Raw genomic sequence first — 115343 nt, forward strand, 5'->3', positions numbered from 1 at the left:
AAGCGAACAGTGTCCAAACGGGCAGCGTGAGCATCGGCGTCACCGAAATCAACGACGCGCCGGATGTGGACAGCAACAGCATTACGGTAGCGGAAGAGAGCACAAATACGAGCCTTGGCTTGAGTGCGCCGACGGATGCGGATGGCGACAGCCTGACGATCACCGTGACGGGTCTGCCAAGCTTAGGCACCGTGACGCTGGCCGATGGCACAGCGTTGACCAACGGAATGACGTTGACCACGACCGAGTTAGAAGGTCTGGAATACGACGCGCCAGCGGACTACAACGGCACCGATGCGGTGGGCAGCTTCACGTACAGCGTGGATGACGGACAAGGCGAAGCGAACAGTGTCCAAACGGGCAGCGTGAGCATCGGCGTCACCGAAATCAACGACGCGCCAGTGGTAAAAGACTTCACCGAAAACACAATCGACTGTGCAACTTCAGTAGACTTTGCTCCTCACACGAGTGATGAAGAAGATGATGCAGCTGGTATTGAGACTTCCGTTATTGTCGAAAGTGATCCTATATGGGGCACTTTGTATGAGGTCGCGGATGATGGGACAAAAACTGAGGTTGTTGTAGGTCAGGAGTATGGTGATACAGATAACTTTGAGTATGTTGTCGATTCTAATGTCGCGGAACAACTTAGCTTTAGCGCAGCTGATCTCGCATCGTCAATAGACACATCAAACGGCAGTACTTCAATCAGTTATTTTAATGACATGATCACCATTTCTGCAGGTACTTACACTGGCAACAGTCCGGTTGGTACTGATGTAGTGACTAACCCTGGCGTTTACCTTAATTACGATGGTGCGGGTGTAGAAGATGGCTTTGGTGTTTCAACGAACAAAAATGGAAATGGCGAATTAGACGTCACTTCAAAAGATTTTATTTCTGTCGACTTTAGTGATAGCGGTGCCGAAATTGTGTCTGCTAATTTGGAGTTTGGAAGCGTTTTTGGTAATTACAACGCCAATAGTGGAGCAGATGGTGAGATCAATGTTGTTGCATTAGACGCATTTGGTAATGTTGTGGGGACTTTCAACTTCAATACCGAAAATGCTTCAGATTTTGGTAATGAATATACGCTTTCGATAGACGGTAGCGGCAACGCTATAGTTAACGTCACTATCCCGGACGGTAATGGTGGCTTTGTGCCATTTACCGAGCTCAGAGTTTTTACGACTCAAAACGGCTCAGTTAATCCGAATATTAACTCAAACATTACATTTAAAGGTGTAGACGTAGTTGATGCTAAAGTAACAGAGACAATTGATTATAAAGCGGAAGACTCTACAGATTTAGAAAGTGATCCTGCTCAGGTAACTATTGTAATTGACTCGATCGTGACCCCATCACCTATAGTCACTGATATTTCTAGAGACTTTTCCGAAGATACAGGAACGGCGCAAACAGTTACTGGAAATATAGATGTCCAGTATGCGGACGAGATTATTTTGCAAGCACCTTCAGAAAATTATACTTCGGGTGGACAAGACATTACTTGGTCCTCTTCGAATGAAGGTCAAACATTAATTGGTAGCGCTAATGGCTCAGCGATCATAACTGCGGTCATCGACGATGCTGGTAATTATTCCGTGATTTTTGATGGTCCAATTGATCACTTAGATGGCAATACGACTTTAGATGAAATGACTGTCGATATCGGGGTCGTAGCGACTAATGACGCAGGTACTGAAACTGGCTCAATCTCACTTGTCATTGATGACGATGTGCCACTAGCTCAGCCTATAATTAACGATCTTCAACCATCAGCGAAGGCCGGGGCAAATGTACAACTTATCCTTGATGTGTCTGGTTCTATGGCTTGGGACTCAGTTACGGGTCAAAGCTCAATTACGAATGAGTCAAGACTGTCGATCATGCAAGACGCAGCTAAACAACTGCTAGCTGAGTATCAAAGCTTGGGTGTTACACAAGTGCAGATCGTTACATTCTCAGGTAGTTCAGATGCTCAGAATGGCGCAAGCGGCACAAGTTGGATGTCCGTGAATGAAGCGATTGATCTTATCGATAATTTAGCCGCAGGTGGAGGGACTTATTATGATAATGCTCTGGATGCTGCGATGGATCACTGGGATGATCAAGGTAAGGTTGATGGTAACCCATCAAACCTAACTTACTTCTTATCTGATGGCGCCCCAAACTCTAGTGGGACGATAAGTTCGACTGAAAAAGCTGAATGGGAAACCTTTGTTGAATCTAAAGATATCACTGCGCTTGCTTATGGGATGGGTGAGGCGGTTCCAATAGGTTACCTCGAGGATATCGCATACAACGGTGCAACGGACAGTGAAATTGGTGCGGTAGTTGTTCCTGATATTACTCAGTTACCTCCTGTTATTCTTCAGTCAGTTATTGACCCTATCTCAGGAGAGGTTGTGAACGACGGGAGCAACGGGTCTATAAGTGGGTTTGGTGCTGACGGTGGATATGTTTCGCAAGTTATTTATGGTGGAGTTACAGTTTCTTATGATGGTAGTACAGTATCTGTATCAGGTATCGAATCGGGAGTTAGCACAGCAATTGATGGCAGCGAGATATCTATCTTTATAGATAATAGTCATACATTAGTATTGAATATGGCTTCAGGATCTTATCAGTTCTTTGCTGCCGTTGTTGATAGTGATATTTCTTTAGGCTTTAACTATGAACTGTCAGATTTAGATCACGATACCAGTAGCAGCACGTTAACTTTCAATATTAGTGCACCTATTCTGGACGCGAATAATGATTCTGCAACGACAGAAGAGTTTATTCCTATCTTGGTTGATGTTCTCGCCAACGATTATAATCCACATGCGCTAACGTCAGAGCTCACTTTGTCAGATGTTAGTTTGATGAATCCTTCTCAAGGAACTGTGTCCATTATTGATGGTAAGGTGTTATTTATCCCTGATGCCTCCCTTAACAGTGGTGATGTAGTTCAAGTGAGTTATACGGCGGTTGATGTTAATGGGAATAGTGATACTGCAATCGTAGATATCACAATTGCAGACAATTCTGGTAATGTTATTTCAGTAGAAGGTGATAACAACGACGCTGTCTATATGTCTGGAGTTACTCCATCTATATCGGTTCAATTCGGATCAACCGTTACCTTGAATGGTATGTCTTATGGATTTGGAGTATGGACATTCCCTGCTGCTGCTATGTTAGCTGATGCTATTGTTACGTATGGAGGGAATGATCATGTTGAAGCAGGGATTGGGAACGACGTGATTTGGTTGGGCGATAGTGGGAGCAATGACACTTTTGTTCAGAGTACTGCAACAGCGTTTGTTGAAGGTAGTATCGGTTATGTTTATCAAGGAGCATCAGAAGATGGTGATTTGAAGTCACCTTATTCGGCACCAAACTGGGCTGATGTAGCTCAAGGCGCTAGTGGGAATGATTTCATATTTGGTGAGTCAGGGATCGACCTAATTTCAGGTGGCTCTGGTAATGACTACTTGGATGGTGGATCTGACAATGACTATATCCGAGCTGGTAGTGGCGATGATATTGTTATTGGCGGGTCTGGAAACGACCATCTAAGAGGTGAGTCTGGTGATGATATCCTGATTGGCGGTCTTGGTAACGATATCCTAACGGGTGATGAAGGCGATGACTTGTTCAAATGGGTTGATCAGCCGTTCCAAGGTGATGTTGATACGATTACAGACTTTGCTCTAGGTGAAGACCATTTGGATATCTCTCAACTGCTACCGACTGAGAATAATATGTCGGATCTTCTAGAACACATCGCTATCGAAAAGGTGGATAACGGTGGTGGTGATAAAGATTTGGTGATCACTATTTCTGAAGGTGCCAATAACAGTGGTCAGACACAAACGATTGTACTCGATAATACAGGGAATCAGTTTGACTCTGTGAACGCTCAAGGTGATGGCAGTGTGATAAGCAGTGATTTGAGTAACTTGGTTAATCAACTCTTTGTGAACTTACCAGACCAATAACAAAAAAGGGCCGAAAGGCCCTTTTTAATACGTCTGCTTTGCTATAAAAGCTAGATTTTAAAGTACTAAAATTAAAGCACCTTACAAGCAAAACCTTTTAGGTAGAAACCTTCTGGGTAGGCTGTATCTGTTAGGTGGTCGGCTGCTTGCTCGAAGCGTTCAACAAATTTCACTGTTCGGCCTGCGTCTAGTGCTGCATCAGCGATGATTTTTTGGAACAAATCAGTACCCATTAAGCCAGAGCAAGAGTAGGTGAGTAGAGTACCACCTGGTTTCAGGATTTGCATCGCAAGCATGTTAACGTCTTTGTAGCCGTTAGCGCCTGAAGTCAGGTTGTTCTTGCTTGAAACAAACTTTGGTGGGTCCATGATCACTACGTCAAACTTAGTACCTTGGTCACGGTACTCGCGAAGCAGTTTGAAAACGTCAGCATTTAGGAATACAGCGCGCTTTTTCGAGATATCAAACTCGTTAAGTTCAGCGTTGAACTTAGCGGTATCAAGAGCAAGTTGAGATACGTCAGCGTTGATAACACGCTTCGCGTCGCCTTTCAGTGCGTAAAGGCCAAAACCACCTGTGTATGAGAAACAGTTAAGGACATCTTTGCCTTTAACGTACTTCATCGATTCTTTGCGGCTATCACGTTGGTCCATGTAGAAGCCCGTTTTGTGGCCTTCCATAATGTTCACGCTGATCTTAACGCCGTTTTCTTCAATCACGATAGACTTCGGTGGTTCTTCACCGTGAAGAACGCCAACAACCTGTTCTAAGCCTTCTTTCTTACGAACTGCCACGTCTGAACGCTCGTAGATGTTACAGTCAGGGAAGCATTCAATTAACGCTTCAACCAACACGCTTTTGTTAAACTCAGCGCCAGCACTTAGCAGTTGGCAAACAAGGAAGTCTTGGTATTTGTCGATTGTGATACCAGGCAAGCCATCAGACTCTGCAGCCGTTAGGCGGTAGCCCGTTAGACCATCACGTTCGATAATGTCTTCTCGTAAAGACTGTGCGTCTTGAATTCGTTTTACGAAGAACGCCTTGTTGATCTCTTCTTTTTCAAATGTCCAAACACGAGCTCGAATTTGAGATTCTGGTGAGTAAGCCGCTTTTGCAAGCCACTGACCATTTTGAGCATATACGTCTACAGTTTCACCTTGTTTTGGTTCGCCTTCGACCTTATCGATACCGCGAGAAAATACCCAAGGGTGTTTGCGGCGTAGTGATTTATCTCGGCCTTTAGCTAGATGAATTGAAGGAGTCATAATTTACTCTGTTTGTTGATTTTGAAGGAGGGGTATTGTCGGGGAAGTACAGGTGAAAAGCAAATAAGAAAGGGCTGCAGAAGCAGCCCTAGTAATGATTAATTAACACGTAGTGGTTGGAGAACAGTATTAAGCTTTAAGACCGGTCAGCAAACCTTCCATCGTATCGCTTTGTTTACGAAGTTGGTCAACGTTGGAATTACTCTTACTGATCATCTCGCAGATGCTGTCTGACTGATGACGAATCTCTTCAACACTCTGTGCAATGTTGTCAGCTACTACGCCTTGTTCTTCAGCCGCGGTAGCAATTTGAGTGCTGCTATCAGAAATAGACTGGTTCTTTTCCGCTAATGAACCGATTTCGACGTTCACTTCTGACATCAGTGTTTGCCCTTCATTAGCATTGTTTACCGTGACTTCCATCAGCTTGGTCAGTGACTGGCTGTTACGTTGTAATGACTCAATCATACTTTGGATTTCAACCGTTGCTTGTTGAGTACGACCGGCAAGGGCACGAACTTCATCGGCAACAACCGCAAATCCACGACCTTGCTCGCCGGCACGTGCAGCCTCGATAGCGGCGTTCAGCGCCAACAAGTTAGTCTGTTCTGAAATACCATTGATGGTTGTGACTACTTCATCGATCTGCGCCGCGTTGGCATCCAGTTCTTCTACTGCTTGTGAAGCGGATTGGATCTCTTGAGATAGGCTAGAGATAGACTCCAATGTATTTGAAACCTTGACTTGACCGCTCTGAGCAACGCCGCGAGCGTCCATCGTTTGTGAACTAGACTCATGAGCAAGGGTAGCGACTTCGCGAATTGTAGCTGCCATTTGTTCCGTTGCACTTGCCAAGCTATTTAGGTGTTCTTGTTGGTTACCTGAGATGTCTGAACTTTGTTGTGTTGACTGGTTCAAGTCTGAGCTGATCTGTTGCATGAGAGCGACAGATTCTTGGATTGATAGAACCATGTTTTGTTCACGCTCCGCAACTTTATCGATTGTAATCGCGATTTCACTGAACTCGTCACGAACTAAGAAGTAGTTCATGCGGCAAGTTAAGTCGCCATTCGCAAGCGTATTCAATGCTTTGTTCATAGAGAACATAGCACCGCCAATGAAAGTCATGATGTAGTAAACACCCAGTGCGATAAGCGTTAGGGTTACAGCGATGATAGAAACCTGAGTCGTCGACAGAGCAGACCCAAGGTTTTGGTCATGGCTAGCAACTAGGCTGAATGCACCATTCATCACTGAAACAGAACCAACACCGTAACCCAAAGAGATTGTTTCAGAGCTGCTAACAAGCTGAGCGACTTGATCTTTAGTGAGTTGACCCGCTTCGATAAGCCCTTTCATCAAGAGCATTTCTTCTTGATAAAGGTGAGCTAATAAAGAGTCCGCGGCACTATCTAAAACGAGAGTTAATATAACCAGGGCGAGAAGAGGCAATAAGAAGAGTAGATAGAACTTTTCTTGGATTTTTAGGTGAATGAGATATTTGTCAATCCAACGAAATGGGATTTCTTTCATAATCGTTATACTCGAAGTAAGTCCACCAATAAGCGGTGAATGAATAGAAGCTCGACTATATCATTCATATAATTTATGAGGCAACGTTATGGAAAGTTCACAATATATTTTTGTCGTGTCAGGCGTAGTTCAATGTGTTGGTTTTCGTTATCACACCAGTAGGCAGGCGCAAAGTCTAGGTCTCTCAGGCTATGCGAAGAACTTAAATGATGGTCGAGTTGAAGTATTAGCTGTCGGAGAGAGTCAGCAAATAGAGAAGTTACATGCTTGGCTCAATATTGGCCCTTCGAGCGCAACAGTAGACAACGTAGTGATGCATCAAGTGAAAGATAGTGAGCGTCAGGACGTACGCGTAGGGGCCTTTAAAATACTGTAGTTATAGCACTACAGTATTTATTGAACGTAACTTAATGACCTAAAGCGGGTTAGGTTTTACAAGCACTTTGCTGGTTTAGGTAAACCGGCGAGCTTGGTTGCTTGTTTTGCAGGACCTTTTTTAAATAACTTGAAAAGGTACTTACTGTTGCCTTTTTCTGGGCCGTGCGCTTTTTCCATCGCTTTAACTAGCATACGAACCGCTGGTGAGGTGTTGAACTCTTCGTAAAAGCTCCTTACAAAATGGATGACTTCTAAGTGTGCATCCGTAAGTTCAATAGCTTCATCTTGAGCAAGTATTTCAATCATACCTTCTTCCCATTGGGTGTAATCCAATAGGTAGCCTTGAGCGTCGGTTTCGATTTGCTTGCCGTTATATTCAAACATGTTTAATCCAGAATCCAATTAACTATGCGAGTAGGGTACATGACCAAGTTTATCTTTCTCAACAGAAATTGCAGCTAACTAAAGAAATATCGCACTTATAGATACAAAAAAGCCCAAGAGGTGGACTCTTGGGCTAGATATTCTTCAGTTATGGGAGTGATTAGTCGTCGCTACCCATGATGCCTAGAATGCTTAGTAGGCTGATGAAGATGTTGTAGATTGATACGTACAAGCTGATCGTTGCAGAGATGTAGTTTGTTTCACCGCCACGAATGATGTTTTGCGTTGTAAGCAAGATAACACCAGTCGAAAACAGAATGAACATACCGCTCATTGCCAATGATAGTAGAGGCATTTGTAGGAAGATGTTTGCAACCATACCTACAAGTAGTACTACGAAACCAGCTAATAGCATGCCGTTAAGGAACGACAGGTCACGCTTAGTTGTTAGTGCGTAAGCTGATGCGCCCATAAACGCCAGTGCAGTGCCGCCAAGTGCAGTTAGGATGACATCACCCATACCTGCGCCAACGTACATGTTTAAGATTGGACCGATGGTGTAGCCTAAGAAGCCCGTAAATAGGAATGTGAAGACTAGACCCATGCTGTTGTCGCGGTTCTTCTCTGTTAGGAAAAGTAGGCCGTAGAAGCCAACAAGCATGATAATAAGACCCGGGCGAGGAAGGTTCATCGCCATGGATACGCCTGCTACAACAGCAGACCAAAGTAGTGTCATAGACAGTAATGCGTAGGTGTTACGCAACACTTTATTGGTTTGCAGAGCACTTTCTTGAGATGCTGTGCGTGAAAACATAGGGCTGTTCATAATCTTCCTCGTAAGGTGACTTCAATAGTTATTAGTACATTTATGGGGGTGAAAGTTCGAAAAATCAAGTCTTTCATTCCTCTTGTATACGTAAAATAATAATCAAAATAGTCGGTTAAGTGTTTCTGAAGGTGTAACAAAGTATTTCTCAAAGTGTATCAAAGATTCGATGTTCGATTCTTATAGCGCTGAGTTGCTGTTTATCATCTTGAAAACTAATTATACCACTGAAAACAAAGAGGCGACCTAAGCCGCCTCTGTAATTTATGCATCATAACACATTAGTGGTGTAAGATTTGGCTTAAGAAGTTCTGCGTTCTGTCTGATTGTGGGTTTTCAAAGAAATCGACAGGGTTGTTCTCTTCTATGATTTCACCAGCATCCATAAAGATAACGCGATCCGCGACCTCTTTAGCAAAGCCCATCTCATGCGTAACACAAAGCATTGTCATGCCTTCTTCTGCAAGCTCAACCATTACGTCTAACACCTCACGAACCATTTCTGGATCGAGGGCTGACGTTGGTTCATCAAACAGCATCACTTGAGGATTCATACATAAAGAACGAGCGATAGCTACACGCTGTTGTTGACCACCAGAAAGCTGACCTGGGAACTTGTCTGCTTGCTCTGGTATTTTAACTCGCTCTAGGTATTTCATTGCAATCGCTTCGGCTTCTTCTTTTGGCATCTTTTTGACCCAGATAGGGGCGAGAGTACAGTTCTCTAATACCGTAAGGTGTGGAAACAGATTGAAGTGCTGGAAACACATGCCGACGTCTCGGCGAACAGCTTCGATGTTCTTTAGATCTTCCGTCAATTCATTACCTGAAACGAAGATATGACCTTTTTGGTGCTCTTCTAATCGGTTGATACAGCGGATCATTGTTGATTTACCAGAACCTGAAGGGCCACAGATAACGATTTTCTCGCCTTTTTTAACTTCTAGATTGATGTTCTTAAGTACGTGGAATTCACCGTACCATTTGTTCATGTCTTTCAACTCGATCATAAGACCTTGAGAGTTGTTTTCTGTCTGCTGCGTCATAATACGTCCTTGATCTTGTTAATTATCGTTTGTGACCGGTATGAAGTCTGTTTTCTAGCCATATCGAATATCTCGACATGCCAAAACAAAACACCCAGAACACTAACGCGACAAATACATAACTTTCTGTCGAATACCCGAGCCATTCAGGGTCGGTATTCGCGGCTTGGCCAATTCCTAGTACATCAAACATACCAATAATCAAAACAAGACTGGTATCTTTGAACAAACCAATAAAGGTGTTCACAATTGAAGGAATCGTGATTTTAAGAGCTTGAGGCAGAATGATAAGCCCGGTTTTTTTCCAGTAGCTTAATCCCAGAGCATCAGCTGCTTCGTATTGACCTTTTGGTATTGCTTGTAAACCACCACGGATTACTTCGGCCATATAGGCTGCACTGAATAGTACTACCCCAACAAGTGCTCTAATCAGCTTATCGGTTTCTGTCCCTTCTGATAAGAAGAGTGGGAGCATTACTGAAGCCATGAATAGAACTGTAATGAGCGGTACGCCACGCCAGATTTCGATGTATACGGTACACATACTGCGAATGATCGGCATCTCTGAGCGACGTCCAAGCGCAAGTGCAACACCAATCGGGAGTGATACTACAATACCAACAAGTGCGATGATCAGTGTAACCAGTAGGCCACCCCATTTATGGGTATCAACAACTTCTAATCCGAAGACACCACCGTATAGTAAACCAGCGATGATAAACGGATAGATGTTTACGAAGAACAGCCAAATCCAGGTACGCTTAGGTGTTTTTTCATACGCTAATAAAGCAACAAAAATAGCTAAAGTAGCGTAGAAAAAGCGAGGTCGCCACAGTTCAGCTTCTGGGTAGAAGCCATACATGAATTGGTCCCAACGAACGCTAATAAAAACCCAACAAGCCCCTTCACTAGTACAAGCGTCTCGTGTTGTCCCTATCCAATCGGCACTAATGAATGCCCAATCTGCTATTGCCCATATTAGGGTAAAAGCAAAGTAAGCAAGAACCACAGTGACGACGCTGTTAATTGGTCCATTAAATAGATTTTTTCTTAACCAACCGACAGGGCCAACGGTATTCGCTGGAGGCGGAAGATCAGGTTGAAATTGATGTGTACTCATCTTATCTCTCCACCAACGCTACTTTGCGGTTGTATATGTTCATTAGAGCAGATGTTAATAGGCTCAAGGTCAGGTAGACGCCCATTGTCATCGCAATTACTTCGATAGCTTGTCCAGTTTGGTTTAATGTTGTTCCTGCAAATACAGACACAAGATCAGGGTAACCAATGGCCATCGCAAGTGATGAGTTTTTGGTCAGGTTTAGATACTGACTGGTTAGTGGTGGGATTATAATCCTTAATGCTTGTGGAATAATGACAAGCTTGAGGGTTCTAGATCGTGGGATACCTAGAGACATTGCGGCCTCAGTTTGCCCATGGTTTACGGCGTTAATACCTGAACGAACAATCTCGGCAATGAACGCTGCGGTGTAGATACTTAAAGCAAGCATCAATGCAGCAAGCTCAGGAATGATGCTAACACCACCCTTGAAGTTAAACCCTTTCAAAACAGGGTAATCCGCAGAGATAGGCATGCCCATCACAAAGTAAGTCACCAATGGTAAGCCTAAAATCAACGCTGCAGCAATCCGCAACATTGGTGTTTGTTGGCCGGTTAGTTTTTGCTTGTTGTTAGCCCAGATGTTGATAATAAACGTAGCGATAATACCGACAACCAATGATCCGATGACAATGCTACTGCCTTGCTCTAACACTGGTGCTGGGAAGTACAATCCACGTACGTTCAAGAAAATTGCTTCACCTAGGCTCATGCTTTGGCGAGCAGAAGGTAAAGCTTGCAGAACGGCGAAGTACCAGAAAAAGATTTGCAAAAGAAGGGGGATGTTTCGGAATATCTCAATGTAGACCGCTGCAAATCGGCTAACCAGCCAGTTTGAAGAGAGCCTAGCGATACCCATACTAAAGCCCAGTACCGTAGCTAGCATGATGCCTAGCACCGAAACTAAAGCGGTATTGAGAAGCCCGACAAAGAATGTACGACCATATGAGAAAGTCTCGTCGTATTCAATCAGTGTTAAGCCGATACCAAAACCAGCTTCTTGGGAGAGAAAATCAAAACCAGTGGCGATACCACGGGAATCCAAGTTAGTGAGTGCATTATTTACAATCGTGTAAAAGAAAGCACAAAGCGCCCCGACGGCGATGATTTGGAAGATGATGGAGCGAAAAGTGGGGTTGTAAAATAAGTTGGCACTTTTGGGCTGTGGCTTTGCCTGAGCTGGAGAAATAGTTTCATTAGGTTTCATACTACTATAACCTCAAATCCATTTAATAAATAGGGCGGAAAACTCCGCCCTAATTGATGCTTGAAGATTTATTAACGGATTGGTGGAGCGTACATAAAGCCGCCCGCATTCCATAATGCATTTACACCACGAGAGATTTGAAGTGGAGAACCTGTACCAACAGTACGCTCAAAACTCTCACCGTAGTTACCAACTTGCTTAATTACCTGGTAACCCCAGTCGTCACGAATGCCAAGGCCTTTGCCTTTAGGACCATCTACGCCAAGAATACGCTTGATGTTTGGATCTTTTGACTTAAGCATTTCGTCTGCATTTTTAGAAGAGATGCCGTATTCTTCCGCGTTAATCATTGCTGAAAGTGTCCACTTAGCAACGTTAAACCATTTATCATCATCTTGACGCACAACAGGACCTAGAGGCTCTTTAGAGATGATTTCAGGAAGTACTTGTGCAGATTTAGGGTCAGCTAGGTTTAGGCGAAGTGCGTATAGACCAGATTGGTCTGTAGTTAGCACATCACAACGACCTGCGTCGAAACCTTTAGATGTTTGTGCCGCTGTATCGAATACCACTGGCTTGTATGACATGCCACTGTTGCGGAAGTAATCGGCTAGGTTAAGTTCAGTTGTTGTACCTGATTGAACACATACAGATGCGCCATCAAGCTCTTGAGCACTTGTTAGGCCAAGCTCTTTCTTAACCATGAAGCCTTGACCATCGTAGTAGTTGACGCCTACGAAGTTCAGACCTAGAGCAGTGTCACGATGTAGTGTCCATGTTGTGTTACGAGATAGTACGTCGATTTCGCCAGATTGAAGCGCAGTAAAACGCTCTTTTGCGGTTAGAGGTACATACTTAACTTTAGTCTTGTCACCGAGTACAGCCGCTGCAAGAGCTTGACAATACTCAACATCAATTCCTTCCCATTCACCTTTTGAGTTAGGGTTAGAGAACCCTGGAAGACCGGTACTTACACCACAAGTTAGAAAACCTTGAGATGTGACTTTGTCCAGAGTGCTTTCTGCCGCTGATGCCGATGTTGCCATCATCGCAGTTGATGCAGCTACTACTGAAGCAAGAAGTGTTAGTTTATTTGTCATTTGTATCCTTCCTTGTTAACCAGGTGACACCTGATACTCGTGCTCGTTTGAGTGTCTCTTATGTGTTGCGTTTTCTATGACCTTGTTGCCCAAATTAAACGAGTTGCATTTTGCAAATGAAACCGTATGCGATTTAAACAACTGTTTATAAGGTTAGGAAAGGATCCGTAGTTTCACAAATGTATAATTTAAAAAGAATTTTGAATGAAATCACAAATCCGAACACATTTAGAATGACCAAATGTTAACTGAATGTAAATAGTGCAACAGTTCACACTGTTGGTGCAACGAGATTTAGAGTTTTATATTGATAGGCGACTAGATAAATATTCTGAATGAATGTCACGGTTATGGAGCTTTAACCTTAAAAAAGATTGAAATTTGGTCAATAAATATTTTTATTGCACTTCGATAGTTATGAATATGCTCCAAATTTGGTAGCATGGCTGAATAGTTATTGAAGTAGTCTCAAGGAAGAACATGCGTTATTTCCCAATGTTTTTGGATGTAGAAAATAAGCCAATCTTAGTGGTTGGTGGAGGTGAGGTTGCTTGCCGTAAAGTCGACAGCTTGCTGCGAGCTGGGGCTGATGTGACTTTAGTGTCTCCCAAGGTTGCACCTTACTTAAAGCAGCTTATCGATGAAGACAAACTTCACTGGGTGCAAAACTTTTACTCATCACAGATCATATCGAAAAATTACCTGCAGGTTTGGGCGACAACAGATAACCCTAGCCTAAATCATCAAGTACATAATGATGCAAAAAAACTGGGTATTCTTGTCAATGTGGTCGATGATTTACCCTATTGTGACTTCATTACGCCATCAATGATTAATCGCGGAAGAATCCAAATTGCCATCTCTAGTGGCGGTGCATCACCTGTTTTGGTTAGAAACATTAGAGAAAAACTCGAAACGGTATTGCCACAAAATATAGGCTTAATAGCAGACTTCGGTGCATCAAAACGCAATTCGATCAAAGAGTCATTTCCAACTGTCGATGAGCGTCGTAAATTTTGGGAGCGCTTTTTATCGTCCAGTTTCATCGAACAGGTGAGTGATAGAGAGCAGTTAGAGGCGCATTACCAACAAGCGCTGACTGAAGGGGTTGATAGTGAAGGGCAGGTGACTTGGATTGAATTCGAGCAAGACGTAGAGTTACTGTCTATGAAGGCTTTACGTTTGATGCAAGAGGCAGAGCTCGTACTTTCACCGAGTAATTGTCCATTCGAATTTGTAGACCTGTGCCGCCGAGATGCAGAAAGGGAGAGCTATGCTAATAGCGGAGAGTTATCAACTAAGCTTGAGCAAGCAAAAGCCGAGAAATTGCGAGTGTGTGTCTTTATTCCACCAGCGAGCGTAGAGTTTAATCTGTTGGTCGGCAAAGACCTAAAATTGTCAGCGGGCAAAGTACTTAGTTGAGTTGGCTGATTACCAGCTAGGAACTTCGATTTAAACTGACCAGATAAATAAAAAGCCACTTCCTATAAAGAAGTGGCTTTCTGCTTTTCAAACACGACATTGTGATGATGAATGAGCAACCGAAATAAGCGGTCGCTCAAACTCAAAAATTAGTCGCGGAAGTTGTCAAACTGGAATGGTTGACCAAGCTCACCGCTGCGAACTAGAGCCATAACAGCTTGTAAATCATCACGTTTCTTACCTGTTACACGAACTTTGTCGCCTTGGATAGAAGCTTGAACTTTAACTTTGTTGTCTTTGATTAGCTTAACGATCTTCTTAGCGACATCCGTTTCGATGCCTTGCTTAAAGATAACCGTTTGATGCCAAGTGCGACCTGTTTGGTCAGCAGCCTTCGCTTCCATCGCGTTAGGATCAACATTACGCTTTGTTAGGTTGCTACGAAGGATATCGCGCATTTGCTTCAGTTGAAAATCGTCTTGAGCAGTCAATTTTACTGATTCATCTTTGTAATCAAAGCTTGCTTCAACGCCGCGGAAATCGAAACGAGTCGATAGTTCACGGTTTGCGTTGTCTACCGCGTTACGCAGTTCTACTGCTTCTACTTCAGAGATAATGTCAAATGATGGCATTGTGTTGTTTCCTTAAGCTAAGTTTCTATCTTTAATTGCTGTTGCAAGCATGTCTAGCATTGTTGCAGTATCTTCCCAGCTTAGGCATGGGTCAGTAATCGACTTGCCATATTCTAGGTTGTTGATGTCTGTCATTGGCTGGTTGCCTTCAATAATGAAGCTTTCTGCCATGATGCCTGCAATTTGGTTCTTGTTAGATTTAATTTGCTCACAAATGTCTTGTGCAACTTCTAACTGTTTACGGTGTTGTTTCTGACAGTTAGCGTGGCTAAAGTCTACAACCAAACGTTGAGGTAGGTCGAATTCAGCCAGTTGCTTGCATGCAGTATCTACAGATTCAGCGTCGAAGTTAGGGCCTTTATCACCACCACGTAGAATAACGTGACCGTATGGGTTACCAGAAGTACGGTAAACCGTCATGCGGCCGTTCTTATCTGGCGAGTAGAAGTAGTGTGAAGCATGTGCAGCACGAATTGCATCGATAGCAATCTTGATGTTGCCGTTGGTTGCGTTCTTGAAGCCAACTGGGCAAGACAGTGCAGAAGCCATTTCACGGTGAATCTGAGATTCAGTCGTACGAGCGCCAATCGCGCCCCAAGTGATAAGGTCCGCAATGTACTGACCTGTGATCATATCAAGGAATTCAGTCGCAGTAGCTAGGCCAAGCTTGTTGATATCTAGAAGAAGCTTACGTGCTTTGTTCAAACCGGTTTCAAGAGCGTACGAACCATCAAGGTTAGGATCGGTAATTAAACCCTTCCAACCTACAACAGTACGAGGCTTCTCGAAGTAGGTTCTCATTACAACGAACAGTTCATCTTTGTACTGGTCTTGAATTTGACTTAGACGTTCAGCGTAATCAAGTGCCGCATCTGTATCGTGAACAGAGCAAGGGCCTACGATAACTAATAGGCGGTTATCTCGACCAGTTAGGATATCTTCGATTTGGCGGCGAGAATTTTTAATGCGCTCAGCAACGTCGTCAGTAATAGGGTGTGCATTGCCTAGTTCGGCAGGAGTTGGCATAGGACCCAGAGCTTGGGTTCTCAACTCATCAGTTTTTAATGGCATGTGATAGCTTTTTTATTCTATTGCGAAGTGGTTAAGATAACGGAATTGAACAGAGGAATAAACTCTCTTAAGTCAAAGTTATCTCTGTTATTGCTAATAATCTTATTTTTATCAGCAGGCCAGCGTTAAATAAGGGTTTTTCACTTGTATTAACAGGCAGCTATCGGTATTTTCGTTTGAACACAACATAAAAATGCTGGAGCAGCAATGACTCAAGAAAATCAAAGCACTTTGCACCCAGAACTTGTTTTAGGTGATGTGCTGCCTTCTTACAACGATAATAATAATTCCAACCACTTATACGTTTCATTATCCGAATTGGTAATGGACCGTGTCTTCTACCACCCAAGTATTGAAAGTCATCTAGATACACTTACTGATATCGATAAAACGTCTTTAAATGCGATCCTTGGTGATAAAACAGTTGATGAGCATTTTGTTTCGACCTTGGTGATTGCGATTCAAGCTGCTGTTCAGGCAAATCACACTTCTGTTCGTATCGCATTAAGCAGTGCGGATAGCTATGGTTTCCGTTCACTGCTAGGCGGCCATTGTGAAGCTGAAGAGATTAACCCAGCGCTCGGTATTCGCGGCGTAGCCCGTTATGCGACACCAGAGTACAGCAAGGCTTTCGCTTTAGAGTGTCAGGTCATTAAAACGTTGCGAGAGCAGGGTATTAACGTTGAAGTGGTTGTACCGTATGTACGAGCATTAAGCGATGCCGCTAAGATTATCGACCTGCTTGCCGAGCAAGGCCTACCACGTGGTCTGAACGGTTTGAAAGTACTGTTCTCGTGCGATGTGCCGTCTGCAGTGCTACTAAGCGAAAGATTACTGCATTACTTCGATGGTGTTGTGGTAAACATTGATAGCTTAGCGTCTTTCACTTTAGGTGTAGACAAGCATAATGAAGCTCAGCAACACGCTTTTGATCCTCAAAATGAGGCGGTTATTACCTTGTTGGATATGATTGTTAAAGCGACACAGCATGCGAAGAAGCCAGTATTGCTAGTGACCCAAGGCTTAGTGGATTACCCACGCCTACAAGGTTACATTGCCGATCTTGAAGGTGTAGAAACGGTCGTGACTGCATAAAATAGCTTGTTGTTTTAATTAATCAACGTGCTGTATCAGTTTGTTTGAAGCGAAAAAGCTTTGAGAATGAAAGAGATATCATTATGCGATGATATCTCTTTTTTGTAACATTTTTTTGACATCCACATCACTAATCGATTAACTGGTCTGATGACTGAATTGATTAGGCAATCCAAATGTTGACCCCTCTACAAAAAGCAAATTTCTACTTGAGCATGTTTGGTTTTTTCAAAGTGCCTCTGATCTGGTTATGCAGACCAAAATTGCTCGCATTGGATAACCAGCATGTTGAGGTCAAAATCCCTCTTAAAAGACGAACGAAGAATCACCTTAATAGTATGTACTTTGGCGTATTGGCTGTGGGTGCTGATGTGGCGGGTGGTTTTCTTGCGATGAGCAAATCTCAGCAGCAAGGTGAAAAGATTTCGTTGGCATTTAAAGAGGTGACGGGCAACTTCTTAAAGCGTCCGGAAGGCGATGTGCATTTCACTTGTAACGATGGTGAGTTGATCAACACTATGCTGGCAGAAACCATGTCTACAGGGGAGCGTGTAAACCAACCTGTAACCATTATTGCGACTTGCCCATCTTTGCATGGTGACGAGCCAATGGCTGAGTTCACGCTAACGCTTTCGATTAAGAAAGTCCCGTCTAGGAAATAGCTTGGAAGTAGATGGTCCTTTTGAATAAGTGGAGAGCGGTATGTGAATTGAATACACACATACCGTAACAAGATTAAGATTCTTGAGTGATTTGCTCGATGTCCACGATCTTTGAACGGTTCATTACGATTTTCCAACGGTAATAGGTCGGTTCGTTATCGTGATTGTTCTCTTTAATGATTAGGTTGAGCAAGTGACGTTTTTCTACGGATTCACGGCTAACTTGCCCTTCATTCAAGCGATACACCTTATTTGATCCCTTATCCATCAAACGGGTCAGCGCTCTGAGACTGATAGATAGTGTTTCACGAGTCTCTTCATAACCACTCATGAACGTCGACGTCGACATCTCCGTATGCGAACGGTAATGCAATATTTGCTCTTCGCGTTGAACGACACGCTTCTTACGTATCGATTGAATACGGTCTGCTAACTTGGAGAAATTCGCATAGTCCAACCATTCAAGCTTATGGCCGACAGACTTATTGGTCGTTGGGTCATAGTAACGACGCTTCCATTTCGGCTTGCCTTTACGGAGCCAGCGCCAAAGGATGTCTCTTAAGTCATCTTTGAATATCTCACGCAATGCGTAGATAAATGACATAGACACGATGAAAGAGGCCGTAATCTCGCCCAAGAAATCACGGGCCAAAATGACGGTTGTCGTCACCACCACCATAACTAAGCCAGTCGCAATACCTTTAACAGCACGTTTGACGTTTTTACCCATGGAGGTGGTCTTCTCCTTGAGTACGATAGGGTGTTCTATTAAACGTCTTAGTAGTCGCATCTTATTACTCAGACGGGTGACGTCTTCACGTACCTTAGCTGAGTTATAGCGATTAAGTTTTCGATGGGCGGTCTCTTTTTCACAAAGCGTCAAGAGGCGCTCTTTTATCGTCGAATATTCACTGCCACGTGGCATATGTGATACCAAAGATAAGAACTTTTGCTCCGTGTACCAAGAAAGGTAATTATCGATATTGGCATAATAGCGCTTTAGGTTTTCTTCATAAGGAATACTACGACGAAGCTTCTTCAAGATGTCTAACGCGAGCTCAATGACTTCATCAACCTCATCAGCTGTTACGTCGTCACTATCAGTTTTATTCAAGCTGTTTACTGCTTTATCTAAAGCAATAACATATTGGTAGGCGAACAAACTCAAACTGACACGATACTGTGTTGTCGATAAGCGTCCACGTTTTGCCAAGCGGCTATGTACTAGTGGTAATAGTGTCTTGTCACTATAGTAAGCGCGCTTTTGAGTAATTGAGCTGTAGAAGAAGGCACTTTCAGAAAGTACTTCAGGAGTCAGTCCGAGTTCACCGGGAATGAATAGATAAACGTCCATGTCGAGCTTTTTGGTCTTCGCCATCGCATGGTTAATTTTAAGTGTTATCGCATCTTGTTTGTCAACGGTGATCAACGATGTCTCCTAGAATGTAAAAATATGAATGAAACTAGCGAAAGCATATCAGAGATCACGTATAATCTCCGCCAAATTTAAAGTAGAGACAATCTTGATGATTAATATTGGTCAAATAAACAACTTAGAAGTAGTAAAACAAGCAGACTTCGGTGTATTCCTTGACGCGAGCGACTATGGAACCGTGTTGCTGCCGAAACGATTTACTCCTGAAGGTGTTGAAATTGGTCAAAAGCTAGATGTGTTCTTATACATTGATTCTGATAACCAGATCGCTGCAACCACTGAAACCCCAATTGCCCAAGTAGGCCAGTTTGGCTTGATGACAGTTGAAGGTGTTAACAGTACGGGTGCATTCATGAGCTGGGGCGTGAAAGGTAAAGACCTTCTTGTTCCTTTCAGCGAGCAGCGCGGTCGTTTAAACGAAGGCCAGTCAATCTTAGTCTATGTGTATATCGATAAAGCATCGAGCCGTATTGTTGGTACAACGAAGTTCAACAAATGGTTAGACAAAACGCCAGCGACTTATAAGCAAAATGAACAAGTGGATCTTATAATCGCTGAACGTAGCCAATTGGGTTACAAAGCGATTGTGAACGGTGAACACTGGGGTATGATTTTCCCGTCAGACATTATCGGTAAGCTGTTCATTGGTAAAACGCTAAAAGGCTACATTAAAAACGTTCGTGAAGAAGACGGTAAGATTGACTTGTCCCTTCAGAAAATTGGTGTAGCTAAAATGGATGACCTGAGCACAAAGGTTCTTGACCTACTTGAAAAGAAAGGCGGTTACTTGCCTCTGAATGATAAGTCTTCTCCTGAGGTTATTTTCTCTGCATTCAGAACCAGCAAGGGTACTTTCAAGAAGACGATTGGTGGTTTGTACAAATCTGGTAAGATCACTATCGACAAAGAAGGTATCAGCTTAGTTAAATAAGCGAACCTGTCGGTCAAAAAAAAGCCCAAACCTTCCTGTTTGGGCTTAGGGGAAAGGGCTCCGAAGAGCCTACGCTAATCGTTCTAATCTCTAGACTATAGATAGAAGTCTAGTTTAAATTCTCCAATAAGCGATTTTTGTTATTAAAAAATAGTGACTTGAATTGATATTTGTATAAGTAAGTGTTGATTTCACAACGCTTTCCCTCGAAATGAAGTAGCCGACAAGAATAGAAAAAGCCCAAACAATTAACGTTGTTTGGGCTTTTTGTTTTTTTCATTACAGTGCGAACTTTTCTCGAGTGACTAGAAAAGGTTCTTATCGCGGACCAGTTCGCGTGGTAAACCGTTCTTCACTCGGTTGCCAACCCACTTACCAAGGCCAATAATCGCGCCGTTGTATTTCACTAAGACTTCACCTTTGCCAGACAAGCCTTCAGGGCGAACGTCGCGTCCCATGAACCATTCGCGAGCATCTTCAATAGTGAGTTCAACAATGTTGGCTTCGTTACCTGTTGCAAGCGTTGTCGCGATTTGGTGTTGCCAGCGATAACCTTTTTTATGGGTTTCGGCAATCTTGATTCCCATGCGAGAGAAACGGAATTCACCGATCATAGGCTCTAGCGCTTCTGGGAATAGCCAAACGTCTTTATCTCGAATCCAAACTTGAGTATCGCTTGGCAATTCGATATCGAGAGTACTCATTAGTTGTTCAGCGACTTCTTGCTGAGTTTTCTTTGATGCTTTCTCAAATGGGAATTTACCCATACGCTTTTTAACTTCTGGTGGAGTAACTGACGCTAATTTACGGATACGTGCAACGAAGAAACCTTCTGAGTCATACACTTGTGGAAAAATGTGTAGAAAGCCTTCTTCTGTTGTGGTTGCTTTCGCATTGTCGAACAGTGATTCAAGAGATTCGAATTCTACCGCATCACCAAAAGTCTCTTTTAGGTGATGACACACTTGTTGGTTCTCCTCAGTACTTAACGTACATGTTGAGTAAACCAAAATACCATTAGGTTTAAGAGCATGAAACGCACTTTCAATGAGATCTTTTTGAGTGTCAGCAATATCGACTACAGATTGATAAGTCCAGTTCTTCATCGCATCAGCGTCTTTACGAATGGTACCTTCGCCAGAGCAGGGCGCGTCTAGCAGCACAGCATCAAACTGTTCTGGTAACCAACCGCCGAAAACTCGACCGTCAAAGTTACTTAGAGCGGCATTACGAACACCACAACGTTCGATGTTAGCGTGAAGGACTTTCACACGGCTTGCTGCGTATTCATTGGCAACCAATACACCGCGATTATTCATTAGCGCAGCGATTTGCGTGGTTTTAGAGCCGGGTGCAGCCGCTGTGTCTAACACCGCTTGGTACTCAGCTCCACCTTGGAAAAGTGCCGAAGGTGGCATCATCGAGCTGGCTTCTTGAATGTAGAAAAGACCAGACATGTGTTCTGCCGTATTACCTAGTGGTGCTTCACTTTCATCAGCTGTAATCCAAAAGCCCGTTTCGCACCAAGGTACAGGTTCCAGTTCCCAGCCTTTCTCTTTTGCTCGTACTAGGAAGTCTTCAACACTGATTTTCAATGTGTTGACTCGAATACTTTTACGAAGTGGTTTTTGGCATGAAGCGACAAAAGAAGCCATATCTAGATGACTAGGCATGATCGCTTCGATGTGCGTTAGGAATTCTTCTGGAATATATACGTTAGCGTGCAAAAGAGTATCTCGATTTATTGCATTAATGCGGTGAGTTTAAAGCAAAATGAGGCCGTCCTAAACCATATTTACAGCAAACAACTAAAATGCAGCCTAATGGCTGCATTTTGATGAAGAATTAATCTTCCTGAAACGTGTGGGAATTCACTCTATGGGCGAGGAATCGCGGTTCTCCATGATTTCCACTCATCTTCGGCTTGAGGATAGAGATAGAAAGACTGATCTTCGCTTGCCACTGGTTGAAGTTCATTCGTCGGTGGGGTTGAGAATGTAATACCACCTCTTAATAAGCTGTCTACCGTTCCGGCTTTGATGTTTGCGCCTGACAGACCGATAGAGACATCGACGCCCGACACGTTCCAGAACACAGTGTTTGCGCGAATTAGATACGCGTAATCAGGTTCTATTTGAATCGTAGAGATAATGCGGTCGGCAAACTCGCCTAGCTGAACATCGATAACACTACCAATTTCAAGTTCGCGGAATAGGATAGGTGTGCCTTCTGATACCGAGCCTCGCGTTTCGCTTTGTAGCTGGAATATCTTACCTTCAGGCTGCACTGGTCCCTTGCTAAGCTCAAATTTCGTGTTTCTTTCACCTTTGCCCGGATCTACGTTGATGTGTTTAGAGAGCAGCGCAGAGACGTTTTTGATGCCGTTAAGACCAATCTCAGGTTCTGCCAACCAGAAGTGACTGTTCGCCACGGCAATCTTGTCGACGTACTCAGGTAAAATACGCGCAGTAATCTCAATGCCGCCTTTGTTGAAGTTCGGAATCACCAAAGTAACCTCACCAACAGTGACACCTTGATATTTGATCGCCATGCCCTTGCTAACTTCTTGATCGCCAGAAGAGGTGATCGTAATCGCGCGGCCAAATTTTCGAGCGGATTTCGAATCTTTATAAAGCTTCCATACATCGCCGAGTTTGTTGTCGATTCCCGGCAAAGAGTCAAAAGCAATACCGCCTTGGATAAGGGTTTTAACTGGCGCCGCTTTAATACTGATACCCGATAGCGATGCATCAACCTCAACGCCTGAACGGTTCCAGAAAACGGTATGCTTATTGAGTAAGTGCGTATAACGATTTTCGATCGTGACTTTGATTCTTACACCACCGTCTGCTAGCTGAAAATCAGAAATGCTACCCACTTGTAGGTTGCGATAGAGTAGTGGACTGCCTTTAGAAATTGAAGGTAACTCACTCGCAAACAACGAAAGCGTCTTTGAGCCGGACTGATTAAACTTAGCGATTTCTGCTAACGATTTACTTTGGAAAAGTTGGTAGTCTGTTCGAGCTTCAGATTTACCTTCACTTACAAAGCTAATCGAGCCAGTCAGAAGCTGTTTTGCTGGTGGAACCGTAACACTCAATCCTGATTCGGTAAGCTCCGCGGTCGCACTGCCTGTCACGAAGAACCGGTTGTGGCTTTTAATAAGGTGCGCGTACTCGTTGTCGATAAGCGCATCCATAAACACTTCGTGCTTATCAGAACCCGTACCAACACCATCAACTAATCCCACATGGATGATAGAGCCAACGGCAATACCTTTGTAGAGCAGTTGTGTACCGACATCCAGTCCGAACGAATTGTTTGAGGTTAAGCGAATCGCAACGGATTTCTCTTGTTCCTGACTGAATTCGTTCTTGCGGATCGCAGTAAATCGACGGGCTTTTTCACCTTCGCCCGGTACCAAGGTTAAAAAGTTACCTGTCACTAAGTTGGCAATGTTTTTCATGCCAGTAAGCGATAGTTCAGCTTCTTCTAGAACGAATTTACTGCCGCTATTTAAAAAGTCACTGAATGCCGGCTGGATAGCAGCGGATGCGACCACGTTTTCACGTCCTTCGCTTAATGATAAGTCGGTGATTTGACCGATTTCAATACCGCGATACATGATCGGAGCACCTGTCGCACTGATCTTGTTATCATCGGGAACAGCGATCTTGATAGAGATACCACGGCCCGCTGTTTTCAAATCTGGGTAAAGCTTGAACTTGGTGTTCATCTCAACCGGTTCGCCTTCTCCTGGAGAATCCACGGCGATAGAGCCACCTAATAGGGCACTTAGGCTTTCTAAGCGCACGTCAACACCTGAAAATCCAATACTGGCACCTAAGCCACTGACATTCCAAAAACGGCTTTGATCGGTAATGATATGGCTGTATTCATCTTTAATTGACGCTTGAATGGTTACGGATTTAGCGTTGTCGTTTAGCTGGTAGTTGTAAACCTCACCAATGGGGATTTTACGATAAACGATTTGAGAGCCAACAGACACACCACCCAGATCTTTGGTCGTCAATGAGATGTTTAGACCTTCAGAAGCCAGCAAATCAGAAGGGGACGACTCTAAAGCCTGAAAAACGGTTTCTGGTTCTTCTTTAGTTTCGCTAGGGTGTATAGCAATATAGTTACCTGAAACAAGTGCATCTAACCCAGAGATACCAGACAAACTCGCCGTTGGCTTTACGAGCCAAAAACGTGTGCCTTTTGATAGCAGCTTCTTCGCTTCTGGGTAGATGTCAGCATCAACATAGATACTCGATAAATCTTTGGATAAGGTGATGTCGCGCACCATACCCACCTCTAAGCCTTGGTAACGAATCGTTGTTCGACCTGCGACTAAACCTGCGGCATCTGAGAAGTATATCTGCACACGTTGGCCTGCATCGTGGATCGATTTCATGACCAACCAACCGGCTAATGCGACGGTTAATATCGGCAGAATCCACAAAGGTGAGATGCCTTTGTTTTTCCTTACTTCTGGTGAATATGACGTTTGTGATTGGTTATCGTTGTTCATTCACTGACTCATCTTTAGAGGTGTAGTTATCCCAAATTAGCCTAGGATCTAAGCTTTCCGCTGCTAGCATCGTGAGAACAACAACGACGCCAAAAGCGACTGCACCATAACCTGGTGTAAAGTTTAAAATTTGTCCGCGGTCGACCAAGGTCATCATGATCGAAATGACGAATAGATCCATAACCGACCATTTTCCCACCCATTTCACGATGAAATAGATGGTCATACGTTGCCTGTGGTAAACCGCACGTTTCATCTTGATACAGATTAAGATGTACGCGAGGCCCAGTATTTTCGCTACGGGAACGACGATACTGGCAATAAAAATGATCGCTGCAATGCCATACATATCGCTATTTATTAGCGACGCGACACCGGAAATTATTGTGTCTTCTAGCCTTTGTCCGTTAGTGATAAGGATAGAAATCGGAATGACGTTGGCTGGCACAATAGCCACTGATGCGGCAAACAACAGTGCCCACGTCTTCTGTATAGAGTAGGGCTTGCGGTGGTATAAGTCATGGTGACAACGCACGCAAGTATATCCATCCGGTTGAGATAGGTGGCAGTTGTGGCAGTGTACGTTCTTACTTTCAGCAAATGAGTAGTCAGATTCTTTTGTCCAAGCTTCCCAGTAGCGACGCACGCTGATGCGGCTTACCAACAATACACTGAAAAGCTGCAGAAGAATCAGGCCAACCAATCCAGGGCCGACAAAAATATCTGAGTAATCTTGCAGTTTGAAACATGAGACCGCCAAACTTACCAGAAACACATCCAACATCATCCAATGCTTTAATGTCTGGATGATGGCTAACGCATACTTAAATGGTGTAAAAAATTTAAAGCGCAATGATAAATGGGTAATGAGTACCGATGTACACACGAGTAACGGAGCGATCGAACTGCAGAACAGAATCAGTAAGCCAAGCAGAGGGAAGCCTTCACCCATTAAAGTAAAGACGCCGGATGGTAATGTTGCAGGTATCATGACACCAATCAGGCGAATACTGATGAATTCAAAAAAGTGCGAGGGGATAAACAGCAATAAGCAGGTAATCGCAATTGCTAGGTTTCCAGAGAGGCTAGGGGTGCCGCCTCTATAAAGCTGAGTACCACACCTTGGACAGTAAGCGGATTTCCCCAAAGGGATGTCCATTTTATCTACGGGAAGCTCGCAGCCCTGACAAAGACGCACTGAGCTGCTGTCGCATTGGTGTTTTGTTGATAAAGCGTTGGTTATGGATGAGGAGGTCACGCGACCTCCCAAGTTGAAACAGCAATCAGGCTTTTAAGCTGACTTAAATTCCTAGAACAATAAACATCAGGCGTGCGATTGCACACTGCCGTAGAGTGTTTGATAGAGTCCTTGTTGTTCAACCAATTCACCATGTGTTCCCGTCTGTGTGACTTGTCCATCTTCTAAAACATAGATTAGATCGGCTTGTTTCACCGCTGATAATCGATGAGCCACTATCAAAGTTGTGCGATCTTTCAAAAACTCGCTCAATGCTTTATGCAGTGCTGACTCTGTTGCAGTGTCGAGTGCAGATGTCGCTTCATCAAGAATAACAAACTTAGGATTACTCAGCACCATGCGGGCTATTGCCAAACGTTGTCGTTGACCGCCAGACAGTCGAACGCCATTCCTACCAATTTGGGTATCCAAGCCATTGCTGAGTTGCTTGATGACATCTTGCATTTGAGAGACTTCAAGCGCGCGCCACAACGACATTTCATCGTATTCAGCACCAAGGGTCAGATTATGCCTCAATGTATCGTTAAAGAGTATAGGTTGTTGTAAAACAACGGCAATTTGATTACGTATTACATCAAAGCTGATGTCGTCGGTTGTTTCACCGTTATAGCGAATGTACCCCGAGTCCGCTTGGTAAACCCCAATCAGCAACTGGATTAACGTAGATTTACCCCCACCACTAGCACCCACCAAAGCGACTTTCTTACCTGCAGGGATGTGCAGCGACAACCTATTTAAAACAGTGTTTTCTAATGTGTAAGAGAATGTAACGTTTTCAATGTCGACTGTCACTTCTCGATCTTCATGAAACGGATTTACTTTGCTAATAGGGCGCTTCTCTTCTTCTAACTGGAGAAGATCGTTGATGCGTTGCAGTGCCGCTTTCGCGCTATACCAAGAGAATTGAATCCCTAACAACTCTTGAACAGGGCCTAACATGAACCATAAGTAGCCAAATACCGCAAAAATTTGACCAATGGTTAAGTCACTAAATAGCACCATTAGCATAGCGACGGCACGGAAAAGCTCGAAACCCAATAAGAAAAGTAGAAACGAAACACGGCCTGCTGCTTCAGATTGCCAAGCGTATTTGTCGGCATCAATTCTTACTTGGTTTGCCTGAACTTTTAGCTCATCGAGAAAGATGCGCTCTTTATTAGCTGCACGCAGTTGGTAAATGCCATCTAAGGTTTCCACCAAACGGTTTTGAAAGCGCTCGAAAGACTGGTTTTCGTATTTTTTAAGGTGTTTAACCTTGCTACCTAGTTTACGGGAGAAATAAATCACAACAGGATTGACCAGTAAAATGAACAACCCTAATCGCCATTCTAACCACAACAACACGATCGCGGTGCCAAACACGGTTAAGAAGCTGATGAGGAACTTAGACAGAGTCGAACCAATGAACTTATCTATCGTCTCTATGTCTGTTATCAGGTGGGCGTTGATACCACCGCTGCCTTTGGTTTCGTACTGTCTAATACTAATGCGGCCAAGCTTATCTATCATCTTGCTTCGCATTTGATAGGTAATTGTTTTGGAGACGAGTGTAAACTGACGCCCTTGCAGAATGTTTAACGCTTGGCTAACGGTGCGCATGATAATCACTAACAGCAAAGTTAGTGCTATATAGCCAGTAGGTGTTTGTAACGATGATGGAAGTAGGTGGTTCATCATCTCTAAACCTGAAGCTGGCTTATCAAGTAATACTTCATCAACCATTAAGGGCATGAGCAACGGGATAGGAACACTAATGAGAGTTGCAAATATGGCAATAATGTTAGCAAACAGTAATTTGGACTTGTGTTTTTTTACTTGAGTTATTAACCAAGAACGGCTAATAGTGTCTTTTGAATTGTTCATTGTAATGAGAATAAGTCCTATTTGGTTTAATGGCCGCATTCTACTGCGTTCTCTTGATAATGGAAGTCTCAATTTAATTGGAAGTTAATATGAAAATAGAACATTACCAACGCTTAACCAAACAAGCCGTTGCATTAATTGAATCAGAAACCGATCTAACTGCTAATCTTGCTAATATCAGTTCATTATTATTCATGGAATTGGATGAATTGAATTGGGCGGGTTTCTATTTAATGAAGCAGGATCAAGCTAAGGAAAAAGACGAACTTGTACTGGGCCCTTTCCAAGGTCAACCTGCTTGTGTACGAATTCCGGTAGGACGTGGTGTGTGTGGAACTGCGGTTGCGACGAATACAGTTCAGCGCATTCATGATGTTCATGAGTTCGAAGGTCACATCGCTTGTGACGCTGCAAGTAACTCTGAAATCGTCATTCCGTTCTCGATTGGCGGAAAAATCGCTGGCGTTCTTGATATCGATAGCCCAAATGTTGGTCGTTTTTCTCAAATTGACGAGGACGGATTAACATTTTTCATGGCAGAAGTGGAAAAGCTGCTTAATTCGCACGCGAACAAGGCATAAATTATTCTCTTACTGTGGTTTTTCCCAAGCATCTCTCTATAATACGTAAAAATATTTTCTTAATGCTCGCGGAAAACCGCAAAAACCAGGAACCCACATGGAAAACACTGAAAAGTTAAAAAACAGCAAAGAAGTTATCGCATATATTGCTGAATGTTTCCCTAAATGCTTTACTCTAGAAGGTGAAGCGAAGCCACTTAAAATTGGTATTTTTCAAGATCTTGCTGAACGTCTAAATGAAGACGAAAAAGTAAGTAAGACTCAGCTTCGTGCAGCGTTAAGACAGTACACATCATCATGGCGTTACCTGCACGGCGTAAAAGCTGGCGCAGAACGTGTTGACCTAGACGGAAACGCGTGTGGCACACTAGAAGAAGAGCACGTTGAACACGCTAAAGCGACACTTGCAGAAAGCAAAGCGAAAGTTCAGGCTCGTCGTAAAGAACAAGCACAAAAAGCTCGTGAAGAAGGCAAAGCGAAACCTAAGGCGAAGAAAGCTCAACAGCCTCGTCGTCAAGCGCCTAAAGCACCAAAAGTAGAAAAGCCTGTAGAAACACGCGCTTTGAACGCTGACGAATTCATCGCTGGCAAAGAAGTAAATGTGAACATGGGTAAAGGAAACATGGCTGCGACCATTGTTGAAATCAATAAGGAAGATGTGCGTGTTCAGTTAGCAAACGGCCTACAAATGGTTGTTAAAGCGGAGCACTTGCGCGCTTAAAGGAGATACTCCTACGCATGAAATGCCGTTCAAAATTGACACTGATTGCTGCTAGCTTTTGGCTAGCAGCTTCAGCTCAGGCTCTCGAAGCCAAATTAGATCAGGACGATTTACCTCTACTCGCTCCTGAGGTCCAACACGAAACTGCTAGTAAACGTGTTACTTCTCGATTTACTCGTTCTCATTATAAACACTTCAATCTCAATGATGATTTCTCTCAAGCTATCTTTAATCGTTACTTAGAGATGCTAGATTATAATCGTAATATCTTCACTCAAGCTGATATTGACTCTTTCGCTGCGTCATCTACACAAATTGATGATCAACTGAAAGCAGGCAATAACCAGATTGCATTCGATGTTTATAATTTGTCTATGCAGAAGCGTTTTGAACGTTTTCAATATGCATTGTCTTTGCTAGATACAGAGATTAAGTTTGATACCGATGAAAGTATTGAACTCAATCGTAGCGAAGCGGAATGGCCAAAAGATATCGCTGAAGTGAATGAGCTTTGGAGAAAACGCGTTAAATACGATGCGTTGAATCTAAAACTTACTGGTAAAGAGTGGCCAGAGATTCAAGAAGTTTTGGAAAAGCGTTACAACAATGCGATGAAGCGTATTACGCAATCGCACAACGAAGATGCTTTCCAGATTTACATGAACGCATTCGCGCGAGAAGTTGATCCGCATACCAGTTACCTTTCTCCAAGAAATGCAGAGCAATTCCAATCTGAGATGAATCTATCTCTAGAAGGTATTGGTGCTGTACTTCAGATGACAGACGACTACACCGTTATTCGATCTTTAGTTGCTGGTGGCCCTGCGTCAAATAGCAAACAATTGAGCGATGGCGACCGTATTGTTGGCGTTGGTCAAGATGGTGAAGAGATTGTTGATGTTATCGGCTGGCGTTTAGACGATGTAGTGCAATTAATCAAAGGACCGAAAGGGACTAAAGTTAAGCTACAGATCTTGCCAGACGGTAAAGATGCAAAAAGTCACGTTGTCACAATTGTACGCGATAAGATTCGTTTAGAAGACCGCGCTGTTAAGTCAGAAGTTATCGAGAAAGATGGCAAGAAGATTGGTGTACTCGAAGTACCAAGTTTCTATGTTGGTCTTTCTAAAGATACCGACAAACTGATCACCGAGCTTAAAGAGCAAGGTGTTGAAGGTATTATTGTTGATCTGCGAAACAACGGTGGTGGTGCACTAACGGAAGCAACCGAACTCTCGGGTTTGTTTATCAAAGAGGGGCCTGTTGTTCAGGTTCGTGATAGCTACGGTCGTGTCAAAGTGAACAGCGATACTGATGGTGAAATCAGTTACCAAGGTCCTTTAACGGTATTGGTGAATCGCTACAGTGCTTCGGCATCTGAGATTTTTGCAGCAGCGATGCAGGATTACGGTCGTGCAATCATCCTAGGTGAGAACTCTTTCGGTAAAGGTACGGTACAACAGCATCGTTCTTTGAATCATATTTATGATTTGTTCGACAAAGAGTTGGGCTACGTTCAATACACAATCCAAAAATTCTACCGAATCAATGGTGGTAGTACGCAAAACAAAGGTGTAGTGCCTGATATTGCTTACCCAACACCAATTGATCCGGCAGATACCGGAGAAAGTGTTGAAGATAATGCTCTACCCTGGGACAGAATTGATAAAGCAAACTACTCAGTGTTACAGCGTAACGATGAGCAAATTGCTGCTTTAACGGCTCAACACCAAGCTCGTATTGCGACAGATATGGAATTTGGCTTTATCGCGCAAGATATTGAAAAATATAAGGCAGATAAAGACGATAACGACCTTTCTTTGAATGAAAAGGTACGTCAGCAAGAGAGCGATGATGCGGATGTACTTCGTCTAGATCGTATCAATCAACGTCAAAAAGCCGCTAAGTTAGAGGCGTTTAAAACGTTGGATGATATTCCTAAAGACTATGAAGCCCCGGATGCTTATCTTGATGAGTCTGTTGCTATCATGCTGGATATGATCAAGAAATAGAGCAAATGCCTGTTAAAGGTAATTGTTTAAAGACGCGAAATTTAAAAAGCGAGCCTAGGCTCGCTTTTTTTGTACCTATGATTTGACAGGAATATTTGATTATTTTGATTGAGATTGTCGCAAAACACTTTCAATATTGAGGGGGATTTAGCTCTTTTTTGCGGTCAATAATGACAGATAAGTTACTTCGCACTTGAAATTTAGTGACTTAGGTCAAATTTTTTCGCTTTCTATTCATTACGTGCCTAAGCTTAAAGAAAATGAGGGGGCGCGTATGAAATGGATTCTACTATTTTTATCTTGTTTAAGTTTTGTGGCTTTCGGCAGTGAAGTAGCTCCGAACAACCAACAATCAAAAAGTGATAGTAATCTATCTCATTTTGATCTTCCTCTGTTGCTTGGCGATTGGTATTTGATGAATCCAGATCCTGAGCAAGGCACTGAAAACTTTAGAGCAATTAAGCTGACTCTTGATTCAAACTACTCATTTTCAATTGATATTCAAAAGAAAGACTACAGTGTGGATCATTGGGAAGGTTTGTATAACGCTAATGAAGACACGATTATTTTGGGTTTAAATACTTCTGAACCGCAGGTTTATGCGTACAGCAGTAACCACAATATGCTAAATCTTAACGGTGTTATGTTCACCAAAGCCTTGCCAAACGCATTAGCGGGGATCTGGTCAAGCGCCGAACTTTCCGGAAGTGATTTACGTGCCAGTAACATTCAAAAAATGGACTTAGTCCTTCAACCCGACTTTATATTCATGTTCCGAGTATCAGATGAAGAAGGGAGTGAAGTCATTCGTCGCGGGGTGTATTACACCGAAGGAGATCAGTTAGTACTACTGTATGAAAACGGTGAACACGGTACTCGTTACACATTAAACAGTGATGTTTTGACGCTTCAAGGTGAAGAAGGAGACATGTTCGCGGTGCTCAATCGCATACGATAAGTGCGATTTTATCCGTAAAACCGGCTCGTTGATAATATGGTTCTCAGCTCGTTTCTTAGCCGTTCCTGTCTGATTTGATTGATAAAATAGCAAAACATGGAGGCATTTTCCTACAATGCCTCCTTTTTTTAATATTCCCCTTGTTTTATTGGCGCTCAACCTTTAGATATAGACAGTTAAAAAATAATTACGCATAACGATCAAAAGGAACCCGTCATGGCACATACACCTCAAGCCAAGTATCGTAAAGATTATCAATCACCATCTCACACTATTTCTGAAATCGATCTTACTTTCGATTTGTACGATTCAGCATCCATCATTACGGCTGTGTCTAGTGTTAAGCAAGAGAAAGATTGCTCGACCTTAGTTCTTGATGGTGAAGGCTTAAAGCTGGTTTCTGTTTTGGTAGAAGGCACGGAGTGGGCGCAGTATGAGCAGTCTGAAACTCAACTGACACTGAATGCTCTACCGAAAGATTTTATTCTAACCATCGTTACGGAAGTTAACCCCGAAGGGAATAGCGCACTTGAAGGCCTGTACAAATCAGGTGGTGCTTTCTGTACTCAATGTGAAGCGGAAGGTTTCCGTCGTATCACTTACTACATGGATCGCCCAGACGTATTGGCGAAATTCACCACAACGGTAATCGCAGACAAAGCAGAGAACCCGTTCTTATTAAGTAATGGTAACCGTGTAGACGAAGGTGAAGCAGAAAATGGTCGTCATTGGGTAAAGTGGCAAGACCCACATCCAAAACCAGCGTACTTGTTTGCACTAGTTGCGGGTGACTTTGATGTACTTCGTGACGCATACACCACGCAATCTGGTCGTAACGTTGACCTAGAAATCTTTGTCGACAAAGGAAACCTAGACAGAGCTAACCACGCGATGGTTTCTTTGATTAACTCAATGAAGTGGGATGAAGAGCGTTTCAACTTAGAATACGACTTAGACATCTACATGATCGTAGCCGTTGATTTCTTCAATATGGGTGCGATGGAAAACAAAGGCCTGAACGTATTCAACTCGAAATTTGTTTTAGCGAACGACCAAACTGCAACGGATACAGACTACCTAGGTATCGAAGCGGTAATCGGTCACGAATATTTCCATAACTGGACCGGTAACCGAGTGACTTGCCGTGATTGGTTCCAACTAAGCTTGAAAGAAGGCTTAACGGTATTCCGTGACCAAGAGTTCTCATCTGATCTTGGCTCTCGCGCAGTCAACCGAATCAACAATGTTCGTATTATCCGCGGCCCACAATTTGCTGAAGATGCGAGCCCAATGTCTCACCCAATTCGTCCAGAAAAAGTGATAGAAATGAATAACTTCTACACTTTGACAGTGTACGAAAAGGGCAGTGAAGTGATCCGAATGATCCATACATTGTTAGGTGAAGACGGTTTCCAAAAAGGCATGAAGCTTTACTTTGAACGTCACGATGGTACTGCTGCAACATGTGAAGACTTCGTCGCGGCAATGGAAGATGCATCGGGTGTTGATCTAACTCAGTTCCGTTTATGGTATAGCCAGTCTGGCACGCCGACGCTGTCTGTTGAAAGTAAGTACGACGCAGAGAAGAAGCAGTACACGTTAACAACTCGCCAAGTAACAGCGCCAACTCATGAGCAAACGGAAAAGCAGGCTCTGCATATTCCTCTTGATATTGAGTTATACACGGCTACGGGTGAAGTTGTTGAGTTACAATGTAACGGTAAATCAGTTCATAACGTATTAGATGTGAAAGAAGCAGAGCAAACGTTCGTGTTTGAAAACGTTTCTGAGCAACCGATCCCATCATTACTTCGTGAATTTTCTGCTCCAGTAAAATTGGAATACGATTATTCAGATGAAGAGCTGATCTTCTTGATGGTGAATGCTCGCAATGAATTCTCTCGTTGGGATGCTGGTCAAATGCTATTGGCGAAGTACATTCGCAGCAACGTTGAGAAGGTTCAACAGGGTCAAGCGTTTGAGCTTTCTGATTCTGTTGTTGATGCATTCCGTGGCGTACTACTGAGTGATTCACTAGAGCCTGCGTTTATTGCAGAAATGCTTTCTTTACCAAGCCACAATGAAGTATCGGGTTGGTACGAGCGTGTTGATATTGATGCGGTCGCATCAGTTCTTAATTCGATGAAAGTTACATTAGCTGCAGAACTTGAAGACGAATTAGCGGCGGTTTATCACAGCCACGCACTAACGGAATACACGATCGATCACGACTCGATTGGTAAGCGAACTCTACGTAAAGTTTGCCTAAGTTACTTAGCACATACAGAGCAGGGTAACGATTTAGTTGTTGCAATGTACCAGCAAGCAAACAACATGACTGACACCATGGCTGCAATGGGCGCGGCAAACAGTGCGCAACTCGCATGTCGTGAAACCTTAATGGCGGATTACAGTGACAAGTGGAAACACGATGGTCTTGTTATGGATAAGTGGTTTGCATTGCAAGGTACAAACCCAAGTTCAAACGCACTTGAAGTGATCAAAGCGTCGATGTCGCACCAAGCGTTCAGTTTGAAGAACCCGAACCGTACCCGTAACTTGGTCGGTTCATTCTTAAACATGAACCCGGTTCAGTTTCACGACAAGTCAGGTCAGGGCTATGAGTTTGCAGGAGAAATCTTACGTGAACTGAACAGCAGCAACCCGCAAGTAGCTTCACGTCTGATTGACCCGCTACTTAAGTTCCGTAAGTACGATGATGAACGTCAAGCTCTTATCAAAAAAGAACTAGAGACATTAAAGAACATGGACAACCTAGCAAAAGACTTGTTTGAGAAAGTGACGAAAGCACTAGAGGCTTAAGTCAGCAGCAGCTCATTCAGCTAACTGTTTGCTAATAAGCGGTTTACTAATAAACTGTTTGCTATAACGAAAGGTCATCAGTGGTAGAGAATATCTGCCACTGATTTTTTGTTTCTGGTTCATCGAATTTTCGATAAGCTAGAGCAGTTTCAAGTTCAGTTTCAAGCTAGGTTTCACAGTCAGACATCGTCAAGTGCCCAAAAATACTGGCACTGTATATTTATACAGGTATCGTATGAATCGCTATATTTTCCAACTTAACATCTCATATCAGCAGTTTTTAGCCAGCTATTCTGGTGCGGCAAGTAAAGTTCAAGTGATAACAACAACAGGTTTACGTTTACAGTTACCTGCAACTCGATTCAGACCATTTCTTACACAAATAGGGGTTAGAGGGCAGTTTAGGCTGACAACTGACCAAAAAAATAAGTTTATTAAGTTGGAAGCTCTGTAAACCTTGGCGTGCCTAGTGAGTTAAAAGGAATCTTAATCACATAATCAAACATTTCACCTCTTACCACCTCCAAAACAATTAACTATTTTTCAATAATGCTTTTACAATAAATGAATGCATTACCTTTGCTTAACTCGTTAGTAGAAAAGCGCTCAGCGGCACGTTTCAAACACTAGCTTAAGTGATCCCCCTAATAATAAAATATAATTCTAATTGTGGAGTGTGACTATGACCGCACGTGAAACTGTGGTTCCAGTTTTACTTGAAAAAGTTTACAAGCTGATTCAAGACAAACTTGACCTTGCTCATCGACCTCTCGTAACTCAACTTGCTCAACACTTGTTTAGTAACGTTTCTCACGACGATCTAACTCAGAGAAACGAATCCGATTTATATGGTGCTGTAGTTAGCTTATGGCATCACATCAATGAAAAGAAAGCCGACGAAATCTCTGTACGCGTTTTCAACCCGACGGTAAGTCGTCAAGGTTGGCAGTCTACTCATACTATCGTTGAGATAGTCGTTCCAGACAGTCCGTTCCTTGTTGATTCTGTAAAAATGGCACTTACTCGCCTAGACCTTTCTTCTCACCTTATGCTTCATAACCCAACACAAATCTCTCGCTCAGATAAGGGCAGTGTTGTCGGTGTTAGCAATAACGAAGGTGCATTCCAATCGCTTTTCCATATCGAAGTAGACCGTCTTAGCAGTAAAGCTGAAATGACAGCGCTTAAAACGGAGCTACTGGATATCTTTACCGATACTAGCTTAGTTGTGAACGATTGGTTGAAGATGGTTGAAAGACTTGAAGAAGTAACCAATCAAGTAGAAAAGCAGAAAGAGAGCATTCCTGTAGATGGCCAACGTTTTGATGAAACGTTGGCGTTTCTTCGTTGGTTAGGTGAACACAACTTTACATTCATGGGTTATAAGGAATATGACCTAGTTTCAGTTAACGGCGACACTGAACTGCAACCGACCAAGGAGCAAGGTCTTGGTTTGTTTGCGAATTCAGATCGTGTACGTAACGTTAAGTTGTCTGAGTTTTCTGATTCGGCACGCCTTGAAGCGAAAAAGCCTTATGTACTTATTGTAACCAAGGGCAACACGGCTTCACGCATTCACCGCCCAGCTTACAACGATTACATCGGTATTAAGAAGTTCGATAAGAACGGTAAGGTCATTGGTGAGCACCGCTTTACTGGTCTTTACACGTCTGCTGTTTATAACCAAACCGTTGAAACGATTCCTCTTGTTCGTGAGAAAGTAGACCGAATCTTAGACGCGAGTGGTTACCGTGAGGGTTCATACTCTTACAAAGCACTGCACAACATTCTTGAAAACTACCCACGTGATGAATTGCTTCAAGCTCGAGAAGAAGAGTTACTTGAAGTGGGTACTGGCGTAGTACAAATGCAAGATCGCGATCTTCTGCGTCTGTTCGTTCGCAAAGACCCGTTTGGCCGTTTCTTTAGCTGCATGGTTTACGTAACAAAAGATCGTTACAACACTGAGCTTCGTCGCCAAACCCAGCGCATCTTGAAGCAGTACTTTGGTTGTGAAGAAGAGGTTGAATTCACAACTTACTTCTCTGAAAGCCCACTGGCGAGAACGCACTATATTGTTCGTGTTGATAACAACAACATGGATGTGGACGTGAAAACAATTGAGCAAAATTTAATGGAAGTATCGTCTACGTGGGATGACCGCCTGTCTGAATCAATCATTGCAAACTTCGGTGAGAGCAAAGGGCTTCCATTGTCGAAAGAGTACATGCGTGCATTCCCACGTTCGTACAAAGAAGACATGATGCCAGGTTCTGCAGTTGCGGATATTGAACGTTTAGAAGCACTAAGTGAAGACAACAAATTGGGTATGCTTTTCTACCGTCCTCAAGAAGAGGCGGCAGATTCTAAAGCAGTTCGTTTGAAGTTGTTCTACCACAGCGATGAGCCAATTCACCTTTCTGATGTTATGCCAATGCTTGAAAACTTCGGCCTACGCGTTATCGGTGAATCACCTTATGAAGTGCGTAAAACTAATGGTGTGACATACTGGATCCTTGATTTCTCGATGTTGCACAAGAGCGATAAGACTATCGATCTTCGCGAAGCGCGCGATCTTTTCCAACAAGCGTTCGCAGCAATTTGGGCGGGTGAGTTAGACAGCGATGGTTTCAACCGTTTGGTACTTGGCGCTGGTCTTTCTGGCCGTGAAATCTCAATTTTACGTGCTTATGCTCGTTACATGCGTCAAGTGGGTTTCCCATTCAGCCAACAATACATTGAAGACACATTGTCTCATTACCCAGAGTTAGCGAAAGGGTTAGTGAGCCTATTCGGCAAGCGTTTTGACCCGAAACTGAAGGGCAGCGCAAAAGGCCAACAAGATCTTATTAAGAAGATCACTGAGCAGTTGGATCATGTGGAAAGCTTGGATGATGATCGTATCATTCGTCGCTACATGGAAATGATCACTGCAACGCTTCGTACTAACTACTACCAAGTAGACGAGAACAAGCAGTCTAAACCTTGGTTGGCTCTGAAAATGAGACCAAGCGAGATTCCAGATATCCCTGCGCCGGTTCCTGCGTTTGAGATCTTCGTTTACGCACCAGACATTGAAGGTGTCCATCTACGTGGCGGTAAAGTAGCACGTGGTGGTTTACGTTGGTCAGATCGTCAAGAGGACTTCCGTACTGAGATTCTAGGCCTAGTTAAAGCGCAACAAGTTAAGAACACGGTTATCGTTCCAGTAGGTGCTAAAGGTGGTTTCGTTTGTAAGCGTCAACACACTATGTCTGGCCGAGATGAGATCTTCGCGGAAGGTCAACGTTGTTATAAGCGATTCATTCGTGCATTGCTAGACGTTTCAGACAACATCATTGAAGGTGAGGTTATCCCACCTAATAGTGTTGTTCGTCACGATGAAGATGACCCGTACTTGGTTGTTGCTGCCGATAAAGGTACAGCGACATTCTCAGATCTAGCGAACTCAGTAGCTGAAGAGTACAACTTCTGGTTAGGTGATGCGTTTGCATCGGGTGGTTCTAACGGTTACGACCACAAAGCTATGGGTATCACGGCGAAAGGTGGCTGGGAATCTGTTAAACGTCACTTCCGTGAAATGGGCATCAACTGTCAAAGCACGGACTTCACTGCCATTGGTGTGGGTGATATGGCGGGTGACGTATTTGGTAACGGTATGCTGCTATCTAAGCACATTCGCTTACAAGCTGCGTTTAACCACATGCATATCTTCATAGACCCTAATCCAGAATCAGCGTCAAGTTGGGTAGAGCGTGATCGTCTGTTTAATCTGCCTCGCTCTAGTTGGGAGGATTACAATAAAGACCTGATTTCTCAAGGTGGTGGCATCTTCTCTCGTCGAGCGAAGTCTATCTCTTTAACGCCTGAAATTCAGAAAATGCTGGGTACCAAGAAAGCATCAATGGCACCCAATGACTTGATCAAAGCGATCTTGTCTATGCAGGTTGATCTACTTTGGAACGGTGGTATCGGTACTTACGTTAAGTCTTCTAGCGAGACTCATACTGATGTGGGTGACCGTGCAAATGACGTGCTACGTATTGATGGCCGTGACCTGAAAGCTAAGGTTGTTGGTGAAGGTGGTAACTTGGGTATGACTCAACTGGGTCGTATTGAATACGCTCTAACGGGCGGTCGAGTTAATACTGACTTTGTTGATAACGTTGGTGGTGTAGATTGCTCGGATAATGAAGTTAACATTAAGATCTTCTTGAATGGCTTGGTGTCTAACGGTGATCTAACCGTTAAGCAACGTAACCAAGTTCTTGAGTCGATGGAAGACGAAGTCGGCGAAATCGTACTAGACGACGCTTACTGCCAAGCTGAGTCTATCTCTGTTACTGAGCATCAAGGTGTTGGCTTAGTGAAAGAGCAAATCCGCTTTATCCACACAATGGAAAAAGCAGGGTACTTAGATCGTGGTTTGGAATACATCCCAGATGACGAAACGCTTCTAGAGCGTGAGAAGCAAGGCCAAGCATTAACAAGGCCTGAGCTGTCGGTATTGATCGCTTACGGAAAAATGGTTCTAAAAGAAGATCTTGTGAGCGATGATATTGCGAATGATGAGTTCCATGCTCAACAACTGATGCAATACTTCCCAACAGAGTTACGCCGTAACTATTCTCAGCACATGGATAACCATCCACTTCGTGCAGAAATCATTGCGACTGCGCTTGCTAACCAAATGGTTAACGAGATGGGCTGTAACTTCGTGACTCGCTTGCAAGAAGAGACGGGCGCAAACATTGTTGATATTGCGAATGCTTACGCAGCATCACGTGAAATCTACGGCCTGGGTCAGGTATTGAAGAGCATCCGTGAACTGGACAACATCTCTAGTTCTGAAGCTCAGTACGAATTGCTTTACCATGTGCGTCGTACGCTTCGTCGTCTAGCACGCTGGTTACTAAGAAACCGTGCGGGTAAGCAGTCAGTGAATGCATTGATTGAGCTTTACCAAGGTGATGTAGTCGCTATTACGGAAAAGCTGGATGAAAACCTAGTGGCTTCAGAAGTAGAAGAGCATAAAGCAATGGCTCAACTATGGATTGACCAAGGTGTAAACGCTGAGCTGGCTAATTCCGTGGCTCGTTTGTCTAGCCTGTACTCAGCACTGGATATATCCACAGTGGCTCGTGAAACCGGTAAAACAGTACAACAAGCGTCTAAGCTTTACTTCAACCTAGGCGACCGTTTATCACTGCACTGGTTCTTGAAGCAAATCAATGGCCAAGCTGTAGACAACAACTGGCAAGCACTGGCGCGTGCAGCATTCAGAGAAGATCTGGATTGGCAGCAACGTCAGTTAACTGGCCAAGTACTTAACTGTGGTTGTGCTTCAGACATCGATGTAATTAAAGCGCTTGATGACTGGATGGAAAGTAACTCTGTTTCCCTACATCGTTGGGAAAGCATCTTAAACGAATTCAAAGTGGGTTCGGTTCATGAGTTTGCTAAGTTCTCAGTAGCATTGCGTGAATTGATGCTGTTGAATCTAAACTGCATGTCGAAAGACTAGTCACTAGATAAAACGAAAAAAATAAGGGCAGGCCATAAGGTCTGCCTTTTTCGTTTCGGTAAAGTGGGAGCCATTGGTCTAACGATTTTTGAAGGGTCAATCTCGACGCACACGTCGTTTGTTGTTAAGTGAGCTGGTGGCCGTAATGTGGTAGAGGCAAGAAGTGAGTTAATAACCTGAAGAAACGATAACGTTTGCTTAATAAAGAACCTCATTCGTTAGCAAACTCGATTATCTTACCCTTACAGACAGTAATAGATTGAATAGTTGGGTAAATAAGTAAATAATATCGCCCCGTTTATACGGGGCTTTTTTCTATCGGAGGCACAATGCTTTACCGTCTAGCCAGAACTGGCTTTTTCCAACTTGATGCCGAAAAGGCACATGATCTTGCAATTCAAAATTTCAAGCGCTTCACAGGCACACCTATTGATCTTTTGTATCGCCAACAATTACCTCACCGACCTGTAGAGTGCATGGGTCTTACTTTTAAAAACCCAGTTGGCTTAGCTGCCGGCCTAGATAAAAACGGCGAATGTATTGATGCATTTGGCGCAATGGGCTTTGGTTTCGTAGAAGTAGGTACAGTGACTCCACGTCCACAAGCGGGTAACGACAAACCTCGTTTATTCCGTCTTGTTGAAGCTGAAGGTATCATCAACCGCATGGGCTTTAACAACCTAGGCGTCGACAACCTTGTTGAGAATGTTAAGAAGTCGAACTACGACGGCATCTTAGGCATTAACATCGGTAAGAACAAAGACACACCAATTGAAAAGGGCGCTGAAGATTACTTGATCTGTATGGAGAAGGTATATCAATACGCTGGTTACATTGCAGTGAACATCTCTTCACCAAATACTCCAGGACTTCGTTCTCTACAATACGGCGAAGCTCTAGACGATCTGTTGTCTGAACTTAAAACGAAACAATCTGAACTGGAAGAGAAGCATGGTAAATATGTTCCTCTTGCTCTTAAGATTGCTCCGGATCTAAGCGACGACGAAATTAGCCAAATTTGTGAATCATTGATCAAAAATAAGATCGATGGTGTGATCGCAACAAACACAACATTGGATCGTTCAATCGTTGAAGGCATGAAACATTGCGATGAAGCGGGTGGCCTAAGTGGACGTCCTGTTCAATCTCGCAGTACTGAAGTAGTTCGTAAACTTCACGAAGAGCTTGGTGACAAACTGCCGATCATTGGAGTAGGTGGTGTTGACTCGTATGTTGCTGCAAAAGAGAAAATGATGGCGGGCGCTAAGCTTGTACAGGTTTACTCTGGTTTCATCTACAAAGGCCCAGGCCTAGTTGGCGATATCGTTAAAAATCTATAAGCTGAAAATTGCTTTATTCTTGAAAAGCGACAATCTGGCATCGTCTTACTAAAAGAGACACTGTAACTCACTGAGTTGTAGAGAAAAGCGATAAGAAAGAGGAATTCATTTCCTCTTTTTTTTTGCCTATTGCTCAGTAAAATTACTGTAATTGAAGGTAATTTTGCGTTTTACCTAATGGAATGGTTCAACAGTGTGAGACGAAATGATGCTTAAACCTAGCGATACATGGAGTTGGTATTACGATGAGCAGCAATGTTCATTAATGCTAAACCTCGGAGAGGATATGATTTTCAAAACGAATCTGGTCCGCAATAAGCTGGTGGACTGCGCGTTTAGAGATAATGAATTCACCGTTGATGACGCATCTTCATACCAAACCTTCAAAGAACAAATTTCTGGCTTAGAACTGTCTGAGCCTCGCCAAGCTGAACTCGCGCTTTATTGCGTGGCAGCAAAGCGCTTCCACAAGCCTGTACAGCCTAAGAGTTGGTTCTTCGACTCACAGGGCGCTGGCCACGAATATCCTCAAGAAGGGGATATCGTACAAATGAATAACGAGCATAGCTTAGGGTATTTCATTGTATTAGAAGTGGGAGAGTGTGCGAGCCTATGTGCATTTGTCGACCTAGAAGAGTTTCTGCTTACACCTTCAAAAGGGTTACGCTTTGGTGACTCGATTAAGGTCATGCACGATAGAATGATAGACGCGAACGCTATTCTTCATCAAACGCACATTGCGATGGTCGGTTAGCCTTCAATCTAATCCATCATTTCTCACACCATCGCAACGCATCAACCTGTCAAATCTTCCCCAAAATCGGCTCATTAGCCGATTTTTTTGTGCCTAAAAAACCTCATCCTGATAAATACATCACTGCTTAACCATTTAAATAGTGAACTTGCGACTATTTTTTCGCCTTAATTTCTGCCTGTTTTTATCGCCAGAAGTGTAATTTACCCATCTTTATTCCCTGTTTTTGCCATTTTGTAGCTAAGTTTCACCCTTAAATTTCATTTGGTATATACCAATTTTGAGGTGAATATAAATTCACATTATCGCTTTGGTCGGTATTTGGTCATGAATCTTGTTGGTTTGATAAGTCTTATGTTCTAAGGGGATGTGGGTAAGCGATCGCTTCAACACTGTGCGTTTGCTAGCCAGTTAGAAGAAAGATTCAATGAAAAGACGAGTTTAGTGTGATGCTCTAGTAACAAATTCAGGTATAATCGAGCTCATTTTTATCAATAAAAGAACACTATGAATCAATATCTAGCGGTTACCTCAAATGGCCTTGAGAATTTATTAGTTGAAGAACTAACCCAACTAGGGATTACAAACGCAAAACCTGTTCAAGCAGGTGTTAAATTCAAAGCCACCAATGAGCAAATTTATCGTTGTTGTTTGTGGAGCCGTTTGGCTTCTCGATTTGTACGTGTCCTTTCTGAATTCACTTGTATGGACGACATGGATTTGTACCTATCAACCACTGCGGTTAACTGGGTAAATCAATTCCATAGCTCAAAGCGTTTTGTTGTTGACTTCAATGGTACGAACAACGAAATCCGCAATAGCCAATACGGTGCGATGAAAGTAAAAGATGCTGTTGTTGATTGCTTTGAGAAGAAGTCTTTGCCTCGTCCTTCTATCAGCAAAGAGAACCCAGACATTCGAATTCACGTTCGTCTACACCGTGATAAAGCGATTCTTGGTGTTGATATGGTGGGTAGCGGTCTGCATCAACGTGGTTACCGTCCAGAATCAGGTCGCGCACCTCTACGTGAAACACTTGCTGCAGCGATTCTTCTTCGTAGTGGTTGGGATGCGACTAAACCTTTCCTAGATCCTATGTGTGGTTCAGGTACGTTAGTGATTGAAGCGGCAATGATGGCTGCAAACATGGCTCCAGGTGTTAAACGCCAGAAGTGGTGTTTTGAATCACTAGAAGATTTCGAACCAGAGCTTTGGGCTGAAGTTAAAGCTGAAGCAAACGTTCAAGGCCGTCGTGGTGTCAAGAAAGTAGAATGTAAGTTCTATGGCTATGACAATGATGAACGCATGATCAAAACGGCGCGTGATAATGCTCGTCGTGCTGGTGTTGAAGAGTTGATTGAATTCGAAGTAGGTGATGCTGCAAAACTTAAGCGTCCTACCGAGTTTACTGATGGTGTGATTGTTTCTAACCCACCTTATGGTGAGCGTCTAGGTACAGAGCCGGGCCTAATTGCACTTTACACGGCATTCGGCGCGCAGCTTAAAGCGGAATTTGGCGGTTGTAACGCGTCTATCTTCTCTAGTTCAGACGAACTACTTAGCTGCCTACGCATGCGTGCAGACAAACAGTTCAAATTGAATAATGGTGCGTTACCGTGTCACCAAAAGAACTACTCAATTTCAGATCGTCCGATGTCAGAACGTCCAGCGGGCGAACAAGAACAGCTGATTGCTCCTGACTTCGCAAACCGTCTTAAAAAGAACATCGGTAAAATTGGCAAGTGGGCTAAGAAAGAGCAACTAGATTGTTACCGTATCTACGATGCTGACTTACCAGAATACAATGTAGCGATTGACGTATACCCAGGTCATCTTGTGATTCAAGAATACGCAGCGCCTAAAGATGTACCGGAAGAGAAGGCTAAACGTCGTCTAACCGATATTATCCGTGCTTCTATTCAAGTAACGGGCGTTGAAGCAAACAACGTGGTTCTTAAGGTTCGTCAGAAGCAGAAAGGCCGTTCTCAATACCAGAAGATGGCTCAAGACTCATCTAATCTAGAAGTGAACGAATACGGTGTTAAGCTGATTGTTAATCTTCATGATTACCTAGATACAGGCTTGTTCCTAGATCATAAGATCACTCGTCGTCGTATCGGTGAGATGGCTGCAGGTAAAGATTTCCTAAACCTGTTTGCTTACACGGGTAGTGCATCTGTTCATGCTGCTGTCGGTGGCGCGCGCTCTACAACAACGGTTGATATGTCGAATACCTACCTTGAGTGGGCAAAGCAGAACATGGAGCTTAATGGCCGTGTGGGTCGTCAACATCAGTTTGTTCAAGCTGATTGCTTACAGTGGTTGGTTAAAGAGCAGGGTTCTTACGACCTGATCTTTATTGATCCACCTACGTTCTCAAACTCTAAGCGTATGGATCAATCTTTCGATGTTCAACGTGATCACATTCAGTTGATGGAAAACCTCAAGCGTCTTCTTCGTGAAGAAGGCACGATTGTGTTCTCTAACAACAAACGTCACTTCAAAATGGATCTAGAAGGTCTAGAAGCGTTAGGCCTTAAAGCTCAGAACATCTCTGCTAAGACGCTTCCATTGGACTTCTCTCGCAATAAGCACATTCATAACTGCTGGTTGATTACTCATAAGTAGTTAAGAGATTGTATAAGGATATATAGTGCTGACTCTCTACAGTACAGAAGGGTGCCATCTATGTGAGATGGCATTCCAACTCACGGAACAGTTAAACATTAGCCATCACGTCAACGTTGTCGACATTGCATTTGATGATGAGCTCTTTTCCCGTTACGGGGTCACTATTCCTGTGCTCAAATTTGAAAGCTCTGACCTTTCTCAAAGCTCAGAGCTTAACTGGCCATTTGGCTTGTTAGAACTTAATGATTGGTTAAAGAAAAATGGCATTACTTACAATTCATAATGGGCAATTAGCGTTTGGCGATCACCCGTTATTAGATCGTGCGGACTTTGCGCTGCAAGAAAACGAACGTGTGTGTTTGGTAGGGCGCAATGGCGCTGGTAAGTCTACATTGATGAAAATCCTGTCTGGGAACATCATCATGGACGACGGTAAGATGCAAATCACACAGGATGTGGTTGTATCTCGCCTTGAGCAAGATCCACCGCGTAATGAAGAAGGCACCGTTTATGATTACGTTGCTGGTGGCCTAGCGGAAATCGGTGAACAGTTGAAGATCTATCACGATCTTCTGGATCTCATCGGTACTGACCCGAGTGAAAAGAACCTAAACCGCCTTACTCGCGTTCAAGAGCAACTGGATCACGCGAATGCATGGCGCTTTGAAGATCGCGTAAGTAATGTATTGGCGGCACTTAAGCTGACTGCTGAAACAAAACTGACGGATCTATCTGGTGGTTGGCAACGTAAAGCGGCACTTGCCCGTGCACTTGTATGTGACCCAGACGTTTTACTTCTAGACGAACCGACTAACCACTTGGATGTAGCGACAATCGAATGGTTAGAAGGCTTCCTGAAAGACTTCCGTGGTTCAATTATCTTTATCTCGCATGACCGTGCTTTCATCAAATCGATGGCAACACGCATTGTTGATCTTGATCGTGGTAAGTTGAGCTCGTTCCCTGGCGATTACGAAAACTACCTAGTTGAAAAAGAAGAAGCGCTACGTGTTGAAGAGATGCAGAACGCGGAATTCGATAAGAAGCTTGCTCAGGAAGAAGTATGGATTCGTCAGGGTATTAAAGCTCGTCGAACTCGTAACGAAGGCCGTGTACGTGCGCTTAAGAAGCTACGTGAAGAACGTTTGAACCGTCGTGAAGTGCAAGGTAAAGCTATTATCCAAATCGACGATGGCCAGCGTTCAGGCAAGATTGTATTTGAAGCCGAGAACATTAACTTTGGCTTCGAAGGCAAAGAGATTGTTAAAGACTTCAGCTTCAACATTATGCGTGGCGATCGTATCGCTCTGATTGGACCTAACGGTTGTGGTAAGAGTACGGTACTTAAACTGCTTCTTGATCAGCTTAAGCCAGATTCAGGTCGTCTACATTGCGGTACTAAACTTGAAGTCGCTTACTTCGACCAATACCGCGAAATCCTAGACCCTGAGAAGTCCGTAATTGATAACCTAGCGGATGGTAAGCAAGAAGTCACTGTAGGTGGTCGTGAGCGTCATGCGCTAAGTTACTTACAAGATTTCTTATTCTCGCCTAAACGTGCTCGTACTCCTGTTAAAGCGCTGTCTGGTGGTGAGAAAAACCGTCTGTTATTAGCTCGTATCTTCCTTAAGTCGAACAACTTATTGATTCTCGATGAGCCAACCAACGATCTAGATATCGAAACTTTGGAACTTTTAGAAGATTTGCTTGCCAACTATCAGGGTACGCTTCTTTTAGTGAGCCACGATCGTCAGTTTGTTGATAACACGGTTATGACAAGTTGGATCTTCGAAGGTAATGGTGTGATTGAAGAATTCGTTGGTGGCTATCACGACGCTCAGCAACAAAGAAAGCAAGCATTAGAGTACCGACAGGTTGAAAAGCCATCAAAGCCTGAGAAAGTAGTTGAGGAAACTCCCAAAACTGCGCCAGTTAAGGCTAAACCTAAGAAGTTATCGTATAAGCTACAACGAGAACTAGAAGCGCTACCAATGCGTTTAGAAGAATTGGAAACTCAAATTGAAACTCTCCAGGAAGAAGTCAACGATCCAAGCTTCTTTTCAAAATCTGTAGAGCAGACACAACCAGTTTTAGATAAGCTATCTGCAGCAGAGCAGGAGCTTGAAGTTGCTTTTGAGCGCTGGGAAGAGCTCGAGGCACTACAACAGGAAAGTTAAGAAGTAATAATGACTTGTACTAAATTTAAATTAACTACAGTTGCAGCTCTAGTTTTGGCTGCAACTAATGCCAACGCTGCACTTTACAAGGTAGTTGAGGTAACGCCTTCGATTACTGGTGCATCTGAAATCTTTGGTGTAGCTATTCAGCCTGCGACGGTAACCGGAACAGAAAGTTGTTTTACTACCGGCACTGTTGGTAGCGTTGCATGTGACAGCTTTAAATTAGCTGGTGAAACTCGCAATACGGTCGAGGCTGTAAGTTATCGTGAAGAAGTACCATTCGCGATGGACGCTCCGTTCCAATACATCCAAGAGTTCGATGATTTCGAAAACTATTGTTATAGAGAGCTAAGATACTCTACATGTGAGAGTTGGGCGCAAAACCGTTGGAATGATACTTGGAGTAAGGAAAGGTTCGACCTAACTTACGTCAATGCAAAAGCATTTGTTGAAGGCGGCGCGACATTTGACACTCGTAATACGGTCATTAACTCTCTAGATAATAATGCTCAACCACTAGGTGTTAAATCTGAAGGTGGTATCCGTAATAATGCGATGTTTACGACGACGGCTGGGCCTACTGGCACCTCTGAAACTCGTGCATGGAAAGCGATTACGGCAAGCAACAGTACTGTTTATAATGTAGGTAGTGTATCTACGGCAGGTCCAAAAACAGACACTTCGGATACAACATTTAGCTCAAAAGCTGCTATCTGGGATGGTACTACAACAAAAGAGATTGATTGGATCAGAAGTGGAAATGCTCAACAAGATGAATACTTTGCCCAAGGCAGTATGCGTTCAATTGTTGAATCAAACTCTGTTTTCTATGGTGTTGGCTATAATACAGCAGATGGTAATGGCGACCTACAAGACATGAATGCCAGTGTTTTTGTGAGCGATTCACTAGACCTTACCAGCGCAACATGGACAACTAAACAGATTAGCGGTGCAGAGGTTAAGTCTGGTTCATCTAACGATGATGCTCGATACAGTAACTCTGTAGCGACTGACATTAACGATAACTTGTTCGCTGTTGGTTATTCTAAGCGTAATGGCTATGTGCCAGAGAGTGGTAGTGCTGGTAACAAGATTTTCGTTGTAACGGATGCTAAAAACCCGACAGCAACGTATTTGTCTGGTGGTATCTTCTTCGGCGGTTCGAGCGGTGAAGCTAAAGCAGTTAACAACTTTAATGAGTTTGTTGGCCAAATAGATGCAGAAACCACTCGTGAGGTTGATGGTAGTGAAAGAAGACACAGAGGCTTTATATATCCTTATAACGTGTCCTCATCAACGGAAGCTCGTCGTGTAGACATCTTTAACGGTCAGGCTTGGTGGTTAGATGATCTAACAAATGATGGTAATGTTTCCGGAGAGAACAACAAGTTCCGAATTATTGATGCTACTGACATTAACGATGCTGGTGTAATCTCGGCTACTGCTATCAAATGTACAGTTGGGGGAACTACTCAACCGTATGACACAACTTCTCACAACTCATACTGTGGTGGCGCTGCGTCTAACGCAGTAGAAGAGGTTGTCGCGGTTAAGCTCGTTCCAATTACCGGTGCGACTAAAGCTGATATCCAAGCTCGTAGTGCCGATTCAGAGAAAGTCGATCGTCAAGGTGGTAGCCTAGGTTGGTTGACTTTGACTGTGCTTGGTCTGTTAGGGTTCCGTAGAAAATTTAAATAATTTTATCTCTTGAGCCCGAGTTCACAATTCTGAACTCGGGCTTTTTTTCGCCTTGAGAAAAGTGAAAATTTGATCGATTCTTAAAGTTGGAGTCACAAAAACTCCGCAAAGTTGTAATCATTGTATGTTAGTAAATGGAACACCCGTATGAGGACTGCACTATGAAGAGACAAAAGCGTGATCGACTAGAACGAGCACAATCTCAAGGTTACAAGGCTGGTTTAAATGGACGGTCGCAAGAAGCTTGCCCATATAGCCAAATGGATTCTCGGTCTTATTGGTTAGGTGGATGGCGTGACGCCAAGGATGATAAGCAATCAGGTCTCTATAAGTAGATAGGGCGTAAAGAATTCAAGGTCAAGGCTCTATAGTTGATTACATCTATAGAGCCTTGTTAGTTTTAAAGGGCATAAAGCATTCTCAGAACTACATATAGCATTATAGTTTTGTTCTCATAAACGTATCGCTGGTGGAGTTATCCTGTTTCACACTTAATACGGGATTACCTTAATGCACTATAACTAAATTTATTGGAGTGAAAATAAAGCAGCCATGGGCTGCTTTATTAAAAATCTAACTATTAGATTAGAATGCTGACGTATCTTGGAAAAGGCCAACTTTCAAATCTTTAGCAACGTAGATCTCTTTGCCATCAACAAGTACACGACCATCCGCAAGACCCATAACTAGGCGACGGTTAACAACACGCTTCATGTGGATCTCGTAAGTTACTTTTTTCGCTGTAGGCAGAATTTGACCAGTGAATTTCACTTCGCCAACCCCTAGAGCACGACCTTTACCTTCGCCGCCAACCCAACCAAGGTAGAAGCCAACAAGCTGCCACATTGCGTCGAGGCCTAGACAACCAGGCATTACAGGGTCACCTGGGAAGTGGCAATCGAAAAACCATAGGTCAGGAGTAATATCCAGCTCAGCAAGAACTAAACCTTTACCATAATCACCTTCAGTTTCAGACATTTTAGTGATGCGATCCATCATTAGCATGTTCGGTGCTGGTAGTTGAGGGCCTTGTGGCCATAGTTCGCCTTGGCTTGATGCTAGAAGCTCTTCGCGAGTGTAAGAATCACGTTTGTTTTGCATTATCAATTACTCCGATTTTTGATAGGTGCATATTAGTGAACAGGTGTACGCTAAACAAGTCCGATCAGTACTAGACAAACCAGTTTTTAATGCGTCCAACAATTCCAATAGGGTGCTCATGTCTTTCAAAGTTTTCAATACGTTCCGCGATTTTGCTCAGAACGCTTTCTTGTTCATCGTCTCTAAATGGTTTGTTCATAATAAGAGGAATTGCTTCATCTACATTAGACACAGACCAAATATGGAATTCTTCATTCTTAATGCTTTCAATAAGGTCTGGCTTCAGTGCAAGGTGCCTTAAATTCGATCTTGGAAGGATCACGCCTTGTTCGCCAGTTAAGCCATTGTGCTTACACACATGGTAGAAGCCTTCGATTTTTTCGTTTAGCCCACCAACCGCTTGTACACGACCAAATTGGTCTACTGCACCAGTAACCGCAATTTGTTGATTGATAGGGTATTCAGACAAAGCACTCACCAGAGAACACAACTCCGCAAGAGAAGCACTATCGCCATCTACTTCGCAGTAAGACTGCTCAAATACTACGGAAGCTGCGTATGGTAACGGATCTTCAAGGTTTAGTGCGCTGCTCACAAATGCTTGCATGATCATCATGCCTTTAGCATGAAGATTACCACCAAGTTCGGCTTTGCGCTCAACATCGGCAATATCACCATCACCAAAGTGAATAACACAGGAGATTCGTGCAGGTTCACCATACGATATTGGGTGTCCCGGTACATCGATGACCGTCAATCCATTAACTTGACCAACTTGTTCACCTTCAGTTTCGATAATGACTTGGCCATCACGAATATCATCAAGGGCGCGTTCTGGTAGATAAGATTCACGGTTGTATTTGTGCTGCTGAGCTTGTTGGATATGGTGAATATCAATCTCACCATTGTCGGCTTCAATCAGAGCTTCGTTCAATAACGCATTGTGCCAAATAGGGCATAATGGAATATAGCTCTGATCTTCAGTCTCTCTTGCTCCGGCCGTGAGAATGCCCGTCAACGCTTGTTGCGTGATGGTTGGCAATTCATAGCGTTGTTGAAGCCACTTAAGGTAACCAAGATATTGAGTCAAAGTCTCTTCAGAGAGCTTGATATCTTGTTCAATTTCGCTAAATAGGCAAAAACCGGTTTGAATATCGCTGTCCAGGTAATCAAGGTCACCTAGTTGAGCTCTGTCTCCAACGACAATCAACTTAATGTTGTAAGTCAAAGGCAAAGTCGGGGATTGGTTCAAGTGCTCTGGATTGCTGCTGATAGGCTCTACGGCTTCACCAAGCAGTGCTGATTTAAGCAGTAACCAGCTTCCTGGGTTGGCCAAGATCAAGTTTGCTGAAACGATCAGATAGCCATTGTTTGCTCTAGCCAGTAGGCCAGGTTTTGTTGCAACAACCTTACCGTCTTTCGATTGAACTTGGTCAAACAGAGAGACAGCATTTAAAGACTCAGTTTTTATAACCGGTAGAGTGTGATCATCTAAAGCAGTGACTAGAGATTCAACAATCATTTGACGATAGATCGAGTTGTCTGGAGCGTTTACAAGTAACACACGCGAAAGGTTAGACAAACGGACAAAGCGGGTTAGCGCATCTTTGAATCTATGTTGAATATCTGAAAACGGGAAAGGCGAGATGTCAGGGAATTGCTCTAATTGAGCGCTATATTCGTCGTACTGAGGCGTAACATGTCGCCAATCTACTTGAGTCATTTAAGTTTCTGATTATGATAATGAGGTAGGGAGTATATAGAAAAACCGATCTCGCTTGTAGCTCTATGTTGTAGTTACTAATCACTAAGCTAATATAAGTATGATCTTGGTCTATTCTTTCAAGACAATAATTGTTAAATAGCCTATTTTGGGTTACGCTGTCACTAGGATTAACTCTCGAGATTAGACATGAAATATCAGCAACTTGAAAACTTGGAATGTGGTTGGAAATGGAACTATCTGGTCAAAAAATGGAAAGAAGGTGAATCGATCACTTGCCATATTGATTCAAGTGAAGCTGACGTTGCTGTTCAAGCCTTATTGAAGTTGGAACACCAGCCTACGGGTGTTCTTGAGTGGATCTCTAACAACATGTCTCCTGAGCTCGATAACAAGCTTAAACAAGCGATCAGGGCTAAGCGAAAGCGCCACTTCAATGCTGAACAAGTTCACACCAAGAAGAAATCAATCGACCTTGATTATCGTGTATGGGAAAAACTATCTCAACGAGCGAATGAGCTAGGTTGTACGCTTTCTGACGCCATAGAGTATTTGGTTAGCGAAGCGTCTCGTAGTGAACAGGCTAGTAAGACAGTGACCAGCCTTAAAGAAGACTTAAGCAAGCTCCTTTCTGACGATAAATAACCATCAACAGTAGTGGTGACATTATGATGTACGTAATCTTAATCGGTGCGGTGTTAGTTTTTTGGTTAGTAGCAGTCGATCGACCGGTATTGAAAATTAAATTTAGCGACGGGGCGATCGAACAAGTTAAAGGGCATCTTCCACCGAGCTTTAAGCACAACCTTCAAGAGATTGGTCATAACAACGCCTTTAAAGGTGAGCTAAAAGTGTATGCAAAACGCTCGGGCTACAATCTTAAGTTCACTAAAGATGTACCTAAAAACGTACAGCAACGTATTCGTAACGTGTTCCCGCATAATGGTTTTAAGTCTAAAGGCTCAAAGAAAGCGTAATAGTCGAGAATTACGTGTGACTTGGTAAACCCTCATACTTAGTTAATTCTTCACTTTCCTTAATCATCAGCATACTGTTCTCACTTCCTAACTGAGAGAGCAGTATGAGATATCTAATATTCTTGTTGTGTTTTGTATCCCCATTCGCATTTCCTGATGATGCATTGGTTAACCCTGTTGCCAAAAATATTAAAGTCACCGTTATGAAAGAGCTCAATAAGAGTAATGCTGATTTCGATGGCTATTGCGATCTGATGATTGAGATGAAGCACTCTAAAGTCTATACAAGAATTAAGAGGGTGAGAACATCGGGCGATAGCAAAGTTTGTAAACAGGCTAAAAAGCACCTGCCAAAGAAGAAAAAGTTCAAATATAGCTTTCCAGAAAAGTATATTCGTATCCATATCGCAAATTAACGGGTTTAGTGCACTATAACTAAATAGCCTCAATTTTATTGAAACAATTCCGTGAACCAATCTCTAATTTCTATTAATATTAGTTTTATTATAAAGGCAGCATATGCTGATAAAAGGCAATTAGGGCAAAGGAAAGTTACGGTTGTTGTTAGCAAATAAAAGTTACTCCCCCGAAGTGATTGAGATCTCAAGGAAGGTCACAATCAATGTTGAAGCTCGCTTTAATCGATGGTTAACCTCACCAGAATATAAGCTTGCGCAATCGACAGTAGATACGTTACTAAGTTTGGAAAATAGGTATTGTGATAGCGTCATATTTGATGAATCTGACCGTATCTCTCACAACCAACGTATTTTATTGCGCTGTGAGCAGGATCGAGTCAATGCTCATCGCGAGAAGGTAAATGCAAAACAGCAAACATTACGGTATGTGATAGACGATGTCAGTAATGCCGCTTCTGCGCTTATGCTTGAGAAACTACAAGGAACGCTAATCAGTTCTTTGTTCTCGGAACTACCAGATTACAATGAATTCGCTAGTGCTGCGTATTCGCCATCCTTAAACTTTTCCAAACTCCATGAAATATCAGCGAAAAGCAGGCCATTGAGCTCAAGCTTAATCGAGTTTGTTTCTAATCGTGAGTTCACAGAAAAGTACGGCAAGAAGTCCAAGGTAATTCTCGATCCAAAAATTGCAGCACGCCAAATAGGTATCGAGAACTGTCGTTTATTGTTCCCATTGTTAATGACCCAGCAGCTAATTAAATGGAATGATGGCAACATTAAACACATCACACCTAAGGTTTGGCAGCACCTGGTCGTGACGTCAAATGCGACTCGAATTCGACTTCAAGAAACATCGGTAAAAGACCCTAATGTTGGTATTCTACTTGGCGTATTGAGAATTCTCCCTTTGTTTGTGATTTGTAACCACTTTTCTTCTATATTCGAAGATGCATTAGTAAAAACTATGCTCGGTTACCGAGATGCCAGTGACAAGCATGATGAATATTATGCTTGTGCAGAAGTGCTCCCAAACACCCAGTTTCTCGAAACGATGGTAGAGAAGTTAGAGCTGAAGTTACTAAAAAACCTCGTTGAATTTGTAGATTGGAGCCCAAGTAATCAGTTTATAAAGAGGGCTCTTCTAGAGGAAGTTAATGATACCCCCGTGCTTGAGCGAACAGTTTATGGTGCTGCTCTGGCTCAAGGTCGAAAGTTTTCTATTTTCGAAGCGTTAGATAACAGCGAATTATTTAACGTTAAGCATCGACCTTATTGGTTTTCTACAGTTCAAATGTCTATAACGACAATTGAACAAATGCAGGATAGGGTGCCTGGAAAACTGACGACGAACATGTAAAAAGGGGAGCCACATTAAATGTGGCTCCTTTTTTTTGTTGCACTGTAACGTAATGCGAGAGCCTGACATCTTGCTTTATCCCTTTTAGCAGACCACTTCGAATGTAAACGACTCTTGTTTGGCTATTGCGTGCTTAACGGGTATACCAAGGCGCTGGCAAGTCATCAGAACTTTCAGTTTTCTGTCGGCAGGAGCGTGCTCAGAGAGGATCACCGAGCTTAGGCATTCTCTATTAAGGTAGAGCTTATTGCCCGCCATCTCCTCATCAGGTAACACCCAGCGATATTCCTTTTCATAACTCCAATTCGAATGCTTGAGCTTGAATATCTCGGAACCTAACCCTAATGCCTGCAATCCACTCAATGATTCTAAGTGGGACATGCTTAGCTCATCTTCATATTGGACCTCAAAACAGTTGAGGTTGGCCTCGCCGCTATAGCTGTTGAGATCATACTCGATGCACATGCCTTTAAAGTTGTCGCCATACTGAGACCATAGTATTGGGTGGTCGCTAGATTGAGAAAAACACATAACCTTGAAATTGTTCTGGAGCTCATTCTTGAATATATGGTTAGATTCAAAAGGGTTATTGAAAGTTTTAGCGTAATCGAACCACAACGAACACTCGGCAATCGACTGTATGTTTCTATCATGGAGAGATCTGAACTTATAAAGTTTAGGCAACATATCAAACACCTAGTTTACAAAATTGCCTGATGTTAACACTTTAATTTGCTTTTATTTCCTGAATGCATTGCATTTGATTGCTTAATCACCAAATTTATTCATATAACTGCTTGATAGATCAAAATTTAAACACGAAATAACAGCCTGATTAAGTGGTTTATCTTGTGGTTGAGCGATAGCGAGCTAGTGTTCGCTTGTTGAAAATAAGATACAACGTAACTTCGAGTTTATCTGGGTGAGGTTGGTAAAACAGGGACTGCTGTGTTTAATAAGCTTCGTGTCAATATTTTAAAGCTATCGGATATATGTTCTAGATCGATTCCAGCGACATCCCATAAACTAAGCGTGACGTAAAGTACCCATGTGAAACGCGTACGCATGTTAATTGTTTTAGATGCTAGTCCGAACATTGGCGTCAGCAGAAGAGCCACATGAAAAGTTAGTGACGGTTGTAGGTAAAATAATTCAATTTGATTGGCTACTGATAAAGGTGTCGTTTTGGTGTTATCAAAAAAGATGGTCGCCTGTGTGAAATCTGAAAAGAAAACAACAGAAATTGGCCACAAGATTTACACACAACACAGCAATAATGACTACAAACATGAGTATGAATCAGTAAACGAGAAGAGAAAACTTTTCCGTTGACCAAGTTTGTGTGCATGGAGTTCGAATTACGAACGGTACAGATGTTGGGTACATATATAGCTATTTGTTTTTTTGATCTTAAAGAGCGCTGCTGAACGCTTAAGTAGACCAATACAGGTTAGATTAGGCGGACATTTTAAAGTGGCTCAAACCGGACATTACTAAATTACTCCAATAATAACACTGCGTATTATGTATATTATGTTAAATTGAATTTAGCGTTTATAAGGCAGGTACCACTCTATGGATGCCCTGCCTCTTGTTTATCTATCAAATTGACGTTCTATTTAACAGTAAGGCTATTTACCATAAAATACCTAATAAACATATTTCCTAATCTTCGATTAAGAATACGTTTATTAGATTTCAAGCATTAATCTGTCAATTGCTTCAGTGATCTCTTTAGTCCTTACTGGTTTAGTTACGAAGTCATTCATACCAACATCTAAGCACGAACATTTGTCTTCTACTGATGTGTGTGCTGTTAGCGCGACGATTGGCGTGTTGATGTTCGCGTCTCTCATGTATTTGGTTGTGGTCAACCCATCCATTACCGGCATCGATACATCCATTAAGATAATGTCTATCGAGTCATTGGCTCTTTCAACAAAGCCAATCGCTTCTTCACCGTTGCTTGCGATGAAAACTTCGTGGCCTTGCCGCGTTAGGATTAATTTAATCACCATTTGATTCGTTGGATTATCTTCAACGACCAAAACTGAATAACGAGTTCTTAGTTCTCTTGAGCGTTCATTCTCTTCATTGTGAGTTATGTTGTTCATGACTCTGGTAAGCACTGGTAACTGTACTTCGAATTTAGAGCCTTTTCCGAGCTCACTCTCTACAGATATTCGCCCACGCATCAGTTCTACAAGTCGTTTAGTTATGGCCAAGCCTAAACCTGTACCACCAAATCTGCGTGTAATCGTGCTATCAGCTTGTACGAATGGACTGAACAAAGACGAAATTTGTTGTGAGCTGATACCAATCCCTGTGTCTTCTACCGTTATATAGAATGAGCTTTGCTGGTATTTGATAGAAACATGGACATGCCCACGCTCTGTGAACTTAATCGCGTTACCAATCAGATTAAATAGGATTTGTGCTAAGCGGCTTGGGTCAATGTAATGGAGCTCACCTTCAGGAATATTGCTGGTTATAGTTAATGCCAACCCTTTATCGTCTGCTGTTTTCTTTTGCTCAGATAATACAAAAGTTACAGTGTCTCTTACATTGCTCCATTGAGGTGCCAACGAGAAACATCCAGATTCAATCTTAGAAAAATCCAATACGTCACTGATAATCGCCAAGAGAAGCTCAGATGATGCGCTCATATTTAGCAGTATAGACTGTTGTTCTTCGTTCAGTGATGTGGATTTTAGAGTGTCAATCAAGCCTATAATGGCGTTTAACGGAGTTCTTAGCTCATGACTCATCATAGCTAAGAATTCCGACTTTGCCTTGTTGGCTCTTTCTGCGTCTTTTCTTGCTGTGACAAGCTCTGCTGTACGCTCTCGAACTGTAGCTTCAAGCTTTTCTTTGCTTTCAATATCAAAGACAGCACGCTCTATCAGTGGGCGGAAGCGGTTTAGCGTGGCTTTGGTTTCAATACTAAAGTGCTTGGTATTGGAGTGGATAAAGATGATGACAGATTGTGTTAATCCGCTATCTATACCGGTAATTAGAACGGAGTTGATTTGGTCGAGAACAATGGGATGTAGCGAGTTGAATTCCCCCAGAGATTTAGGCTCAAAAAGGATGGCGCATTCACCATTGATGACTCGCGATAGCTTACCACAATCAGTCCATGTCATTTGTTCAAAGACTTTGTTATTGGTTAGCAGGGTTTTGAAACTACCTTTGTTCCCTACTCTTGATACCACGATAAAGTCATCAAACTTAATGTATTTTTTTAGCACAAATTCTAGGCTAGAGAATATCTCGGAGATGTTACTTGCTTTACTGATCGCAGAGATAGTAGACAGGATTACCCTATTCTCATCAGCCAGTTTTCGTTCCCGAGCTTTGAGCTTTTGGAGTTCAATACGAGCTTCTTGTAGTGCTTCTCTACCTTCAGAACTCATTATTTTTTTAACCTATAGAATGTTGCAGATGACACCATTAAATTACCGTGTGCATTCTCACCACCAGAAAGTCTTCCTTGCTCTCCAAAGGTAAATGGACATATGTATGGTAGACCATTAAGCGCTTGATTTATTTGTTCACATACTTCATCCATATCTTGTTTTAGGCTCAACATAGGCCCTGCACAAAAGATATTAATAGCGCCCAATTTCTCTTCGAGGTCCATATCATTGTAATAAGAGGAATGAATGATGTTGGCAGCTCTACTTATAAGTTGTTGTTTAGACCCCTGCATCAAATAGATGGTGTCTCCTTCACTTATATCAGTGAACAACTCGATCCCGTTACATTCGGTCTCTCTAATTGAATGAGATAATTTGAAATATGGATAGTCATACGACGAGCCAACTTTTCTGCCTAGTGGATAGACAGAAGATTTCGCGAATATGTAACCATCATCACTGCCACCTAAGTGGAAATTCGTCCACTCATTATAAACGGTGGCGGCGGGCCTGTGGTCTATCTCTAATAGGATTCTGTTTCTTACTTTGGTGACGGTACCGGAATAGCGCGTGGGTGTATGCCCTGCACTGAAAGACGAATAGATAGACTGAGAGGCAAATATAACAGTCAAAGATACACCGTTTATAGAGAGTGACTCTTCGGTAAAAATACTCCAGTTTCCAGACACCTGATTGTCCGCAGCACTGCCACCAATAATTGGCACTTCGGTACCGAATTTTTTGTCGATGGCCGCCATTACCTTCTCTTCGTTACCTGGAGTAGAATGCAGCAAGATAAGGTCAGGGATTTCACCCGCTCTGTTGGCGTTCTTAAGCGCTTTATCGATGGCGCTAAAAGTACTGTGGTCTATGGAATCGCCGAAGTGCTCGATACCAGTACCGTAGGCATTGATCCCCGAGTCATAAATGATAAGCACGCCAATTACCGGACCGGAATGAAACCCAGTCTCGGTCATAATGCCGTGACAAGTGGTGCAGCCATGTATGGGAGTATTAGGGAGAGCATCTACGAAATATCTCTGCACTGCGAGTGTCGAGTACTCTTCTGTGCAGTAACAAATAAGACAGGCAATATCGTCTGGGTTCTCTACCCCACAAAGCAGCTCATCGACTGCGATTTTATCGTCTAGGGAATAAGAGACTTTTGATAGAAATTTCATAGATACCAGGAAACTTTATTAATACCCTCTTTATAACACTTTAATGCATGGTGTTTCACTGATTTGGTACATGATTCTATCAAAAGAACCGAGGCGTAACTCAGTTTTACCTCTGTTACTCTTTAGATAGGTTTACAGAAAACGTCCTGATCTGTTGTGGAAATGTAACCGTTATTGAGGATGTCTTATCATTAGTTTGTAACAGCCAATTCGATGGCTCTTTTTCTTCTAGAATTCCGTTCTCATTATAGCTAATGATAAATTTGCCAGTTTTAGATGTTTCGATCGAATACCCTGAGCTATCGCCCGAAATCAAAACATTATGATTATCAATACCAAATTCACAAGGTTTTAAAACGATACAGTTCACTGTTTCGTGATTATCGTATGTTACTGTTCTCCAAGTAAATGCAGCTATTAAAATAACCAACATGACGATAATTTGAACAAGCCTGCCTTTTGTTAGCTTTTGTGCTGCCATTATAATCTTTACTCCTTGTTACAAAGTTCAAAGTTTTTAAATAAAAATACAATTCCTGACCAAGCGTAAGGTTACTACTCTGTCATTGATTTGTTAATTCAAGTATAGTGTCACGTTGAAAATGCCACTTTTTTTTAAAATCAGCAAGTGGAAATAAAGCCCTGAATAGGTTGGATTTCTCTTTCTAATTTGGGTGGCATTACGACGTGAGTCGTGTTGGAAGTAAAGTGTAGTAAATAAGAAATTGGAAGCATGCAAATGAGCCAAGAAAAGCAGCTTGAACAAAACTACAACTATACGGTCGTCCGTCAATTTACCCTGGTTACAATTTTGTGGGGTATTGTCGGTATGGGCGTTGGTGTTTTGATTGCCGCTCAATTAGTTTGGCCACAGCTAAACTTTGATACGCCGTGGCTGACGTACAGTCGTTTACGTCCCCTGCATACTAATGCGGTTATTTTTGCGTTCGGTACAAGTGCGCTGTTTGCAACATCATATTATGTTGTACAACGTACCTGTCAGACGCGTCTCTTTGGTGGCCCTCTCGTAGCCTTTACCTTTTGGGGTTGGCAAGCGATTATCCTGTCCGCTGCAATTACTTTACCGTTAGGTTTAACCTCTGGTAAAGAATACGCAGAACTTGAATGGCCAATCGATATTGCTATTACTCTTGTGTGGGTAGCTTATGCGGTCGTGTTCTTCGGAACCATGATTAAGCGTAAGACATCGCACATTTATGTAGCTAACTGGTTCTTCGGAGCCTTCATCATCACGGTTGCCGTGTTGCACATCGTTAACAGCCTAGCTGTTCCTGTATCTGCGTTTAAATCGTACTCGATTTATTCCGGTGCGATTGATGCAATGGTGCAATGGTGGTACGGACACAATGCGGTAGGCTTCCTATTGACAGCTGGTTTCCTAGGTATGATGTATTACTTCGTTCCTAAACAAGCTGGTCGCCCTGTTTACTCTTACCGTTTGTCGATTGTTCACTTCTGGGCTCTTGTGTCTCTGTATATCTGGGCTGGTCCTCACCACCTACACTACACAGCACTTCCAGACTGGACTCAGTCTCTAGGTATGGTTATGTCTTTGGTTCTATTTGCTCCATCTTGGGGTGGCATGATCAACGGTATTATGACTCTATCTGGTGCGTGGCATAAGCTACGTTACGACCCAATCCTACGTTTCCTAATCGTTTCCCTATCATTCTACGGCATGTCGACTTTCGAAGGCCCAATGATGGCAATCAAAACGGTTAACGCACTATCTCACTACACGGACTGGACTATCGGTCACGTTCACTCTGGTGCGTTAGGTTGGGTTGCTATGGTTTCTATCGGTTCGGTTTACCACTTAGTTCCTAAACTATTTGGTCAAGAGCGTATGTACTCTGTATCTCTAATCAATGTTCACTTCTGGTTGGCAACGATTGGTACGGTTTTCTACATTGTTGCAATGTGGATTTCTGGTGTGATGCAAGGTCTGATGTGGCGTGCAGTTAACTCTGACGGTACATTAACTTACAGCTTCGTTGAATCTGTAGAAGCGTCTTACCCGTTCTACTTTGTACGTTTCTTAGGTGGTTTCATCTTCCTATCTGGTATGTTCTTAATGGCATACAACACGTACAAAACTGTTTCTGCACCTAAAGATAGCCTTAAAGCTATCCCTCAACCGGTTTAAGGAGATTTAGAATGAGCTCAAATTCAAATAATCGCCATGAGTTGGTAGAGAAGAACGTTGGCCTACTCGCGATCTTGATCGTTATTGCTATCAGTTTTGGTGCTTTAGTAGAAATTACCCCGCTTATTTTCCAAAAGCAGACAACTGAACCTGTAGAAAATCTACGCGTTTATTCTGCTCTGGAAATGGAAGGTCGTGATATCTATATCCGCGAAGGTTGTAACGTATGTCACAGCCAAATGATTCGTCCTTTCCGCTCTGAAACTGAACGTTATGGTCACTACTCTGTAGCTGGCGAAAGTGTTTGGGAACACCCATTCCTATGGGGTTCTAAGCGTACTGGTCCTGATCTAGCGCGTGTTGGTGATCGTTACTCTGATGAGTGGCACCGTGTTCACCTTATCGACCCTCGTGAACTTGTTCCTGAATCAAACATGCCTGGTTTCCCATGGCTTGCTGAGAATGTACTTGATGGCAAATTGACTCAACAGAAGCTTGAACTCTTCCGTAATCAATTTGGTGTTCCTTACACAGACGAACAAATTGCTAACGCTAAACAAGATGTTGAAGGAAAAACAGAGATGGATGCAATCATCGCTTACCTTCAATCGCTTGGCCACGCAATGAAATAAGGAATAATTATGGACATTATTACATTTCAAAGTGTTTGGACAGTGACTGTTTTTGCTTGCTTCATCGGCATCGTTTGGTGGGCATATGGTAAGAACCGTAAATCACGTTTCGACGAAGATGCAAACCTAGTATTTGCAGACGACGAGCCAGCAACAAGTTCTAAAAATCAAGGAGTGACAAAGTAATGAGTACATTCTGGAGTATCTGGGTTAGTGCGATTACGATTGGTACCCTAATTGGTTGTGCGGTCTTGCTTCGTTGGTGTTTTAAAGACAGAACAGGCGTAGAAGAAGGTCATGATATGGGCCATGAATACGATGGTATTCGTGAGCTTAATAACCCACTACCAAAATGGTGGACATACCTTTTCATCAGTACAATTGTTTTTGCAGCGGTTTACCTTGCTCTATACCCTGGCCTAGGCAACTTTAAAGGTCTATTAGGTTGGACAAGTTCGGACCAAACCGTACGTAGCGTTGAAGAGTCCCGCTCTGCAATCGCTGCTGCGCAAGCAAACAAACAGTTAGATGCATACGCAAAAGAGCTTGATGATGCAGACACCTATTTCGGTGAAGCATTCAGAAAACTCGCTCACGATGAAAATGGTCTACGTTCAGTCCCTGATATCGCATCAGATGCTGACGCAATCAAAGTGGGTCAACGTCTATTCTTGCAAAACTGTTCTCAGTGCCACGGCTCTGATGCACGTGGTCAGAAAGGTTTCCCTAACCTAACTGATGATGCATGGCTATATGGCGGTGAGCCTGAGGCTATCGTAACGACAGTTATGCACGGTCGTGTTGGTCAAATGCCAGGCTGGAAGGACGCTCTTGGTGAAGAAGGCGTAAAAGAAGTAGTTAGCTACACTCTTAGCCTTTCTGGTCGTAGCGTAAACGCACGTGAAGCAGAAGCGGGTAAAGCTCGATTCGTAGTATGTGCTGCGTGTCACGGTACTGACGGTAAGGGTAACCCCGCTGTTGGCGCTCCTGACCTAACTGACCGCGATTGGTTGTTTGGCGATTCTCGCGCGGATGTAACAGAAACTGTTATGTACGGACGTTCTGGTGTAATGCCTGCTTGGAAAGACATTCTAGGCGAAGACAAAGTGCAGTTAGTTTCATCTTACGTTTGGAGCTTAAGCAACTCAGATAATAAGTAACATTTCAATAACAGCCTCTTTCTAAGAGGCTGTCTTTCCTTTATTTTATAACTCCTTCTTTTTATTCTTTTTTGAGATATTTTTTATGGTAAAGCCTTGGTATAAACAGTTTTGGCCGTGGTTCTTAATCGCGTTGCCAGCGACAGTAGTTATTTGGACCATCATGACGGTTATTGTGTTTACACAAAACTCTGTAGACCTAGTGACTGAGGATTACTATAAAAAAGGAAAAGGCATTAATGTCGATATTTCAAAAGTAAATATTGCAAAAGAATTAGGCTTGTCAGCTTTGATTAACGAGAAAGGTAACTCGGTTATCATTACTCTAGACAAAGGTAAGCTTGATCATTTCCCTGCTATCAGCGCTATGTTCGTTCACAGAACGCTGCCTGATCGTGATTTTACTCAGCTGCTTACCGCAGATGCGAAAGGCAACTACACATTGACGCTAGATCACGAAATGCAAGGTCCATGGTTTATTGAGTTAACGCCACATGATTCTGAATGGTTGGTGCAAGGCCGCATGAACTTCCCTATTGAAACCCCTACTCAACTAACGAACTAAAGCTTATGTGTGAATCCTGTTATCACTGCGGTGAAGATGTACCAGCGGAAACGGATTTTGAAGTAGAGATCTTAGGATCGACTCGTAAGATGTGTTGTCCGGGCTGCGAGACCGTAGCTCAGACAATCGTTGATAGTGGTTTGGTATCTTATTACCAATACCGCACCGCTCCGGCTGAAAAAGCTGATCTCGTGCCAGAGCAACTTCTGGCACTCAGTCATTATGACAACGAAGATGTCCAACTAGAGTTCGTTCGTAATTCTGAAAATACCTCTGAGGTGACGTTGTCACTAGAGGGTGTCTCTTGTGCGGCTTGTGCGTGGCTTATTGAGAAGCAAGTCTCGTCAAAACATGGCGTGGGCAGCATTCGTGTTAATACCACGACTAATCGTGCCCTGCTTAGCTGGGACAACACGCAAGTTAAACTCAGTGAGTTGTTGTCAGCAATCCATACTCTTGGTTACAAAGCAGCACCGTTCGAAGCAGACCAACAAGAAGCAGCTTACCACCGTTCGATGAAAAACTACTTGTATCGCCTTGGTGTTGCTGGATTAGCAACTATGCAAGTTATGATGCTGGCAGTGGCGCTCTATCTTGAAGTCTTTGGTAACCTCGAGCCGGAATTCAAAAGTTACTTCCGTTGGGTAAGCTTGATTTTCGCAACACCGGTTCTGCTCTACTCTGCATTGCCTTTCTATATTAATGCGTGGCGAAGTATCAAAGGTCGAACATTAGGCATGGATGTGCCCGTTTCGATTGCTCTGTTGTTTGCTTATGTTGCTAGTTTGGTGGCGACGGTCACAGAGAAAGGTGAAGTGTTCTTTGAGTCTATCTCGATGTTCACTTTCTTCCTATTGCTTGGTCGCTTTCTTGAAATGCGTGCTCGTCGTAAAGCAGCCGCCGCTAGCGGTAATCTGCTTAAGCTTGTTCCTGCTATGGCAACAACGTTAGATGGCGAACAAGTTCCGGTAAAGACCTTAAAAGTTGGCGACCAAATTCGCGTCCTTCCGGGGGAACACATTCCTGCCGATGGCAAAGTATTGTCTGGCAGAGTCCATATCGATGAGTCTATGCTGACAGGCGAATCTATCCATGTAGTTAAGAACGAAGGTGATACAGTCTTTGCTGGAACACTGAATGGGGATGAGTCGTTTGAACTGGAAGTGATGACATCAAAAGCGGATTCGGTGATTTCCAATATCGTTCGCCTTCAAGATGAAGCGCAACTATCTAAACCTCGCATCGCTGAAATCGCTGATGTGGTGGCTCGATATTTTGTTGCGGTTATCCTGATCATTTCTTTTGGTACTTGGTTCTACTGGCACCAAACACGCCCAGAAGATGCTTTCTGGATTATGCTTTCAGTACTTGTTGCGACATGTCCTTGTGCTCTATCGCTTGCGACACCGACTGCAATAACCTGTTCAACTTCTCGCATGGGTAACTTTGGTATTTTGCTGCGCAAAGGCCACGTATTTGAAACCTTGTGCAAAGTGAATCACTTGATCATTGATAAAACAGGCACATTGACTGAGGGTGATATTCGTATTAGCCAAGTTGAAACTTTCGCTGAACTTGATAAAGACACCTGTCTCAAAGTAGCGGCGAGCTTAGAACAACATGCTAACCACCCTATTGCGAAAGCGTTCAAGGCTCATATTTCTGATGATATCCAAGTAGAGTCAGTTAATAACGTGATCGGTTCAGGTATTACTGGTCAGTGGAACGGGCAAGAAGTTGCGATTGGTAGTAGTGAGTTCATTCTTGGCGAAGCTCAACCATCGGAAAGCAATGGCATTTACTTGTCGATGGCGGGTCGCCATATCGCGACGTTCACTTATGAAGATCCCATCCGCAAAGAAAGCATTGAGTTTATTAAGCAATTTAAAGAAGCGGGAATCAAAACGACTCTGCTCACTGGCGACTCTTTGATCAACGCGAAGCCTGTCGCTGAAGAGATCGGGATTACTGACATTGTCGCTAACGCGAAACCTGAAGATAAGCTTGCTTACCTGAATTCTCGAGACGCAAGCGACATTACCATGATGGTTGGCGATGGCATTAACGATGCTCCTATTCTCGCGGGGGCTCACCTTTCAGTTGCTATGGGCGGTGGTACCGACGTGGCAAAAGCCTCTGCGGATATGGTGTTACTGGGTGATAAGCTCGATAGATTACTTAAGTCACGTACTTTGGCGTTAAAAACGCGTAAGATAATCCGTGAAAACCTAGCTTGGTCATTAGGGTACAACTTACTTATTCTTCCATTGGCTGTCGCAGGTTTGGTTGCTCCGTACATTGCCGTTGTTGGCATGTCTGCTAGCTCTATAATTGTCGTGTCTAATTCGTTAAGGCTTTTAAAAGAGCAAGGTAAATAATGGAAAGTTTATACATCCTGATCCCCATTGCTATTGTACTGGTGTGTATCGCTGTTGGTATATTTTTATGGGCGGTTAAGAGCGAACAGTTTGAAGACCTTGAGCGTCAAGGCCATAACATTTTGTTCGATGAAGATGCTAATGCTCATAATCATTCTGATAGCAAACCTGTCAAGAATGAGAAAGCTAACAGCGAAAGCCAAACTAACGTAGACAAAAAGAACGATGACGCCTGATTGGATCGGAGCCTTTGTTGTTGGATTGATCGGCGCAGGCCACTGCATGGGAATGTGCGGTGGTATTGCGTCGCTTCTTTCGATTGGCAACAGTAAACCTTCCCCTGTCATTCCCCTACTTTATAACCTAGGGCGCTTGCTAAGTTATGCCGTGATTGGTGGCGTGATTGGTGGTGCAATTTCTTCTATAGGTCAGTTGAGCGATTTTAATGCTCTACTGGGTTGGCTGCGTTTGTTTGCTGCTGGCTTTATGATCATACTAGGTTTGTATATTGGTAAATGGTGGTTTGGCTTGCTGTTCTTTGAAAAAGTCGGACAGAAACTATGGCGTTATATCTCTCCTTTAGGTAAATCATTTTTACCATTGAAGCACCCTAGTCACGCTTTGCCATTTGGCTTTATATGGGGTTGGCTTCCTTGTGGTCTCGTTTATTCGATGCTTACATGGGCAGCAGTATCAGGGAGTTGGTATAACGGAGCGGGTATCATGCTTGCTTTCGGTTTAGGTACGCTTCCAGCAATGCTAACAGTTGGCATGGGCGCTAATTTCCTCAAAAAACTGCAACAAGCTGACTTATTTCGTCAATTAGGCGCAATTTTAATCCTCATTTACGGTTTCTATACCGGATATATGGCGTTGCAGCTCATTATTTATACCGTATAGCCATTCTTTAAATCCGGTTTTTTTACTACCCTTTAGGATTAAGGAATGCTAAAATATTGACGTATATCAAATAGTGAAAGATTGTTATGATTTCTGAAAAGCCTGTGACGAAACGTGTTCAGTCTGGTGGCTGTGCGATCCATTGCCAGGATTGTAGTATTAGCCAGCTCTGTATTCCGTTTACTTTGAATGAATCTGAACTCGATCAACTTGATCAGATCATTGAGAGAAAAAAGCCTATTCAAAAAGGCCAAGAGTTATTTAAAGCCGGTGACGAGCTTAAATCGCTATACGCTATTCGCTCTGGAACGATCAAGAGCTACACGATTACCGAGCAAGGTGATGAGCAGATTACTGCATTCCACCTAGCGGGCGATCTTGTTGGCTTCGATGCGATTACTGGTGACTTACACCCTAGTTTCGCACAAGCGCTAGAAACTTCTATGGTATGTGAAATTCCATATGAGATTCTTGATGATCTATCAGGAAAAATGCCTAAATTGCGTCAGCAGATTATGCGCCTGATGAGTAACGAGATTAAAGGTGACCAAGAAATGATTCTGCTTCTTTCTAAGAAGAACGCGGAAGAGCGTCTTGCTGCATTCCTTTATAACCTTTCTACTCGCTTCTCTCAACGTGGCTTCAGCCCGCGTGAGTTCCGTCTAACGATGACTCGTGGCGATATTGGTAACTACCTTGGTTTGACTGTTGAAACAATCAGCCGTCTTTTAGGTCGTTTTCAAAAAGCAGACATCTTGAGCGTTAAAGGCAAATATATCACTATCGAAGATCACGATGCGTTGATGGAACTTGCTGGCGTTTCAAAAGAATAGTCTAGATATCAATGATGTAGTTCAATAATGAGCTACATCATGTTTCTCTCTTAAAACCTCTTATATTTCTCTTAATCTCTCCATAACTACGCTACATTATTTATATGTTCGGTCTGAAAAGTAGGCTTAGTTATGAGTATCTATAACAAAATTTTAGTTGTCGCAGACATTAATCACGATGAGCAACCTGCTCTAGTTCGTGCCATCCAGCTTGCCAAGAAAAGCACCTCAACAAGCCACATCACTTTCTTTTTGTCTATCTACGACTTCTCATATGAAATGACGTCAATGCTCTCTGTTGATGAGAGAGACGCAATGCGCAAAGGCGTAATCCACCAACGCGAAATTTGGATGAATAAAGTCGCAGAACCTTACCTTGATGATTCTATTGAGTTTAACGTTCAAGTGGTTTGGCATAACCGCCCATACGAAGCGATTATTGCCGAAGTGTACAGTGGCGAACATGACATCTTAATCAAAGGTACGCGTAAGCACGATACTTTAGAATCCGTCATCTTTACCCCTACCGATTGGCACTTATTGAGAAAATGCCCTAGCCCAGTGCTATTGGTTAAGAATGACTTCTGGCCAGAGCATGCCAAAATCTACGCTTCAGTTCATGTAGGCTCAGAAACAGAAGCTCACTTAGAGCTTAACGATACAATGGTCGACAGATTACTAGAGATCACTGGTCGTTTGGATGCTGAACCGTTCTTGGTGAACGCCTACCCGGTGACCCCTGCAAATATTACTATTGAGCTGCCAGAGTTTGACCCAACGTCTTATACTGACGCCGTTCGTGGTCATCACTTAACAGCGATGAAAGCGCTGCGTCAAAAGCACGGTATGTGTGAAGAGCAAACTGTGGTTGAACAAGGCTTACCTGAAGATGTCATTCCTCGCGTAGCTTCTGAAAATAACGCAGCGATGGTGATCCTGGGGACAACGGGTCGTACTGGTTTGTCAGCCGTGTTTATTGGTAATACAGCGGAACATGTTATCGACAAGATTAACTGTGATGTGTTAGCTCTTAAGCCGTCTGGTTACGTGAGCCCATTAGACCCTAACCTTTCGAAAGGTTAAGTCAGGGACAAGTTTAACTTATAAAAAAACGCCTCAAGCATTGCTTGAGGCGTTTTTGTTTATCTAGAGTAGCTCCATTTCAAATACAGAATGGCTAACATCATCTTTATCAACTCAAATGGCTAAACGTTCGTCACGTCGATGAACATTGACTCATCAATGTTTGAAGATGAAATTTCAGCTTCTTCGAATTCGTACGCTTTGCGGTCTTCACTACGGTCTAGTGGAAGGTTTACGAAGTCAAACAGCTCGCGGTCAGCCAGTTGGCTTGGGCTTACGTTCTGGATTGACTTGAAGATCTTCTCAACGCGACCTGGTGTTTTCTTATCCCAATCAATTAGCATCGCTTTAATGCTCTGACGCTGTAGATTCTCTTGAGAACCACATAGGTTACAAGGAATGATTGGGAACTCTTTGTGCTCAGCGTATTTAATTAGGTCCGTTTCACGACAGTAAGTCAGTGGACGAATAACAACGTTACGACCATCATCTGAACGAAGTTTTGGTGGCATAGCCTTTAGGCGCGCACCGTGGAACATGTTTAGGAACATGGTCTCAACGATGTCGTCTAGGTGGTGACCCAGTGCGATCTTAGTAGCGCCAATCTTTTCTGCGAATGAGTACAAAGTACCACGACGAAGACGAGAACATAGGCCACACGTTGTTTTACCTTCTGGCACTTTCTCTTTAACCACTGAGTACGTGTCTTTATCTACGATGTAGTAAGGAATGCTCAGCGTTTCAAAGTACTCAGGAAGAATGTGTTCAGGGAATCCTGGTTGTTTTTGATCTAGGTTTACTGCCACAACATCAAATTTGATAGGCGCTGCTTCACGTAAACGTAGCAAAATGTCTAGCATCGCAAATGAATCTTTACCGCCACTAATACATGCCATTACTACGTCATTCTCTTCGATCATGTTGTAGTCGATGATGGCATTTCCAACATTTCTTCTCAGACGTTTCTGAAGTTTGTTGAATTCAAGTATTTCTTTTCTATTATCGTTTTGGTTCATTGCGACTCTCACACCGTCGTATTACCGACTGTAGATTGCTAGTGGGACTGTTTTAGGGCGTGGATTATACGGATTTTTATTTCATGTTGAAATAGTAACGGCAGGATAAACAAGCTGAGTAATAGAAAGAATCTGTCTTTAGTGTTCGATAAGCTCCCTAAGCGGTAGAGAAACGCGGCTTCGCAAGCTATCGGTTGGTACCGCAGATAATGAAAAACAGCCTGATCTTATTCGATGAGGCTGCTTTAAGATATGTCATGAAAACTTAGGGGAATTATTGCGCGGGAATGTACGGCAATACGCGAACTGTTGGTTCTGGTAACGTGATGCTGTCACTTCCATTCAGTTCTTCTAAGGTGAATTTTGCTCGCCCTTCTTTGATTGGTAGTTGATTGCCATTTGAAAGCTCGATGTGGCCCTCAAGCTTATTATCGAACTCTAGCGTCAACCCTTGGATATCTGGTGTGAACCAGCCAGAGAACATACCGCTGACATCTTCAAGCATCGCCTGCATCTGTGGTAATAGACTTTCTAGCTGTGCAACTTCAACATTTCCAACTAAAGGCTCTTGCGTCATCACAACTAAAGAATACGCACACTCTTGTTCTTGTGTTTGTACAAAGATAAGAGGGTTTGCTGAACGCAGATTTTGATCTACCGGTAGAAGCAGTTCATTGGCTGGAGAGACTTTTAGCTCTTCGTAGTGCTCTTCTTTTTCCATCCAAGCTTTGCTGATGTGACAGGTTTGCTGAGCTTGTTGATCAACAAAGAAGACCGCAACTTTGACATCATCATGCCCTTCTTTGGTGTTGTTTTTCAGCTGAGTATACAGTTTAGAATACGTGAACATGTATTCTTGCGCTGAAGCAGGAAGAGAAACCCCAAGGCTTAATGAGGCTAATAAAGCGAGTGCTGTCTTTTTCATTATTATAATCTTGTCGAAGTTGAGCGTTTATAAATAGAAAGAGCAGCCAATGAGCTGCTCTTTTTGTGATATTACTTGGTGTAAGCCGACTATCGAAGGCAACCAAGTTGGTATCAGAATGAGTTACTTTTTCCAGTATACCTTGTTGTGACGGATCATAGCTTGTAAATCAGTCACATAGTCTGAACCTCGCTCAGAATATTTTAACAAGCCATTGGTGAGCTCTGTCGCCGTTGCGGTTGTTAAAAGATCATCACCTTGCGTGGCAAGTTTTGCACGAATCGCTCTTAGATCGGCGTAAGCGCGGTTGCGATTAAGGTTCATAAAGTAACGATGTACGGATTCTTGGCTTGAAGAGAAAGTTGCGACTTCATGCGAGCTACCTTCATTACGTTGTAGCGGAACAAGGCCACAACCTTTGGTGTAACACCAGTGTCCGAAATAGTTGTTGGCTTTGGTCGCGAAACGCGACGTTCCCCAAGCTGATTCATTCGCGGCTTGTGTCAGTACAAGCGCCTCTGGAAGCACATTCACGCGGTTAAGCATCTCTGTCAGCCATGCTTGATCTAAACCTTCATTAGGCACAGGCAGGCTGTATAACTTCCCTAACCTTTTCGCATAAGACGCGTCTTCAGAATCAATACTGTTTAAACCAGATTCAGAGAGCTTAGTTAAAAACGCGCGCTCTTTGGTAATACGTTTGTTTTCAATATTGATGCTTGGACGTAGGAACGAAAAGAACGTGTCCTTTTTCTCGTTCACATCTTCGATGGCCGCAAAGTTTGGTGTGCTCGAAGAAACCGTCAAGCCACCAAATTGGTCCGTTGTACTGGAGCTCTGCTCTGTCGTACGTCGACGCTCCTCTTCTTGGTAAATATAAGGGCCAATTAGTGAAATAGAGCCAACAAGAGCCAGTGCTGTCACTTTAAGCGCAAGTGATTTGCTTACGCCAGCCTGTGGGTTTTTATGCATCGAACACCTGCGGGTTTTTGTTATTGTCGTCGTTATTGCTGTCGTTGTAATCGTCATCGTCATCGCTCTTTGGACGATCTGAAGCAATCAGTTTCAACTTGATGCCAAACATCTCACGGTAAAGGATACCTTTCACGTGGAAGAAGAACGGAAGAACGAAGATTAAGCCAATGCCGTACATCATAGCAGCCACGATGAACATCAGCATAACCATTAGGTAAATAGACGCGACTACGAAGATCTTCTTGTTTACCGCTCTTAATGAAAGCAGCAGCGATTGCATTGGCGGCACTTTCTTATCACAAATCAGCAGAATCGAATGGCTGAACGCAAGTGAGAAGTAGATAGACAAGAACGGCAGGATCATACCTGCGATGCCTTGAAGCATTAGGCTAAACAAAGTCACTAGAATAACCGGAATCGTAAACTGCAAACCTTTACCGATGTGGCGCACTTTGGTTTGTAGACCGGCAGCGTGGCTCATGGCCATTAAACAGATCCCCGCATAGATAGGTGCACTGATCACTTCATAGCTAAAGTTGGCAATAAAAATCGATTCAACGATTTGTGGTGTAAACGACTCTGGGTCGATAACCGCATCCAAGATAACCGCGGGATCACCAAGCTGTAGCTTGAGTGCGATATAAAAGATAGCGAGCTGCACAAACATCAAAGCAATAATCGCTGGGGAAAACGAAAGAAAGTGACTTATCGTATGTTTCCAAGCTTCTTGGAATACAGCCGTTGCTTTGAGCTCATAATCGCCAGAAAGTGCACGGTTGATACTACCGCCCAAATTAAAATCTTTTTCGATGTCGTTGTTCATATTGATACCTAGGTGTGCCGATTAAGCGAAGCCACCTAACTTATTGATAAAAAATTACCTTCATTATACTCATATGTCGGATACAAACTAAAATATGAATCTGTAACAAGGCTTGCTTTTGCGTCTTAATGGTTAATAATTAGACACTTGTTAGGGTGTAAACCCAGTAAATAACAGTATGGTAAAGGATGTTTACTTTTACCTGCGAAATTTTTTATCTTCGAAAGGTAAAAAATGCTTTGAATTCACGTTTTTGGTGATTATGATGCGCGCCTTAAAGGTGTATAGCAACAGGTCTCAAATAGAACCAAGGTGGAGAAAAACAGACGTTGAACGCTAAAAAATCAGTAGGAAAGCCAGTAGTACAGCTAACTGGCATCAGTAAAAGTTTCGATGGTAAGGAAGTCATCGGCAATCTGGATTTAAACGTAAATCATGGTGAGTTTCTCACGATTTTAGGCCCATCAGGTTGTGGTAAAACAACCGTGCTAAGAATGATTGCGGGTTTTGAAACTGCAGATAGTGGTCAAATACTATTAGCTGAACAAAACGTAACCCAAGTTCCTGCTGAACAAAGGCATGTAAACACTGTATTCCAAAGCTACGCCCTATTCCCACATATGACTGTTTTCGACAATGTGGCATTTGGCTTACGCATGCAGAAAGTTCCAAACAGCGAGATTGAACCTCGTGTAATGGATGCTTTGAAAATGGTGCGCCTAGAACAAATGGCACAACGAAAGCCACACCAGCTATCTGGTGGCCAACAGCAACGTATCGCAATCGCTCGTGCTGTCGTTAATAAGCCTAAAGTTCTTTTGTTGGATGAATCTCTATCTGCTCTGGATTACAAACTGCGTAAACAGATGCAAATCGAGCTGAAACAATTACAACGCCAACTTGGTATCACGTTCATTTTTGTAACGCATGACCAAGAAGAAGCGCTGTCTATGTCTGACCGTATTATTGTTATGCGTGATGGCGTGATTGAACAAGATGGAACACCAAGAGAGATCTACGAAGAGCCTAAGAACCTATTTGTAGCGCGTTTCATTGGTGAAATTAACGTATTCGAAGCGACAGCGAAATCTCGTCAAGATGAAAAACGCATTGTAGCGACAATCGAAGGTGAAGAGTCCATTATCTATCACGATAAAGACGTAACACCAGGTCAAAAACTGCAAGTATTGCTTCGCCCTGAAGATCTTCGTATCGAAGAAATTAAAGAGTCTGAGCAACGCGGTATTGTTGGCCATATTGTCGAGCGAACCTATAAAGGCATGACATTAGATTCAGTCGTAGAACTTGAATCTGGTATGCGTGTCATGGTTAGCGAATTCTTCAACGAAGATGACCCTGATGTTGATCACTCACTGGGCCAAAAAGTTGCAGTAACTTGGGTTGAGAGCTGGGAAGTGGTATTAGAAGATGAGCAAGAAGTTTAATTTACAAAACGCAATTGTTGCTTTAATCACAGGTTGGTTAGTGCTGTTCGTGATGATTCCAAACATCATGATCATCGGTACTAGCTTCTTAACTCGTGATGAAGCGAACTTGATCGAGATGACCTTCACTCTCGATAACTACGTGCGTTTGGCTGACCCGCTGTATTTTAAAGTGTTGATGCACTCTTTCTATATGGCAATTGTCGCAACCCTACTTTGTTTAATTATTGGTTACCCGTTCGCTTACATCGTGGCAAAAATGCCTGCGAAGTGGCGTCCAATAATGTTGTTCCTAGTGATTGTTCCATTTTGGACTAACTCTTTGATTCGTACGTACGGATTGAAAATTGTACTGGGTACGCAAGGTGTCTTGAACAAAAGTTTGTTAGCGCTAGATATCATCGATAAACCGCTACGTATTATGTACTCAGAAACCGCTGTAATGATCGGTTTGGTATACATCCTACTTCCGTTCATGATTCTTCCGCTGTATTCAGCGATTGAAAAACTGGACGATACGTACTTAGAAGCGGCTAAAGATTTAGGTGCGAACAAACTGCAAACGCTATTGAAAGTCGTACTGCCACTAACAATGCCGGGTATTATCGGCGGCTGTTTGTTGGTGTTACTGCCTGCGTTAGGCATGTTCTACATCTCTGACCTATTAGGCGGAGCTAAGAACCTATTGATTGGTAACGTGATTAAGAGCCAGGTGCTCAACGCTCGCGACTGGCCGTTTGGTGCAGCGACGAGTATCGCACTGACCATGGCAATGGCTGTGATGCTGTATGCCTACTACCGAGCAGGTAAGCTATTGAATAAGAAAGTGGAGCTAGACTAATGGGTCGCACAGTTAAGTTCAGCTTTATGGCGCTGGTATACGCCTTCCTATACCTACCTATTATTGTATTGATCGCTAACTCGTTTAATGCCAATAAGTTTGGTATGAAATGGGGTGGCTTTACCACTAAATGGTATGACGCGCTAATTAACAACGACAGCCTAATGCAGGCTGCGTGGCACTCGATCAACGTAGCGGTGTTCTCAGCAACAGCTGCAACGATCGTCGGGAGCCTAACAGCAGTAGCCCTATTCCGTTACCAATTCAAAGGGAAAGGCATCGTAAATGGCATGCTGTTCATCGTAATGATGTCACCAGATATCGTAATGGCAATTTCGCTTCTTGCGCTATTCTTGGTAATGGGTGTTCAACTGGGGTTCTTTACCCTACTTGCTGCTCACATTACCTTCTGTCTACCGTTCGTTGTGGTAACGGTTTACAGTCGCTTGAATGGCTTTGATGTGAAAATGCTTGAAGCAGCAAAAGACTTGGGTGCAAGTGAATGGACGATCCTAAAACAGATCATTCTTCCTCTTGCTAAGCCTGCGGTTGCTGCGGGTTGGTTATTGAGCTTCACTCTGTCTTTGGACGATGTGATCATTAGTTCTTTCGTAACAGGCCCAACGTATGAAATCTTACCACTGAAGATTTACTCAATGGTTAAAGTGGGTATCTCTCCTGAGGTAAACGCCCTAGCAACAGTTATGTTAGTGGTGTCGTTAATACTGGTGATTATTTCTCAGTTATTAGCGAGAGAAAAAATCAAGTAAGTCTCCTACTCTATAAAGAGACAGGCTTGATTAGAAGTTAAGAAACTTCAAGTTCAAAAAAGTGTTAATCATAAACAGAATGGTAAATTGCCATTCTGTTTTTCTATCTACTGCCTTCGGGCAACGTTTAGTTTGGAGCTAACGTCAATGAAAAAATGGGCTACTCTATTAGCTGGTAGTGCATGTGCGCTTTCAATGTTATCTGCACCATCTTTTGCAAAAGATAACAAAGAGTTGGTATTTATGAACTGGGGACCTTACATCAACAGTGAGATCCTAGAACAGTTCACCGATGAAACTGGCATCAAGGTGATTTACTCGACTTACGAGTCGAATGAAACCTTGTACGCAAAGCTAAAAACACACAACAAAGGCTACGACCTAGTTGTGCCGTCGACTTACTTCGTATCTAAGATGCGCGACGAAGGTATGCTACAAAAGATCGACAAAACTAAGTTGAACAACTTCAAGAATTTAGATACTAACTACCTGGATAAGCCGTATGACCCAAGTAACGACTACTCTATTCCACACGTAGTTGCGATCACCGGTCTTGCTGTTAACACTGACATGTACGATCCAGAAGATTTCCAAAGCTGGGCTGACCTATGGAAACCTGAGCTTGAAGGTCAACTTATGATGATGGACGATACTCGTGAAGTGTTCCATATCGCACTACGTAAGTTAGGTTACTCTGGTAACACAACAAACGAAAAAGAGATCGACGAAGCGTACGCTGAGCTACAAAAGCTGATGCCGAACGTTCTAGTATTTAACTCAGATAACCCAGGCGCGCCTTACATGTCTGGTGAAGTGGGTCTTGGTATGCTGTGGAACGGTTCTGCTGCTGCAGCGCAAAACGAAGGTCTACCAATCAAGCTGGTTTTCCCTAAAGAAGGCGGTATCGGTTGGGTTGATAACTTTGCGATTAGCTCCGGTGCGGTAAACGTAGAAGCTGCTCATAAGATGATCGACTTCCTACTTCGCCCTGAAATTGCTGAGCAAATTTCTCGTGACACTGGCTACCTAACAGCTGTTAAAGCGTCTAACGAGAAGTTTAAAGACAGCCCTGCACTCTTCCCATCGCAAGAAGACCTTGACCGTGTTGAATGGCAAGCTGCGGTTGGCGATAAGACAGTGAAGTACGAAGATTACTTCATGAAACTTAAAGCGGGTCAGTAATTTAGCTTATTATCTAACGGCGACTAATTAACAGGTTTACTTAACAGGCCGACGTAGAGAATCAATAAGTTAAAAATAAGAATATCAATGAATAGGCAGCTTAGGCTGCCTATTTTATTTTATCACTGCTATAATATAGCGCGATTTTTAGAAATCCTTTTACTTTGGGTTCACTACCCAGCTCCAAATCAAACAAATGAACGGAACAGTAATGAAAAAAACACTGTATACCGGCGCATTGTGTGCTGCTACTTTACTTTCTACACCCTCTTTCGCAGCTGACCAAGAACTGTATTTTTACAACTGGTCTGAATATATTCCAAATGAAGTGCTAGAAGACTTCACAGAAGAGACTGGCATCAAAGTCTACTACTCAACTTATGAGTCTAACGAAAGCATGTACGCTAAGTTAAAAACTCAAGGTACGGGGTACGACTTAGTGGTCCCTTCTACTTACTTCGTTTCTAAAATGCGTAAAGAAGGCATGCTTCAAGAGCTTGATAAAACTAAGCTAAGCCACTTTGCTGATTTGGATCCAAACTATCTAGATAAGCCGTTTGACCCAAGCAATAACTACTCAATCCCATACATTTGGGGTGCGACGGGCATTGGTATCAATTCAGACATGCTAGACAAGTCTTCAGTGAAAAACTGGGGCGATCTGTGGGATACACAGTGGGAAGGCCAGCTGATGATGATGGATGACTCTCGTGAGGTTTTCCATATCGCTTTATCTAAACTGGGTTACTCTCCAAACACGACTAACCCTGAAGAAATCAAAGAAGCGTACGAAGAACTTCGTAAGCTAATGCCAAACGTATTGGTATTTAACTCAGATTTCCCAGCGAACCCTTACCTTGCAGGTGAAGTGTCTCTTGGTATGCTTTGGAATGGTTCTGCTTACATGGCTCGCCAGGAAGGCGCAACGATTGACATAATCTGGCCAGAAAAAGGTGCTATCTTCTGGATGGACAGCCTAGCAATTCCAGCAGGTGCTAAGAACATCGAAGCGGCTCATAAGATGATCGACTTCCTTCTTCGTCCTGAGAATGCTGCGAAAATTGCTCTAGAGATCGGTTACCCGACACCAGTTAAAACAGCTTACCCTCTTCTTCCTAAAGAATTTGCTGAAGACAAGAACGTTTTCCCACCACAATCAGTGATGGATAACGGTGTTTGGCAAGACGAAGTTGGTGAAGCGAGTGTTATTTACGACGAGTACTTCCAAAAACTTAAAGTGAACAACTAAGTTATTGTTAGTTAATCGGTGAAGTAAAAAAAGCGGCGTAAAGCCGCTTTATTTTTTTCTGATTCAGGTTCAAAAACTGATGTGTGTTATTAAAGACAAGGCTTAGGCCGTTAAAGAACCTTTCTCTGTACATAATAACTCGCCAACCAGTTTAGGTACCTCGATACTCGCCTTGCCGTAACGCTTCTCTTCAAATTCACTTTCAACTGCACTAGGTTCGAGGTTTATCTCGATAGTATGCGCGCCATGCATTTTCGCATCATGAACAAACCCTGCAGCTGGATAAACAACACCTGAAGTTCCGATAGAGATAAAGAGATCCGCTTCTTCGAGTGCTGAATAGATGTCACCCATTCTTAATGGCATCTCGCCAAACCACACAATATGAGGACGCATTTGCGCTGGAATTTGACAGCAGTGACAAAGTTCACCAGTTTCGATGTCACCTTTATGTTCGATAACTTGGTTAGATTCGCTGCAACGTGCTTTTAAAAGTTCGCCGTGCATGTGAATAATGTTGTTGCTACCGCCTCTCTCGTGCAGGTTGTCGATGTTCTGAGTGATGATTGTTACTTTGCCATCAAGTTTGTCTTCAAGCTCACCTAGCGCCTTATGGGCTGAGTTTGGTTGAATGCTCTCACCTTGTAAGCCATGGCGACGCTTGTTATAGAATGCTTGAACCAAGTCGGGATCTTTTGCAAACCCTTCTGGGGTCGCGACATCTTCGATTTTATGGTTTTCCCATAGCCCGTCTTGTGCTCGGAATGTTTGAATCCCCGACTCCGCGGAGATGCCAGCGCCAGTAAGAATTACGATATTTCGATATGGGAAATGCATACAACGTCCTTTTCAATATGTCACTTTGTAACAGCTTAGCACTGTTCAAATTCCAACAATAGTTTTAGGGATTAGACCATAGTCTTAGGCAACTGAATTCATTGGCTATTTGTGACATAACTCGCTTGATAGTTGTTGCCGTTCATACTCAAACTTTCTATTTGCTTCTCACAGAAACAAAAAAGCGACCGAAGCCGCCTTAGTTCTGTTTAACTGATGTCTACTTGATGAGCTTAAACTCACACCGTGAACGACGTTAGTCTTCGTTAATAGACGAGATCTTATGGATTGAAAGATCCGCACCGTTGAATTCGTCTTCTTCACTTAATCGTAGGCCTGTTAGTTTGCTTAGCACGCCATAAACAATCAATGCGCCAATTAAAGCCACAGCAATACCAGCGAGTGTACCGACAACTTGAGAAGCAAAGCTTATGCCCCCTAGCCCCCAGAATGTTTGCGATCCGAAGATACCCGCAGCAATACCACCCCAAGCGCCACATACGCCATGCAGAGGCCACACACCGAGTACATCATCGATCTGTGTTTTGTTTTGCATGTAAGTAAATAGGTAAACAAACAGCGCGCCTGCCACAGAGCCAGTCACTAATGCGCCTAATGGGTGCATTAAGTCTGAACCCGCACAAATCGCTACTAGACCAGCCAAAGGACCATTGTGGATGAAGCCCGGGTCATTTTTACCTGCAATTAGAGCCGCAAGAATACCGCCAACCATTGCCATAAGAGAGTTCATCGCCACTAGACCGCTGATGCCATTGATCGCTTGAGCTGACATCACGTTAAAGCCAAACCAACCCACACATAAGATCCAGGAACCTAGTGCTAAGAATGGGATGTTCGATGGTGCGAAGTTAGTGTGTTTACCTGCACGGATTCGACCTTTACGCATCCCTAAGAAGTAAACCGCAACCAAAGCAATCCAACCACCAACGCCGTGAACGACTACCGAGCCTGCGAAGTCATGGAATCCATAACCGAATTGCGCCTCGAGCAAATCCTGGAAGCCAAAGTTACCGTTCCAAATAATACCTTCGAAAAATGGATATACGAAACCAACGGTAAATAACGTTGCGATCAAAATTGGATAGAAGCGTGCACGCTCTGCGATACCACCGGACACAATCGCAGGAATTGCTGCAGCGAAGGTCATTAGGAAGAAGAACTTAACCAGTTCGTATCCATTACCTTGCGATAGGGTTTCAGCGTCGGCAAAAAAGTGAGCGCCGTAAGCAACCCAGTAACCGATAAAGAAGTAAGCGATAGCGGAGACACCAAAGTCGGAAAGGATTTTAACCAGCGCGTTTACTTGGTTCTTCTTCCGGACGGTACCGACTTCGAGAAACGCAAAGCCTGCATGCATCAAGAAGACCATGATTGCGCCGAGTAATAGGAATAAAGTGTCTGAACTTTGGGTAAGGGTTTGTACTGCACTATGAACTTGAGTCACCGTTTCACTCATTAAAGCATTCTCCTTCGCTTTATCTGATTTGCACTGATATCGTGCGATTCAATGTTGTAATTAATTAAAGACTCAACAATGAGCGCAAGATGTGTTCCAAGTGTGAGGGGTAATTTTCGTGCAACAGTTTTAAATTTTAACTTATTGATTATTATAATCTAAATATTTATGCGCACTTTTATGGTTCTTGAAAATTGAAAAAACAACAACGACAATTGCACCAAATAAGGGAGTTGCACCATATTGAAGCGGTCAATAAATAGGTTCTGATCCAGAGATCTGCTGGCAAACTATTTACAGTTCCAGAGCCTAAAAAACAAAAAGCCCAGTGAAATGAATCACTGGGCTTTTTTTAGATATGTCGTTAACGTGTTAGCGTTACAGGTTTGGTCCTGTCGACGGGTTTTGCGGTAAGTTTTGACTCAAACGCTGCATACCTTGATACATGCGGATAAACCAAACCACAATCGCGACACCACCAAACAACATACCCACGTAAGGAATGTAGTAAGCGATGTCATCAATAAAGTGGTTCTGATACCAATAATCGTTAACACCAATCAAAATACCGTTAGATGTAGCTACCGTTACGATAAGCACCACAAAGAACGTCAGGTTCAAGAAGAACGAGCGAATAAGACCGTAGTAATGGGTATCCACTACTTCGCCGTCTTCGCCTTTATCTAAACGATAGCCCGCGTAGATGATGGCAACCACACCAGAGAGAAGGCAAGTAAATGGTGTAAAGCAGCTTAGGATGTAAGCAACCCAAATACCTTTATGAGGTTTGTTCATTCTTATTCACCCCTTCCGTTTTCTCTGTTGCTGCGTTAGCGCTTTGTTCAACGCCGTTTTTCTCTTGTTCCATCACTTCTTTGTACCAAAGGTCATGGTGCTCTTTAGCCCAAGTCTCATCAACTTCGCCTGTTACCATGCCTTCTAGTGCCCCTTCCATACCGAACAAGCCGATGTAGATGTGGAACACAAAGCCACAGATAAGGATCAAAGCTGCCAGCATATGAACTAAGTTTGAAAGCTCCATATCACGACGCGTTTGACCGAAGATTGGGAAGTCTAAAACCAAACCACTGATCGCTGCGACACTACCCATTACAATCAATAGCCAGAACAGCGCTTTTTCACCGGCATTCGAGAACTCTGCAGATGGATGAGAACCTTTATGCTTCCCTACCATGCCACCAAGTTTCATGAACCACTGAATATCCACTTTCTTGAAGATAGACTTGCGCCACCACTTGATAAGAACAGCCATCAACAGCACGTAGAAAATCGGGCCGATGTAGTTGTGATATTGCTTAGCCAGTAGAACGATGAAGCCCCATAGATCCGTTGGGATGTATGGCTTCAAGAAGTGTTTACCATAAACCAGCATCAAACCACTGAACGCCAATGTCAGGAAGGTAAACGCCATGCTCCAGTGCAATGCACGATCCAGTCGAGACCAACGTTTGATCTTACGACCTGTTCTTGGCGCACTGAGCATCAATGGACCAATTACTACGTACATTAGGGTGACAAAAGCAATACTGCCAAAGATAGCAACGGCACCGGCTGGTGACATCCACTTCTCTTTTAGTATGTACCAAGTCTGACCCGGAGTACTGATGAGTACGCCATGCTCAGGAGACTGAGATGTGGTGTAACCTGATTGTCCATCTCTAACTTGTCGCCAGTAATCCGCACCAGCAAGTTGAACCACTTCTCTTTCAGCTGAGCTTGCTTGAGTTTGTGATGAGTTCGTCTCAGATGCATGACTCATAGGAGAAAGCATTGTTAGTGCTGCCAACATTGGCAGCACAACAAGGAAGAGACGCTTAAACATTGTAAGCATATGTCTCTCCTACTTAGCTCTTAGTTGCGTCGTAAGACAGGTCATTGCCGTTTGTCCAACCCGCACCTTTCGCCCCACGCTCAACAACACGCTGACGGAAAACATCAGAAACTTTCTCTGCGTCACCCGCTAGCAGTGCTTTGGTTGAACAAAGCGAAGCACACATTGGCAGTTTGCCTTCGGCAATACGGTTTGCACCGTACTTTTGACGCTCTTCAACAGAACCTGGTTCTGTTTCAGGACCGCCAGCACAGAAGGTACATTTGTCCATCTTACCGCGTTCACCAAACGCTTCCTGTTTAGGGAATTGAGGTGCGCCAAACGGACAAGCAAACAAACAGTAACCACAACCGATACACAGATCTTTGTTGTGAAGTACGATGCCGTCTTCGGTATGTTCAAAACAGTCTGCAGGACAAACTGCCATACATGGCGCATCAGTACAGTGCATACACGCTACTGAGATAGAGTTTTCACCCGGTTCGCCATCGTTCAATGTCACAACGCGACGACGTTGAATACCCCATTCCAGAGCATCATCATTTTCATTCTTACATGCAGTGACACAACCGTTACATTCGATACAACGCTTGGTGTCACAAAGAAATTTCATTCTAGCCATTTTAAGACTCCTTACGCTTTACGAATATTACAAAGGGTTACTTTCGTTTCCTGCATCAACGTGACAGGGTCGTAACCATAAGTGGTTGCTGTGTTAGCAGCTTCACCAATAACGTAAGGATCAGAGCCTTCTGGGTATTTAGAACGCAAATCTTCACCTTGGAACTTACCACCGAAGTGGAATGGGATGAACGCCAGACCTGGTTTCACACGGCGTGTTACCATCGCTTTCACCTTAATTCGGCCCTTCTCAGCACCTTCAACCCAAACGTCATCACCATCTTTAAAGCCAATATCGTTTGCATCTTTAGGGTTCACTTCAACAAACATCTCTTGTTGTAGCTCTGCTAACCAAGGGTTAGAACGGGTCTCTTCACCACCACCTTCGTACTCAACCAGACGACCAGAAGTGAGAATAATCGGGTATTCACCAGATTTGTCTTGCTCTTGAATCGACTTATACAACGTAGGAACACGGAAGATTGCTTCTTTATCATCCCATGTTGGGTAGTCAGCAACCAAGTCGCGACGTGGTGTGTAAAGTGGCTCACGGTGAAGTGGTACACGGTCTGGGAATGTCCAAACAATCGCACGCGCTTTCGCGTTACCAAAAGGAATACAACCGTGCTTGATAGCTACGCGTTGAATACCGCCAGAAACGTCGGTCTTCCAGTTTTTCCCTTCAGCAGAGGCTTTCTCTTCTGCTGTTAGGTCATCCCACCAACCAAGTTGTTTCAGTAATTTGTCACTGAACTCTGGGTAGCCATCTTTGATTTCGCTGCCTTTTGAGTAGCTGTCTTCAGCCAATAGGCTTTGACCTTCAAATTCGACACCGAAACGAGTACGGAAGTTACCACCACCTTCAGCGACAGTCTTAGACGTATCGTAAAGGATATGTGTGCCTGGGTGTTTCATTTCTGGCGTGCCCCAACATGGCCAAGGGAGACCGTAAGTCTCGCCATTTGCTGGACCGCCTTCTGCTTCTAGAGACGTTTTGTGGAACGTATGCCAGTTCTGTTGGTGCTCTTTCAAGCGCTCAGGGCTTTGGCCTGTGTAACCAATCGTCCACATACCTTTGTTGAATTCACGTGTAATGTCTTCAATAAGAGGCTGGTTGTTCTCAACACGAATGTTTTTGAACAGCTGATCAGAGAAACCAAGCTTCTTAGAAAGCAGGTACATGATTTCGTGGTCAGGCTTAGATTCGAACAGAGGATCTACAACCTTGTCACGCCACTGTAGCGAACGGTTTGATGCCGTTACACTGCCGTAGGTTTCAAATTGAGTGGTTGCTGGAAGCAAGTAAACGCCGTCGGTGCGATCGTTCATTACTGCTGCAACGGTTGGATATGGGTCAACGATAACCATCATATCCAGCTTCTGCATCGCCTTCTTCATCTCTGGACCACGAGTCTGAGAGTTTACTGCGTGACCCCAGTAGAACATGGCACGGATGTTTTCGCGCTGACGAATCTTGTCTTTGTCTTCAAGCACGCCATCAACCCAACGAGAAACAGGAATACCTGCACTGTTCATTGGTTTTTGGCCGCCGTATGCGTTGTCGTCGAAACGTCCTTTCACCCAGTCAAAGTCGATGTCCCAAACTTTAGACCAGTGGCGCCAAGAACCTTCAGACAGACCGTAGTATCCAGGAAGAGTGTCTGATAGTACGCCAAGGTCTGTTGCGCCTTGTACGTTATCGTGACCACGGAAAATGTTTGCACCGCCACCTGATTTACCGATGTTACCTAGCGCAAGCTCAAGTACACAGTAAGCACGTGTGTTGTTGTTACCCGTCGTGTGTTGAGTACCACCCATACACCAAACGATACAACCTGGACGGTTTTCAGAAAGTAGTTTCGCTGTGTGGTAAACGTCTTCTTCGCTTACACCAGTTACACGCTCAACTTCTGCTGGGTTCCACTTTGCGACTTCTTCACGGATCTCGTCCATGCCGAATACACGTTGGCGGATAAACTCTTTGTCTTCCCATTGGTTAGCAAAGACATGCCATAATACACCCCAGATAAATGCAACATCTGAACCTGGGCGAAGAGAAACATAGTGATCAGATTTCGCAGCAGTACGTGTACGACGAGGATCCGCAACAACGATCTTACAGTTGTTCTTCTCTTTAGCGATAAGGATGTGCTGCATCGCTACTGGGTGAGCTTCTGCAGGGTTTGAACCAATGAACAGCATCGATTTACAGTTGTGCATGTCATTGAACGAGTTTGTCATCGCACCGTAACCCCAAGTGTTTGCAACACCGGCTACTGTGGTTGAGTGACAAATACGCGCTTGGTGGTCAACGTTGTTGGTGCCCCAAAGCGACGCCATCTTACGAAATGCGTAAGCTTGTTCGTTACTGTGTTTTGCACTACCTAGGAAGTAAACCGAATCAGGGCCAGACTCTTTACGAAGTTCTAGCGCTTTGTTACCAATCTCTTCAATCGCTTGTTCCCAAGAAAGCTTTTTCCACTTACCGCCTTCCAATTTCATTGGGTACTTAAGACGACGTTCACCGTGGCCGTGCTCACGAAGTGCTGCACCTTTCGCACAGTGTCCACCAGCGTTGAATGGGTGATCGAATGCAGGCTCTTGACCCGTCCAAACACCGTTTTGCACTTCAGCGTAAATACCACAACCCACAGAACAGTGAGAACAGATAGTACGTTTCACTTCTGTTTTCGCTTCTGAATCGACTGATTTAGCCTGTGCTTTCTTCATCATGCCAGGTGCAAATAGACTTGCGCCTACTACCGCGCCACCAGCGGCTAATGAGGTGTTTTTCATGAAGGCACGTCGAGACACACCCAGTTGATTGGTTTCTTTGCTCACACTATCGGAGCGTTTGACAAGTTTCATCCGTTATCTCCTAAAGCGTGTCGTAGTAATCGCGAATATGTTGCGTTTCACGATAGCCCGTCTTCTTCATGTCTTCTTTCGGCATTTCAACCGTTTCTGAAGCAGTTGCCACTTTTGTTGTACCAGCGACAACGGCACCAGCTACGGCTGCAGTCGTTAAGCCTTTGAGTAAGTCCCTACGGCTTGTGTTTATTTCTTTATTATCTTTCATCATTGCTTCCTTACCTTACGGTAGATCTTTTTGGAGGCTTAATGCCCCTCTATCGATATAATCGCGTACTGCTCGATTACTCGTAATCAGTGACGTTTTTCACATCAATCTTTAATTTATGCTTACTGCTTTTTGTATTAACGCTAAAGCGCACTTGTTCTAACGTTAAGAATGCTTCACACAGCTGAGCTGCTGATTTGTAGAAGTTCGCACTTTCTGCGCTTTCAAGCTGACGCGTAAAAGAGTTAAACCAAGGGCCAAGATGCTTATTGAAAACGGCTTGTTGAAGCGCTTCTTCTTCACCAGTTAGCATTGCCATTACTTCACACAATGCAGCAATATGATCTTCTGGCTCTTTCACTTGATCATCACGCTCAATGCCTAAAAGCTCTAAGTCATGGCGAATCTCTGCCAATGGTTTTTCCATCATGGCGCCAGTTCTATGCCATGAACCAAATGGAACAACCTCTCCACGGCCAATGCCAATGAACAGATCTTGATATTCATCTTCTAATGCTTCGCGATTTGATTCCGTTGCCGCTTGTTGAATAGCAATCCAAGCTTTTTGCATCGCGCTCTCAGACGCTTCAATGTCTAGCGTCTTTAGGAAATCAATGACTTCTTCAGAAGGTGCGCTACGAAACAATGCAGAAAGAACCAAATAGATTTCAGTTCTTAGTGTCTGGTCTTGTTCAAATTTGCTTTGTGCTTGATCTAAATGAGTTTCCAATGCCTACTCCTAGTATTTCAGTTGCTTCAATGGGTCTTGAGCCATCGAATCAAACATATCTATCACACGGCAGTCTTCACACATCGCAATACGGTTAATTGCAGATTCGTCTGAAAAATGAGAGTGACCGCGTAACTTGCTTTGTAACATGTCAATCATAGACTGCGGTGCGAACGGCTTATGACAACGAATACATTCCGCTGCTTTCTCTTCATGAATCACAACAGCCTTCTGACGTTCTTCTTTCACCCAGTTCATGCGAGGTGTTAGAGTCAGAACATTTTCAGGACACGCTTTTTCACACAGGCCACATTGAATACAGTCTTGTTCTACAAACTTAAGTGATGGAGATGCGCCGTCAGTATGAAGAGCACGTGTAGGACAAACCGCCACACAACTCATACACAAAGTACAATCTTTGCTTTCACACGAAACCGTGCCATATGGCGCATTCGAAGGAAGTTCAACAATGTTCTCAACAGGAATGCGAGATGAAGACATAGCATCAAGTGCTGTGAACAGGCGTTGACGTTTATTGCCTTGAAGATCGCCAAGTGCAAGGTCGAATGAATCCACACATAGTGTTGGAGGACCTTCACGTAGAGATTCTAAGTACAGAATATCGATGGTTTCTTTCGGAATACCGATTTGGTCTAGCAGTTCTTGAGCGATCCCTACTTCGTTATTCAGAACACGAATGATCGTTTCTGGCATAAAACGAGAAGCAGCAAACAGAACTTGAGTTGCGCCATTCACTAGCGCTGCAAACCAGGTATCGATACCAATAGAAGGCAGTTCTTCAACAACAATTGGAATCACGTTATCTGGTAGCGCTTTAAGAGCCATCACGTTGTAAGTTTCATGACGTGAGCTACAGATAAGCACGATAGGATCCAGACCGCCCGCTTGCTCGTAGTTAGCTAGCGTACGTTCAATGAATTTTTGAGTATCATCAGGATTAGGCAATGCGTAAGAGATAGCTTCTGTAGGACAGCTCGTTGCACAAGTACCCACGCCTTGACATAGGTAAGGGTTGATCTCAATCTTGTGACCCGTCTTATCAGAGCCTTCACTTGAAAGCGCACCAGCAGGACAAGCATCAACACAACGCTCACATCCTTTTACGCCACGAGAACTGTGCGCACAAAGGTCGGTGTCTAGACGGAAGAACTTAGGTTTATCAAATGTGCCCATTAACGTAGGAATTTCTTCTAACGCTTCAGCCAGTTTAGGATAGCCACGGCCAACTGGGTAATAACCCGGTACAGGTACTTCTTCTGTCATGCAGCTATTAAGACATAGGTCTAGAACAACATCGAAACAATCGTGATTAATCGCGACTTTTGCCAGGTTGCTTGATGTACCTTTACTTTCGATCACAACTTCAAACGTACCAAGGAAACCGGATACTTGAACCGAATTCGCAAAGTACAGTTCTGGGTTTGTGCCTTTTTCGCCATCTGTTGACAATAAGGTTAGGCTCGTCAATTGAGGCAATTGCGCCGCAGCACTTTCGATGATCGCAGTTGGACCAATAATCAGCGTATTTCCACCGCTTTCATAACTGACTGTCGGTGGAATCAGGTTTGTTAACTCAACTGTATTTTCAAATGCATACAGTCTTGCTTTAGCGTTATTTGAAGTTGCTTGTTCTAATAATTGTTTAAGCATTGCTCAGTTCCATCTTTGGACATGGATAATCTGTTCAACCTTCATTGTAGTAAGCGATAGAGAACTTGCTGAGTAATCCGTTAACAACTAGCCCTTTAGCTAGTGTGCCGTTCGTCAGACCATGAACTCGTCTATCTACAAAAAAGTTGATAATGAACGTTATTTAGCAAATGCCATGCCAATTTAATAACTCTTATATATCAGTGATTTAATGCTTTATAGCGTTTATTGAGCGTATAAAAAAACCGCTTGGGACATTTTGTCGCAAGCGGTTCATTGAGTGTTTAGTCAAAATGTACCTATTCTTTGTGTGGTATATTTTGTCCCATCTCTTTCAGGTCAGATTCGTCTGACATTGTAGTGTTAACATCTGGCACTGTGTTTTTATACAGTTTCTTTTCTTGTTCGGTTATTTCGGCACTTTCTGACGTTTCAAGTTCATTATCAGATACCTCAAGATCGCTTTCAGAATTTCCTGAAATTTCACCTTCATCTTTATTATCAATGACTTGCTCTTCTTCTGGTGCAGTTTCTTCTTCCGTTTTGTCTTTAACCCAATCACGCAAGGTTTCCGCAACCCCTTCAGAAAGAGATTTCAAATTACTGTAATCGTCGTCGTAATCATCTAAACCATCACGAACGTTAAACTCTTCCGATAGAAATAATTTACGTAGTGCCGCTTTTTTTACGCTTTCTGAGGCTTCTGACACCAATAATTGAGCAACAGACAAGTCTTCCGTCGTTTCAGATGCGATCTCCTGAGAGTCAATAGCTTGAGAATCGACAGCGTGAGCGTTTTCATCGTGTTCTGGAGACTCACGTTCTAAAGTCCCACGTTCTAGTGACTCCGATGTTTCTGCGTCTATAGATGAAGCAGCAGAAGAAGTCTCTGAGGAAGTAAGCTCGATATCCTCAAGCGTTTGTTGCGCTTCTAATGGTTGGTCGGTCGATTCATCAAGCTTTCGTTGAGACCAACGGCTGAAAAAGTTAGTTGCCATTAGATCGACCCGCACCTTTACGTTTTTTACGTCTTGCTTCTAGTAATTCACCATGACGACCGATGAACGCTTCCATCCAAGCTTGTACTGGTAACGGAATGTCGTATGAAAGGACTTGATTGTCACCGTCCATGTATTGCCCTGCAACGGTTTGTGATGCCGTAAGTAACTGAATGACTGGCTTAACACCAGAATCGACGTTATCCATCACTAAGAAAAGCTTAGGTTGCTGAGAGCTAAGGTTGAAACGATAATCTGTTCGCTCGTCTTTATGTAATTGAAGTAAACAAACGTCTTGGGTATCGTCTTCTGGCGACAGTTCAAACCCCGTCAATTCCCATTGTGTGGTTACCCAGATACCTGTTTTGATCTCTTTCTCTATTCTTTGGACACCGATTGGCCAAGCTGCTTCTGTTTTTTCATATTGTTCTTTGAATTCTTTTATCTCAGACATACTTCACCCAATTGATTTTCTTTGGTCTGAATGCACTTAGGACATTTTGTACTGTGCGCAATCATATACACCCTATAAAGCAATAAACACGCCAATACAGTTTAAACAAGAGAGCGTATCTATAGCGTTCGTTATCAAGTTGTCACTATAACGTTAGTCGATACTGTTTATTTCAGACAACTCCACCCAGTGAACTCTCATATTTAGCGCTCTTTTAATCTAATGCTTCATGTTTCCATCAATCCCCGCTATTTTGGAATAAGATTTGCTTTAGCTAATTCGCTAATGTTATTCACAGAGCTATGTATTCTCTGAGCTATGGCGTGTTCGATAAGGTTAATCGGAACCTAGGCTATAGCGAACCAACAAACTAGCGTATTGATGAATGAGAGCTTTATTGCTCTTGTTGACTTCTTATCTCATAAAATCGCTATCTCATTAAGTAGGAAATGACTGTGGTAAAACCAAACATAATAAAAACCAGTGAGAACCCACTTCAGACAATCGAAGTTGAAGTGTTTGATGAATATGGCGAAAAGCTAACAAAACAGATCGCGTGTGAGCGCCCTCTTACCGTGATGTTGAACTGGAAAGAGATCGTAACGTTAATGACATTGGGCTCTCGTCCGGAGTCATTAGTATTGGGCTATTTGAAAAACCAAAGCTTCCTTTCCGATCCCGAAGCAGTTGAATCTATTATCATCGATTGGGAAACCAGTTCTGCAGCGGTTATCACCAAAGAAGATACAAGCCAACTTGAGCAAGCGCTTAAGAAGAAGACAGTAACCTCTGGCTGTGGTCAAGGCACCATGTATGGCAACGTGATGAAGCAATTGGAAGATTACCAAGTGCCTCAAAACAAGATTAAGCAATCTGAAATCTACACAGCGCTTGAAGCGTTGACTCATTACAACGATACCTACAAGAAAGCAGGCGCGGTACACGGCTGTGCGGTTTGTAAAGACGACAAGGTTTTATCGTTTGTTGAAGATGTTGGCCGACACAATGCCGTTGATACATTGGCTGGTGAGATGTGGCTTAACAAAGAGTCAGGTGAAGACAAGATCTTCTATACCACAGGACGTTTAACGTCTGAGATGGTGATTAAAGTTGCGCAGATGGGCATTCCTGTTCTGCTATCACGTTCTGGTGTAACGCAAATGGGCTTAGACCTGGCTCAGAAGTTCGGCATCACCACGATTGCACGCGCAAAAGGCTTACGCTTCCAAGTGTTCACAGGCGCAGACAAGATCGACTTTGATGTGAAAGGCGAACAATCAGCGTAAGTTCTTTAAAGACAAACTTCTCTAAAGGCAAATGCTATCTAAAGCCAATTTTCAGATGAACTCACAAAAGGTGTAGGCGAAGGCTTGCACCTTTTTCTTTTGTTTCCTTTATTCCGTTTACTCTCTCCTTAGTATTCCCTCTCCTTGAACCATCGTTCTATTCGCACAATTTTAATATCCCGTTCGTTGTTACCACTTTTTCTGCGCTTTAACTCAGCGACAAGACACGCTCAATGATTCGTTTGGTTTTATTTAACGTTAATTTCAAAATTACTAGATATACCAAACATTAACAATTCTTTATCTTGTGCTCCGTGAACAGAACGAAGCACGCACTTGTTGTGCTGCTTAGCGAATGTATCACTTCTTTGAATGCTCACTTCGAAGAAAATATATAAGAAACAAAGAATTGGATAACAATATGAAACAGCCTTTAAAAGCTTTAGCAATAGCTCTTGGATTAACCTTGGGCGCCAACTGTCACGCAATTGAACTCAAGCCGGTCGACACAGACTTTACATTACAAATATTGGGTTCAGGTGGCCCTATCTCGGATGACCTACGTGCGTCATCAGGTGAAATCGTATGGTGGAAAGGCAAATCACGAATCATGATTGATGCCGGTGGTGGTGTTTACCTACGTTTTGGTCAAGCAGGTGCAAAACTTGAAGATTTAGACTTTATGGGTATCACGCATTTCCATACCGACCATGTGAATGATGTGCCTGCTCTTCTTAAAGGTGGCTATTTCTTTGAACGCGAAAAGGCGTTGGAGATTTCAGGTCCAAGCGCAGGTTCTGCTTTCCCAAGCCTCAACGGTTACTTCGAAGCGAATTTTGACCCAGACCATGGTGCGTACGCTTATCTTGCCGGCTTATACGATGGAACTGATGGCCTATTCCCCGTCAATCTTACCGATGTTGACTATCAATCCACAGTGCCAACTGTCGTTTACGAAAAAGATGGTTTGAAGATCACTGCTCTGGGTATTCCTCATGGTGATGTGCCTTGTCTCGCTTACCGAATCGAAAGTGAAGAAGGCGTGATGGTGATTTCAGCTGACCAAAACGGTAGCAACCCTGCGTTCTTAGACTTCGCTCGTGGCGCCGACATCATGATGATGCCAATGGCAATTCATGAACAAGCCGATGGTGTCTCTACATTCATGCACGCTAAACCTTCCGTGATTGGTGAGATCGCTAAAGAGATCAATCCAAAAATGTTGGTACTTAACCACTGGATGGGTTTAGGCCTTAAGCGTAAATCTGAATCAATCAAGATTGTACGCGAATACTACGACGGACCAATCATGTCTGGTCGTGATTTAGCCAGCTTCCCTATGTCCGCTGTAAAGGAGAAATAACATGAACAACAAAATCGCCCTATCAATCGCGATCACGTCTGTGATTAGTCTTAACTCTGCAATGGCGCTTGCTGATGCACCTGCCGAAGCCCCTGTTGAAGCTAAACAATCTTCAGGACACGGTGGTAAATGTGCCGCGGGTAAATGTGGTACAGAAAAACGTTTCGAAAAAGCGGAACTGACCACTAACCCTCAAGACCGTTTAGTGCGTGCTCGTGATGGGAAATGTGGCTTAACGGCTGAAGGAATCTCGCCAAGTAAAGAACGCATCTTAATGGCGAATAGCAAGGTGACAGGTGGAGTATGTGGCCAGTAGAAACGCATAAAACTAAAGCTTTAAAAACTAAAGCTCTAGCCTCAAATGGCCGAGCCCATAAAAGCAGAGAGTTAAACCATAAAGTGCGAACCATTCAGAATACAGACAAAGGCATTGGGCTACGCAGTGAGCATATTGAGTTGCTTGCTCGTTCCCCAAAACACCCTGATATTGATTTTCTCGAGTTAGCACCAGAGAACTGGATGAGCTTGGGTGGACTTAAGCGTGAGCAATTACAAGATATATCTAAGATCTACCCCTTGATTGCACACGGTTTAAGTTTGTCTATTGGCGATTGTCAGCCGCTTAACACAAAGTTTGTACGTCAGGTTGGTCAGTTTCTCGATGAATTGAATATCCAAGTTTATAGCGAACATTTGAGCTTCTCTAGAGACAATCAAGGGTACTTGTATGAACTGTTACCCGTGCCACGCCGTGCAGAAAACATCGGCTATTTAGCGGGCAGAATCAAGCAAGTCCAAGACATCATTCAACGTCCTTTGGTAATGGAGAACATCTCTTATTACCACAATTACGGAGATGAGATGCCTGAGGGTGAGTTTATCGCTGAAATAGCAAACCGCAGTGGCTGTGAGTTGTTGGTCGACATCAACAATCTATACGTGAACAGTCAGAACCACCACTTTGATGCAGCTCAAATGCTTAAAGCTTTGCCGAGTGATGCTATTCGCTATTACCACATTGCTGGGCATTTAGTTGAAAGCGATAGGTCGGTTGAAAGTAATAAATCGATTAAAGGAAATAAGTCGCTACTTGATACCCACGGTATGTCAGTACAGCAAGCTGTTATTGACTTGGCACGTTACACCTTCTCTATTCATGGCAGTAAACCGTTATTGCTAGAAAGAGACAACAACGTACCGCCTTTGGTAGTACTGACAGAGGAGTTGCGAGATGTGCATAGTCAGGTTCTAGGTGCTGGTGTAACTCATCGCCCTCTTGAGCAGGAGTTGTTATATGCATAACCCGCCAAACTCAATGGTAAGGCAAACACAAGCTTTGGCCGCATTGATACGTTCGCCAGTTGAAGACAACGCGGTGTGTCGATACAGCGAATTCATTAGAGATAACGTATTTGGTGTATTAAACAACACATTTCCGCTGTTTTGTCAGCAAGTTGATCAAGACCAATTGCTGATATTGGTTGATGAGTTTGTTGTCGTGCATTACGCATCTGAGCCTGAATTTCATCATATCGCGACTGAGTTTGTCAGCTTTATTCAGCGTCGTACTCAACCTATGTACATATCTAGCGTAGTTGCGAGTCATGAGCTCACAGCCGACCAACTTGCTGTGTTGGAGTACGAATGGTGTGCCTTTTGCGTTGAAATTGACTCTTCAAAGCAAGTATTGCCGAAGTCATGGACGGGTGACTTTCACATCAATGAACAACAGCTTCAATTGAGGTTGTTAGTCAACAGTACGATGAAGCTCGTACAGGTGCCTTTCCTTGTACATGGTGAGTCACTGACGTTTCTAACACAAAGGCGATATCCCATTTATTACGCGATTTATCGCGACTCAGACCAACGCGTCAACACGATAAAACTAAGAGAAATTGATGTTGCGATTATTCAAATAATCCAACAACAACCAAATCGTTCTTTAGCCGATATAAAACAAATAATTGCTCAACAATTGGCGAGATTCGAGTTTATTAATTGGGTTGAACACTTCAGTGAAACAGAACTGATTGGCGTTCACTCTTTAGGAGAAAACTTATGATTAAGTCAGCCCTCAGCTGGTACGACGCTATTGTCGAAAAATGCAAACAATACGATTACTTGGTACTGCTGGCAGTACGTCTCTATCTAATTCCGGTGATATATGTAGGTGCACGCTCTAAAGTGTTGGGCTTCTCAGGAACTGTGGCATGGTTTGGTGCCTCAGCAGCCGACGGGGGGCTTAACCTTCCCTTCCCTGAGCTACTGGCATTCCTAGCGGCAGCGACCGAAGTGTTAGGTTGTATCTGTATCGCGTTAGGTCTGTTTACTTGCTTTATCTCGATTCCAATGATTTTCATGATGAGCGTGGCCAGTGCAATGGTTCACTGGAAGCACGGTTGGGACGCGATTGCGACTGGCGGTATGGAAGCAACCGTTCGACTTAACGGTTTCATCGAGTGGCTCGCGGGTAACTTCCCGGGGCGTTACAACTACATCACTGAACTTGGCGACCCGGTAATGCTGAACAACGGTATGGAGTTCGCAGGCACCTACTTCGTGATGCTGTTAATACTGCTTGTTTATGGTGGTGGTCGTTACGTGAGTGCAGATTACTGGCTACGTAAACAGTTCTCTAAAAAACAAACCAAAGCATTGCGTTGGTAATCGATTCTTTTCACACAGCTACATGTAAAACCTTTAATTAGTTCTCTCTAATTATCATCTTATTTTCCATTGTCTTACCCGTCACTCTCGTGGCGGGAAGGAGTTTTTATGCTTACAGATGTCGTTGATCTGTCGCGGTTTCAATTCGCAAGTACCGCTCTTTATCACTTTATATTCGTTCCCTTAACCATAGGTCTCTCCTTCTTACTCGCAGTGATGGAATCGCTGTATGTGATGACCAACAAAACCATCTACAAGGACATGACCAAGTTCTGGGGTAAGTTGTTTGGTATTAACTTTGCCGTTGGTGTTGCTACCGGTCTAACCATGGAGTTCCAATTCGGTACCAACTGGGCTTATTACTCACATTACGTAGGCGATATCTTTGGCGCTCCGCTTGCCATTGAAGCCTTGATTGCGTTTTTCTTGGAATCAACCTTGGTTGGTATGTTCTTCTTCGGTTGGGACAAGCTCTCTAAGCGTCAGCACTTATCGGTAACCTGGTTGACGGCTCTAGGTTCGAACTTCTCTGGTCTTTGGATTCTGATGGCCAATGGCTGGATGCAAAACCCAGTGGGCGCTGAGTTTAACTTTGAAACCATGCGCATGGAGATGACTGACTTCGTCGAAGTTATCTTCAACCCAGTGACTCAAGTGAAGTTCGTGCATACCGTTGCGGCAGGTTACACAACTGGTGCGCTATTTATTATGGGTATCAGTGCTTACTACATGCTTAAAGGGCGTGATTTACCATTCGCTCGTCGTTCATTTGCCGTCGCAAGTGCTTTTGGTATGGCTGCGATTGTTTCGACAGTGATGCTAGGTGATGAATCTGGTTATGAATTAGGTGATGTTCAACAGGTGAAGCTGGCGGCTATTGAAGCTGAATGGCACACCGAAGAAGCCCCTGCCTCATTCACACTGTTCGGCTTCCCGAACCAAGAAACCATGGAAACGGACTACGCGATTAAGATTCCTTACGTGATGGGTATTATCGCAACGCGATCTTTGGATACGCCAGTTGTCGGGATTCATGATCTATTAGCAAAGAACGAAGAACGTGTTCGCAGCGGCATCTTAGCTTATGGGCTATTAGAAAAACTTCGTTCTGGTGATAAATCACAACAAAATATCGATGATTTTGAATCGGTTAAACATGACTTAGGTTATGGGTTATTGGTTAAGAAATACAGCGATAACGTAGTGGATGCAACAGAACAACAGATCAAACAAGCAGCCAAAGACACAATCCCAACGGTTGCCCCTCTGTTCTGGAGCTTCCGCATCATGGTGGTATGTGGCGTTTTGATGTTTGCCATCATTGGTCTTTCATTCGTACAAATTTGTCGCCGTAAGATTGGTACCAATCGCTGGTTACTGAAAGCAACAATATGCGCGATTCCACTTCCTTGGATTGCTTGTGAAGCCGGTTGGTTTGTTGCGGAATATGGTCGTCAGCCTTGGGCTATTGGTGAGATTCTGCCAGTAAACATGGCGGCTTCTAATCTACCCGCTTCAAGTCTATGGATCTCTATCGGCTTGGTTTACTTGTTCTACACCGCGTTCTTAATTGTAGAAATGTTCCTGATGGTTAAGTTTGCGAAAATGGGCCCGAGCGCACTGAAAACGGGTCGCTATCATCATGAGCAATCAAACCAAGATCTAGCCATTACCGGTGAGCAAAGCGCACCGCGTCAGCTAGATAAAACTATCGACCTTCATTAAGGAATTCAGATGTTTGATTACGAAAATCTTCGCCTGTTTACATGGGCAGTTATTGGCGTGTTGTTGATCGGTTTTATCATTACCGATGGTTTCGACATGGGCGTTGCGGCGTTGCTCCCTGTTTTAGGGAAGTCAGAAGTTGATCGCCGAATCATGATTAACTCGATTGCCCCTCACTGGGATGGCAACCAAGTATGGTTAGTTACGGCGGGTGGCGCTATCTTTGCGATATGGCCTGCAATCTACGCGGCTGCGTTCTCCGGGTTCTATTTAGCCATGATTATCGTGTTGGCGACCTTGTGGTTAAGACCGCTCGGTATGGATTACCGCGCTAAAATCGACAACCCACAATGGAAGAAAGCTTGTGATATTGCACTTATCGTCAGTGGCTTCATTCCTCCGGTTATCTTTGGTGTTGGTTTCGGTAACTTGATGATTGGTGTTCCGTTTGAATTTAACGAATTGCTAATGATGTCATACCAAGGTGGTTTCTGGGATCTACTCACGCCCTTCCCACTGCTATGTGGCTTGGTGAGCTTGGCGATGGTTGTCACGCAAGGCGCGGCATTCCTACAGATGAAAACGACGGGTGATTTAAAACAACGTGCGCAGAAAGTGATCGTATGTATGGCGCTTATCACTGTCGGACTGTTTATTGTTGGTGGGATATACGCGTATACACTTCCGGGTTATCTGATTACTAGCCCAGTTGTGACCGATGGTGTTTCAAACCCATTGCTAAAACATGTCATGAAGTTTGATGACTTACTGCTCCATAACTACGAAAACTATCCGGTACTTTGGGGAATCCCTGCACTAGGCATCATCGGAATGCTGAGTTGTGCAGTGATGACTCGACTTAACCGCGCTGGTTTGGCCTTCGCTTGTTCGAGCTTATCGATTGCAAGCATCATAACGACAGCGGGCGTTGCCCTATTCCCAATGATCATGCCATCTAGCTTGATGCCATCGCATAGTTTAACGCTGTGGGACGGAACATCGAGTGAGTTAACACTGAGCATTATCTCGGTTGTCGCAGTTATCGTGGTGCCAATTATTTTGGGTTACACAATCTGGTGTTACTACAAAATGTTCGGTCGACTAGACAGTCAATACATTCACGATAACAGCTCGTCACTGTATTAATTAAAGATGGAATAGGAGGATAACCTATGTGGTATTTATGTTGGGTATTGGGCGTCTTGCTCGCCTGCGCGTTTGGAATCATTAATGCGCTGTGGTTAGAGCACACCGACGTTCTCGATGAACAAAACGAATAAAGCTGATCGGTAAAGTTACTAACAACTGTTAACTCGATCGCAAGCTAACTACTTAAAATAACTGAAAGTCCTCACTTAATGCGATGCCTGCGATTTCAAATATTGCCGATATGAGTGTTAATGAGGACTTTTTCTTTTCGCATCTAATTTCACGTACTTAGCCTCGCCCTTTTTCGAAAATCGGCGTCTCAAATGGCTAAGTTGAACGTTAAGTTGGTGCCTATCATCGATTAAGTAGCTTTCCCCATAAACTGACCTTGCTTTAACAACTCTATAAGCTAGCTGATTTATGCGGTATGGAAAAACAAAAGGCCTCTCTCTTATTGCTAAGAGAGAGGCCTTTCTAATTTTGAATACGTACTAACGTGTTGCTACGTATTAACTCTCGCTACACGATATTAGCCGCGTGCTTTTAAGAATTCAGCGTAAGTACCGCGGAAATCGTTGATCTTGCCATCTTTGATTTCAAGGATACGAGTTGCAAGCGAGTCTACGAATACACGGTCGTGAGATACGAAGAACAATGTGCCTTTGTAGTTCTCAAGAGCTAAGTTAAGCGCTTCGATAGATTCCATATCCATGTGGTTTGTTGGCTCATCCATTAGAAGGATGTTTGGTTTATGCATCATGATCTTACCAAGAAGCATACGACCTTGTTCACCACCAGAGATAACCTTTACAGATTTCTTAATGTCGTCTTGACCAAACAACATACGACCTAGGAAACCACGTACAACTTGCTCGTCTTCGCCTTCTTGGCGCCATTGGCTCATCCAATCAAACAGGTTCATGTCTGTCTCGAAATCGTGTGCGTGATCTTGAGCATAGTAACCGATGTTTGAGTTTTCAGACCACTTGTACTCACCAGTGCGAGGCTCAAGAGCGCCAGCTAGTGTGTTAAGCAGTGTAGTTTTACCCACGCCGTTCTCACCGATGATAGCAACACGCTCACCTACTTCGAAAATACCGTCGAACTTGTTGTATAGGTCTTCTTCAAAACCTTGAGATAGGTTTTCAACCACAAGTGCGTTACGGAATAGCTCTTTAGACTGTTCGAAACGGATGAACGGGTTTTGACGGCTAGACGCTTTAACTTCGTCTAGTTGGATCTTATCGATCTGCTTAGCACGAGACGTTGCTTGCTTCGCTTTAGATGCGTTAGCAGAGAAACGAGATACGAACGTTTGAAGTTCAGCAATTTGTGCTTTCTTCTTAGCGTTATCAGACAATAGGCGCTCACGAGCTTGAGTCGCAGCTGTCATGTACTCATCGTAGTTACCTGGGAATAGACGAAGTTCGCCGTAATCAAGGTCAGCCATGTGTGTACAAACAGAGTTTAGGAAGTGACGGTCGTGCGAAATGATGATCATTGTGCAGTTACGTTGGTTTAGCGTATCTTCCAACCACTTAATGGTGTCCATGTCCAGGTTGTTCGTTGGTTCGTCAAGAAGCATGATATGCGGGTCTGCAAACAGTACTTGAGACAATAGAACACGAAGTTTCCAACCCGGTGCTACTTCGCTCATCAGACCGAAGTGCATTGACTCTTCAATACCTACAGCAAGAAGAAGCTCACCCGCTTTAGCTTCTGCCATGTAGCCGTCCATTTCAGCGAACTGAACTTCAAGGTCAGCCACCTTCATGCCGTCTTCTTCGCTCATTTCTGGCAAAGAGTAAATGCGGTCACGCTCTTGCTTAATAGCCCAAAGCTCTTTGTGACCCATGATAACTGTGTCGATTACCGTGAATTCTTCGTAAGCAAATTGGTCTTGGTTTAGCTTAGCAACGCGCTCGTTTGGATCGTAGCTTACGTTACCAGCACTTGGCTCAAGTTCACCAGATAGGATCTTCATGAACGTCGATTTACCACAGCCATTCGCGCCGATTAAACCGTAGCGATTGCCTTCGCCGAACTTAACTGAAATATTTTCGAAAAGTGGCTTAGCGCCGAATTGTTGGGTGATATTTGCTGTGGAGATCAATGCCGTTACCTTTTTAATGTGAAAAACGCCGCAACGTTACTTGTTCAGGGCTTTAACTGCAAGTATTGATTGCAATTACTGACCATTAAGTGAGTGATAACCTAGCCAAATCATAGTTTGAGCTGACTCACATTTTTGATTTTCTATTTATCGAAGAAAAGCCGTCGGTTTTCAGGGGAAACAAAATATCGAACAGCGACCTATAATGGGCGGTATATAACGTCCCAAATCATGCCAACCATTGAATATATCGTATGCTTATTGGCCATAGTAAAATCAACCCAATCATAGCAACAATATACATAGGCAAGACTAGCCTAATCCCTGACAGTTTCATGACAAAATTGGTCGAAACAGGAATAAAGTACTTGCCCCCGATACGGAGTTGGATTTCACAAAGTAAGATTATCTAACTATAGTAATCCTAACCTCATAATTCTAAGAGACTTTTATGCGTTCACTATCGCGCTTCTTAATCTTCACTTTGGCCATTCTCTCATGGCCTAGTCATGCCAACTTGGAATATGACTTACAGTCTCAGCCGCAGGTGTCCAACACTGCTGTTGATCTGGATAAGCGTATTGATTCCCTACCCGACCCCCTCTTTATGGAACAGTCGGACAGGCGGCAAGTCAACATTTTGCTTGCCGAAGTTCTGCGAGTTCAAAAACAGGAAATCAAAACCTTCGAGCAACAGCTAAAAGCCTACAGAGGTAACAACGACGCCGACCAATGGTTCTCCGTTCAAACCAGTTACGTCACGCTGAATAGTTTGAACGTAAGTAAACAGCACCTTTTAGAGCAGACCAACTCTGCGAACAAAGAGCGCTTAACCGGTTTTGGACCCTACGGTGTCACCCAGTTTAAGCAAGAGTGGGACTTAACCAAACTCAATATTGAGTATCTTGTTTATTTCCAAATTCGTAGCTTTAAAGCACTTGTTCAAGACATCTTTATTTCTCCAGTGCCTGTGATTGGTGCCTCATTAAAAGTGTTATTCATCTACTTCGGTTTAGTGTGGTGGCTTGCCAACAGCACTCGCTTGATTGAGTTGTTTCGAATTAACTTTCTTGAAGCAAAAACGAATCCTCCTTTTCTGGTTCGTGTGATTTGGTATATCAGCCGCGCTGATCACGCGATTGCTTGGTTAATTGCCATCACTCTTTCTTTGAGAGTGCTTTCTAGCATCTCTAGCTTGCAGCATCTGATTTTCCTCGAGATCTTCACGTGGTGGATCCTAGGTGGTTCGATTGCCATCAGCTTTATTCTTGAACTTGCTTACCGCTTGGGTCGTACATCTAATAAAGACGTGATAGCGCTTCGCCTGTCGACTATTCGCCGTTATGTATGGAGCTTCATTGTTGCGGGTGTGACTCTGCAAATTTCGAGTATTACATTAGGAAAAGGTACTATCTATAGTTGGATCTACAGCGCTCTGTTCTTTTGGTTTGTACTGGTGACCATTTCGGTACTTAGATTATGGCGAGCGAAAGTTTTTGATACGCTGCAACACATCTCCGATCGTCCGGTATGGGTTAATTGGGCAGTGAACCGCAAAGAAACTTTCCTACTCAATATACTTGCGACGGCAATTGGCATCGTATGGTTGAGCGTGTATAGCTTCCAACATCGAATTATGGCAGTGCTATCCAATTACACGCTGTTTAGCCAAGCCTTGGCGTATCTGTTTAGAATCGAAGTGGCTAAGCAGTCTGATCTTGATAAAAATCAGCAAAACTTGGTTCGAATCAAAGGCGATCAAACCTATGAATACATTCTGCCAGGTAATATCGACAGCACGCTAATCGATTACGCAGGTGACGAAGTTAAGCAACTGTCTCGCTACTTGATGTCGGACAGCCCTGCTATTTGTATTGTGTCAGGCGAACGTGGTGTAGGCGCGACAACCCTGCTTTATACTTTACTGCACAAAGTTTCTAACGCAGAGCCTGTCTATGTGAGTTGTCCTTACGCGGGTTACCAAGAGCTTTTAGCGCATCTGGCCGTTAGTATTGGTTTGGAAGAAGAAGCCACTGAGATTCAAATCTTGGCGCATTTACGTAAGAGCAATACGACTTACCTGATTGCGATTGATAACGCGCAACGACTGGTGAAACCAATGGTGGGCGGCCTGTCTGATTTGATTCGTTTAACCAACCTTCTACGTCGCTCTAAAAAGAACCACCGTGTCGTGATATCGATCGCCAAATCAAGCTGGCGATTTGTGGATAGAGCGCGTGGCGAACGTTTGCTGTTTGACTTGGTGTGTTTCCTTCCGCGTTGGACAGAGAAACAAGTGGGTGAACTTCTAAATAGCCGTATCAATACGGAGCTTGAGAAGCCGTTGTCTTTTGATGGCTTAGTGGTGCCTAAACAGTGGGACCAAGATGATATGAGCGAAGAAGAACGCGCACGCCAAGGTTTCTATCGAATTTTGTGGCACTACTCTGATGGCAACCCTACCGTTGCGCTGCGGTTCTTCCGACTCTCTTTGAACCGAAATAAAGAGACAGATCAAGCGGTGGTGCGTCTTTTCCATGTTCCTGAAGCTCAGGAGTTAGAGAATATGCCAAAACCAATGCTGGCTGTATTGCGTTCTATCGTACAACTAGAAATCGCTTCGCCAGAAGTGTTGTCTGAATGTACACAACTGAGCACGGCGGAGATAACAGGGATTCTGCGTTACTTTGAAAGCCGTGGTTATATTGGTTGGCATGAAGAAAAGGCTCGAATTTCTGAGCACTGGTTCCGCCATATTACGAACGTTCTCGACCGTCAACATCTACTGGTGAAGTAAAATGAAGAAGTTATTTATCCTACTATTTGTTGGCTTGGCAAGTGCCGTCAGTTTCCCGACCTTTGCGACGGAAGAGTTAGCTAACGTAGAAAACATCTCTAAAATAGCAAGCCTCGTGCGATGGAGCGGTGTGTTCTTCTCCATGATCGTTATTGCCGCAATGTGGTTATTGCTAAAGTTCATCAACTCGTTAGTGACTAGCTTTGGTAGTCAGTTCGTGCAGTATCGAATGCTACTACAAAAACTGCAGTCGTTTACTCAGTTCTTCATCTATGTGAGCACCGGTCTTATCGTGTTCATGATGAGCTTTAGAATCAACGACCAAATACTGGCCTTGATTGGTGGTACCCTCGCTGTGTCAGTCGGATTTGCGCTTAAAGATTTGGCGGCATCATTCATCGCGGGTATTACGGTGATGATTGATAGACCGTTCCAAGTTGGTGACCGCGTCACGTTTGAGGGTAACTACGGCGACATCATTACTATCGGTTTACGTTCGGTACGAATGAGAACCCTGAATGACGACATCATTACCATTCCGAACAACAAATTCTTAAATGAAGTGACGACCAGTGGTAATTACGGTGCGTTGGACATGCAGGTAGTGATTCCGTTTTACGTCGGTATGAATGAAGACATCACCCTAGCCCGCGACCTGATTCAAGAAGCGGCGTCTTCAAGTCGTTACATCCACTTGCCGAAGCCGGTAACGGTTTTGGTTAAACAGACGATTACTGATAACTATCTTGCGATACAGCTAACCTGTAAGGCTTATGTAGTGGATACTGCGTATGAGAAGCTATTTGAAACCGACATTACCTTGCGCGTGATGAAAGAGTTTAAGAAGCACAACATCAACCCATCGAAGATTTCAGTGGCAGCGCATTAAACTCGGCTAACGCGAAGCTCGTCTTTATATCAAATTGATTAGTCACAAATAAAAACACCTCCAGCAACTTATGATCAAAGATGCGGAGGTGTTTTTTGTAAGCTTTGTACTCTATATCTCGATTAAAGAATTAAAGAATTAAAGAATTAAAGAATTAAAGGTTAGACACCAGTAACTGTGGCGTGGCTTTTTGTTGGAGGTAGATACTAAAGCGACTTCCCTTGCCTACCTCAGATTCAACTCGGATCTCGCCACCCGTTTGGCTCAAGATACTTTGAGAGACTGACAACCCTAACCCCGTACCATCACGTTTAGTGGTATAGAAAGGCGAGAAAATGCGTTTCAGTTGTTCTTCCTTAATACCGCAGCCTTCATCTTGAACATGAACGATAGCGCCATGGGACACACCATTTTCAACCCAGTCTTCACTAGAAATAGTTAACGTACCCTGACCGTCCATTGCATGAATCGCGTTCATTTGTAGGTTAACCAGAATCTGTAGCAATTGATTTCGGTTCACTTCGACTGAGGTTTTAGCATTCAGTTGTGATACGTACACAATGCCTTTCTTCTTAGCGCCTGTTTTTACAAGCGTAATACTTTCATCGACAATTGGATTGATATGTTGCCACGTAATTGCGTCTTGTACGCCGCCGTGACGGCTGTATTGAAGCAGGCTTCGTGTGATGTTTCGAATTCGGTCAATCTGCTCCATGATCGCGTGGACTTCCTCATCTACACGGCTCACTTCATCGCCCAGTTCAAACTTCATCAGTTCAACGTTGCCAAGAATCACGGCGGTTGGGTTATTGATCTCATGAGCAATGCCTGCCGTTAATTCACCTAACGCGGCCAGTTTTTCATTGACCACCAGCTTATCTCTGGCTTGATTGAGAAGCTTGATGTGCAGTTCGAGCTCTTCGGTTTTCTCTTTCAAACTCGCGGTACGAGAATGCACTTTGCACTCAAGTTCAGATGCCGCTTGTTGAATCTCTTGGTTACGCTCATGCAGTAGATCCAACATCTTGTCGAATTGTTTAGCGAGCAGTGTCAGTTCGTGTTGATCATCCAAACCTAGTGTACCAATTCGCTTGTCTTGCCCCATCTGTACTAGCTTCACCACTTTATGAATGCGTTCAATTGGGTTGAAAAGATCACGCGCACCACGGTGAACGATCAAACCGGATGCCAACAACAGCAACACGATGGTAATGCTGATTTCACCAAGGTTGGTCAAGTAGGTTTCTATCAGCGGCCAAATCAAATAACCGGTGTAAAGCATGCCAATCACATTATTAAACTGGTCATGGATTGGTTGGTAAGCCGTGATATACCAAGCATCGTAAACATACGCTCGATCTAGCCACTCTTTACCTTCATTTAAAACTTTTGAGTGAACCTCATTAGAAACACGAGTACCAATTGCGCGCCCAGCTTGTTCTTCACTGCTTAAAGGTACATTGGTACTGACGCGAAGGTCATCGAGAAAGACCGTGACCGTACCTATATGACGATTAAAGCCTTCTCTTTTTGGGTAGATAAGATTACTAATTTGGTCGACTAGTTGAGTACTGTTATTAAGTAAGATCCCGCCATCCAGAAAACCAATCACATGATCACGTTCATCTTTTATGGATACAACGGTTCGGCTTACCAGTCCGCGAGTCTCAACTTCTTGCCCATTGAGCATCGGAACTTCCGCTTTTTTAGCGAGGTCACTATCGAGGTAGTTGAGTTCGTTACGGCTTAACACGCTGAAAAACGAAGACTTGTGAGTTAAATTTAGATATTCGAGTTTCTTAGCCATACTCTCGACACTGCGCCAGCGTAGAAAGTCGAGTTCATAACGAGATTTGTTTTCAGACACCCATCTCGTTAGCTCTTCGTGTGAAAGATCGCTCGCCAGTTTGGTTTGAAAGTTATAAGACTCGGCAAACGCTCGAACGTTGTATGCTTGCTGATTTTGAATTAGGTGGATACTGTTGTCGGCAACATCTAAACGCTCATCGACATCAATCAAAGCGCCCTGCCACGTGTAATGAACAGACCAATACAATGTGATAGCCACAAGCGCACATAAAGTCAGAATGATCGGAGCAGATGTTAGGAACAATAAGCGGTAACGCACCATGGTTTTGAATCGGAACGTCCACTTTGACCACCAATGACGTCTAATCGGCATATTCAGAGCCTTCTGTGTTCCAATCTTTGTATTTACGCTCTAGCGTTTTACGTGCCACGCCAAGATCTCTCGCAGCAGCCGACTTATTACCATCATGGAAACTAACAAGCTGTTCTATATGAGATTTTTCCACTTCTTTGAGTGTCCAAGTGTTTGGGTAACCCTCGGCAACATCTGCATTATTCAAGTTTGGCATTTCTGCTCCATGTGACACCGTCACTGAAATATTAGCCGGTACAGGATCGCCATTAATCTCGCGCCAGTAGTGTGCTGGTGGCTTGTCTAAAAGAATGCATCGTTCGACTAAGTTTTTAAGCTCACGAATATTCCCTGGCCATTCGTATTCGTTCATGGCCAATATATCTTCATGTGCCCAGTTAGGAACAGGCAAGCCCAGTTCGCTTGATAAAAGACGAGTAAAATATGGAACAAGCTCAATTAAATCTGATGGACGCTCTCTCAATGGCACAACATCAATCTTAAGTACATTAAGTCGGTAGAATAGATCGCGACGGAAGTGCCCTTTATCGACCTCTTCCTGAAGGTTTCGGTTGGTCGCTGCTACAACGCGTACATCCACAGAGATCTCTTTCTCACTACCAACAGGACGAATGGTTCTTTGTTCTAACACACGTAGTAGCGCTGCTTGCATTGGCAGCGGCATCTCACCGATTTCATCAAGGAACAATGTGCCACCACTTGCGACTCTAAATAGGCCTTCTCTATTTTTCTTAGCACCAGTAAAGGCACCAGACGTATGGCCAAACAATTCACTTTCTAAAAGCTCAGGAGCGATAGCTCCACAGTTGATTGGCACAAATGGTCCTGTTCGTTTGCTGGCTTCATGCACGCCACGAGCAACTAACTCTTTACCCGTCCCCGACTCGCCTTCGATTAACACCGATGCTCTTGATGGTGCGAATTGACTGATGAGTTGCTTAAGTTGTTTGGTTTTATCTGAGTTGCCGATCAGTTCCGTTTTGATATGACGGCTAACATCGCGCTTCAACGCGTATTGCATTCTTTGGTCTAGGCGCTTGTCCATGCAGCGAAGTACTGCTTTTATCATCTGTTCCAAATTGAAAGGCTTCAAAATGAAATCAGAGGCGCCAAGCTTAAGTGCAGATATGGTCATTTCGAGATCAGCGTAACCCGTCATGAAAATTACGTCGGCGCGTTTGTCGGCGTCGTTGAATACCTCTTCCCATTCAATACCAGAGCGACCTGGGAGGTTGATATCAAGCACGATCAAATCGAAGTGCTCGTTGCAGCGTAGAACTTCAGCTTCTTCTACGGAACCGGCACTGGATACCTTGCCAAAATACTTACCTAGTGCTTTCTTAAGAATAGCCTGCATACCAATTTCATCGTCAACCACCAAGACAGAAAATGCCTGATATTGAGTCAATGTGTTGGAGTTGAGGTTAGAAGCGCTTGAACTAGGTAAAGACATAATGATCAGCCGATAGGGAAAGTTGGGACAGAGTGTACCAATTAACCTTTTACGCAACAGGGTCAATGTGCGACATTTTGTCCTAGCTCATGTTTTGTTTTAATTTATGGGGTCAAATGACGCAGTTTCGTTCGAAATAACAGCAATTTAATGAGATCTGATGCATGATTTATTGGCACTAACATTGCTTATAAGGTGATGATTTCTAATTACAAAAATTAGCACTCATGAACATGACCTTCTTTGAGCCCTTTGAAGTTGAAGGCGTGTCATTCATTTATAACAGAATGGACATAATAATAATGAAAGCAATTCCCTTAACTATTGCCGCTCTATCTATCGTCAGTTACTCGGCTAGCAGCGCAGAAGACACCACGCACATCAAACTTGCGACAACAACAAGCACGTATCACTCTGGCCTACTAGACTACCTATTACCTGAGTTCGAAAAAGACTCTGGTATTAAAGTTGACGTTCTAGCTGCAGGTACGGGTAAATCACTTCGTATGGGTGAGAACGGCGATGTCGATCTGGTGATGACTCACGCACCAAAAGCAGAAGCGAATTTCGTTGAACAAGGCTATGGCGTTCTACCTCGCAAACTGATGTATAACGACTTTGTCATCGTTGGCCCACAAAGCGACCCTGCAAAAATTGAATCTCAAAAAGCAGTGGCAGATGTGTTCAAAGCGATCGCGACTAATAACGTGACGTTTGTGTCTCGTGGCGACGACTCTGGTACTCATAAGAAAGAGATGGGTATTTGGGCGCAAACTAAGATCGAACCAAACTTTGGTGGCTACCGCAGTGTTGGTCAAGGTATGGGCCCAACTCTGAACATGGCGTCTGAAATGCAAGGCTACACCATGACAGACCGTGGTACGTGGTTGGCTTACCAAAACAAACTGGATCTTAAAATCCTTTTCCAAGGTGATAAGAACCTCTTCAACCCTTACCAAGTGATTCTCGTTAACCCTGAGCGCTACCCAAGCATTAACTACCAAGCAGCGAAAGTATTCAGTGATTGGTTGGTTAACCCTAAAGGTCAGAAACTGATTAACGACTTTAAACTGCACGGCAAACAACTGTTTGTTGCAAGCGCAGAATAGTTTGTAGTAAGTAAAGCGTAGCGTTGAAGATGTCGTCAAAACCAACAAACACTACACTTAACTAAATTCAGTTAATGAGCACGCTTAAAAACAATAGCTGGCCAATACAGGCTCAAATATATTGTGTCAGCTATGATTAACATCAGTCATTACCGATAAAAACCTATTATCGATTCACACGAGATACTTCATGACCCTATGGCAAACAACGATTGATGCAATGAATCTACTGGTGAGTTTTGACCACGAATTGTGGCAGATCGTCGCGGTATCCTTCAGTGTGTCTTTGTCCGCCATCTCATTAGTGATTGTTCCTGCAATCCTTATGGCTTTCTTATTGGCTTATACCGAGTTCCCCGGAAAGTGGGCTCTGCTTTCGGTGATCAATACCCTGCAAGCGATCCCTACTGTGGTTATTGGTTTGTTGATGTACATGATGCTTTCTCGCTCTGGCCCGCTAGGTGATTGGCAATTGCTGTTTACCCAGAAGGCGATGATTTTAGGTCAGATGTTGATCTGTTTCCCTATCCTAGTCGCGATGATGCACGGTGCTCTGCAGGCCAGTGACCGCCGAGCGGTTGAAACTGCGCGCACGCTTGGTGTATCAACCACACGTGTGGCATGTACCTTAATTTGGGAAACGCGCTTCCCTCTTTTAGCAGCAACTATCGCTGCCTTCTCTCGTATCGTCACTGAGGTTGGTTGTTCAATGATGGTCGGTGGCAACATTATGGGGATGACAAGAAACATCCCAACAGCTATCGCTATGGAAAGCCACAAAGGCGCATTCGCTCAAGGCGTCGCCCTCGGTATGGTGTTATTAGCATTGGCATTAGCCCTTAACTTTTTCCTTTCCAGTGTGAGAGGAAAAGGCTATCTAAGAACTTAGGAACGCTGTCATGAGTATAAAAATAACAACGCAGCAAATTTCAATGCGCTACAAAGAGCGTGTTTTGTTCCATATTCCCGAATTGTCGATCGGCCCCAACGATGCCATTTATCTCAAAGGAGATAATGGTGTGGGTAAAACGACCCTACTTAAAATATTGTCTGGATTGATTCAGCCAAGCTCTGGCCGCATTCAGTCTCCGACACAAAGCTGGCAGCAGATCTTATTCCCTAGGCTCAAGTTCAAAGACATTATCTACCTGCATCAAACCCCCTATCTTTTTGATGGCTCGGTGTACCAAAATGTCGCTTATGGCATTCGCTTTAACAAAGAGAGCCAAAAAGATAAGCGAGCTCAAATAATTAATGCATTGAGAATGGTAGGTTTAGAAACCCTGGCAGATGAGCACATCTCTGTGTTGTCTGGGGGGGAGCGTCAACGCGTAGCAATGGCTCGAGCTTGGATTCTTAAGCCTTCAATCTTGCTTATGGATGAACCAAGTGCTTCTTTAGACAAAGAATCTATTGAAAGATTGGTGATTATGGCCGAAGATCTTCTTCAGAGAGGCGCGAGTTTAGTCATCACCAGTCACCAAACTAACGCGTTAACCGATTTATGTAAGAAGCAGTGGTGGATTAAAGACAATACTTTGACCGAATCCCCGCTTCTGCAAGTTATTCAGAAAGATAAAGCACAAGAGAATATTTATGCTGCTTCCAACGCAAACTAGTTGGGTTATTTTGGCTGGCGGACAGGCCAGCCGTATGGGCGGAAAAGATAAAGGACTCGTTGAGCTCAACGGTTCTCCGCTTATTCAATATGTTATAAACAAGCTGTCACAACAAGATGTCAGCATCACCATTAATGCCAACCGTAACTTAGACAGTTACCAAGCATTTGCTCCGGTTGTCTCCGATTCTTTCCCTGACTATCCAGGTCCATTGGGCGGTATTCATGCTGGCCTTAAAAACGCGAGCACAGACTGGGTCGGCTTTGTCCCTTGCGACAGCCCACAAATCAGTGACGACCTTGTTGAGCGTTTTTGTTCTGCAGTTAAAGAAGACAGTGACATTCTTGTCGCACATGATGGCGAATTTAAGCAACCTGTATTCACCCTATTCCACAAACGTGTTCTGCCAAAGCTAGAAGCGTTTTTGGAACGTGGTGATCGTAAAATCATCTTGCTATACAAAGAATGTGTTACCGAATACGTTGATTTCAGCGATTCTCCTAACTGCTTTGTTAATCTGAACACGCCAGAAGAACTCACCCAATTCGGAACGCTTCAATAATGAAAGATTCTAAACAACGCCCTAACCTTCCTCTATTGGGCTTTGCAGCTTATAGCGGTACAGGCAAAACAACGGTACTTGAAGCTCTGCTTCCGTTATTGAGTGAATCGGGTTTAAAAGTTGGTGTGTTAAAACATGCTCACCACGATTTTGATGTCGATAAGCCGGGTAAAGACAGCTACCGCTTACGTAAAGCGGGCGCGAATCAAATGTTGATCGCTTCGCGTAACCGTCACGTGATGATGACAGAAACGCCAGAAGCCGAAGCCGATTTTGATTACCTTCTGACACGTTTCGATACCAACACGCTTGATCTGATTTTGGTTGAAGGCTGCAAGAACATTGCTTTCCCTAAAATTGAATTGCACAGAGATGAAGTCGGTAAACCTTGGTTATACCCGAACGATGACAACATTATTGCCATTGCTGCAGACAGCCAAGTGGGATCCGAACTGCCACAAATGGCGATCAGTGACTTAGAAGCGATTCGTGATTTCATCATCGAATATGCTCAATCATTCGACCCTTCTTCGCAAACAAGCAAAACAGCGTCGTGTTCGTCTTCAAAAGACAACACGCCCGCAGTGTGTTGTGATTCGTTCTCTCCTGCTGGTTTAACCGTTACTCAAGGCCAACAAAAGATTGTTGATAGCATTGACGCGCTCGATCTCACAGAGAGTGTTGAACTATTGCAGGGCTACGGTCGTGTTTTGGCTGAAGATATAATCTCGCCAATCAATGTGCCTCAAAACACCAACTCAGCAATGGACGGCTACGCAATTCGTAGTGAAGATTTAGAACTGGATAGTTACCAACTGGTTGCTGAAGTTATGGCTGGTCACAGCTACGAGCAAACTGTTCAACAAGGTGAAGCCGTTAAGATCATGACGGGTGCACCAATGCCTGAAGGTGTTGATGTGGTTGTGATGCGTGAGCAAGCCGTTCAAGAAGGCGACACAGTTAGCTTCCCAGACGCTAAAATCTCCGTAGGACAAAATGTCCGTATGGCTGGTGAAGATTTAGAAATCGGCCAACCTGTCTTTACACGTGGCACACGCATCGAAGCGCCAGAAATGGGCATGATGGCGTCGTTAGGTTTTGGTACCTGCCCTGTTCTGCGTAAAGTGAAAGTGGGTGTGTTCTCTACGGGTGACGAAGTTCAAGCGCCGGGTAGCGAGCAAAAACCAAACTCTATCTATGACTCAAATCGTTTTACTATTATCGGCATGCTTCAAAAGCTTGGCTGTGACATCGTCGATTACGGCATCATTGAAGATGACGAACAAAAGATGATGGATGTGCTGCACTCTGCGTCGCTTGAAACTGATATGGTGCTGACTTCTGGTGGTGTGTCTGTTGGTGATGCGGATTACATCAAGCTTGCGTTAGATAAGCTGGGAGAAATTAACTTCTGGCGTATCAACATGCGTCCAGGTCGCCCACTGGCTTACGGTAAAATTGAAAACAAACCGTTCTTTGGTTTGCCGGGTAACCCAGTTGCTGTGATGGTGTCGTTTATTAACTTTGTTGAGCCTGCGATCCGCAAGCTTCAAGGTCAAACGAACTGGACGCCAGTGAAAGCAAATGCGGTAGCGACTGAACAACTGCGCTCACGCCAAGGTCGTACTGAGTTCAGCCGTGGTGTGTTCTCAATGAGCGAATCAGGCGTACTTGAAGTGAAAACAACCGGTAAGCAAGGTTCAGGTATTTTACGTTCAATGAGCGAAGCTAATTGCTTAATCGAAATCTCGCCAGCGGTTGATACGGTGAAAGTTGGCGAAACAGTGACGATCATTCCGCTACAAGGTCGCGTTTGATTCAAAACTCAAACACCTAAATTGACTTGGCCGCTTTTTAATTGACTGAGAAGCTCTTTGCCAAAACATAGATGAAGCCCCTTCTATCGAGCTTTCGATGTTATGGGGCTTTCTTTTCTGTTCGTTTTGTAAAAGACAACCTGTTCGTTCCTTAAAAGACGAAAAGCTTAAATAGCGATAAGCCTGAAGAACGTTAATCTTAAGATTTTTTATCATAACCTTGAGCCACGTACTGTTTTTATGTAGAGTGCGCGCAAAGTAATAATTCTATTGGAGAGCACCATGGCTCGTACCATTCTGTACACTTACAAAGACGAAGACAAAGAGTTACTGTTTTCGAAACAAGAACACCGCACGATCCAAGAAGCTGTAGCTGCAGCCGAAGGTATCGACATCACTGAGTACCTAAAAACTGAGCAACAGCTTGAGTTTATTTCTGATACTAAAGCAGTTCGTAACTACCAAGATAACTATTTCCGCAAGCTTGGCTTCACTAAGCTTACGTTGAAGCAAAAAGACAACCTTGGTGTTGGTAAAAAGAAGAAGTAAGCCCTCTGGCTTCTTTTTCTCGATCTGTAGTTTCTAGCTTTTCGTTTGCACTTGAGAGCTAAGAATTAAGAGCTAAAGAAACGGAAACACCGAACAATAAAAAATGCCGCAACCTCTTTTGAGATTGCGGCATTTTTATTTATGCTTTTAACTATCTAACCTTCATTAGCTTAACGGTAAGTAATGATTACTTAATGTTAAGGAATGCTGCCCCACGAACGCCGCCTGAATCACCGTGCTTCGCTTTGATGATCTTTGGACATTTCGCTACAGACAATAGGTATTTAGGAACACGCTTTGGCATCTCTTCGTAGATAAGTTCGAAGTTTGAAAGTCCACCACCCAGAGCTACAACATGCGGGTCAAGTGCCGTAAATAGGTTTGCGAAACAGATAGCCAATAGCTCCATGAAACGGTCAACGTGCTCAGCTGCTTTTGCTTCACCTTCGTTGTACGCTTGGATGATTTCAATCGCTTTCTTTTTCTCACCGAAGTAGTGCTCATAAATCAGTTCAAAGCCGCGACCAGATAGGTAGCTGTCTAAACAACCTTTCTTACCACAACCACAACCCAATAGCGGTGCGTTGTCGCCAAGGTGGAACCATGCATCAATAGGAAGACGCATATGGCCGAGCTCGCCAGCAACGTGGTTACGTCCTGAGAATACTTTGCCATCAAAAACCAAACCACCACCAAAACCAGTACCTAAAATTAGTCCCGCTACTGATGGTTCATCTTTCAATTCATCATCCCACGCTTCAGACAGCGCAAAACAGTTAGCATCGTTCTCGATTTTAACACTACGACCAATCAGTGCTTCTAAGTCTTTGCGTAATGGCTTACCTGTTGAAGCCGGTACGTTAACAACAAGCATAGTGCCGTCGTCCGCATCTTCCATACCAGGAAGACCAAGGCCAATTTTGCCTTCGCAAGAGAATTCGCTATCGTATTTTTTTACCAAACCGGCAATCGTATCAAGTAGCAGTTGATAATCTTCAGTAGGCGTTGGTACGCGTTCGGTTGCTACTCGCTCAAGTTTTTCATTGAACGCACCAAACTCAATTTTTGTGCCGCCAACATCAAAGCCGTAATACATGAAATCTCTCCAATTTTTCCCTAAATTCGGGCAAATAAATTTTTTAAATTAAACAACTAGGAAGCATTATCCATAACACTCCCCCTACAAACCGTGATAGATAACAAACTTATCTCGTGTTCGAATCTGTTTGAACAACAAGTCAGCACAAAGCGGTTAAAGGTTAGAGTGACGTCTCACTTTTAGTATGCTCTATGAAAGCATTCAGGCTTGGTTTGGTTGGATCCGATTTATAACGTGTCTTACTCAACATGTAGCTTTCACGAAATGCTTCAAACCATAGCTGTAAAGTCTTAGCGCCCTGCTCTTCACCGGCTTGTTTCAAAACTAAGCTCGCGACTTCGGCCGTTGATAGATGTTGTTCGTTGTCTGACTTACGCATCATGTATTGAGAAACCGATTCCGGTTCAATCGACAACACCGGTAAATCTTGCAGATACTCTGAACGACGGAAGATACGTCGTGCTTCGCGCCAACTGCCATCAATGAAAATCAGCAACAGTGTTTTGTTTGGGTCGCGCATTTTTGGCAGATCTTGAACTACGCGCGTTTTGTCGTCGGTATAGTCTTCAGGGAATACGATCACAGGTTGGTATTTTTCATCTTTGAGGACATCCAACATCTCTTGATTTGGCTCAGTACGATGCCAAAGGTAGGCGTAACTGTCTTTAACCGTATCAACAATCAAACGACCAGTGTTACTTGGCTTTAAGATTTCGTTGTCTGACAAGATCAACATAGTCGCGACGTTCGTATCAACGTTAGGTTGATGTTCACAGATACAGCTGTCTTGTTTGATTTTACAGAATTCACATCGCACGACTTTACACCCGCGCGCATTAAACGGTTTGGTAGCAATGGACAAACGATGTTGATATAAACGGTGAAAAGCGTGGATTCTCATGGACAATAACGATAACTCTAGAAAAGTGGCACGATTGTACTTACAGTGTCCTTAGAATGATAGAAGGAATTCCCATGCAAGACCCATCACTGCTTCGCCTTGTTTGTTTTATTGTCGTTTTTGGATTGTGTGCGCTTTGGGAATACCGTTTCCCGCGTAAAACACTGACTCAAAGCAAATGGTTTCGTTGGGGGAATAACTTTGCGTTGGTTGCTTTGAACAGCTTTCTATTAGCCACTCTAATTCCTAT

The 115343-nt window shown here is 43.5% G+C and carries 98 protein-coding genes (2 of these 98 running past the window's edge); 57 read left to right on the forward strand and 41 right to left on the reverse strand.

Going from position 1 to position 115343, the window contains the following annotated elements:
- On the forward strand, nucleotides 1-3986 hold the 3' portion of the coding sequence (locus ATB74_RS08160; RefSeq protein WP_061017876.1) for an Ig-like domain-containing protein. It extends 1324 nt beyond the left edge of the window; the window shows 3986 of its 5310 coding nt (coding positions 1325-5310); the start codon falls outside the window, past its left edge; its stop codon occupies nucleotides 3984-3986.
- 71 nt (nucleotides 3987-4057) lie between these two features.
- Here the strand turns inward: ATB74_RS08160 and ATB74_RS08165 are convergent, their stop codons facing one another.
- Together ATB74_RS08165 and ATB74_RS08170 are read right to left on the reverse strand one after the other, a co-directional pair.
- Complete coding sequence (locus ATB74_RS08165) at nucleotides 4058-5251, reverse strand: class I SAM-dependent methyltransferase (protein WP_017059708.1); 1194 nt, start codon at nucleotides 5249-5251, stop codon at nucleotides 4058-4060.
- A gap of 129 nt (nucleotides 5252-5380) precedes the next feature.
- Nucleotides 5381-6784, reverse strand: a complete 1404-nt coding sequence (locus ATB74_RS08170; protein ID WP_061017878.1) for a methyl-accepting chemotaxis protein — start codon at nucleotides 6782-6784, stop codon at nucleotides 5381-5383.
- An 88-nt stretch (nucleotides 6785-6872) separates the two neighbouring features.
- Here ATB74_RS08170 and yccX point away from each other — a divergent pair, with 88 nt between their 5' ends.
- Nucleotides 6873-7160, forward strand: coding sequence for an acylphosphatase (yccX, locus tag ATB74_RS08175; RefSeq protein WP_060982098.1), 288 nt, complete (start codon nucleotides 6873-6875; stop codon nucleotides 7158-7160).
- A 56-nt stretch (nucleotides 7161-7216) separates the two neighbouring features.
- On the opposite strand, the gene ATB74_RS08180 is transcribed toward yccX, so the two are convergent.
- From ATB74_RS08180 to ATB74_RS08205, 6 genes are all read right to left on the reverse strand, one after another.
- Nucleotides 7217-7546: a TusE/DsrC/DsvC family sulfur relay protein gene (locus ATB74_RS08180; protein ID WP_060982097.1), complete on the reverse strand. Its 330-nt coding sequence runs from the start codon at nucleotides 7544-7546 to the stop codon at nucleotides 7217-7219.
- Nucleotides 7547-7706: 160 nt separating this feature from the next.
- Nucleotides 7707-8372 carry a Bax inhibitor-1/YccA family protein gene (locus tag ATB74_RS08185; protein ID WP_017057206.1) on the reverse strand — a complete coding sequence of 222 codons (666 nt, stop codon included), beginning with the start codon at nucleotides 8370-8372 and terminating at the stop codon, nucleotides 7707-7709.
- A 281-nt stretch (nucleotides 8373-8653) separates the two neighbouring features.
- Nucleotides 8654-9418: an amino acid ABC transporter ATP-binding protein gene (locus ATB74_RS08190; RefSeq protein ID WP_017059704.1), complete on the reverse strand. Its 765-nt coding sequence runs from the start codon at nucleotides 9416-9418 to the stop codon at nucleotides 8654-8656.
- Between the two features lie 22 nt (nucleotides 9419-9440).
- Nucleotides 9441-10538 (reverse strand): amino acid ABC transporter permease, encoded by a 1098-nt coding sequence (locus ATB74_RS08195; protein WP_060982096.1) that lies wholly within the window; start codon nucleotides 10536-10538, stop codon nucleotides 9441-9443.
- 1 nt (nucleotide 10539) lies between these two features.
- On the reverse strand, nucleotides 10540-11745 hold the full coding sequence (locus ATB74_RS08200) for an amino acid ABC transporter permease (protein ID WP_060982095.1): 1206 nt from the start codon (nucleotides 11743-11745) through the stop codon (nucleotides 10540-10542).
- Between the two features lie 71 nt (nucleotides 11746-11816).
- The gene (locus tag ATB74_RS08205) at nucleotides 11817-12845 is read right to left on the reverse strand and encodes an amino acid ABC transporter substrate-binding protein (RefSeq protein ID WP_004733634.1); all 1029 of its coding nucleotides are present in this window, start codon (nucleotides 12843-12845) and stop codon (nucleotides 11817-11819) included.
- A gap of 480 nt (nucleotides 12846-13325) precedes the next feature.
- On the opposite strand from ATB74_RS08205, the gene ATB74_RS08210 reads away from it, so the two are divergent.
- Nucleotides 13326-14267, forward strand: coding sequence for a precorrin-2 dehydrogenase/sirohydrochlorin ferrochelatase family protein (locus ATB74_RS08210; protein ID WP_061017880.1), 942 nt, complete (start codon nucleotides 13326-13328; stop codon nucleotides 14265-14267).
- 149 nt (nucleotides 14268-14416) lie between these two features.
- Here the strand turns inward: ATB74_RS08210 and ATB74_RS08215 are convergent, their stop codons facing one another.
- Together ATB74_RS08215 and ATB74_RS08220 are read right to left on the reverse strand one after the other, a co-directional pair.
- Nucleotides 14417-14899, reverse strand: a complete 483-nt coding sequence (locus ATB74_RS08215; protein WP_004733632.1) for a YajQ family cyclic di-GMP-binding protein — start codon at nucleotides 14897-14899, stop codon at nucleotides 14417-14419.
- A 12-nt stretch (nucleotides 14900-14911) separates the two neighbouring features.
- The gene (locus ATB74_RS08220) at nucleotides 14912-15970 is read right to left on the reverse strand and encodes a 3-deoxy-7-phosphoheptulonate synthase (protein WP_060982093.1); all 1059 of its coding nucleotides are present in this window, start codon (nucleotides 15968-15970) and stop codon (nucleotides 14912-14914) included.
- A 207-nt stretch (nucleotides 15971-16177) separates the two neighbouring features.
- On the opposite strand from ATB74_RS08220, the gene ATB74_RS08225 reads away from it, so the two are divergent.
- Nucleotides 16178-17065: a putative PEP-binding protein gene (locus ATB74_RS08225; RefSeq protein WP_061017882.1), complete on the forward strand. Its 888-nt coding sequence runs from the start codon at nucleotides 16178-16180 to the stop codon at nucleotides 17063-17065.
- Between the two features lie 176 nt (nucleotides 17066-17241).
- On the forward strand, nucleotides 17242-17727 hold the full coding sequence (locus tag ATB74_RS08230) for a PaaI family thioesterase (RefSeq protein WP_017082222.1): 486 nt from the start codon (nucleotides 17242-17244) through the stop codon (nucleotides 17725-17727).
- Between the two features lie 73 nt (nucleotides 17728-17800).
- Here the strand turns inward: ATB74_RS08230 and ATB74_RS08235 are convergent, their stop codons facing one another.
- The gene (locus tag ATB74_RS08235; RefSeq protein ID WP_061017884.1) at nucleotides 17801-19156 is read right to left on the reverse strand and encodes a hypothetical protein; all 1356 of its coding nucleotides are present in this window, start codon (nucleotides 19154-19156) and stop codon (nucleotides 17801-17803) included.
- 28 nt (nucleotides 19157-19184) lie between these two features.
- Here ATB74_RS08235 and ATB74_RS08240 point away from each other — a divergent pair, with 28 nt between their 5' ends.
- Nucleotides 19185-20093, forward strand: coding sequence for a CvfB family protein (locus ATB74_RS08240; protein ID WP_179946903.1), 909 nt, complete (start codon nucleotides 19185-19187; stop codon nucleotides 20091-20093).
- 305 nt (nucleotides 20094-20398) lie between these two features.
- Here ATB74_RS08240 and rsmF read toward each other — a convergent pair whose 3' ends face one another.
- The 4 genes from rsmF to ATB74_RS08260 all read right to left on the reverse strand — a co-directional run bounded on the left by rsmF (nucleotide 20399) and on the right by ATB74_RS08260 (nucleotide 27748).
- Nucleotides 20399-21820, reverse strand: a complete 1422-nt coding sequence (gene rsmF / locus ATB74_RS08245) for a 16S rRNA (cytosine(1407)-C(5))-methyltransferase RsmF (protein ID WP_061017886.1) — start codon at nucleotides 21818-21820, stop codon at nucleotides 20399-20401.
- A gap of 149 nt (nucleotides 21821-21969) precedes the next feature.
- A complete protein-coding gene (locus ATB74_RS08250; protein WP_061017890.1) occupies nucleotides 21970-24627 on the reverse strand; it encodes an MlaD family protein in 2658 nt (885 codons plus the stop codon).
- A complete protein-coding gene (locus ATB74_RS08255; protein WP_061017893.1) occupies nucleotides 24614-25897 on the reverse strand; it encodes a paraquat-inducible protein A in 1284 nt (427 codons plus the stop codon). Before ATB74_RS08255 ends, ATB74_RS08250 begins: the two co-directional genes overlap by 14 nt.
- Before the next feature lie 54 nt (nucleotides 25898-25951).
- Entirely contained in the window at nucleotides 25952-27748 is a 1797-nt protein-coding gene (locus tag ATB74_RS08260) for an ABC transporter ATP-binding protein (protein ID WP_061017895.1), read from the reverse strand.
- A gap of 89 nt (nucleotides 27749-27837) precedes the next feature.
- Here ATB74_RS08260 and ATB74_RS08265 point away from each other — a divergent pair, with 89 nt between their 5' ends.
- From ATB74_RS08265 to rmf, 14 genes are all read left to right on the forward strand, one after another.
- On the forward strand, nucleotides 27838-28329 hold the full coding sequence (locus tag ATB74_RS08265) for a GAF domain-containing protein (protein WP_019823239.1): 492 nt from the start codon (nucleotides 27838-27840) through the stop codon (nucleotides 28327-28329).
- A gap of 97 nt (nucleotides 28330-28426) precedes the next feature.
- A complete protein-coding gene (proQ, locus tag ATB74_RS08270) occupies nucleotides 28427-29050 on the forward strand; it encodes an RNA chaperone ProQ (RefSeq protein WP_017057223.1) in 624 nt (207 codons plus the stop codon).
- Between the two features lie 17 nt (nucleotides 29051-29067).
- On the forward strand, nucleotides 29068-31062 hold the full coding sequence (gene prc / locus ATB74_RS08275) for a carboxy terminal-processing peptidase (protein ID WP_061017896.1): 1995 nt from the start codon (nucleotides 29068-29070) through the stop codon (nucleotides 31060-31062).
- Between the two features lie 274 nt (nucleotides 31063-31336).
- Nucleotides 31337-32020, forward strand: coding sequence for a hypothetical protein (locus ATB74_RS08280; protein ID WP_060982084.1), 684 nt, complete (start codon nucleotides 31337-31339; stop codon nucleotides 32018-32020).
- A gap of 216 nt (nucleotides 32021-32236) precedes the next feature.
- Nucleotides 32237-34843 (forward strand): aminopeptidase N, encoded by a 2607-nt coding sequence (pepN, locus tag ATB74_RS08285; protein ID WP_061017898.1) that lies wholly within the window; start codon nucleotides 32237-32239, stop codon nucleotides 34841-34843.
- Between the two features lie 235 nt (nucleotides 34844-35078).
- Nucleotides 35079-35297, forward strand: a complete 219-nt coding sequence (locus ATB74_RS23740; protein WP_004733645.1) for a DUF2835 domain-containing protein — start codon at nucleotides 35079-35081, stop codon at nucleotides 35295-35297.
- Nucleotides 35298-35525: 228 nt separating this feature from the next.
- On the forward strand, nucleotides 35526-40367 hold the full coding sequence (locus ATB74_RS08290) for an NAD-glutamate dehydrogenase (RefSeq protein ID WP_061017900.1): 4842 nt from the start codon (nucleotides 35526-35528) through the stop codon (nucleotides 40365-40367).
- A gap of 329 nt (nucleotides 40368-40696) precedes the next feature.
- Nucleotides 40697-41707 (forward strand): quinone-dependent dihydroorotate dehydrogenase, encoded by a 1011-nt coding sequence (gene pyrD, locus ATB74_RS08295; protein WP_017059681.1) that lies wholly within the window; start codon nucleotides 40697-40699, stop codon nucleotides 41705-41707.
- A gap of 205 nt (nucleotides 41708-41912) precedes the next feature.
- A complete protein-coding gene (locus tag ATB74_RS08300; protein WP_017059680.1) occupies nucleotides 41913-42461 on the forward strand; it encodes a cell division protein ZapC in 549 nt (182 codons plus the stop codon).
- A 507-nt stretch (nucleotides 42462-42968) separates the two neighbouring features.
- Nucleotides 42969-45089 carry a bifunctional 23S rRNA (guanine(2069)-N(7))-methyltransferase RlmK/23S rRNA (guanine(2445)-N(2))-methyltransferase RlmL gene (gene rlmKL, locus ATB74_RS08305; RefSeq protein WP_061017901.1) on the forward strand — a complete coding sequence of 707 codons (2121 nt, stop codon included), beginning with the start codon at nucleotides 42969-42971 and terminating at the stop codon, nucleotides 45087-45089.
- A 25-nt stretch (nucleotides 45090-45114) separates the two neighbouring features.
- Nucleotides 45115-45375: a glutaredoxin family protein gene (locus ATB74_RS08310; RefSeq protein ID WP_019823251.1), complete on the forward strand. Its 261-nt coding sequence runs from the start codon at nucleotides 45115-45117 to the stop codon at nucleotides 45373-45375.
- Nucleotides 45353-47269, forward strand: a complete 1917-nt coding sequence (locus tag ATB74_RS08315) for an ABC transporter ATP-binding protein (RefSeq protein WP_060982080.1) — start codon at nucleotides 45353-45355, stop codon at nucleotides 47267-47269. The genes ATB74_RS08310 and ATB74_RS08315 overlap by 23 nt, the downstream gene beginning before the upstream one ends.
- Before the next feature lie 9 nt (nucleotides 47270-47278).
- Nucleotides 47279-48970 (forward strand): DUF3466 family protein, encoded by a 1692-nt coding sequence (locus ATB74_RS08320; RefSeq protein ID WP_061017902.1) that lies wholly within the window; start codon nucleotides 47279-47281, stop codon nucleotides 48968-48970.
- Between the two features lie 161 nt (nucleotides 48971-49131).
- Entirely contained in the window at nucleotides 49132-49305 is a 174-nt protein-coding gene (rmf, locus tag ATB74_RS08325) for a ribosome modulation factor (RefSeq protein ID WP_017059676.1), read from the forward strand.
- 250 nt (nucleotides 49306-49555) lie between these two features.
- On the opposite strand, the gene fabA is transcribed toward rmf, so the two are convergent.
- Together fabA and ATB74_RS08335 are read right to left on the reverse strand one after the other, a co-directional pair.
- Nucleotides 49556-50071, reverse strand: coding sequence for a bifunctional 3-hydroxydecanoyl-ACP dehydratase/trans-2-decenoyl-ACP isomerase (fabA, locus tag ATB74_RS08330; RefSeq protein ID WP_017059675.1), 516 nt, complete (start codon nucleotides 50069-50071; stop codon nucleotides 49556-49558).
- A 70-nt stretch (nucleotides 50072-50141) separates the two neighbouring features.
- A complete protein-coding gene (locus ATB74_RS08335) occupies nucleotides 50142-51794 on the reverse strand; it encodes an AAA family ATPase (RefSeq protein WP_048615970.1) in 1653 nt (550 codons plus the stop codon).
- A gap of 189 nt (nucleotides 51795-51983) precedes the next feature.
- On the opposite strand from ATB74_RS08335, the gene matP reads away from it, so the two are divergent.
- From matP to ATB74_RS08355, 4 genes are all read left to right on the forward strand, one after another.
- Nucleotides 51984-52439, forward strand: coding sequence for a macrodomain Ter protein MatP (matP, locus tag ATB74_RS08340; RefSeq protein ID WP_010440786.1), 456 nt, complete (start codon nucleotides 51984-51986; stop codon nucleotides 52437-52439).
- A gap of 23 nt (nucleotides 52440-52462) precedes the next feature.
- A complete protein-coding gene (locus tag ATB74_RS08345) occupies nucleotides 52463-52771 on the forward strand; it encodes a DUF3634 family protein (RefSeq protein WP_061017903.1) in 309 nt (102 codons plus the stop codon).
- A 104-nt stretch (nucleotides 52772-52875) separates the two neighbouring features.
- Entirely contained in the window at nucleotides 52876-53187 is a 312-nt protein-coding gene (locus ATB74_RS08350) for a hypothetical protein (RefSeq protein WP_061017904.1), read from the forward strand.
- Between the two features lie 142 nt (nucleotides 53188-53329).
- Complete coding sequence (locus ATB74_RS08355; protein ID WP_061017905.1) at nucleotides 53330-54550, forward strand: hypothetical protein; 1221 nt, start codon at nucleotides 53330-53332, stop codon at nucleotides 54548-54550.
- Nucleotides 54551-54634: 84 nt separating this feature from the next.
- On the opposite strand, the gene ATB74_RS08360 is transcribed toward ATB74_RS08355, so the two are convergent.
- The 4 genes from ATB74_RS08360 to ATB74_RS08375 form a co-directional block, all read right to left on the reverse strand.
- Nucleotides 54635-55237, reverse strand: coding sequence for a DUF2971 domain-containing protein (locus ATB74_RS08360; protein ID WP_061017907.1), 603 nt, complete (start codon nucleotides 55235-55237; stop codon nucleotides 54635-54637).
- Between the two features lie 1004 nt (nucleotides 55238-56241).
- Complete coding sequence (locus tag ATB74_RS08365) at nucleotides 56242-57966, reverse strand: ATP-binding protein (protein WP_060982066.1); 1725 nt, start codon at nucleotides 57964-57966, stop codon at nucleotides 56242-56244.
- Nucleotides 57966-59150 carry an FIST signal transduction protein gene (locus tag ATB74_RS08370; RefSeq protein ID WP_060982065.1) on the reverse strand — a complete coding sequence of 395 codons (1185 nt, stop codon included), beginning with the start codon at nucleotides 59148-59150 and terminating at the stop codon, nucleotides 57966-57968. Before ATB74_RS08370 ends, ATB74_RS08365 begins: the two co-directional genes overlap by 1 nt.
- A gap of 115 nt (nucleotides 59151-59265) precedes the next feature.
- Entirely contained in the window at nucleotides 59266-59631 is a 366-nt protein-coding gene (locus ATB74_RS08375; RefSeq protein ID WP_061017909.1) for a hypothetical protein, read from the reverse strand.
- 252 nt (nucleotides 59632-59883) lie between these two features.
- On the opposite strand from ATB74_RS08375, the gene ccoN reads away from it, so the two are divergent.
- The 10 genes from ccoN (at nucleotide 59884) to uspE (ending at nucleotide 68868) form a co-directional block, all read left to right on the forward strand.
- Nucleotides 59884-61317 (forward strand): cytochrome-c oxidase, cbb3-type subunit I, encoded by a 1434-nt coding sequence (gene ccoN, locus ATB74_RS08380; protein WP_155645133.1) that lies wholly within the window; start codon nucleotides 59884-59886, stop codon nucleotides 61315-61317.
- A gap of 11 nt (nucleotides 61318-61328) precedes the next feature.
- On the forward strand, nucleotides 61329-61949 hold the full coding sequence (gene ccoO / locus ATB74_RS08385) for a cytochrome-c oxidase, cbb3-type subunit II (protein ID WP_004742292.1): 621 nt from the start codon (nucleotides 61329-61331) through the stop codon (nucleotides 61947-61949).
- Between the two features lie 9 nt (nucleotides 61950-61958).
- Nucleotides 61959-62135 (forward strand): CcoQ/FixQ family Cbb3-type cytochrome c oxidase assembly chaperone, encoded by a 177-nt coding sequence (locus tag ATB74_RS08390; RefSeq protein ID WP_009846708.1) that lies wholly within the window; start codon nucleotides 61959-61961, stop codon nucleotides 62133-62135.
- Entirely contained in the window at nucleotides 62135-63109 is a 975-nt protein-coding gene (ccoP, locus tag ATB74_RS08395) for a cytochrome-c oxidase, cbb3-type subunit III (protein WP_060982063.1), read from the forward strand. The genes ATB74_RS08390 and ccoP overlap by 1 nt, the downstream gene beginning before the upstream one ends.
- 85 nt (nucleotides 63110-63194) lie before the next feature.
- Nucleotides 63195-63674, forward strand: a complete 480-nt coding sequence (locus tag ATB74_RS08400; RefSeq protein ID WP_060982062.1) for a FixH family protein — start codon at nucleotides 63195-63197, stop codon at nucleotides 63672-63674.
- Between the two features lie 5 nt (nucleotides 63675-63679).
- A complete protein-coding gene (locus tag ATB74_RS08405; protein ID WP_061017911.1) occupies nucleotides 63680-66052 on the forward strand; it encodes a heavy metal translocating P-type ATPase in 2373 nt (790 codons plus the stop codon).
- Nucleotides 66052-66288: a cbb3-type cytochrome oxidase assembly protein CcoS gene (gene ccoS, locus ATB74_RS08410; protein WP_060982060.1), complete on the forward strand. Its 237-nt coding sequence runs from the start codon at nucleotides 66052-66054 to the stop codon at nucleotides 66286-66288. Before ATB74_RS08405 ends, ccoS begins: the two co-directional genes overlap by 1 nt.
- Complete coding sequence (locus ATB74_RS08415) at nucleotides 66278-66952, forward strand: sulfite exporter TauE/SafE family protein (RefSeq protein WP_060982059.1); 675 nt, start codon at nucleotides 66278-66280, stop codon at nucleotides 66950-66952. The genes ccoS and ATB74_RS08415 overlap by 11 nt, the downstream gene beginning before the upstream one ends.
- A gap of 86 nt (nucleotides 66953-67038) precedes the next feature.
- Entirely contained in the window at nucleotides 67039-67785 is a 747-nt protein-coding gene (locus tag ATB74_RS08420; RefSeq protein WP_017632474.1) for an FNR family transcription factor, read from the forward strand.
- 132 nt (nucleotides 67786-67917) lie between these two features.
- Entirely contained in the window at nucleotides 67918-68868 is a 951-nt protein-coding gene (uspE, locus tag ATB74_RS08425; RefSeq protein ID WP_060982058.1) for a universal stress protein UspE, read from the forward strand.
- Between the two features lie 122 nt (nucleotides 68869-68990).
- Here the strand turns inward: uspE and ttcA are convergent, their stop codons facing one another.
- The 4 genes from ttcA to ATB74_RS08445 form a co-directional block, all read right to left on the reverse strand.
- On the reverse strand, nucleotides 68991-69884 hold the full coding sequence (ttcA, locus tag ATB74_RS08430; RefSeq protein WP_061017912.1) for a tRNA 2-thiocytidine(32) synthetase TtcA: 894 nt from the start codon (nucleotides 69882-69884) through the stop codon (nucleotides 68991-68993).
- 274 nt (nucleotides 69885-70158) lie between these two features.
- Nucleotides 70159-70809: a DUF2987 domain-containing protein gene (locus ATB74_RS08435; RefSeq protein ID WP_060982056.1), complete on the reverse strand. Its 651-nt coding sequence runs from the start codon at nucleotides 70807-70809 to the stop codon at nucleotides 70159-70161.
- Between the two features lie 123 nt (nucleotides 70810-70932).
- Nucleotides 70933-71781: a glucosaminidase domain-containing protein gene (locus ATB74_RS08440; protein WP_061017913.1), complete on the reverse strand. Its 849-nt coding sequence runs from the start codon at nucleotides 71779-71781 to the stop codon at nucleotides 70933-70935.
- Nucleotides 71774-72607 (reverse strand): hypothetical protein, encoded by an 834-nt coding sequence (locus ATB74_RS08445; RefSeq protein ID WP_061017914.1) that lies wholly within the window; start codon nucleotides 72605-72607, stop codon nucleotides 71774-71776. The genes ATB74_RS08440 and ATB74_RS08445 overlap by 8 nt, the downstream gene beginning before the upstream one ends.
- A 329-nt stretch (nucleotides 72608-72936) precedes the next feature.
- On the opposite strand from ATB74_RS08445, the gene potA reads away from it, so the two are divergent.
- From potA to ATB74_RS08470, 5 genes are all read left to right on the forward strand, one after another.
- Nucleotides 72937-74052: a spermidine/putrescine ABC transporter ATP-binding protein PotA gene (potA, locus tag ATB74_RS08450; RefSeq protein ID WP_017059631.1), complete on the forward strand. Its 1116-nt coding sequence runs from the start codon at nucleotides 72937-72939 to the stop codon at nucleotides 74050-74052.
- Nucleotides 74036-74893, forward strand: a complete 858-nt coding sequence (potB, locus tag ATB74_RS08455; protein WP_017059630.1) for a spermidine/putrescine ABC transporter permease PotB — start codon at nucleotides 74036-74038, stop codon at nucleotides 74891-74893. The genes potA and potB overlap by 17 nt, the downstream gene beginning before the upstream one ends.
- Nucleotides 74893-75663 carry a spermidine/putrescine ABC transporter permease PotC gene (gene potC, locus ATB74_RS08460; protein WP_004733706.1) on the forward strand — a complete coding sequence of 257 codons (771 nt, stop codon included), beginning with the start codon at nucleotides 74893-74895 and terminating at the stop codon, nucleotides 75661-75663. The genes potB and potC overlap by 1 nt, the downstream gene beginning before the upstream one ends.
- A gap of 147 nt (nucleotides 75664-75810) precedes the next feature.
- Nucleotides 75811-76845, forward strand: coding sequence for an extracellular solute-binding protein (locus ATB74_RS08465; RefSeq protein ID WP_017059628.1), 1035 nt, complete (start codon nucleotides 75811-75813; stop codon nucleotides 76843-76845).
- Nucleotides 76846-77056: 211 nt separating this feature from the next.
- Complete coding sequence (locus ATB74_RS08470; RefSeq protein ID WP_061017915.1) at nucleotides 77057-78094, forward strand: extracellular solute-binding protein; 1038 nt, start codon at nucleotides 77057-77059, stop codon at nucleotides 78092-78094.
- Between the two features lie 102 nt (nucleotides 78095-78196).
- Here ATB74_RS08470 and cobB read toward each other — a convergent pair whose 3' ends face one another.
- The 11 genes from cobB to ATB74_RS08525 all read right to left on the reverse strand — a co-directional run bounded on the left by cobB (nucleotide 78197) and on the right by ATB74_RS08525 (nucleotide 89813).
- Nucleotides 78197-78931 carry a Sir2 family NAD+-dependent deacetylase gene (gene cobB / locus ATB74_RS08475; protein ID WP_061017917.1) on the reverse strand — a complete coding sequence of 245 codons (735 nt, stop codon included), beginning with the start codon at nucleotides 78929-78931 and terminating at the stop codon, nucleotides 78197-78199.
- 256 nt (nucleotides 78932-79187) lie between these two features.
- Nucleotides 79188-80408, reverse strand: a complete 1221-nt coding sequence (locus ATB74_RS08480) for an ammonium transporter (RefSeq protein ID WP_061017919.1) — start codon at nucleotides 80406-80408, stop codon at nucleotides 79188-79190.
- Between the two features lie 378 nt (nucleotides 80409-80786).
- Entirely contained in the window at nucleotides 80787-81203 is a 417-nt protein-coding gene (locus tag ATB74_RS08485; RefSeq protein ID WP_061017922.1) for a hypothetical protein, read from the reverse strand.
- Nucleotides 81187-82260: a formate dehydrogenase subunit gamma gene (locus tag ATB74_RS08490; protein WP_061017923.1), complete on the reverse strand. Its 1074-nt coding sequence runs from the start codon at nucleotides 82258-82260 to the stop codon at nucleotides 81187-81189. The genes ATB74_RS08485 and ATB74_RS08490 overlap by 17 nt, the downstream gene beginning before the upstream one ends.
- Before the next feature lie 13 nt (nucleotides 82261-82273).
- A complete protein-coding gene (gene fdh3B, locus ATB74_RS08495; protein WP_061017924.1) occupies nucleotides 82274-82882 on the reverse strand; it encodes a formate dehydrogenase FDH3 subunit beta in 609 nt (202 codons plus the stop codon).
- Nucleotides 82883-82893: 11 nt separating this feature from the next.
- On the reverse strand, nucleotides 82894-85749 hold the full coding sequence (locus ATB74_RS08500; RefSeq protein WP_061017925.1) for a formate dehydrogenase subunit alpha: 2856 nt from the start codon (nucleotides 85747-85749) through the stop codon (nucleotides 82894-82896).
- A gap of 10 nt (nucleotides 85750-85759) precedes the next feature.
- Nucleotides 85760-85960 carry a twin-arginine translocation signal domain-containing protein gene (locus tag ATB74_RS08505; protein ID WP_004733728.1) on the reverse strand — a complete coding sequence of 67 codons (201 nt, stop codon included), beginning with the start codon at nucleotides 85958-85960 and terminating at the stop codon, nucleotides 85760-85762.
- 76 nt (nucleotides 85961-86036) lie between these two features.
- Entirely contained in the window at nucleotides 86037-86690 is a 654-nt protein-coding gene (locus tag ATB74_RS08510; protein ID WP_061017926.1) for a TorD/DmsD family molecular chaperone, read from the reverse strand.
- A gap of 9 nt (nucleotides 86691-86699) precedes the next feature.
- Entirely contained in the window at nucleotides 86700-88361 is a 1662-nt protein-coding gene (locus tag ATB74_RS08515; protein WP_061017928.1) for a 4Fe-4S dicluster domain-containing protein, read from the reverse strand.
- Between the two features lie 299 nt (nucleotides 88362-88660).
- On the reverse strand, nucleotides 88661-89359 hold the full coding sequence (locus tag ATB74_RS08520) for a DUF3306 domain-containing protein (protein WP_061017929.1): 699 nt from the start codon (nucleotides 89357-89359) through the stop codon (nucleotides 88661-88663).
- The gene (locus tag ATB74_RS08525) at nucleotides 89349-89813 is read right to left on the reverse strand and encodes a DUF3305 domain-containing protein (protein ID WP_061017930.1); all 465 of its coding nucleotides are present in this window, start codon (nucleotides 89811-89813) and stop codon (nucleotides 89349-89351) included. The genes ATB74_RS08520 and ATB74_RS08525 overlap by 11 nt, the downstream gene beginning before the upstream one ends.
- Nucleotides 89814-90268: 455 nt before the next feature.
- Between ATB74_RS08525 and fdhD the strand changes: the two genes are divergently transcribed.
- The 9 genes from fdhD (at nucleotide 90269) to cydX (ending at nucleotide 98134) form a co-directional block, all read left to right on the forward strand.
- The gene (fdhD, locus tag ATB74_RS08530) at nucleotides 90269-91099 is read left to right on the forward strand and encodes a formate dehydrogenase accessory sulfurtransferase FdhD (protein WP_050052541.1); all 831 of its coding nucleotides are present in this window, start codon (nucleotides 90269-90271) and stop codon (nucleotides 91097-91099) included.
- 421 nt (nucleotides 91100-91520) lie between these two features.
- Nucleotides 91521-92462: an MBL fold metallo-hydrolase gene (locus ATB74_RS08535; RefSeq protein WP_060982049.1), complete on the forward strand. Its 942-nt coding sequence runs from the start codon at nucleotides 91521-91523 to the stop codon at nucleotides 92460-92462.
- A gap of 1 nt (nucleotide 92463) precedes the next feature.
- Nucleotides 92464-92778 (forward strand): hypothetical protein, encoded by a 315-nt coding sequence (locus ATB74_RS08540; RefSeq protein ID WP_060982048.1) that lies wholly within the window; start codon nucleotides 92464-92466, stop codon nucleotides 92776-92778.
- Nucleotides 92779-92861: 83 nt separating this feature from the next.
- A complete protein-coding gene (locus ATB74_RS08545) occupies nucleotides 92862-93764 on the forward strand; it encodes a DUF692 domain-containing protein (protein WP_060982177.1) in 903 nt (300 codons plus the stop codon).
- The gene (locus ATB74_RS08550; protein WP_061017932.1) at nucleotides 93757-94524 is read left to right on the forward strand and encodes an HvfC family peptide modification chaperone; all 768 of its coding nucleotides are present in this window, start codon (nucleotides 93757-93759) and stop codon (nucleotides 94522-94524) included. The genes ATB74_RS08545 and ATB74_RS08550 overlap by 8 nt, the downstream gene beginning before the upstream one ends.
- Complete coding sequence (locus ATB74_RS08555; RefSeq protein WP_061017933.1) at nucleotides 94521-95129, forward strand: HvfX family Cu-binding RiPP maturation protein; 609 nt, start codon at nucleotides 94521-94523, stop codon at nucleotides 95127-95129. The genes ATB74_RS08550 and ATB74_RS08555 overlap by 4 nt, the downstream gene beginning before the upstream one ends.
- Nucleotides 95130-95237: 108 nt before the next feature.
- The gene (locus tag ATB74_RS08560; protein ID WP_050649089.1) at nucleotides 95238-96854 is read left to right on the forward strand and encodes a cytochrome ubiquinol oxidase subunit I; all 1617 of its coding nucleotides are present in this window, start codon (nucleotides 95238-95240) and stop codon (nucleotides 96852-96854) included.
- 9 nt (nucleotides 96855-96863) lie between these two features.
- Nucleotides 96864-98000 carry a cytochrome d ubiquinol oxidase subunit II gene (gene cydB / locus ATB74_RS08565; protein WP_061017935.1) on the forward strand — a complete coding sequence of 379 codons (1137 nt, stop codon included), beginning with the start codon at nucleotides 96864-96866 and terminating at the stop codon, nucleotides 97998-98000.
- Nucleotides 98001-98026: 26 nt separating this feature from the next.
- Nucleotides 98027-98134, forward strand: a complete 108-nt coding sequence (cydX, locus tag ATB74_RS23745) for a cytochrome bd-I oxidase subunit CydX (RefSeq protein ID WP_081090089.1) — start codon at nucleotides 98027-98029, stop codon at nucleotides 98132-98134.
- A gap of 398 nt (nucleotides 98135-98532) precedes the next feature.
- On the opposite strand, the gene ATB74_RS08570 is transcribed toward cydX, so the two are convergent.
- On the reverse strand, nucleotides 98533-100116 hold the full coding sequence (locus ATB74_RS08570) for an ABC-F family ATPase (RefSeq protein WP_009846736.1): 1584 nt from the start codon (nucleotides 100114-100116) through the stop codon (nucleotides 98533-98535).
- Between the two features lie 451 nt (nucleotides 100117-100567).
- Here ATB74_RS08570 and ATB74_RS08575 point away from each other — a divergent pair, with 451 nt between their 5' ends.
- Together ATB74_RS08575 and ATB74_RS08580 are read left to right on the forward strand one after the other, a co-directional pair.
- Nucleotides 100568-102913 carry an ATP-binding protein gene (locus ATB74_RS08575; RefSeq protein WP_061017937.1) on the forward strand — a complete coding sequence of 782 codons (2346 nt, stop codon included), beginning with the start codon at nucleotides 100568-100570 and terminating at the stop codon, nucleotides 102911-102913.
- Between the two features lies 1 nt (nucleotide 102914).
- Complete coding sequence (locus ATB74_RS08580) at nucleotides 102915-103802, forward strand: mechanosensitive ion channel family protein (protein WP_061017943.1); 888 nt, start codon at nucleotides 102915-102917, stop codon at nucleotides 103800-103802.
- A 154-nt stretch (nucleotides 103803-103956) separates the two neighbouring features.
- On the opposite strand, the gene ATB74_RS08585 is transcribed toward ATB74_RS08580, so the two are convergent.
- The gene (locus ATB74_RS08585; protein WP_061017945.1) at nucleotides 103957-105984 is read right to left on the reverse strand and encodes a sensor histidine kinase; all 2028 of its coding nucleotides are present in this window, start codon (nucleotides 105982-105984) and stop codon (nucleotides 103957-103959) included.
- Nucleotides 105974-107437 (reverse strand): sigma-54-dependent transcriptional regulator, encoded by a 1464-nt coding sequence (locus tag ATB74_RS08590; protein WP_061017947.1) that lies wholly within the window; start codon nucleotides 107435-107437, stop codon nucleotides 105974-105976. Before ATB74_RS08590 ends, ATB74_RS08585 begins: the two co-directional genes overlap by 11 nt.
- A 302-nt stretch (nucleotides 107438-107739) precedes the next feature.
- On the opposite strand from ATB74_RS08590, the gene ATB74_RS08595 reads away from it, so the two are divergent.
- The 6 genes from ATB74_RS08595 (at nucleotide 107740) to ATB74_RS08620 (ending at nucleotide 113093) form a co-directional block, all read left to right on the forward strand.
- Nucleotides 107740-108546, forward strand: coding sequence for a substrate-binding domain-containing protein (locus ATB74_RS08595; protein WP_061018253.1), 807 nt, complete (start codon nucleotides 107740-107742; stop codon nucleotides 108544-108546).
- A 190-nt stretch (nucleotides 108547-108736) separates the two neighbouring features.
- Nucleotides 108737-109435, forward strand: coding sequence for an ABC transporter permease (locus tag ATB74_RS08600; protein WP_009846742.1), 699 nt, complete (start codon nucleotides 108737-108739; stop codon nucleotides 109433-109435).
- 10 nt (nucleotides 109436-109445) lie between these two features.
- Nucleotides 109446-110165, forward strand: coding sequence for an energy-coupling factor ABC transporter ATP-binding protein (locus ATB74_RS08605; protein ID WP_004733775.1), 720 nt, complete (start codon nucleotides 109446-109448; stop codon nucleotides 110163-110165).
- Nucleotides 110143-110727 (forward strand): molybdenum cofactor guanylyltransferase MobA, encoded by a 585-nt coding sequence (gene mobA, locus ATB74_RS08610; protein WP_004733776.1) that lies wholly within the window; start codon nucleotides 110143-110145, stop codon nucleotides 110725-110727. The genes ATB74_RS08605 and mobA overlap by 23 nt, the downstream gene beginning before the upstream one ends.
- Nucleotides 110727-112544, forward strand: a complete 1818-nt coding sequence (locus tag ATB74_RS08615) for a bifunctional molybdopterin-guanine dinucleotide biosynthesis adaptor protein MobB/molybdopterin molybdotransferase MoeA (protein ID WP_061017948.1) — start codon at nucleotides 110727-110729, stop codon at nucleotides 112542-112544. Before mobA ends, ATB74_RS08615 begins: the two co-directional genes overlap by 1 nt.
- 282 nt (nucleotides 112545-112826) lie before the next feature.
- The gene (locus ATB74_RS08620) at nucleotides 112827-113093 is read left to right on the forward strand and encodes a DUF2960 family protein (protein WP_004733780.1); all 267 of its coding nucleotides are present in this window, start codon (nucleotides 112827-112829) and stop codon (nucleotides 113091-113093) included.
- Between the two features lie 187 nt (nucleotides 113094-113280).
- Here the strand turns inward: ATB74_RS08620 and nagK are convergent, their stop codons facing one another.
- Both nagK and ATB74_RS08630 read right to left on the reverse strand, forming a co-directional pair.
- A complete protein-coding gene (gene nagK / locus ATB74_RS08625) occupies nucleotides 113281-114189 on the reverse strand; it encodes an N-acetylglucosamine kinase (protein ID WP_004733781.1) in 909 nt (302 codons plus the stop codon).
- A gap of 163 nt (nucleotides 114190-114352) precedes the next feature.
- Nucleotides 114353-115099, reverse strand: a complete 747-nt coding sequence (locus tag ATB74_RS08630) for a tRNA-uridine aminocarboxypropyltransferase (RefSeq protein ID WP_081090090.1) — start codon at nucleotides 115097-115099, stop codon at nucleotides 114353-114355.
- Between the two features lie 68 nt (nucleotides 115100-115167).
- Here ATB74_RS08630 and ATB74_RS08635 point away from each other — a divergent pair, with 68 nt between their 5' ends.
- Nucleotides 115168-115343 carry the beginning of a sterol desaturase family protein gene (locus ATB74_RS08635; RefSeq protein WP_004733784.1) on the forward strand. Its footprint extends 628 nt past the window's final position, so the window shows 176 of its 804 coding nt (coding positions 1-176); the start codon lies at nucleotides 115168-115170; its stop codon lies off the right edge, out of view.

The organism is Vibrio splendidus (assembly GCF_001557875.1).
Lineage (GTDB): Bacteria > Pseudomonadota > Gammaproteobacteria > Enterobacterales > Vibrionaceae > Vibrio > Vibrio splendidus_F.

Excerpts from the sequence above, each read along its gene's own strand:
- ATB74_RS08165 (WP_017059708.1), bottom strand. The coding sequence starts at position 5,251 with ATGACTCCTTCAATTCATCTAGCTAAAGGCCGAGATAAATCACTACGC.
- ATB74_RS08170 (WP_061017878.1), bottom strand. The coding sequence starts at position 6,784 with ATGAAAGAAATCCCATTTCGTTGGATTGACAAATATCTCATTCACCTA.
- yccX (WP_060982098.1), top strand. The coding sequence starts at position 6,873 with ATGGAAAGTTCACAATATATTTTTGTCGTGTCAGGCGTAGTTCAATGT.
- ATB74_RS08180 (WP_060982097.1), bottom strand. The coding sequence starts at position 7,546 with ATGTTTGAATATAACGGCAAGCAAATCGAAACCGACGCTCAAGGCTAC.
- ATB74_RS08185 (WP_017057206.1), bottom strand. The coding sequence starts at position 8,372 with ATGAACAGCCCTATGTTTTCACGCACAGCATCTCAAGAAAGTGCTCTG.
- ATB74_RS08190 (WP_017059704.1), bottom strand. The coding sequence starts at position 9,418 with ATGACGCAGCAGACAGAAAACAACTCTCAAGGTCTTATGATCGAGTTG.
- ATB74_RS08195 (WP_060982096.1), bottom strand. The coding sequence starts at position 10,538 with ATGAGTACACATCAATTTCAACCTGATCTTCCGCCTCCAGCGAATACC.
- ATB74_RS08200 (WP_060982095.1), bottom strand. The coding sequence starts at position 11,745 with ATGAAACCTAATGAAACTATTTCTCCAGCTCAGGCAAAGCCACAGCCC.
- ATB74_RS08205 (WP_004733634.1), bottom strand. The coding sequence starts at position 12,845 with ATGACAAATAAACTAACACTTCTTGCTTCAGTAGTAGCTGCATCAACT.
- ATB74_RS08210 (WP_061017880.1), top strand. The coding sequence starts at position 13,326 with ATGCGTTATTTCCCAATGTTTTTGGATGTAGAAAATAAGCCAATCTTA.
- ATB74_RS08215 (WP_004733632.1), bottom strand. The coding sequence starts at position 14,899 with ATGCCATCATTTGACATTATCTCTGAAGTAGAAGCAGTAGAACTGCGT.
- ATB74_RS08220 (WP_060982093.1), bottom strand. The coding sequence starts at position 15,970 with ATGCCATTAAAAACTGATGAGTTGAGAACCCAAGCTCTGGGTCCTATG.
- ATB74_RS08225 (WP_061017882.1), top strand. The coding sequence starts at position 16,178 with ATGACTCAAGAAAATCAAAGCACTTTGCACCCAGAACTTGTTTTAGGT.
- ATB74_RS08230 (WP_017082222.1), top strand. The coding sequence starts at position 17,242 with ATGTTGACCCCTCTACAAAAAGCAAATTTCTACTTGAGCATGTTTGGT.
- ATB74_RS08240 (WP_179946903.1), top strand. The coding sequence starts at position 19,185 with ATGAAACTAGCGAAAGCATATCAGAGATCACGTATAATCTCCGCCAAA.
- ATB74_RS08250 (WP_061017890.1), bottom strand. The coding sequence starts at position 24,627 with ATGAACAACGATAACCAATCACAAACGTCATATTCACCAGAAGTAAGG.
- ATB74_RS08260 (WP_061017895.1), bottom strand. The coding sequence starts at position 27,748 with ATGAACAATTCAAAAGACACTATTAGCCGTTCTTGGTTAATAACTCAA.
- ATB74_RS08265 (WP_019823239.1), top strand. The coding sequence starts at position 27,838 with ATGAAAATAGAACATTACCAACGCTTAACCAAACAAGCCGTTGCATTA.
- proQ (WP_017057223.1), top strand. The coding sequence starts at position 28,427 with ATGGAAAACACTGAAAAGTTAAAAAACAGCAAAGAAGTTATCGCATAT.
- prc (WP_061017896.1), top strand. The coding sequence starts at position 29,068 with ATGAAATGCCGTTCAAAATTGACACTGATTGCTGCTAGCTTTTGGCTA.
- ATB74_RS08280 (WP_060982084.1), top strand. The coding sequence starts at position 31,337 with ATGAAATGGATTCTACTATTTTTATCTTGTTTAAGTTTTGTGGCTTTC.
- pepN (WP_061017898.1), top strand. The coding sequence starts at position 32,237 with ATGGCACATACACCTCAAGCCAAGTATCGTAAAGATTATCAATCACCA.
- ATB74_RS23740 (WP_004733645.1), top strand. The coding sequence starts at position 35,079 with ATGAATCGCTATATTTTCCAACTTAACATCTCATATCAGCAGTTTTTA.
- ATB74_RS08290 (WP_061017900.1), top strand. The coding sequence starts at position 35,526 with ATGACCGCACGTGAAACTGTGGTTCCAGTTTTACTTGAAAAAGTTTAC.
- pyrD (WP_017059681.1), top strand. The coding sequence starts at position 40,697 with ATGCTTTACCGTCTAGCCAGAACTGGCTTTTTCCAACTTGATGCCGAA.
- ATB74_RS08300 (WP_017059680.1), top strand. The coding sequence starts at position 41,913 with ATGATGCTTAAACCTAGCGATACATGGAGTTGGTATTACGATGAGCAG.
- rlmKL (WP_061017901.1), top strand. The coding sequence starts at position 42,969 with ATGAATCAATATCTAGCGGTTACCTCAAATGGCCTTGAGAATTTATTA.
- ATB74_RS08315 (WP_060982080.1), top strand. The coding sequence starts at position 45,353 with ATGGCATTACTTACAATTCATAATGGGCAATTAGCGTTTGGCGATCAC.
- ATB74_RS08320 (WP_061017902.1), top strand. The coding sequence starts at position 47,279 with ATGACTTGTACTAAATTTAAATTAACTACAGTTGCAGCTCTAGTTTTG.
- rmf (WP_017059676.1), top strand. The coding sequence starts at position 49,132 with ATGAAGAGACAAAAGCGTGATCGACTAGAACGAGCACAATCTCAAGGT.
- fabA (WP_017059675.1), bottom strand. The coding sequence starts at position 50,071 with ATGCAAAACAAACGTGATTCTTACACTCGCGAAGAGCTTCTAGCATCA.
- ATB74_RS08335 (WP_048615970.1), bottom strand. The coding sequence starts at position 51,794 with ATGACTCAAGTAGATTGGCGACATGTTACGCCTCAGTACGACGAATAT.
- matP (WP_010440786.1), top strand. The coding sequence starts at position 51,984 with ATGAAATATCAGCAACTTGAAAACTTGGAATGTGGTTGGAAATGGAAC.
- ATB74_RS08345 (WP_061017903.1), top strand. The coding sequence starts at position 52,463 with ATGATGTACGTAATCTTAATCGGTGCGGTGTTAGTTTTTTGGTTAGTA.
- ATB74_RS08350 (WP_061017904.1), top strand. The coding sequence starts at position 52,876 with ATGAGATATCTAATATTCTTGTTGTGTTTTGTATCCCCATTCGCATTT.
- ATB74_RS08360 (WP_061017907.1), bottom strand. The coding sequence starts at position 55,237 with ATGTTGCCTAAACTTTATAAGTTCAGATCTCTCCATGATAGAAACATA.
- ATB74_RS08365 (WP_060982066.1), bottom strand. The coding sequence starts at position 57,966 with ATGAGTTCTGAAGGTAGAGAAGCACTACAAGAAGCTCGTATTGAACTC.
- ATB74_RS08370 (WP_060982065.1), bottom strand. The coding sequence starts at position 59,150 with ATGAAATTTCTATCAAAAGTCTCTTATTCCCTAGACGATAAAATCGCA.
- ATB74_RS08375 (WP_061017909.1), bottom strand. The coding sequence starts at position 59,631 with ATGGCAGCACAAAAGCTAACAAAAGGCAGGCTTGTTCAAATTATCGTC.
- ccoN (WP_155645133.1), top strand. The coding sequence starts at position 59,884 with ATGCAAATGAGCCAAGAAAAGCAGCTTGAACAAAACTACAACTATACG.
- ccoO (WP_004742292.1), top strand. The coding sequence starts at position 61,329 with ATGAGCTCAAATTCAAATAATCGCCATGAGTTGGTAGAGAAGAACGTT.
- ATB74_RS08390 (WP_009846708.1), top strand. The coding sequence starts at position 61,959 with ATGGACATTATTACATTTCAAAGTGTTTGGACAGTGACTGTTTTTGCT.
- ccoP (WP_060982063.1), top strand. The coding sequence starts at position 62,135 with ATGAGTACATTCTGGAGTATCTGGGTTAGTGCGATTACGATTGGTACC.
- ATB74_RS08400 (WP_060982062.1), top strand. The coding sequence starts at position 63,195 with ATGGTAAAGCCTTGGTATAAACAGTTTTGGCCGTGGTTCTTAATCGCG.
- ATB74_RS08405 (WP_061017911.1), top strand. The coding sequence starts at position 63,680 with ATGTGTGAATCCTGTTATCACTGCGGTGAAGATGTACCAGCGGAAACG.
- ccoS (WP_060982060.1), top strand. The coding sequence starts at position 66,052 with ATGGAAAGTTTATACATCCTGATCCCCATTGCTATTGTACTGGTGTGT.
- ATB74_RS08415 (WP_060982059.1), top strand. The coding sequence starts at position 66,278 with ATGACGCCTGATTGGATCGGAGCCTTTGTTGTTGGATTGATCGGCGCA.
- ATB74_RS08420 (WP_017632474.1), top strand. The coding sequence starts at position 67,039 with ATGATTTCTGAAAAGCCTGTGACGAAACGTGTTCAGTCTGGTGGCTGT.
- uspE (WP_060982058.1), top strand. The coding sequence starts at position 67,918 with ATGAGTATCTATAACAAAATTTTAGTTGTCGCAGACATTAATCACGAT.
- ttcA (WP_061017912.1), bottom strand. The coding sequence starts at position 69,884 with ATGAACCAAAACGATAATAGAAAAGAAATACTTGAATTCAACAAACTT.
- ATB74_RS08435 (WP_060982056.1), bottom strand. The coding sequence starts at position 70,809 with ATGAAAAAGACAGCACTCGCTTTATTAGCCTCATTAAGCCTTGGGGTT.
- ATB74_RS08440 (WP_061017913.1), bottom strand. The coding sequence starts at position 71,781 with ATGCATAAAAACCCACAGGCTGGCGTAAGCAAATCACTTGCGCTTAAA.
- ATB74_RS08445 (WP_061017914.1), bottom strand. The coding sequence starts at position 72,607 with ATGAACAACGACATCGAAAAAGATTTTAATTTGGGCGGTAGTATCAAC.
- potB (WP_017059630.1), top strand. The coding sequence starts at position 74,036 with ATGAGCAAGAAGTTTAATTTACAAAACGCAATTGTTGCTTTAATCACA.
- potC (WP_004733706.1), top strand. The coding sequence starts at position 74,893 with ATGGGTCGCACAGTTAAGTTCAGCTTTATGGCGCTGGTATACGCCTTC.
- ATB74_RS08465 (WP_017059628.1), top strand. The coding sequence starts at position 75,811 with ATGAAAAAATGGGCTACTCTATTAGCTGGTAGTGCATGTGCGCTTTCA.
- ATB74_RS08470 (WP_061017915.1), top strand. The coding sequence starts at position 77,057 with ATGAAAAAAACACTGTATACCGGCGCATTGTGTGCTGCTACTTTACTT.
- cobB (WP_061017917.1), bottom strand. The coding sequence starts at position 78,931 with ATGCATTTCCCATATCGAAATATCGTAATTCTTACTGGCGCTGGCATC.
- ATB74_RS08480 (WP_061017919.1), bottom strand. The coding sequence starts at position 80,408 with ATGAGTGAAACGGTGACTCAAGTTCATAGTGCAGTACAAACCCTTACC.
- ATB74_RS08485 (WP_061017922.1), bottom strand. The coding sequence starts at position 81,203 with ATGAACAAACCTCATAAAGGTATTTGGGTTGCTTACATCCTAAGCTGC.
- ATB74_RS08490 (WP_061017923.1), bottom strand. The coding sequence starts at position 82,260 with ATGCTTACAATGTTTAAGCGTCTCTTCCTTGTTGTGCTGCCAATGTTG.
- fdh3B (WP_061017924.1), bottom strand. The coding sequence starts at position 82,882 with ATGGCTAGAATGAAATTTCTTTGTGACACCAAGCGTTGTATCGAATGT.
- ATB74_RS08500 (WP_061017925.1), bottom strand. The coding sequence starts at position 85,749 with ATGAAACTTGTCAAACGCTCCGATAGTGTGAGCAAAGAAACCAATCAA.
- ATB74_RS08505 (WP_004733728.1), bottom strand. The coding sequence starts at position 85,960 with ATGAAAGATAATAAAGAAATAAACACAAGCCGTAGGGACTTACTCAAA.
- ATB74_RS08515 (WP_061017928.1), bottom strand. The coding sequence starts at position 88,361 with ATGCTTAAACAATTATTAGAACAAGCAACTTCAAATAACGCTAAAGCA.
- ATB74_RS08520 (WP_061017929.1), bottom strand. The coding sequence starts at position 89,359 with ATGGCAACTAACTTTTTCAGCCGTTGGTCTCAACGAAAGCTTGATGAA.
- ATB74_RS08525 (WP_061017930.1), bottom strand. The coding sequence starts at position 89,813 with ATGTCTGAGATAAAAGAATTCAAAGAACAATATGAAAAAACAGAAGCA.
- ATB74_RS08535 (WP_060982049.1), top strand. The coding sequence starts at position 91,521 with ATGAAACAGCCTTTAAAAGCTTTAGCAATAGCTCTTGGATTAACCTTG.
- ATB74_RS08540 (WP_060982048.1), top strand. The coding sequence starts at position 92,464 with ATGAACAACAAAATCGCCCTATCAATCGCGATCACGTCTGTGATTAGT.
- ATB74_RS08550 (WP_061017932.1), top strand. The coding sequence starts at position 93,757 with ATGCATAACCCGCCAAACTCAATGGTAAGGCAAACACAAGCTTTGGCC.
- ATB74_RS08555 (WP_061017933.1), top strand. The coding sequence starts at position 94,521 with ATGATTAAGTCAGCCCTCAGCTGGTACGACGCTATTGTCGAAAAATGC.
- ATB74_RS08560 (WP_050649089.1), top strand. The coding sequence starts at position 95,238 with ATGCTTACAGATGTCGTTGATCTGTCGCGGTTTCAATTCGCAAGTACC.
- cydB (WP_061017935.1), top strand. The coding sequence starts at position 96,864 with ATGTTTGATTACGAAAATCTTCGCCTGTTTACATGGGCAGTTATTGGC.
- cydX (WP_081090089.1), top strand. The coding sequence starts at position 98,027 with ATGTGGTATTTATGTTGGGTATTGGGCGTCTTGCTCGCCTGCGCGTTT.
- ATB74_RS08575 (WP_061017937.1), top strand. The coding sequence starts at position 100,568 with ATGCGTTCACTATCGCGCTTCTTAATCTTCACTTTGGCCATTCTCTCA.
- ATB74_RS08580 (WP_061017943.1), top strand. The coding sequence starts at position 102,915 with ATGAAGAAGTTATTTATCCTACTATTTGTTGGCTTGGCAAGTGCCGTC.
- ATB74_RS08585 (WP_061017945.1), bottom strand. The coding sequence starts at position 105,984 with ATGCCGATTAGACGTCATTGGTGGTCAAAGTGGACGTTCCGATTCAAA.
- ATB74_RS08590 (WP_061017947.1), bottom strand. The coding sequence starts at position 107,437 with ATGTCTTTACCTAGTTCAAGCGCTTCTAACCTCAACTCCAACACATTG.
- ATB74_RS08595 (WP_061018253.1), top strand. The coding sequence starts at position 107,740 with ATGAAAGCAATTCCCTTAACTATTGCCGCTCTATCTATCGTCAGTTAC.
- ATB74_RS08600 (WP_009846742.1), top strand. The coding sequence starts at position 108,737 with ATGACCCTATGGCAAACAACGATTGATGCAATGAATCTACTGGTGAGT.
- ATB74_RS08605 (WP_004733775.1), top strand. The coding sequence starts at position 109,446 with ATGAGTATAAAAATAACAACGCAGCAAATTTCAATGCGCTACAAAGAG.
- mobA (WP_004733776.1), top strand. The coding sequence starts at position 110,143 with ATGCTGCTTCCAACGCAAACTAGTTGGGTTATTTTGGCTGGCGGACAG.
- ATB74_RS08615 (WP_061017948.1), top strand. The coding sequence starts at position 110,727 with ATGAAAGATTCTAAACAACGCCCTAACCTTCCTCTATTGGGCTTTGCA.
- ATB74_RS08620 (WP_004733780.1), top strand. The coding sequence starts at position 112,827 with ATGGCTCGTACCATTCTGTACACTTACAAAGACGAAGACAAAGAGTTA.
- nagK (WP_004733781.1), bottom strand. The coding sequence starts at position 114,189 with ATGTATTACGGCTTTGATGTTGGCGGCACAAAAATTGAGTTTGGTGCG.